Below are 111,615 nucleotides of genomic sequence, written 5' to 3' on the forward strand. Positions count from 1 at the left end.
CCTTTACTATTAAAAAATGAAAAAATGAAAAAAGTTGTGTGACTTTTAATATCTTGGTATAATGCTTAGTCTTGATTTTGCAGAGATTGCAATTATTGAGATAATTGCTACTGCTAGAATCATAGCTGCTATTGTACCAAATTCTGGAATCACATAGGTACCAATTACTTCAATTTTCTCAGCGCCTGCTAGGAACATTACTGTTACTTTGTTTCCAACAATTTCAACATCATCCCATTCTTGTCCATCAACTAGTACCATGAAGATACCGTCTAGGGTTTTCTTTGATGGGGTGATTGTTAACGTTCCATCTTCTTTAGCGTTGATCTTAATGACAATTGAGTTGTCATTAGTATTGAGCATTGCACTTGTTACCATTCCACCTGAAATGCTAAATGGTACACATTGACCATTTGCAGACAGTTCATTAGCACCACATTCTGATGGTGTGGTGTAGTCTGGTGTATGTACAACTCCACCAGTTAATTCAACTTTGACACTGTTACTTTTTTCAGTACTGCCATAGTTTGCTTTAATGGTGTAGGTACCGTCGTATTTCCACATTGCACCTCCTGTGTTTAATGTAGTCTTAAAACTACCATCTTTTACATTGATTTGATCAATTGTAACAATGGAGTTTAGAGGACTAATCACAGTAATTGTAACTGGAAATCCAGATTCATTTGCCACTTGGCCTTCTACCATAATCATGTCATTGTGACTATATTCTGTTTTATCTGTCCAAACAGATACTGGAATTGCATTTTTCAACATATTGTCAGCTGTTATTCTAGCATCTTCCATAGAACATCCTACACATGCTTGAGGAATATCTCCGGCGGCATATGCTGATGACATAGTTATTGTAGCGACTGCAGTCAATAAGGCTAGTAGCGCGAACGACGTACGATTGTTCATCTTGTTGCGATTTACACCCGTCTCTATTTATGTATATTTAAAAATAGAAAAAAGTTGTATGAGCTTAGTATCTTGGTATAATGCTTAGTCTTGATTTTGCAGAGATTGCAATTATTGAGATAACTGCTACTGCTAGAATCATAGCTGCTATTGCGCCAAATTCTGGAACTACAACTCCATCCTTGATATCTACTTCAGTTGAAGCAGTGTATTTTGGATCGTCAAATTGTTGTACCGTTACAGTGTAAAAACCATCTTGTTTCCATAATGGTCCTCCAACTGTGATTTTGGAAGCAAATTCTCCATCAAGCATTGGTGATATTTGAGCCACTTTTACCACATTTCCATTTGGTGCAGTAACCTTCAATGTGATATCTTGACTTACTCTGTCAGTTTTTCCAGTAACTTCAAACATTGTAGAACCATTTTCGATAATTATTGCATCAAGTAAAATTCCTGCATCTTTTGCAACATTTGTTGTATTTGGTGTGAAAATTCCTGTCTCCATATTAGATTGAGTTGCAGAAGTTCTTTCAGTCATACCATTTGTTACTTCAACAAATACTTTCAAAGTGTACAATGAATTTGCACCTGTACCTTGCATTGCTTTAATTTTGTAAAATCCATTTTCAGTCCATGTTGGTCCTACTTTGAATATTTTTACAAAATTGCCATCACTATCTGGTGATATCTGATCAATTGCGACAACATTGCTTCCACTTGGAGATGTTACAGTAAATGTAACATCGCTAATTTTTGAAACTGTTTTGCCTGTTACAGTAATTGTATCTGAGCCTTTATCGGCCGTAGCTGTAATGGACATTCCAGTATTCTGAGCAAAAGCATCCTGTTGAATTGAAGTCATTGAAACTAATGACAGTGCCATGAGGGCTATTGCCATTGATGTTGTAGAGCGTTTAAAATTCATCCTATTTTCACCCAGCATTATTGCTATTTATGTATATTCAAAAATAGAAAAAAGATGAAATTTAGTATCTTGGTATAATACTAAGTCTTGATTTTGCAGATATTGCAATTATTGAGATAATTGCTACTGCTAGAATCATAGCTGCTATTGCACCAAATTCTGGGATTACAAAGGTACCAATTATTTCAATTTCTTCAGCACCTACTGGGAATGCTATGGTGAGTGTTCTATCTTTTGATGATACAGTTTCCTCAAAGTCTACTTCTTCTCCATCAACTAAGACGAAAAAGTCATCATCTTCACCATTAATTGTTGCATCCAAGACAGATCTTGGGATTGTGAGAGTAATTGATCCATCATTTGTAGCATCTATAGATATGATCAGTGAATTTGCATCTACATCAGGCATAATACCTAGTAGTTTGCCACCTGTAATCGTATATCCGATCAAATCACTAGAACCTTCAATTGCAACTGTTGTGGCAGTTACTTTGTCGGTTGGCATACTTGTAGATCCTCCAAATTCAAATGTTGTTGTAGCTACACGATTTTGGGTTCCATATGTTACTTCAACTGTATAAGTTCCAGCTGTTCTCATTGTTCCCCCTGCTGTAATTTCAGTACTGAATTTTTTATCAGCACCTACTGTTAATTGAGCAAGAGCAACAATTGCATTGTCATTCTTGACAATCAAACTTACTGGAGTTCCAGAATACAGATCTTTCACTTCTCCTGTTACTAGAATAGTTTCACCTTCTGAATAGGAAGATTTGTCTGTAGTAACAACAATCGAGCTTTGTATTTGTCCAAATGCTGGTGCCATACCAATACTTGCAATCAAGATTGCAGATAAGGCAAACACTGCTAAATGAGCTTTCATTAGTTTTACGCCTGAATTTGGACTATTTAAGGTTGTGATAAATTTTGTTGACTAAATAGAAAAAAGACTGATTTCTGCCAAATTTCAAATTACATATATATTAACCCGAGCGTGAATTTTTGACAGTTTGTGTGTATTATTTACTGTTACATGTAATGTTCGTTGTGGGGGTTCTCTAAATGGCAACTAAGAAAAATCAAGTTTTAGTCCCTGATCATGTTTATGTTCCAAAACATGAAATAATTTCTAAACAAGAAGCTGAAGAAGTTTTAAAAAAATACAATTGTAAACCAACTGAATTACCATTAATCTTTGTAAATGATCCTGCAATTTTGGGACTTGGTGTAAAGCCTGGAGATATGATTAAGATTACTCGAAAAAGTCCAACTGCAGGTGAAAGTCTCTATTATAGATATGTGGTGGAAATCTAAATGGCAGATCCTTCAATAAAACGTTGGCCAGTAATTCAGGATATTTTAAAACGTGAAGGTATTGCACGTCAACATCTAAACTCATTTGATGAATTTTTAGAAAGAGGACTTCAAAGTATCATAAATGAAGTTGGACAAATCGATATTGAAAATGCTGAATATCCATACAAAATTCAACTTGGAAAAGTAAAACTTCAACAACCAAGAATGATGGAGCTTGATGGTTCGATCACTCACATTACTCCGGCTGAAGCTAGATTGAGAAATGTTTCTTATTCTGCACCTGTAATGATGGAGGCAAGTGTTGTAGAAGATGGAAAAATTTTAGAATCAAGATTTGTACATATTGGAGATGTACCAGTTATGGCAAAATCAAATGCATGTATTTTACATAATTTTTCTTCTCAAAAATTAATTGAACATGGAGAGGATCCAAATGATCCGGGTGGTTACTTTATCATCAATGGTTCAGAACGTGTTATTGTTGGATTGGAAGATCTTTCTTACAACAAAATAATTGTCGATAGAGAAACTGTAGGTGGAAATATTGTTTTCAAAGCTAAAGTCTATTCTTCAATAGTCGGCTATCGTGCAAAATTAGAACTTGTCATGAAAAATGACGGATTAATAGTTGCCCGAATTCCTGGGTCTCCAGTTGATATCCCTGTTGTTACATTAATGAGAGCACTTGGATTGGAATCTGATAGAGAGATTGCATCCGTAGTTTCATTAGTTGATGATATTCAAGATGAACTCGAAGGCTCTTTTGAAAAAGCAGGTGATGTCCCAACATCAAAAGATGCCATTGTCTATATCAGTAAAAGAATTGCACCTGGAATGTTAGAAGAATTCCAGATTAAACGTGCTGAAACTTTACTTGATTGGGGACTCTTGCCACATTTGGGTAAGCATCCTGAAAATAGAAAAGAAAAAGCACAGTTCCTCGGTGAAGCAGCTTGTAAATTATTAGAACTAAAACTTGGATGGATTACTCCTGATGATAAAGATCATTATGGAAACAAGGTCATTAAATTTGCAGGACAAATGTTGGCTGATTTGTTCAGAACAGCATTTAGAAATCTAGTTAGAGACATGAAATATCAATTAGAGCGTTCAGGTCAAAAACGTGGAATCAATGCAGTTGCTGCAGCAATTCGTCCCGGAATAATTACTGATAAGCTAAACAATGCAATTGCAACTGGAAACTGGGGCAGAGGACGTGTTGGTGTTACTCAATTACTTGATAGAACAAATTATCTTTCAACAATTAGTCATCTTAGAAGAATACAATCTCCTCTAAGTAGAACACAACCAAACTTTGAAGCAAGAGATTTGCATGCTACACACTTTGGAAGAATTTGTCCTAGTGAAACTCCTGAAGGATCAAACTGTGGTTTGGTCAAAAATTTGGCCCTATCTGGAATCATCTCCGTAAATGTACCAAATGAGGAAATTGTCGAAAAACTCTATGATCTTGGAACAGTTCATTTCTTTGATGCAAAAGAAGATTTGAAGAAAGATGGAACTCGTGTATTTGTTGATGGTCGATTAATTGGTTATTACAAAGATGGTTCAGAATTAGCCGAATCTCTCAGAGAACTGAGAAGAAATTCAAAAATTCATCCTCACGTTGGAGTATCATTCCACAAATCTGAAATCGAGGGCTCAACAAGAAGACTATATGTCAATTGTAATGCAGGTCGAGTGCTACGCCCACTAATAATTATCAAAGATAACAAACCGCTACTAACTTCTGAATTGCTAGATAAAATTTCAAAGAAACTTCTCTCTTGGACTGATCTATTGAGAATGGGTGTCTTAGAAATGATTGATGCAAATGAAGAAGAAAACTGTTATGTTACTTTGGATGAGAAAGATGCAAAAAAACATACGCACTTGGAAGTGTTCCCACCAGCAATCCTAGGTGCAGGAGCTTCAATCATCCCATATCCTGAACATAACCAATCTCCAAGAAATACATACGAATCTGCCATGGCAAAACAGAGTTTAGGATTTTCAACACCTATGATGAATACTAGTACATACGTTAGACAACACTTTATGCTATATCCACAAGTCCCAATTGTAAACACAAAAGCAATGAAGCTTTTAGGATTGGAAGATAGGCCAGCAGGTCAGAACTGTATTGTTGCAGTATTGCCATTTGATGGTTACAACATTGAAGATGCTATTGTGTTAAGTAAAGCATCTGTTGATAGGGGTCTTGGAAGAACTTTCTTCTTTAGAATTTATGATGCTGAAGCAAAACAATACCCTGGTGGAATGCGTGATAGTTTTGAAATTCCAAATGCTGAAGATAACATTAGAGGTTACAAAGGAGAACGTGCATACAGATTACTTGAAGATGACGGAGTAGTTGCATCTGAAGCTCCTGTAAAAGGAGGAGATATCCTAATTGGAAAAACTAGTCCCCCAAGATTCATGGAAGAATACAGAGAGTTTGAATCATCTGGTCCATATAGACGAGATACTTCTATCGGTGTCCGACCATCTGAAACCGGTGTAATTGACACTGTAGTTATGACTCAATCAAACGAAGGTGGAAAAATGTACAAGATTCGTGCAAGAGATATGAGAATTCCAGAAATTGGTGATAAATTTGCATCAAGACATGGACAAAAAGGTGTACTGGGAATTTTAGCTAAAGCAGAAGATTTGCCATATACTGCAAGTGGAATGTCTCCTGATGTTTTGATTAATCCTCACGCATTCCCTTCAAGAATGACAGTTGGAATGATGATGGAATCTATTTGTGGTAAAGCAGCTGCATTACGTGGAAAAAGATTTGATGGTTCTGCATTTGTTGGAGAGAAAATGCCCGAAGTCAAAGAAGTAATGGATGCACATGGTTTTGAATACTCTGGTAAAGAAACAATGTATGATGGAAGAACTGGAAAATCATTCCCAGTAGACGTTTTCATCGGAGTTGTATATTATCAAAAATTACACCACATGGTTGCAGATAAAATCCATGCAAGAGCTCGTGGACAAGTTCAGATGTTAACTAAACAACCAACAGAAGGTAGAGCAAGAGGTGGTGGATTAAGATTTGGTGAGATGGAAAGAGACTGCTTAATTGCTTATGGTGCCTCAATGATTCTTAAAGACAGATTGTTAGATGAATCTGATAAATCTGATATTTTTGTATGTGAGAGATGTGGATTAGTAGCATATCATGACGTTAAACAAAGAAAATATGTTTGCAGAGTCTGTGGAGATAAAGCCAAAGTGTCCTCTGTATCTGTAGCATATGCATTCAAACTGCTCTTACAAGAAATGCAGAGTCTTAACGTTGCACCACGATTGTTGATCAAGGAGAAGATCTAGAGATGTCTGTTCAAGCAATTAAAGCAATTGATGGAATTCGATTTTCAGTATGGTCTCCAACTGAGATCAGAAAATATTCTGTAGCTGAAATTACTGCTCCTGAAACATATGATGAAGATGGAATGCCTGTACAAGGAGGTCTAATGGATGGTAGATTGGGAACACTTGAGCCAGGACAAAAATGTCTTACATGTGGAAACACTGCTGCAAGATGTCCTGGACACTTTGGACACATTGAACTTGCAGAACCAATTTTACACATTGCATTTATCGATAACATCTACAAACTATTACAATCAACATGTCGTTCTTGTGCAAGACTCAAAGTCCCTCAAGAAGATCTTGAAGCATTCAAAAGAATCAAAGACAAACATGCCGCTTATACCGTAGTTTCACAAAAACGTATTCCTGAACAAATTATTGAAAAAGCAAAAAAAGCAAAGGAATGCCCACACTGTGGAAAAACACAATACGAACTGGTGTTTACAAAACCAACTATCTTTGTAGAGAAAACTGAAATCGGCGAACACAGATTATTACCAATTACAATCAGAGAGAGATTTTCACAAATTCTAGATGAGGATTTGGAATTACTATCATATGATCCAATCACTGCAAGACCTGAATGGTTCATTCTTCAAGCATTACCTGTTCCTCCTGTAACGGTAAGACCTTCAATCATTCTTGAAACTGGAATTAGATCTGAGGATGATCTGACACACAAAATGGTAGACATCATTAGAGTTAATCAAAGACTAAAAGAAAGTAAAGAAGCAGGTACTCCTCCACTAATTGTTCAAGATTTAGTTGACTTGTTACAATATCACTCTACAACATATTTTGATAACGAAGTATCTGGAATTCCACAAGCTCATCACCGCTCTGGACGTCCTCTCAAAACATTAACTCAAAGACTAAAAGGAAAAGAAGGAAGATTTAGAGGTTCATTATCTGGAAAGAGAGTCGATTTTTCAAGTAGAACTGTAATTTCACCTGATCCTAACTTGGATTTATCCGAAGTTGGTGTTCCTGAACAAGTCGCTATGAAATTAACTATTCCTGAAATTGTTACTGAATGGAACATTGAAAGAATGAGAAAATTAGTAATCAATGGACCTGAAAAATTCCCAGGTGTAAACTATATTGTAAGACCTGATGGCGTCAAAATTAGATTAGATTTCGTAGAAGATCGTTCTACAATTGCTGAAACTCTTGAGATTGGATATCTCATTGAAAGACATCTTGCAGACGGTGATATTGTAATGTTCAACAGACAGCCATCACTTCACCAAATGTCTATCATGGCTCACTATGTCAGAGTACTTCCGGGTAAAACTTTCAGATTACATCCATCTGTTTGTCCTCCATACAACGCAGACTTTGATGGTGATGAGATGAACCTTCACGTACCTCAAAGTGAGGAAGCAAGAGCAGAAGCAATTCTCTTGATGAGAGTTCAAGACCAATTAATTTCTCCAAGATATGGTGGTCCAATTATTGGAGCACTAAGAGACTTTGTAACTGGCGCATACCTTCTAACTAAAGATGATACCACTCTATCTGTCCAAGAATTTTCAAACTATGCAATGCTTGGCGGTTATACTGAACCACTTCCAAAACCTGCAACCAAAACAAAAGATGGACCTGCATACACAGGAAAACAACTCTTCTCACTATTTCTACCAAAGGACTTCAACTATGTTCTTACATCAAAATGGTCAAAGGGAACAAAAGGTCCAGAAAAAGATGTTGTAATTAAAAACGGTGAACTGATCAGCGGTGTAATTGATAAAACATCAATCGGTGCTGAAGAACCAGAAAGTGTCTTACACAGAATTACAAAAGACTATGGAAATGCAGTTGGAAAGAACTTCCTAAATTCTATTCTAATTATGGTAAAACAGTTCATTACTCACTATGGATTCAGTTATGGATACGGTGATCTTGAAGTTCCAGAAAAGAACGTTCAACAAATTCTTGATGATATTCAGGAAACCTATGATGTTGTTGCAGACTTGACTGACCAATACAACAAAGGAACACTCAAACTTACAAGAGGTATGAAAGCAGAAGAAGCCTTAGAGGCATACATTGTCAATGAATTAGGTAAGGCAAGAGAGAAAGCAGGTGCAACTGCAAATGACTCTTTAGATGATAGTAATGCTGGAAAAATCATGGCAACTACCGGTGCCAGAGGTTCGGCACTTAACGTAGGTCAGATGGCTGGTGCCTTGGGACAACAATCCAGAAGAGGAAACAGAATGAATGATGGTTACAGTAATCGTGCATTAACACACTACCAAGAACATGACAGCAATCCTGACGCACATGGATTTGTAAAATCAAATTACCGAACAGGCCTTACAGCTTTAGAATTCTTCTTCCACGCAATGGGAGGTCGTGAAGGACTTGTAGACACTGCAGTCAGAACACAACAGAGTGGTTACATGCAGCGTAGATTGATCAACGCACTTGAACACATTAGATTAGAATATGATGGAACTGTAAGAGATCCACACGGACACATTGTTCAATTCCTTTATGGTGAAGATGGAATTGATGTGCAAAAAAGTGATCATGGTGAAGCATTCAATGCAAGCAGATTGGCCGAATCTCAAACCATTATTGATTCTGGAAAGAAGGCAACAAAAGATGAAATCGACACTCTAGCTAAAAAATATACCAAGACATTTAATCCAAGATTAACTGAACTTGTAACTGACGCTTTACACAAATCAAATCTCAGTAAAGATGGTGTGGAGGCAGTTTGTAAGAAAGGACTATCATTATACAACAACGCACAAGTCGAACCTGGTCAAGCAGTTGGTATCATTACTGCACAATCTATTGGTGAACCGGGAACTCAGATGACTTTGAGAACATTCCACTTTGCAGGAATTAAAGAAAGAAACGTTACCTTGGGTCTTCCAAGATTAATTGAACTAGTAGATGCTAGAAAGAAACCTGTCACACCAACTATGGATATTTACCTTGATGAGGAATCAAAGAAATCCCGAGAAAAAGCAATCGAGGTTGCACGAAACGTATTGCAAACCAAAGTCAGTGCATTAATTGCAAATACTGAAACAGACTATTCTACAAATATCCAACTAATCTTGAGTCCAAATAGACTCAAAGAAAGAGGATGCTCTATTGCAGAAGTAGAAGCAGCACTTTCATCAAATAAAAAATTCAAACTAGAAACTACTGGTGAATTAATCACTCTGAATTTGGTTGATGAGGCAGACACTGCAACTGCAATCGCAATTAGAAATAAAGTTCTCAATACTACTGTTAAAGGAGTTCCAGATATCGAACGAGTTACACTGGTTCAAAAAGATGATGAATGGGTTATCCAGACAACAGGTTCTAACATTGCCAAAGTTCTTGAAGTTAAAGGAATCGATAAAAAGAATGTCAGAACAAATAATGTCTTTGAAATTGCAGGAACCTTGGGAATTGAGGCTGCAAGAAATTCCTTGATTGATGAACTTAATCATACTTTGGGTGACCAAGGATTGGAAGTCGATAATAGATACATCATGTTAGTATCTGATTTGATGTGTTCTAGAGGCTACATGCAACAAATTGGTAGACACGGAATTGCAGGCACCAAAGACAGTGTTCTTGCAAGAGCCGCATTCGAGATTACAGTTCCAACAATTGCACATGCTGCACTTGGCGGTGAAGTTGAACAACTCAAAGGTATTACTGAAAATGTCATTGTTGGAAGTAACATTCCAATCGGAAGTGGTACCGTTGACTTATACATGCAAGTCAGCAAGAAAAAATAGAATCAAGTGATAATTATGGCCGATGAAATTTCCACATTAATGACAAATAGCAAAGGCAAAGTTGTTTTACTTCGATTGAGAAACACTAGAACTGTTCAGGGCACACTCAGAGATTTTGACATTCACATGAATTTGACACTAGAAGATGCTGAAGATGTTACCGAAGAGAAACATGAGAAACTAGGAAAAATTTTACTCCGTGGAGATAACATTTTGGCAGTATCTTTGCCAGAAGAAGAATCTTAGAAATTAATCTGCCAAACATTAAATTCTATAAATCATAATTTTTAGCATGCTGCATATTTTTCTATTTTTAATTCTACTTGCATTTGGACAATCTGCTCCTGACTACAATGATCCTTATTCTCCTATCTTTACTGACAAGGCAGTTTATTCTTGGACTGATAAAGTGAAAATGACCATCATTGCACCTAGCTGGAATTCTGATAGGCATCTAATTGATACAATTGGAGACACTGATGATCATCCAATTAAAATCACAACATCAGAGCATTCTCTTGAACCATACAGATTTGTAGAAACTGATGTAAATTCTGGGGTTTTCACTGCAGAAGTGATCCTTACTGGCTTTGATCATGATGCTGATGGGGATGGTACTTTTGATACTACTCCCAGAACTATTGGCAATGGCCCAACAAATGGATTTTTACAAGTAGATAGGAATTCTGCTATTACAATATCCTTTGAATTTGCAGATGGGGTTGTACTAGTTAAATCAGTACCTGTAAGATGGAATCTTGGAACAATCAGTTTTGTGGAGGATCTTTTCTATTTGGAAAACTCTGCAGTGGTTCGTGTCGTAGATGCTGATATGAATCTAAACCCTGAAGCCCTAGACCATTTGTCAATCAAACTTTTTTCAGATTCTGATGTTGCAGGAATTAATGTCAATGCCGTTGAAACCTCTGAAAGTTCTGGTGCATTTGTTGCAACAGTCTCTTTATCACAAAGTTCTCCTTCTAGCGGAAATAGGCTTTATTCCCTGCCTGGTGATACCATATTTGCTAAATACGACGATCACACCCTTCCAAAACCATACACAAAATCAGATAACTTGGAAATCAAAACTTTTGCAACAGTTGATTCATCAATTCCGCCAATTGATAGAATTGAAAATTTGCCAATTACTTTTTCTAACAGTTTGGGAAACCTATTGGAATCCTTTTCACAAGATACCACAATGCAAATAGTTGGCACAATCAAAAATGATCAAGAGTTTAAACAAAAATTCGTTTATATCTTTCAAGTAAAAAATGATCAAAATTATGTTGAATCAATTTCATGGGTTCAAGGCGAAATCTCTCCTAAGCAGATTCTAGATGTTTCACAATCTTGGATACCTAAAGAATCCGGAAAATACCACATTGAAACTTTTGTCTGGAACTCTATTGGTGATCCGACAGCTCTTTCCCCATCAATGTCTACATTAATCAATGTTCAATGAAAAGTATAATTTCTACGTGATTATTAAATACAAAATTACGTTTCTACCTTTGTGTTAGGATATGTTTTAGGACTTTTCTTAGTGTTAACCGTGATGACCCCTGTGGTTTTCATAGATGTCTTTGCAGATACATTTAGCGTAAGTTTTGATAAGGAACTTTATGATCTCGGTGATTCCCTAACTGTTTCAGGCCAAATACTCGAACTTGGAATGCCTGAAATTGCCATGAGCATCTATGATCCAGACGGGAAAATCCTGTCTGCAAATAGTTTGGAAATTACTCCTGAACAAACATTTTCTAAAACCATACAGCTTGATTCTCCATTCTATGAAAAAACCGGTCAGTATATGGTAAAATTAGACTATGGGAAAACTTCTGAGAGCCATTATTTTGCTGTTCAAGGGGAATCATTAGAGCCTGAAATTCTAATTGAAGAAAATAGCATACCTGAAATCCTCTTACTTTACACCGAACAAAAACAATACACTGATGGTGACGTGATAAAAATTACTGGTCAAGTTTCATCTGTGGATTCACCAACTGTTCTAATTGGAATCTATGATCCGTTTGGAATGCCTGGTGGATTTTATTTTGGTGCAATAGATTCTAACTTGGAATTCACTACAAGCTTTCTTGTAAAGGATGGTGTAAATTTCAGAGTCGATGGAACCTACTCTGTAAAAGCACATTATGCTGAATCTGAAGCGATATCATTTTTTGATTATTACAAAGTGCCACAAATTGATGACTCTTTAGATGAATCAAACGAATCTGAAATTGAAGATGAAAAAACAGAACAACCCTCTGATGTTCCATCAGAAACTAAAATCACTACATCTGAAACAACAACTGATGAAACAACAACTGATGAAACAACAACTGATGAAACAACAACTGATGAAACAACAACTGATGAAACAACAACTGATGAAACAACAACTGATGAAACAACAACTGATGAAACAACAACTGATGAAACAACAACTGATGAAACAACAACTGATGAAACACAAAATAATTCTGACCCTATTGATGATTCTACAATAATTAAAACTCCACAAGAAACTACACCAAATAATGATACTATAACAAAAACTATTTCAAAAGAAATTCCTACTAAAAAAATTAATGATTCAGAAAACAAGGTGACAAAAACAATTCAAGAAAAACTTCCAACACAAAATAAAGTGAAAAAAGAAAATAATCTTACTGTGGAAGATATAGAGTTGGGAAAATTACTAAATCAAATTCAATTGGAATGTGATTCTAGCACATACGCTGATACCATCTCATACTATGATGGAATGGGTCCTGCATTGTATCGCTTATGTAAATTTGATAGCTCATTGAATTTTTTTAATGAGTCATTAATTGAGAATCCTGATGATGTTGAAATCCTTACAAACAAAGGTTCCGCTTTGGGAAAATTAGGTTATTTTTCAGAGGCTATAGTGTTCTATGATCATGCTATCAAGATTGATCCAAATTTCCTCCCCGCAAAAAATAACAAAGCAAACGCCCTTGCAAATTTAGGACAATTCGATGATGCAATTCTTTTGTATAATCAAGTCTTGAATCAAAATCCAAATTATCTAACTGCTGCAAAGAATCTTCGTATCGTAATGTCTGCAATTCCTGATTTACATAATGATTCATCTACTTCGGAGATTGAAAAAATCACTTATTTTGAATCTCCTGAAAAAACCACCGGTAGTAATTTTGAAAAACAAAAACCAAATGATTTTTTTGAAGAAGTAAGTATCGCGTTTTCCACATTGGGTTCACTATTTGGTTTTCTAAACTAATTTTCTAATATCTGACGCTTAATTTTTCAATAAACCTATAAAGCCCTGTTAAGACGATCGTCTTAAGGAAAACAAATGAGTAAGATACTTGAGAAATCATTAAAGGATGCCCGAAAAGAAGACAAGCTAACTATGGGTGCTAAACAAGTTTTGAACTCTGTAAAAAATTCCAAGCTAATTGTATTGTCTCAATCAATGAAAAAAGAAATGTTTGAGCAAATTGAATCAGATGCAAAAAAAGAAAAAATACCTCTAGTAAACTTTCAAGGAACATCAGTCGCATTAGGAAGATTATGTGGCTTACAATTTAGAATTTCAACAATTTCATTTACATCAATAGACGATGCTAGCATCAAATCAATTTTAAAAGATACACAAGCTGAGGAAAAAAATGATTAACTGTAATTCCTTGAATGTAAGTTTAAATGAGACATTTTTTGTTCGGAGATAAATAGGAATTATAATGACACAATCAATTAAACTCACAACTGATCAAATGCGAATGATGTCACTTTTCCAAAATGTAACTGGTGCAACAGCACGTGATTGTGTAGAAGATGAAAAACAAGATAGAGTAATTTTTGTAGTTAATACTGGTAAAATGGGACTTGCAATTGGCAAGGGTGGAATTCATATCAAATCATTACAAAATATTGTAAAGAGAAATGTCGAATTGGTAGAATTTGATGAAGATCCGGCAAAATTTTTGTCTAATTTGCTTAATTCAAAACTAATTTCTGAAGTAAAAATAAATAAACGTCCTGATGGAACAAAACAGGCAATAGTTATGGTAGATGCAAGAAAGAAAGGAATTGTAGTCGGAAGAGAAGGCAGAAATGCAGAGAAAGCAAGACTTCTTGCAAAACGATATTTTGATATTAGTAGTGTGTTGATTAACAGTCCTGAACGGGCTACTTTGGAGATGTAATAGATGAGAAAATCACCACTTGGATTATTTGCTGGAAGAGTTCTTACAACTAAAAAGAAAAAACAACGTTGGGCAATCTCTACTTACAAGAGAAGAAAACTTGGTATTGATAAAAAGGCTGATCCTTTAGGGGGAGCACCTCAAGCACGCGGTATAGTTTTAGAAAAAGTAGGTATTGCAGCAAAACAGCCAAACTCTGCTATTAGAAAATGTGTTCGAGTTCAATTAATTAAAAACGGAAAAACTGTTACAGCATTTTTACCAAGAGACGGTGCCATGAACTTTATCGATGAGCACGACGAAGTACACATTCAAGGTATGGGTGCAACACAGGGTGGTGCAATGGGAGATATTCCTGGTGTAAGATTCAAAGTTTTCAAAGTTAACGGTACAGCATTACATGAATTAGTAATTGGAAAGAAGGAGAAACCAAGGAGATAGAGAAATGGCACAAACTAAAAACTTGTTATTATTTAGAAAATGGGATTTGTCTGATATTGAAGTAAAGGATCCTGGATTAAAAACTGCAATCTCTTTGAGAAAGCAAATTCTGCCTTATACCTATGGGCGTTCAGCTTTGAAGAGATTCAATAAAGCAGATGTCAACATTGTTGAAAGACTAATCAACAAAACAATGCACTTTGGAAAGAAATATGCAAAGAACACCGGTAGAATGACTGGTAAGAAAACTAAACTTCTCAATACCGTAAAAACTGCTTTTGATATTATTGCACTAAAAACTGGTCAAAACCCAGTTGAAGTTTTAGTTAGAGCCATTGAATTCTCTGCTCCTAACGAAGACACTACCAGAATCGTATACGGTGGTACTGTATATCACGTATCTGTCGATGTTGCTCCAATTAGAAGAGTAGATTTAGCTTTGAAATTTATCGCAGATGCTATCAAAGAAGCAACCTTCTCAAACCCAAAACCAATTGAGGAACATATGGCTGAACAACTTATGCTTGCAGCAGCAAATGATCCTGCAGCACCTTCTGTAAAGAAGAAACACGAGTTGGAAAGAATAGCACAAGCATCAAGATAATAGTTTTAGAAATTTTTCCAGTAGCCCGAGGCAGATTCGAACTGCCGTCTCCGCCTATCCATTCCTGAGATCCAGAGGGCAGAATCCTTGACCACTAGACTATCGGGCTACTGAAATAAACCCTAATGATTTAGCATATAATCATTTGTTGCAATTACTTTAGTCTGACTTCGTGAATTACAGTTGCATAATCGCAATCTGCTCTTAGTCTCATGTAGGGAATTAGCTTGTAGTGAATTGAATAGATGTTTCCTTCTTTTAGTAAAATTCCTTTTTGTAACAATGATGCTAACCCTCTTGATGGAATTGTAATTGAAATGTTTTTTTCTTTGCAAACTTGTTCTCTTTTGTTTTGAAATTGTTTTAGAGAAAATGAAACATCGTTGATTTCTAAAATTAATGGCCAAACAATTTCTGCCCACACAAATCTTCTGTTTTCTGTTGCAGAGGCGTATTTCCCTTTTTCACTCAACATTAATAACATCTGCAGCATATGTTATAATTCATCAGTTGTCTCAAAAAGAAATCGAAGAATCATTAAACTTGTTACAAAAGGATTGGGATGTTGACCCGATACTGCGCAATTTCATGCTGGGCAAAATTACAGACGTATCTGACTATAAAATCAAAGTCAAAGATGTTGTCTTTCACGTTCCTTATTTGAATTCTGAAAAAAAATACATTTTGTGGAAATGCTATTGGCCTGACTGTCACAACTGCTGTGATAGACAAGGTAGATTGCCATTGTCCTCTGATGATCTAATCACTATTGGCAAGGGATTGAAATATTCTAAGACTTCGGATTTTATAAAAAACGAAACACTGACTGCCACATATCAAGAACCTGGACCTTCAGGGCAAATGACTACAATGACTACAATTAATCTGAAAAGAAAAACCGATGAAACAGAGGCCGATGATGGAACCCATATCTCTTGTAGATTTTTAGATGGTGAAGGGGGATGCTCTATGCATCCAGACCGTCCTGGGGTATGCTATCTGTATCCGTTTTCTAGCTGGCTTGAAAACGAGCAAGGAAAGGCTAGAGTCCATGCAACATACCAATTCACTGGGGATTGTCCTGGGTTTTACTTGGCAGATTCCCTAGATCCGATGAAAGACGAATTCAAGGATTATTCTAAAACCATATACGATTACAACATGGCATCAAACAGAACAAATCGTGAAGGCTTTGGATCTGTTAGTTTCTCTTAGATTATTTTATCCGTAACGGTTAAATGCAAAATTTTTGATATCATATCAGTAAAATGATAAAGTCTTCTGTTCTAATTGGTTTTGTAGCCTCATTGTTGTTTGTAAGTTTAATCGCGTATTCCCTTCCTGCATTTGCTCAAGGTCCTGATAATCCTGGTAAACCTGACGTTATTGCAGTTTCTGGAATTGTTCCAGGAAAGAATTTAGTTGTTCATATTTTATTAGAAGTTCCACCTGGGGCTGATAGAAATCAAGCAGCTGCTGCTGCCCTTGCAAGTCAAGGTGCACGAGCATTCACTGTTGAAGAATATTCTCTAACTGGTTTAGTTTGGGACCAATTCTCTGATGGTGATCCTGGAAATGATTCTGTTATTCAGAGATACAATCCACAAAATGATCCTACTGGCGGTAATGGACTTACTGCATTACTTAACACTCATGCTACTTGGAATAATGTTGCCACATCTAGTTTTGCTTTTGAATATGGTGGAACAACAGGCAAATGTCCTTCACTAGTTCAAGAATGTAAAGGTCGTCAAACCTTTGATGGTAACAATGATGTTGCATGGCTTGCATTAAGGGATGCAAACACCTTAGGTGTTACATGGTCCGGTACCAGCATTGATGAAGCAGATATGGCTTTGAATACTAATTTTGATTGGGCAACTGATGGTGTAACTAACTTTGATGTTGAAACCGTATTTTTACATGAAAATGGTCATGCTGCTGGAATTGGCCACTCTGAAGTTTCTGGTGCAATCATGGAACCTGTTTATGCTAAACCAAATCGTATATTGCAACAAGACGATATTGATGCGTTAACTGCTCTATATCCTGGCACCTCTACTCCTACAAACAATTCTCCAACTGTATCAATCTCTAGTCCTTCTGATAATTCATCATTTGACTCTGCATCTGTAATCCTATTTGCAGGATCTGCAAGTGACATTGAAGATGGTGACATTACTGCTAATTTGTCTTGGACATCAAACATTGATGGTGCCATTGGCACTGGAGGTTCATTTTCAGCTTCTTTAACTGATGGAACTCATATTATAACTGCTCAAGTTACAGATGCTGGTGGAAAAACAGCTACTGATTCAATTACCATTACTGTTGGAGAAATAATTGTTGCAGAAAAGACCTCTGTTAATCCAATAGTCTACAGTCTTACTGGTGGAAAAAACAGTGACAGACATTTACTAGTTACAATTCATGTTGTAGATAATCTAGGCCAAGGTGTAGCCGGCGCTAATGTATCTATTACATTAGATCGTGATACACCTCCACCATTCACATATACTGGAAGTGCAACCACTGGAACAGATGGCAAAATCACATTCCAATTAAGTAATGCAAAAAGTGGATGTTATACAACAGTTGTAGCAGTTGATTCTGTTCCTGCTTGGGATGGAGTACAACCACAAGATGGTTCTGATCCTGAAAATCCTGGATTCTGTAAACCTTAATCTAATTTAAAAAACTAAATTTTACTTAGGCTTTAGCGACTTTCATCAAATCTGCAATCTTGATGTTCATTCCAAATCTGTCTTCGTTCTTTTTCATGTATCTAAATATTGCAATAAAGTCTGGCAGCGCTTTTAAGAAACTGAAATCCTTGTGAATCTTTGCTCGAACAAAATTGAAAACTTTGGCATACACCTTGTAGTGCTCCTCCACTGCTTTCTCATATGCTTTGAAATCATGCATGTTCTCCAAGAATATATCAACACACTGCATTGATGGGATGATTCCCTCCCCTAGCAGAGCATAGACTGTACCGATTGATTCCCCAACACCTACGACCTTGCCTGAATAGTATGGCTTGCATCTGTCCGGTGTTGCAAGTCTGATTGGCCTTCCCTTGGTTTTGAGAACCTTGCCACCGTGTTTCTTTAGGAAATCATCAGTTGCCTTGATGTGCTGTTTATTGTAATCACCTGCACCAATGTGTGCATATTTTTCACCCAGTGGGAAATACCAGAAATATCCTGACATTCCAGGAAATGGCTCTATGTAAAAGTCGTCATATGGAACCTTGTCTTCGTACTCTACCTTGTATTCGTATGTTGGTAAAAAGAAATCTTCTTTTAATTTTGGCAAGTACACTCTGTGAAATCCAGTACAGTCAACTATCATGTCGTACTCTTTTTCAAGCTCTTCAAGTTTTGGTGCTTCTCCGTAGATAACTTTGGAGTCTTTTATGAAATCCTTGATCAGTGCTAGCTTGTCATATGTGCATAACCCTTTGAGTCCTATGTCGAACTTTACATCGTTGTTCATCTTGACATGCATGTTTTTTCCATCATGAATTAGAAAATCATTAAAATCCCTGCCAGTCTTTTTGCAAAACTCTGTTAGGACTGGTTTGATTGTTCCCCATGCGCAAATAGAATCGTGGTTCTCTTCTCGCATTCTCTCATATCCGGTAACGTCGTGTTCAGAGTCTTTTAGCCTGGCCATAAGATAAGAGCCTGCTACTCCCATGCCCATCACTGCAATCTTCAAGATGTTTGCAGTCAGCCTGTGCCTAATAAATACACTATCTGATTTTGTTCAGGTAAATTATTCCTAGTATGAAAAGATAGTGAGGATTAAATATGAAATTCACACTAGGAATAATGTGAAAAGGTGAGTCTGTCGTCTGAGAACAATCGTTTCAGGCCTTAAGACAAGTCGCTGTCATCAGAAAACCTGCGGTTTCTGATCTTAAGCTAGGAGCTGTCATCGGCGCTTTTTCGGCGCTGATCTTAAGCTCAATTGCCTTTTCATTTACATTAAATTTAGGTAATTTTTGCTGTTGTCATGGACGTCTTCGAAGCTATAGAGACTCGCCGTGCAATCAAAAAATTTGACAGCACATATACAATGAGCAGTGATGATGTCCAGAAATTATTGAGCCATGTTATCTTGGCACCTACTAGCTACAACCAACAGAACTGGAGATTTGTCTATGCTACTGATCAGTCTGTAAAGGAAAAAATTTCAGTTGCAGCAAGAGGACAGGCCCAACCAAGAGACGGCTCTTTGGTTATAGTGCTGTGCGGTGATACAACTGCATGGAGAACTGACCCGCTGCGTTACTGGAAGAATCATCCTGCAGAAAAACAAGAGACGGTAAAGGCCGCCCTTGAGAGAAAGTACAAAGATAATCCGCAGAACCAACGAGATGAGGCAATCCGTTCTTGTGGGATGGCAGCTCAGACAATAATGCTTGCAGCAAGACAGATGGGACTGGACTCTTGTCCTATGGTTGGATTCGAGTACGATGAACTAGCTGATGTGATCAAACTTCCCGAGAGCCACGTAATAGTAATGATGGTAGTAGTTGGGAAAAGAGCAGAAGATGCAGCAGAACGTGGCGGCCAGTTGCCATTGAATCAGGTCGCATTTGAGAATCATTTTTAGCTTGTAGGAATATCTTTTATTATTATAAAGTGATAACAATTTCATGGGGACTGAGGAGGCAATCAAAAAACTAGAGACCTCAAACCAGGGACTAAAAGTAATTTTGGATAATCTTGATGAGCAGCTTGCAGCAATACGCGCTGACCCAAAGCTTACGGGAATGGTAGATGACTTGGAGACTCTGTTTTACGCATACCTGAAAACCTGGATGAAAAGCAATAATGAAATCATTGGCATTCTAAAGGAGAAAAAATGAGGATTTTCTCAATCCTCATAGTCTGATTCTGACTCATCAAAATCGTCGTATTCGTCTGGTGCGTTACTGTTGTAACTCATTGCAAGTGTGGGTTGGAATTCTTGGATTTAAACAATATGAATAATTGATTCTGTTTTGGAATGCATCTAGATAAAAAAACGAGCTTCAAAAGACTATTTCTTTTTTGAAGCTTTTTTTGTCGTTTTAGCTGCTGTTTTTTTAGCTGTTGTTTTAGCTGTTGTTTTAGCTGCTGCTTTTTTCTTTGCTGCCATTATCCAGATAACATTCCACATGGATTTCTATTCGTTAAATTAACAAAAATTTACAAAACAAGTATTATTTGAATCACTTTTTTTCTCAGATTTCAATATCTTTAAGTTTAGAATTGATGAGAAGAAATTATGGAAGGTGCAGAACTTGCAAAACGAGACCACCAGAGAAACAAATCTGAAATAGTAAAACTGGTCAAGGAGATGTTTGATCAGGACAAATGGGGAGATGAACAATACAAGATCAAACTCCAGGAGCTAGTTGTAAAAGACGAGGAGCTGGTCCGAGATGTAATTGCCAAGATAAAGCAGGAGCGAGAACATGAAGCCTGAATCAATTAAAATTCTAACTGATGAGTTACAGTACAAGCTTGGCCGCATAGAGTTCTTCAAAAGTAGGTTAGAAGAGATGGAAAACAAAGACAAGGAATATGACCAGTCCACAAGACGGCTAGCCAAACTAATTGATGAGGCAGTAAACCTTATCCAAATAATGAAGATAGAAGAGCTTGACGAGTTTTCACAATATGAAAACACTCTGAAAACTCTCCAAAACTCTTAACTTGTAGTTTTTGAAAAAGCATTCATTGGAATATGAGATTGTAAAAAACCCGATGGGTCTAATTGAGTTTTCGCTAAACAAAAATGAGAAAATTACTGCAGAAGCTGCTGCAATGGTATACATGAAAGGAAACATTGTAACTGAAACCAGGATGAGAAAGGGCGGATTTTTCAAATCCCTCAAAGCTGCAGCCCTTGGTGGCGAATCATTTTTTGTAAATGAGTTTATCGCAGAAGAAGACGACTGCAAGCTAGGCCTTACTGGAAACATGCTAGGAGACATTGAGGTAATTGATGTAGATGAGGAGTTTATCGTCCAGTCCGGCTCTTTTGTCGGCTCTACAACCGATGTGACACTGGACACTGCATGGCAGGGGTTCACCAAGGGCATCTTTGGAAGCAATCTGTTTATGCTAAAGACTGTAGGTGCTGGCAAAATGTTTGTCAACGGATGGGGCGGAATTTTGAAAAAACAACTCGGATCCGGCGAGAAGATGATACTGGACAACTATCAGCTAGTTGCCCTGAGCTCTACTGCGGGATACAGGGTCACAAAGCATGGCAGCATGAAGACTACACTGTTTGGGGGAGATGCACTAGTAATTGAGATTGTGGGGCCTGGCACCGTATACCTGCAGACTAAGAACATCATGGAGTTTGTCCGTGCACTGATTCCGTTTTTGCCCAAAAGAAACTAGAATACAATTATTTGTGTAGTTTGTAGTGAATTAGAAATGGGATTCAAAGATTTTTTTGTAAATGACAACACTGGAAACGTCTCAGTTAAGGTGCAGTGCACTGGATGTCAGAGAATAACAACTGTGAGAATTCCCTCTGGCAAATCATTTGAGAAATGGAATGAAAAGGCAAAGTGCTCTATTTGTGGCGCTGCAAAATGCTGGGAAAAATTTGATTAAAACTGGAACTGTGAATTAAATGTCTATTGTAAAATCTAAACTAAAATTTCTCTTGATTCTGCCAATACTTGCAGGGATTGTTTACTTTGGAACAAGCGTGTCTGATTTTGACATTATGGAAAGCATGGATACTCAAAAGTGGATGCTAGAGCAGTTTGCAATAAACTATGATGCAATGATGATTGCATGCAGTGCAGAGAATCTTAGTGATGAAGAACTGCAATCATGCCTTGATGCGTTCGTTGAGGTAAGGGAATTCTGTGCCACTATTACTGCTGATCAATGTGGTGATGAGAATATGGATCAGCTAGAGCAAAAATTACTGGACCTCTGATTGTAATTGCCAAAAGGCTTGGCAATCTGGTTTCAAACTCTGACTATTCTTCTATCTCTTCCCATTCTTGGTCAGGGGCCTCTAACTTTTCCCATTTGCTCTGAATGGATTTGAATATGTTCTTATTTTTTAATTGAATCATAGCGTAGTTATACAAAATTTGTATTTAACCGCGATTTCAGAATTATGCGTGAATTCTTTTGGTTCTCAGATGATTTTTATCCCTTTAGAAATGTCGTTCTTTGTGGGCTAGATGGGAATCGAAGACCCGTCAAGTCCACATCTAAAATTTAGAACAATAATTTCCCAACAAGACTAAACTCATCGCAATGTATGTTGGATTCTAGGTACAGTGATTGCTTTTTGTATGGTGATTGAATTTTTGATGTTCAAAGATATGCTTAAGTTCATACAAAAATTAAGTAATTAGTGGATTGTACTAAATGTGGTTTTGACATTAAAGAAGAAGATACACAGTTTTGCCCAAAATGTGGAACTTCACTAAATGATTTTGCTAATCCAAACACAGAGAAACCTGCTTCAAATACCACTCCATCTGGATTTCAGAGAACGCCTGAATGGAAATCAGAAGGAACTACACTTGTACTTACAATAGTTCTGGGATTATTTGGATTTGGAGGAATTGGACATCTCTACTTGGGACAACTAGGAAAAGGAATTGGCATATTGATTGTAGGAATTATTCTTTTGATTGTTGCAATTTTTACATATGGAATAGGGTTGGTCATATTGATTCCATTTGCAATATGGGTAATCTTTGATGCACGTAAGCAATGTAGAAAATATAACGATGTCTTGGAAAAAACAGGCAAAGCTCCCTGGTAGAAATTGAAACCAGTAATAATTATTGGAATTGTTATCGTAGGAATTATTGGCTCTATTGCAATCTTTGCATCTTTTCCAACTGACACTTGGCAAGACAAAAGAGTAGACATCATAGGAGTTGCACCCCCTGATGAGAACAAAGAAAAGATTGATTGTCTATCAAATGGTGGTACATGGGAGTTTGCTAGTTGTACCACAATTAGAGATACAAAACCTCCGATGATACAAACACCTGATTGCTCTGGTACTGCAAAATGTATTACAGAAACAGTTACAAAAATAGTTGATGGCGATACAATTTACACAAAAAATTACAAGATTCGTCTATCACTAACTAATACTCCTGAGAAAAATGAACCTCGATTCCAAGAGGCTGCAGCATTTACTGCCATGCATTGTCCTGTTGGAAGTATCATTACAGTAGACCAGGATGACTTGCAGCCATATGATGTCTATGATAGAATGTTGGGCAAAGTTTACTGTGAAGGCGGAGTAATCAATGAAATACTGCTATCTAATGGTCTTGCCAATATTTTGACTCGATATTGTGACACATCAGAGTTTTTAGGTGAGGATTGGGCTGTAAAATACGGCTGTGCTGCAACCAAGACTGAATCTTTAAAATCAGAAATCAGTAATTGTGATTTGTCGTATCCAGACTTTTGTATTCTATCTCCACCTCCAGATTTAGACTGTGGAGACATTCCGTACAAGAGATTTACAGTATTGCAGCCTGATCCTCATAGGTTTGATGGGGATAAAGATGGGATTGGTTGTGAATCATAACTATGCAGAACTATGCAACTTTTGAAAAATTTTCGAATCTACTATAAAAGAACTATTTCTTATCTCAACCTAACCCCGAGAAAAAATTAGTTCTCTTAATCAAGTATGTTCTATGTATTGTATGGCACAAATCCAAAAAATGGGAGGACCATACACCAAACAACAACAAGAAGACCGAAAAATCAAAGTCTTTGAATTGCATTTTGAACAAGGATATTCTGCAGTACAAATTGCAAAAATGCTTGATGTAAATAGAAACACAATCAACAAAGACATTGAATCTTGGTATTCTGAGATTCGTAAGGAACAATCTCATTCTAACAAAGATTGGTTTGACAAACAACTGCTGAGATTAGAATTTCAGCGAGCACGATTACAAGAATCTCTTGTTGATGGGCTCTCTTACAAAGATAGAATGCAGATAGAGAAGAGCATTACTCATATTGATTTGAGTATTGCCTCTTTTGTTGTAAAAATTGAGGTTTCTAAAAAATACAAACACTTGTAGTTTTTAGTTCTCTTTTATTTTTTATTTTTTCTCGTATGACCACATTTTTCCCATGATGATATGGTAATCTATCCAAGGATTTCCTGTCTTTCCAACTTGATTTAGAAACTCACTAAATTCTATCATAGAGTAATTTTTGAATGTGAAATTCTTAAACCAAATTGCATAGGCCCTCGAGGTGACTTGTCAAATTAGTTCAAGGCCCCTACAAAATTAACAATGAAATTTTATTCTCTGCCTGAAATTTAACCCCAAATCCGTATTTCTCTAGATTTATTGAATAATTTTACGTTCATACAGGTTGTTTATTGCATCCAAGAAATTCTGTTGTGTTATTAGTCCCTCTTTGACCCACTTTGCATTTTGATTTTTCATCCAAATTGGGATTTTATTACCTTCTATTCCAAGATGAGATAAAAATTCTTTATCAGAGGTTACTTCTGAGGAATATCCTGCCCAGCGATTAAACACTTGCCATGAAAAGATAGGTTCTGGATCCATTTTGGGTTCAACGTTTTCTGAATCCGTTTCTGATTTAGTTTGTAAAATCTTTGATGGAACTACTTGTATTGCATCAGGATAGTCCTGTTGAATTTGATTTCTAGATAAATCCCATATTACCAGATGTAAATATACACTATCTAATGGAACTGCAAATGAAAATTCAATTTCAATTTTGGTGTTGACGGCATCTATAGGAGTGGCCACAATATTTGCACTATCCAACATATTCGAAGGATTGTTTATTGAAAGAGGGTTGTTTTTTTCCCATCTAATATGAGTAGTCTTAAAGTCTCGACTAAGATCAGGTTGCCTAGTATCTAGATAAAGTGAAACATGTTCTAAATTATTGATTCCTTGATTCTCTCTAACCATCATAGAAATGGTAGTAGGTTGGCCTACTTCCAAAATTATTTTTGAATCAAGCAAATCTTCAACACCTTCTAGAGAATTTGAAATGTTTGAAATTGAGGGTTTTGATTTATCTCCTCCACTACCACCTCCAGATGAAGGAGATGTTGGAAGGGGGTTAAAAAATAATGAAACCGTGGAAGCAGAATTCACATCAATTGTGTTTATTCCACCACTAAAAGACCAGTCATTTGACAAAGCATTGTTTAGTTTTACTGCCGATAATTCAGTTCCAGTAACAGTCAATCTTTTATCAGTTAATCCAGCAGTATCAATAGTGAAATCAATTTGTGTGTCTGAGATAGATGTGAGACGGACATCATAAGATACAGGAGAACTATTTCTAAAAAAATTATATTTTCGAGATTCTGATGATTCAGTTAATTGTAGTGTTATTCCATTGTTTTGAGCAATCATAGTTTCAAAAGTAAATGGGGTGTTAAAGAATAACCTAAAACTGTTTGATGAAACATTAATTTCATCTACTGTTATTTCTGCAAATGTAAAATTAGAAGTAAAAAATAACGAAATTGAAAATAATGCTATACAAACAATTTGTTCCGATTTGGAAGAAAAAATATTATTAATCATATTTTATTCATAAAATAATTGACAGATTATTGTTTTTCAATTTATCTTCCACTCATAATCCAACTTCCTTTAAAGTAGTCAATATCCATGGATCTTGCAGAACCTGCAAATGTGTCAATGGTTACAAATGGGCTTAGTGCACTTGTTGGAATTTGTGCAGAGTGATTACATACATTAACATCATTTATTAGAAATCTTATGGTACCTCCGTCTTTTAGGATACGAAGGTTATACCATTGGTTTAATGTCACAGTACTTGAAGTTGCAGTAGTTTGATCAGTACCTCCTGAACTTCTCGTTCTACAAACCCAATGCGTTGTGTCAGCTCCAGTAGAAGATCCAGTAGTATCAAAAAGAAACATTGCATTTTCGCTTGTTAACTCACTTGCTGAAACAGTATTCAGATTTGCCCCTACTCTATAAGTTACAGTGGATATAGCTGTTGTTGGTCTTACAATAAAGGTCAAATCAAATGGGTTATCGGCATCAAAATTATTCAATGTAGGAGTACTACCCAAAAAGAAATCATGATCATTTCCACTAGTTGCGCCAGTGCCCAATCTTTTGATTCCCAAATGATCCAATTCTCCATCAATAAATAATCCAGTTTCAGTGCCTACTCCTGCGCTGGTCCATCGAAGTGTACTTTGAGCGCCAATTCCTGTAGCTGTGCCTGGACCTGATAAGAAATCATCAGATATGATGACATTGTTTTCTCTACCATAAATCAAATCATTGTAAACAGCAACCCAATTTGTTCCATCACTATACATATCCAATATCGCGTATGGATTTTTCATTTTGATTGTTAATGCTCCATTAATTGTATCTGAAGATTCCCCATCAATGGTTACTGGAGTTCCAGTTGTTGAAACATAATGGAATCTGTAATGCTTTCCAGTATTTCCAGTGGCATCAGGTAAGTTTACTGTAAATGCCGTTGTGGAAGGATTTAGTAGAACAACTTCATTATTGGTAGTAAGTGTAGCCGTACCAGTAATTGTTGCAACGTTCCAGTTATTTATCGTAAAACTATTTGCATTTAGATTTCCACCTAAAATTGCTGAATCAAGTGTAAGACTTTTTGTAATTGTTTGTGCAGAATCTCCAGTTGTAACAATATTGTGTCCTGTATTAAATTGCAAAGTACCTGCACCTGTGTCTGTAATAGTCACATTACCTGAAGTACCTGAGAAAACTTGTGCAGCAGAAGCATCCCCATTTATTGAAGTAACACCTTCAACATCATTTGCACATATCCATGAACCTGCCGATGCTTTTAGAACTTGACCTGCTGCACATCCCACATTAGTTACATTTGCAATATCATGTACAGATGATCCTGTCTTTGAAATCTTAGTCCAATCAATTCCTGCGTTTGATTTTATTTCATTATTATCAATATTTGTAAGAGTATTGGAATCAGCATCGATTGTTTTTGTAGTCAATGTCTGTCCATCATCAGTGTAAACAGTATCAGATGGAGATTGTGCTTTATCAATTCGTGAACTGCCATCCAATCCAGCATATCCTGAAGCTGCATTCTTGTTTACAGAAAGTTCTGCACCAGTAACTGTAACTATCACTTGATCTGCATCTGTGGTTAAATCAATGTTAGAGCCTTCTTTGAGAACTTTGAAAGGCAAATCTACTCCAGATTTTGCATTTGCCAATCCAAATCGTGTTGCATCGTCTGCCAGAGTGTTACTTGAAGTGTTAGTTTCACCAATTGGAACTCCAGAAAACTGCGTAAATACAAGGGGGGTTGTATCGAGAGTTATTGGATCATCTGTAGCCAAAACAAATCCAAAGTCTGCATTTACAGTTCCTTCCCTAACAAAACAAAACATTCCAGGTGTAACTTCTGCAGAAACATCCGCGTCAGTAGCTCTTGTGGGAGCACCACTAACATTTATTGTGTAAATACCATTTTCTTCTCCTGATGCTTGGTTTTTAATTAAAATTCTATTGCCTGTTGCTAATACCACGCCATCTATTGTATCACCATTTTCAAAATCACTTGCAAAAGTTCCTGCAGTAGTCGTTGCAACTCTGACAGATTGCTTAATATCCAACCCCTGACTTGTTGCATCAACATAATTTTTTGTTGCAGCATCAGTAGATGCTGTAGGGTCTGCAAGATTTGTAATCTTTTGATTGTTAAGGGATACATCAGATGTGGGAGATGTCATTTGGTCTAGTCTTGATAGAATAACTTGATTGTCAAAATCTGAAATTGTTGAAGCTGTTTGAGTGCCAGTATGACTTGCTCTTGCCAGAGGATCAGTAGCTAGTTTTGATAGAGCAATGTTTGCTCCTGTTTTGATTTCAGAATCATCAATATTAGTAATAGTATTAGAATCGGCATCAATATTCTTTGATGTCAGTGTTTGACTTGTATCTTCTAAGACAACAGTGCCAGATGAATCAGGGAACACATATGTTCTAACCTGAGTAAGACCTGCACCAGATAATTGGAGAAATTGATCAATAATGACTTGACCATCACTGAGGATTCTGAATAAAACAGTACTGGCACTATCATTAATGGTAAATGGGGGATCTGTTTGTGCAACTGCTTCATCTATTGTAATCTGAGGATCCGCATATGCCATACCATAAGTATGAAATCCTATTAACACTAAAAAAACAATAACTCTATTTTCATATCCAAGTCGTTCATTATGAAATGAGGTGACTATTAGATTTTATCAGAGTTTTATTAGATGAAATATCCACTTTTGGGAAATGTAGGCCGTCAAAGAGAACTGATTACCCAAATTTTATCATTTTAAAAACTATTCAATTAGTATTGCAGGCTTGAAAGGTCTTGCATGTCTTGCCTTTCCTTTTGGATCATAAATGTCGCCATCTGACTCTGAATACACTTCTATCTCCACTCCAAACTCTTTCTTTCCAATACTGGATAATTCAGATTTCAAAAATTCTTTTTCATTGAAATCATCTGATTCAAGCTTCATATTTTTAATTTCTTCAGACTCTGAATGCAAATCTTTGATCACTTTTTGAATATAGTCTGGCATTTTTTTGGCCTCTGTAGTTTCAGGATCTGCAATTAACTCCTTCATTACAACTCCCATGTTGTTTTGACCTCCTACCATGATACTCAATACTTTGCGATACACTTTGGATTTTAAATCATCTGAGTTTACATAGAGTACAATCTTCTTTGGAGTAATTTTTGTAACCTTGAGAATATTTGCAATATCATCTATGGTTGATTTTAGTAAATTCTCTGATTGAATTGACGTTGCATCCATTTCATCTTTAGAATAAACAGGCCATGCTGATTTTGATACCTGATTATCATTTCCAAGCTTCTCCCACATTTCCTCAGCTATGTGTGGTGCAAATGGAGACAACATTGCAACTCGTGCAGAATTTATTTTATACAATATTCCTGAAACATCTTTTCTCTCTTTAGCTTCTGTTCTTTTGTTGTACCAGCTCAAGTCAGATTCGAATGAAAACAAAATCTCGTGCAATCCTTCCCTTAGTCTCATTTTTTCTAGGGATTCAGTAACTGTACCAATCATGCTCTGTAATTTGGATAAAATCCATCTATCTTCTGCCTGTAACTCGGAAATTGGCTCATTTTTGAGCCTAGAGCATTCATCTAAAAGAGATGCAAGCTTGTTTTGAATACCATAAACTGATTCCATGTTAAAATCAGCATCCTGGAGTAGCTCAGCTGATGAAATTATTGCCAATCTAATTGGATCTGCACCATGGTCTCTGATTGCAGTTCGTAGTGGAATGATATTTCCCATACTCTTTGACATTTTAGCACCATCCATCATTACACTACCATTGACAACAATTTCTTGCGGCCAGAATTTTTTCTCAAATATTGCAACGTGATTTAACACAAAAAATGACAAATGGTTCTGTACCAAATCTCTACCTGAATGTCTTGAATCAACTGGATAGAAGTATTGGAACTCTTTCTTCATTGTTTCAATAATATCTTCAGAAAGTTTTGATGTACTTGCAGCTAACGACAAATCTCCTTTATCTAATAAAATGTAATCAAAGAACTCTGGAGTCAAATTCTCAGGTTGTACAGTTCCATCATTTACAAATCGTGAAATGGTATAGTATGCCATGTAAATTACACTATCAGACAATGACTCTACAATCCAGTCTTTATCCCATGGAAGCTTAGTTCCCAGTCCCTGTTGTCTTGCACATGCTCTCTCGTGCAACCAATCAATTACTTCTTTGAACTCTGTTCTGATGTTACTTGGTAGAATATTCATCTCGTCAAAGCAATTGCGAGCAAGTGCTTTCCATGATTCATCTCCATAATTGAGAAACCATTGGTTATTCAATACTTTAACAACACATTCTGCTCCACATCTGCAGTGCACTGGAGAATTCTCAAGCACTGGGAATTTTTCTAGTGTTTTATTTTCTTGGAGCCATGCTCTGATTTTGTCTCGTCCAAACTGGACCTTTTCATTGTTGAATTGTCCACACTTTTCATTTAGTTTTCCATCGGTAAACTCTTTGAGGTATAATTCCTTTGTAGCCTCTTCTAGCTTTTCATCTGACTGGTCTGAAACTCCTAGTTTCTCACAAATCTGTTTTGCAGGATAAACATCATATCCTTCTGTAACTATAATCGGAATAGGCTCAATTTTTGTGGCTAATTCGTGATTTGCAGCCTTCAAATCCATCAATGCCTGATAGTCTTTTGGTGCGTGAGCTGGTACTGACATTACTAATCCAGTGCCCATGCTAGGTTCTACAAATTCAGCAGGCAATATTGGAATCTTCCGTCCATCATGATTGATGGCATTTTGTCCAATTATTTCACTGCCTGAAATATCTCCTATTACGCTAACTTGCTTTTCAAAGAATTCTATTTTGTGTGCACATTCCTCAGAAATGATCCATTTCTCATCATCCACTGAAACTTTTTTGTATGTTACATTTGGGTTGACCCACAAGTTTGTAATTCCAAAAATTGTTTCAGGTCGCAGTGTAGTTACTGGGAAAATAAATTCTCCAAGCTTGAATTTGATCAAAAAGTTCTTCTCATCAATTTTTGGTTCTACATCTCCCATTGTGTCATGTTGTGATACGGGATTCTGATCTTTGGGACACCATCCAACTGGATGACTCCCCTGAATGATTCTGCCGTTTTCTTTAAGTGTAGTAATCTGCCACTCGATAAACTTCTGATAGCCTGGAACTATAGTAGTAAACTCTCGTCTCCAGTCAATGGAATAGCCCATCTCAATCATTCCAGACTTTATCTCTTCATGGAAATAATCTGCAATCTTTATTGGTTCAACAAATGTTTTGATGTCTTCTTCTGGAACGTGGTAGATGTTTCTCAATCCATCAAGAATCTCTTTTTCTCCAGCTTCAATTCTCTTTGCCATCCCAAGTACGGGAGTTCCGGTATAATGGAATCCCATTGGGAACAATACGTTGTACCCTTGCATTCGATAATATCTTGCATGAACATCAGCTAGTGTGTATGTTCGTCCGTGTCCAATGTGTTGGGGAGAGTTTGGATATGGATATGCAACTGTAATGAATTTTTTTGGTTTCTCATTTGGATTTGTCTCAAAGTCTTTTGATTCAATCCACTTGTTTCGCCATTTAGTTTCTAGTTCGTTCCAATTTATCATAGTATTATCCTAAAATCATTGATTTTGCTTTGGCTATTGCCTCGTCTTTTTTAGATGTGTCTTTTCCTCCCCCTTGGGCAAATTTGGCATCTCCTCCGCCAGAGCCGCCCAAAATTGAGGCTATCTCCTTGGCAATCTCGCCTGAATTGATACCTGATTCTGCCCCTGCATGCACCATTATTCGAATGGTTGGCCCTGATTCAAAAATTCCGCAAAATGCAGCGGTACTATCCTTGGCAACTAGCTTTTTACCAAAATTCTGATGGAAATACTCATCAAAATTCTCACTTGATGTAAAACACAATTTTCCTTTGGTGCTGATTCCATCTGACTCTGTTGATTCTCCAGCTAGAATCTTCTCTAGTAGTATAGGAATCTGCTCTCTAGCTTTGGCTTTGTTTTCCTCTCGCTGTTTTTCTAACTGCTCTTTTTGTTTTGCCTCTTCAGCTTGTTTTTTAGATTCTTCTTCTTGCTGTTTTACATACTCAAATGCGGTAGGACCTGAAACAAACTCTAGACGAACCACTCCGTCTTGAATTCGTTTAGTCTTTGTAATTTTGATTAGTTCGATATCTCCAGTCTTCTTTACATGTGTTCCACCACATGCCTCTACATCCTGATCTTCAATTGATACAATTCTTACTGACTTTACTGGGACTACGCCGCCCTGGTAAATTCTAAAACCGTATGTCTGCTCTGCAGTTCCCCTGTCATAGTAATCGATGCTTACTGTAAGGTTCTGTTTTACCATAGAGTTTGCAGCATCTTCAATTTCTTTTACTTGCTCATTAGTTAGTGATGAATGGTGTGTAATGTCTAGTCTGGCATGATCATCTTCTTTGAATGCAGAGTGCTGCCAAATCCATGAACCCAAAATTTTTCTCGATGATGCGTTTAGTATGTGAGTACTGGTATGGTTTTTTGTAATGTTTGCGCGTCTTGTTTCATCAACCTTACATTGTACAGTCTCGCCTTCTTTTGGAACTCCTCCTTCTAGCTTGTGAACAATAATGTTTGCATGTTTGTCTACGTTAACTACCTTGAATCCTGCAATAGTCCCATAGTCTGGCTCTTGTCCTCCACCTCTTGCGTAAAATGAAGTTCTATCTAATACTACTTGGTCATCAAATACCTTGAGAACTTTGGCTTCAAACTCCATTGGGTCATCTTTGTAAAATAGAGTCTCAGTTTCAGGCAATGATTCCAGTGGAAGTTCTGCTATTGCCTTTTTCTTTTCAGACTGGTGCAGATCAGATAGTTTTGAGTAAAATTGTGATGGGATTTCAGATATTGCATCAACTTCTTTGAGGTATTCAGGCGTGATACCGTCTGATTCGTACAGTGTAATGAGTTCATCAACTGTTGGCACGCCTCTCTCGCGAATCTTTTCTGCCTTTTTCTTCATGTGAACTTTGGAATCCTCGTATCTTGCAGATTCCAGCTTGAGTATTTTCTTGACGTCATCTCGTTTCTCATCTAGTTCTGGATATGTATCCTTGAGATAGTCAATGTGAGTATCAATCAAATCATCAATGTCTAGCTTTAGATTCAATCTGTTAATTGTTCCATTGATTCTTCGCAGCATCATTCTGAGATTGTATCCGCCCCCGACATTTGATGGCAGTGCACCATCAGTAATTGCAAAGATTAGAGTTCGCAAATGATCTGCAATTAGATATACTCCTTCAAGGGGTGTGATCATTTTGTTTAGCTGCTCATCTGTAATTCCTGCATTTTTTACTGCAAGACGTCTTACTTGATTCAAATCATCATAGTGATCAATCTCCTTTGCAATCTCTGTAAAGTATTTTCTCAAAATTTCTGAATCAGAATCAATTCCAACTTTTTCAAACAACTTTTGATTGATTGGACCAAAACAGCAGTCATATGCAGTTGGTGTTCCCATTGTAATCCATGCAAACCTCTCAAGTCCTGCACCCATGTCTATGACTCGCTGATCAAGTGTGGTGTGTTTTCCAAGCTCCCCCTGAAATTCTGTAAACACTGCATTTCCAAGCTCCAGTCCCCTGACAAAGTATTCCAGTGATGGTCCAAAAGATCCACCACCTGCCCACACGTCCTCTACAAAGACGACTTCTTCTTTTTTAATTCCAAACTGATCAGTGAGTAATCTAAAGTCCAAATCAACGCATTCATCTTTCCAGTATCCCCCCAAGTCCGGAACACTGTGCTGTCCAATCATACAAAAGCTTGAAAAGTGTCTTCCCGTTACTCCGACATTTTCCAAGTCCTTGAATCGCAAACAAGTCTGCGGAACTACAAGTGGGTTTGCAGGAAACTCAAAGACTACTTTGCTTCCCATCACTCTTTGAAAATCAACAACTGATGCAATTGTAAAAAACAGATCGTCTCGCCATCTGCAAACTACTGGATATCTGGAAACTGAAGTGTGATTGTTTTTTACAAAAAACTCTTCGACTTGTTTCCATGATTGCGTATAATCAAATCTCTTGCTAGTTGGAGGCTCGCCGATGAAAGAGTATGTGTCTGTTCCATCATCAGGACACAAATTCCTATCTGCATTTAGAGTCCAAAAGAATCTGCCACATTTTGCACAAGATTTTCTGACAAACCCCTGCTCTGAGAATAATTTGACATTATAGTATCTATCAGGATCTGCTGAAAACTCTTTTAGAATCTCTTTTTTATCCAACGACAAGCCTGCTAGAGACCAATATTAAGAATTACCGATGAGAAATCGGTCAAAGAAATTACAATAGAAAATGCAATGGGATACAAAGTTGAATTGATAGATTGCCACAATCTAGTCATTGTGATCTTCTGATTGAGATGACAAATTCTAACATGAATGTCATTGCTGATAATCTCAAATGATAAATAAAGACATCCTCCCAAAAAGTATGGTGTAAAATTGAGAAAGATTGAGGTAATCTGTTATGATCAGCAAAGCCAAAGCATCGAATTCACTTTAAAAAAATACAAGATTCCGTTTCATTCGGAATTGACAATGTCAGATAATCAAAAATTGCTACGATACACTGCAATCTGTCCTGACTCGTTGGCAAATGGATTAACCGATGAATTAAATAAAATCATAGACACCAGAACAAAAGATCTCTATGTCACAAGTTTTGTAATCGAAGCTACGCTATCTGATTACATTTCAAACTATATCAAAGAACTTGAAACAAAACAAGTCAAAGTAAAAAAGAAAAAACTAATTGAAGAATACGAATCCATAATTGAACCAAGCGTAAAATTTAACAGAAATCTACTTTTCATGATTATCATTGCTGCAAGCGTTGCAGTTGTGGGGTTGTTTGCAAATAATGCTTCATTGGTTATTGGCGCAATGCTGATTTCTCCATTATTAGGACCACTTTCCGCTTTTTCATTTAGCACTGCAGTTGGCAAAACAGACAAAATGTTCAAGTCATTTATTTCAGGACTTGCTCTATTATCGGCAGTAATTGGTACAGGTGCACTGTTAACACTAATTGCACTTCAGTTTACGGATCTGCCGTTAACAAACGAAATTTTATCAAGAACTGAAATGTCTCCGGTGTTCTTGGCAGTTGCAATTGCACTTGGATTGGCAGGTGGAATTGCACTTTCTACAAACATTCCTGGAATTCTTGTAGGTGTAGCTATTGCAGCTGCTTTAGTACCTCCTGCAACTGTTGCAGGTATCGGAATCGCGTTATGGGATTTTGATATTTTCTTTAGTGCGTTTACACTTACTGCGGCAAATATTATAGGATTAGTTTTAGGTATGATGGTTGTCTTTTTCGTTGGTGGGGTTACTCCAAGAAAGTTCTACGAAAAAGAAAAGGCCCAAAAACATATGATAGTTACAATATCTATTTTCATTGGGCTGAGTATTTTGCTAGGATTTTTGTCTTTAAAGCCGGAAATCTAAACCTCGTTCAGAAAAACCCTGATTCTAAAATGAATTTGGCAATTGGATAAGAATTGTAATTGCTTTCATTGTAAAAATTTCAACTTTTTATCCCAGTATCAAATGAGATGATAAAATCTGCAAATATTTGTGAAACATTAAGAATTGTCGATTAATGATACATTAAATACACTACAAGATATAGTGATTTTATGTTTGGCAGGAAACCTCAACTAAAAGAAGGAACTCATATTTTCTCAATTAAAAAAAATGGCGAGTTTAATGACTTTATTTTCGGCGTAGTTACCGGAGTTGATGGAAGAAAAGTAGGAGTCAACGGAGTGATTGTAAATCCAATAGGACTCAAAAACAAGATTGCTCAAGGAAAGACCGGTGAGCGCTCAAGAGAAATCCTTGAACATCCAAATCCTGACAATGTAATTCTGGCTTTGGTGTATAGAGTAGAGCATGAAAATTATGCCGAAGTGCTAGATCTTGATGTTGACAAGTGTGATATTATTCCTCCAAAAATCTACGCAATGCTAGATGGCTGGATTCGTGAATCATTACCTGAATTTTTCAATGCTGTCTTGTCATTACCTGAAGGCTCCGAAAGGGATGAGGCAAAACGAGTTTTGCGACAAAGAAAGGACACTTTGACTGATCCAAATCTGAAACGAACAGTGTATGCTGTTTGTCGAAGTCTGAAAATTCTGAACTGAGTTTTTCAGGCGTGAGTTCTCCATAGTTTTATATTATCCAGTAAGAAAATCTCGATACAATGGAATATGTTTACGCTGCTTTACTTCTTCATAAACTAGACAAAGAAGTTAACGAGGCAAACCTCACATCAGTTGTCAAAGCATCTGGTGCTGAAGTAAATGAAGCCCAAGTTAAATCTCTAGTCGCAGCCTTAGCCGATGTTAACATCGATGAGGCAGTTAAAGCCGCACCAGTAGCAGTTGCAGCAGCCGCAGCACCGGCAGCAGACGCAGCAGCAGCACCGGCAAAAGAGGAGAAGAAAGAAGAACCTAAAAACGAAGAAGCAGCCATGGAAGGATTGTCTTCCTTATTTGGCTAAACAACTTTTCTTTTATCAATTTAATTTTGTTAATCTTAATTACTCCTAGATCCCACTTTATATTGATTGGTTGATTTTTCTTTTCCCATAGATGGCTTTATCAGTATTCTCGATTACTTGGGTACGATAGCTTTTGCAGTTACGGGAGCTTCTAAAGCAATTGCACACAAGGCAGATATTTTTGGAATCATTGTTCTAGCTACTGTAGTTGGTGTTGGTGGTGGTGTAACACGTGATGTTATCTTTGGAAGATTTCCAACTGCCTTCTCTGATCCTATCTATGTATCATTGACAGTATTGGTTGGAGTTGTGATGTTCTTTTTGTTTAGACGACTCCAAAAACAAATGAATGTCTGGTTGGTCTTTGATGCAGTTGGGTTGGGTGTGTTTTCAATTTTGGGCGCATCAATTGCATACCAAGTGGTAGGATTAGAATTTCTTCCAATGCTCTTTGGCGGAATGATTACAGCTATCGGTGGTGGAATATTACGAGATGTCTTTGTTCGAGAGATTCCTATAGTATTTGTAAAAGAGGTGTATGCCATTGCAAGCATCATTGGAATTGTAGTGTTTTATGCAATATTATCTTCAGGTGTGGACATTCAGATTGCGTCTATACTAGGAATTGTTGTGGGAACTGGAATTAGATTATTGGCAATGAAGTTTAACTGGAATTTACCAAAGGTTAGAGAATTAGACTAGTTCTATAGTCTGAGTTTGCCTGACTCTATTCCTTGTTGTATAATATCAATCAAATTCTCAACACTGCAATTTCTCATCGACTCTGGCATGGTATGTGCATCATACTCTCGGAATCTACTAATCATCTTTTTGCGTATTACCATCTTTACAATTCCTGGTACTTCCTCATCGAACTTTTGCTTTACGTGGTTTAGTATCTCGTCTATGTCTTTTTGATCCATTTTGCTTCTTCAGTAATGATGCTCATAAAGCATTCTACTTTTAAAATCTAAACATTAGGATTATTTTCTAACATCCAAAGTTACTATGATCTCAGTTTCGTCCTTGTCAAAGTCATCATCTAATGTAATTTTCTTATCGACAAGTTTGAATTCTTCAATTAAAGAACCATCCTCTGCAAATGTTTTAACTAGTTTGCTTTTTGGTAAAACCGATACATCACTAGCATCGCGATACACTTTAACTGATTCACCGTTTTTTACTATGATCTTCAATCTGTTCATTAGACAAAATTAGATTATAAAAAGTAGATTATCTTACAATACATAAAATTTCTAATTACGGAGAAAATTGTTTGCTGATTTGTAGACTGGTTAGTCCTTGAGAAATTATGCAGGTGTGTAGTCTTTTGCTTGACTTGCAACTGCTTTTGCTTGTGCATCTGCTTTTTGCAAGATTTGCTCTTTTGTCTCATCTGTCATGAATCCAGATTCGATAGACAAAGAGCGGGCATATTGTGATGCTTTGCCAAGTATTTGTGAGATGTTGTCTGCAGTAACGTATGCTGCCTCGATTGACAATGATACTGCTTCTTGGTGTGCTTGTGCAAAAGAATCTCTAATCTTCTCAACATCGATTACCATTTCTGCTTCTGCATACTTTAGGCCGTCTTCTAATGCTGAATAAAGTGAAATTCCTGCCTCTACTGGCTTGATATCTAATTTACCTAGAATTGATGCTAATTTTTCATTGATTACTCCTCCTTTTTCAACTGGAGTACTGTCCTTTGCAATCCAAATTGTTCCTTGATCAATCTTTGTTGGGATTCCTGCCTCTTTGAATTCAGTAAGCATTGGTCCTGGTGCAATTCCCGTATTTTTTGCAGGGACTACAATGTCGACACTTGCAACATCTCCGCCTCTTGCTGCCATCATGATCTTGTTTTTGGCAAGAAGAACGTTTAGCTTGAATGGTGACATGTCTGTAAATATGAACATTATCTGACCTTTCAAATCATCAATCAGGTCTTTGATTCCTGGAACGTCTAATGTCTCAAGTGCTTTTACTGCAACTTTATCTTTGACACAGACAAATTCCACTTGACCCTTGAGTGTTTTTCTTAATGGTAAAATTTGAGTTGAACGAACTTTTCTCATCTGGATAATTGATACAACTTTGTATTTTTTTGGTAGCTCTAGTAGTTGTTGGTACATCTGGGTTTTTCTTTTAGGATAAGAAGTTCTATTTTCATGCAAATTTCTTCTTAACCTCTTGTGCTTGTTTGATTGGCTTGCCCATTGTAGTTTTAATTAAAATCTTTTTGATATTTTTCTCACCGTTTGGTAATTTCTTTTCAATTGCATTGAGAACTGCATGTGCATTAATTGCCAAATCTGAATCTTCCATAGTTACATCACCAATCTTTGATGAGATAGATAGTGATGCTCTTGTTCTAACTTTGATGCATGATCTGAATCTTTGCAAGAATGCTTCAATGGATGCATCAAACGGAACCGGTGTTGGCATTTTTCCCCTTGGACCTAAAAGTTGACCCAAAGTTTTACCGACAGTTGGCATTACTTTGGTATCTGCTAAGAAGAAATCATATTTGTTAATGAATTTTCTAGACTCTCTTTTGTTAGTTCCAAATTTTTCCAACTCTTCTGTTCCGATTACTGAATCTGCTTTTGCAGCTTTTGCTTTTTGGTTCATCTCTCCTGTTGCAATAATACATACAGTTGCAGGAGAGCTGGTCTTTGGTAATTGAACTACTTCGTTAATTGCAAATCCTTTCTTTACATCAATATCTTTGAAAGTAATGATCAGTTCTACGGATTGTTTGAATTTTCTCTCTTTTGTTGCAGCTTTTGCCTCTTTTACAAGATCAACTAGCTGAGCCTCTGTAATCATTACGAAACAATTTCTAGAAAACCTACTTAAAATCGTTTAGAGATTGAGTTTTTTGCCAACCATTTATTTTAAAAAATTACAAATTTTTGCTAAAATTATTACAAATAAGGTGCAAATATTGCTGAAAACCTACATATATTAAATCAGAACCATGTTTTTCGAATACGTTGCATCGTTTTGATGAATTAGATATGAAATTACTTTATGAATTAACTAAAGATGGCTCCATTTCTGTTCCTACCCTATCGAAAAAACTTGGAATTAATGCCTCAGTGCTGTATAGCCGAATTAAGAGACTGATGAAAAAGAAGCTCATCAAGAAATTCACCATCGAAATCGATGATTCTCTCTTGGGAATAGGAGTAAAAGCAAATGTCGGGATTAATCGAGATCCAAAACTAAAGGATTCCATCCACAAGAAATTCCTGGAGACTCCTGAGGTGGTTTCCATTTCGGAGGTCACAGGCAGGTTTGACATTATGATTCAGGTTTATGCCAAGAACCTTGAAGCACTTCACTCTATTGTAATTGAAAAAATCGGAAAAATTGAAGGCATTCAAAATACTGAGACCTTTGTAGAACTACAAAAAACCGATAAAGATCCTGTCTATCTGATTCAATAATTATTGGAATTTCTCATCCCACTTGCCTTCGTTAATTTCGGCAGTGATTTCTTTTGGAGTCTTTCCTTCCACTTTGACTCCTAATGCAAGACATGTTCCAATGATTGTCTTTGCAACTGATTTTAGTGATGAAGCATAAGATTTGTCTAGTTTTGTGTTTGCGACTTTGAGTACCGAATCCATTGTAACATCGCCTGCCCATTCAGTGCCAGATGTACCTGAGCCTTTCTGAATTCCAGCTTCCTTCATGATTAGTGCAGCAGCTGATGGAATTCCGATTTCGATATCATAACTTTTTGTATCCGTATCAACGATTACTGTAACTGGAACTTTCATTCCTTCAAAGTCTTTTGTCTTTTCATTAATTGAATTGATGACTTCCATGATGTTGACTCCTAGAGGACCTAGTGCTGGACCCAAAGGTGGACCTGCTGATGCTCCTCCGCCGGTTACAAGTGATGATACTTTTTGTTCTCCCATGTTAAATCAGACTCTAAATGAAAATTTAATCCTTCCTAAGCCTCACTAGACAGCTTTAGATAGTTTGCGTCTACTGTGACTGGTAATTGGTATGATGCATCTAGTAGCACTACAGTTGCCTCTTCCTTGTCGACATCAATTCTCGTAATTGTTGCCTTCATTCCCTTGAATGGACCTCCTGTAATCTCTACTACATCATCGACTGTTAATTGTGAAACTGTTGATTTCTTGATTAGATATCCTTCAATGTCTTTGAATTCCAATTCTCCTCTTAATTGACCTCTGATGTGCCTTACACCTTCTACTGCCAAGTATGCATCACTTGGATTGACTGCTTCAATGACGACATAGCCTTTTAGATCACTTACCCAAAATACGGATTGAATGTTGATCTGATTTGCATTGGCTTTAGCTTCTAATAACCTCATTACCACTTTTTCTTGTCCTCCTGTGGTTCTTATTGCAAACAAATGTGATTTGATTTCTTCTGACATGTTACCTACCAAATGTAATTACCGAAAAGACAAACTGAATTGTAAAACCAATAGCTCCTACTCCTGCTATTCCTAACAAAACAAGTCTAAGATGCTGTGAATACTCATCTCTGTCAGGCTTCTTGGCCATTTTCATAGTGTTGGCCATGTTCTTGACAGTCTGCTTAGGGTTCATTGCTGGAAATTAATAAGGTGTCCTTATATCTCTTATCTCATGGAACTACTGGTTGCATATCAAGATGACCCCGCCGGTCATAATATGGCAAAATATCTTTCAAAAGAAATGACTTTGAAAGATGATGTTTTTCATGGGAAATATTATGATCTTCTAATAATTCCTACACCTGCAATTTCTGCTGATTGGTTGGAAGAAAAATATGATTATGACGGATTTATTTTTCTCTCAAAACATGCTGCAGAATCTGGGGAACTAGCTTTGACTTGCCACAGCACTGGAAATTTCTCCACGGCAAAGTTTGGTGGAAACGATAAACAAGTTGCAATCCCAAAACCTGACTTTCAAAAAGTTTATCTTCAAACTCTAAAGAAAAACCAGTCCAAGTTCTCTGAATTTCAAATTACTATAGAGGCGACTCACCATGGACCAACTGCACTGACAAAGCCATCAATATTTGTAGAAATTGGAACTACTGAAAAACAATGGAATGATGAATCACTATGCAGTTCCGTTGCATCATTGGTTCACCAAGTACTGTCACAACCAATCAAAGAGCATCCAGTAGCAATTTGTTTTGGTGGAACTCACTATCCTTCAAAATTTACCGATGAGTTGTTAGATGGCAAGTTTGCACTTGGGACTGTCATTCCAAAACATACTCTAGGTGATCTAGATGAAAAGTTATTTTCTCATATTATGCAACAAAACAGTATGGCAAAAGCTGCACTCTTGGATTGGCGAGGACTTGGTCCAAACAAGCAGAAGGTACTTGATCTTTTAAAATCTACAGACCTTGAGGTAATCAAGCTTTGAATATCCAAGAAAAGATTTACAAAAAATTACTCGAAGTACCCAAAGGACAAATCACAACTTATGGGGATTTGGCAAAAGCTGTTGGACTAAAAAATGGCCAAAGAGCTGTTGGAAAAATCATGAACAAAAATCCATATCCTGTGATCATTCCTTGCCATAGAGTTGTAATGTCTACTGGAAAAATCGGTGGATATGCATATGGAGAGCATGTCAAAACCAAGATGCTAAATGACGAAGGGATAGAAATTCAAAATGGCAAAATTGTAAAACTAGAAAATGTACTTTATAGATTCTAATCTTTTCGTTTTTCTCTAATCTCATCCATCAAAAGTCTGAGATGGGCTTTGTTTCTAACTGTGTTACCACCGACTTTCTTGTATAGAGCCCAGAATTCTGGATTAGTCAAATCTTTTCTGTCTTTTGCAATTTTTAATAATCGTCTCAATGAGCGAACCTTTGCAACATAGACTTCTTTCTTACCTACTCTAGCTCCTTTTCTTCCTTGTTTGGAACCTTGAGTTGTACCTCTCTTGTTTTTCTGAGATTTCTTCTCATGTGCTCTTCCTTTTGAAGTGCCGGTAAATGATTTGATTTTGATAGTGTTTGCTGTGATCAGACTGCGAATGTTTTCTCTAGTAATTGCATCTGCAATATCGTCTAGATGGTCACTGTCGAATCTAATTCTGTGAACACCTACACCAGTAACTCTGGCTGCGAGTCTTTTTTTAGCTTTAAGATTTACTACCACTTGCACTCACTCTTGCGTTAAATATTTTGAATTTTTGTTCAATTGCTTTTACGATAATTTCTTTTCTCTTTTTAGTGCCCACACCGTGTCCAAATCTGACTCCGTCTTTCTTTGGGTCTAACTTTTCTAAATCATTCAAGTTGTAAACTAGATTATCTGTAAATCCTGATGGATGTAATCCTCTTGCATCTTTTGGTCCACCATATCCTACTTTGACTAGACCTGGACGGCCTCTGCTCTTTTGTTTTCTTTGGTGGTGATCAATACCTTTTGGCTTTCTCCAATTGGTTTGTAATCTAACATAACGCCAACTCTCTGGTCTTACAAAGTCTGGCTTGTTTTCTTTAGCCTCTTCTCTCTTTGCAAGTAGATCCTTGTTGATCGTCATAAGATTGAGTCTTGAATTTTGGAATAAATACGTTCCTAGGCCAGAAAAAAATTATCTATAAGAAAAAGATAATAAGGAAACTTTGGGCGGATCGAATATCTCATGAACCAGCCTGGGATTGAACTAATAATTTTTGGGGGCATGTACCTCTGACCCAAGTATTAGGTACTGCTGCAACTGAGAAATTTTCTTCACAATTAACCGCCTTTGGAATCAAACCATCCAAAGTCCACAGAAACCTAAGCGTGGATGAGATGGTCCGATTGGCAGTAGAGCGAAAGGAGGGCGTTGTAAATTCAACAGGCTCATTATCAGTAAATACTGGAAAATATACAGGCAGATCCCCTGATGACCGATTCATCGTATATGATGATAAGACTCATGACACTGTAGATTGGGGGCCAATCAACCACCAATTCCCAACTGGCAAATTTGAAAAACTCTTTGAAAAAATGAGAGCCTTTGTTGATAACAAGGAACTCTTTGTCTTTGATGGCTTTGTAGGTGCTGATCCTGAAACTCGTTTGCCAATCAGAGTAATCAATGACCATGTATGGCAAAGCATGTTTGCAAGTAACTTGTTTATCAGACCTACTTCGGAAGAATTAGAAAAGCATGAACCTGAATTTACTATTTTGTGCATCAATGATTTCTTTGCAGACCCTGAAGTTGATGGAACTAGAACTGATGTCTTTATACTAATTGATTTGACAAGAAAAATTGTTTTGATTGGCGGAACCGAGTATGCCGGCGAGATGAAAAAATCAATGTTTGGTGTGATGAACTTTCTGTTACCTGAACGCGGCATCTTCCCAATGCACTGTTCTGCAAACATTGGTGAGAAAGGCGACACTGCTTTGTTCTTTGGATTATCCGGCACTGGTAAAACAACTCTTTCTGCAGATCCTAACAGAAAATTAATTGGTGATGATGAACATGGGTGGTCTGACAATGGGACATTTAATTTTGAAGGGGGCTGCTATGCAAAATGTATCAACCTCAGCCAAGAAGCAGAACCTGAAATTTGGAATGCAATCAAACCCGGCGCACTTTTAGAAAATGTTGTGCTAAAAGACAATGTCCCAGACTATGATGACAACACATTGACAGAAAATACTCGTGTTGGATATCCTCTAGACTTTATCCCCGGAGCTGTAATTCCAAGTGTCGGTGGAAATCCTAGAGTTATTGTATTTTTGACAGCAGATGCATTGGGGGTATTGCCACCTGTTTCAAGACTTACCCGAGAAGGGGCAATGTATCATTTCATGTCCGGATATACTAGTAAGTTGGCAGGAACTGAAAGAGGAATCAAGGAGCCAAAATCTGTGTTTTCTCAGTGTTTTGGAGCGCCATTCATGCCTAGACCAGCCTCAGTTTATGCAAAACTATTAGGAGAAAAAATCAAAAAACACAATACCGTAGTTTATCTCATCAATACTGGATGGTCTGGAGGACCTTACGGTGTTGGAAAAAGAATCAAAATAAAATACAGTAGGGCAATGGTTACTGCCGCTCTTTCAGGTGCACTTGATATTGTAAAATACAGACATGATGATTTGTTTAATCTAGATATTCCAACTGAAGTTGAAGGGGTGCCTTCTGAGATTTTAGATCCAAAACATACCTGGATTGACAAAGACGCCTATGATCTTTCTGCAAAGAAATTAGCTCAAATGTTTGTTGAAAACTTTAAGAAATTTGAAAATGTCTCACCTGAGATAATCGAAGCCGGTCCTAAACACAAACTATAGGTTATTTTCTTTTTAGTACTCCAAACACTGCTATTGCAATTACAATGCTGCCAATTATGAAAATCTGTTTTTCTGGAATATCTGTTATGCCTGGTATTTGCTGATTCTCATCTAGTGAATTAATTTCAATCACATTGAATGCACTTGATGTAGTTCCATTAACTCTGATTTTTGCATCAACCCAGTACAGTGAATTCTCATAAACGTCAATTGATGCTTTCTTGTCCGGTGTTGCAGTTGTAGTGTGAACGCTTCCGTCTTTGCTGTTAATTACTGAAATTTTTGCAAAGCTCCATTCTTCTGGATGGTAAATATCAAATGACAGTTTCTCATTTTGTTGGTTTACTGAAACAGAACCAGGTGTGTAATGCAACAAAAATGGTACCCTGTACTGTATGCCCTCATGACTGATCATCATTGTTCCTTCATGGTCTCCAAAATTATCTTCTGTAATGCTCATCTTTATTTTCAAAATGTCTCCATCCAACACTCCTCCAAACTTTACAAATTCCGGTCCGTCAAATGTCACATCAAATCCTCCCCATGATCCATCCGTTGATTTTAGCTGGAATTGCTTTTCGACAATTCTATCATCTGATGACGCAATGGCAACAAAGTTTGGGGGCTCTATGATCAGTTTTGCATTAAATGCATTTGCAATGTCCAGTCTCCCGGCACCTGCCTCATGAATGGAGAATTCTTGCTCATAGGCGTCTGATACAGGCTCAACTGTAGTAAGTAGCAGGGATTTGATTTCATGGTGGTGGAGTTCTGGGTTTTTTTGAAGCAATAAGGCTGCTGCTCCACTAACGTGAGGGGCAGCATAGCTTGTTCCACTGGTAAAGTTGTATCCTGCATTGTTTTGTGTGGTGTTGATATACGCCCCAGGTGCTACGATTTCTGGTTTAATGTAAAATGGTGATACAGGTCCCCTGGAACTAAAATGTGCAACAAAGTCTGGATTGTAAAACAGTTGCAAAATCCCACTGCTCTTCTCTGTGATTGATTCTTTGATTTCAAGTCCTTCTTCTCTGTCTATTGACACAACTGGAATTCTTGGCGCATAGTCTGGTTCTATAAACTCATGAATCAGCTCTCCCAAAAAAATTCCTGGATTGTTATTGTAAACAATCAGTGCCTTAGCTCCTGCGTCAGCTGCATTTTTTTCTTTAATTGAAAAATACAACAACTCTCCTTCAACATCGCTTCCCCTTTCGACAATTGCTATTGCATCCTTTACATCCACTTTTTCAAAGTCTTCAATCTTTCCATAACCTGCAGAAACAATTTTTGCAATGATTGACTCTTCTAGTTTTGTAGAGCCGACCATTGGAATTACGGTATATGGTTTTTCATCTATCTCTAATGTTGCAACTAAACTCGATGTAAGATTGTTATATGTTGCACCCACTGTAACTGAGCCAAAATTTCTTCCAGGACTTCCAATTGTTTCTAGTTCTGGTCCATCGTTTCCAGCTGCAGTTACCACAAAAATTTCTTTTTCTAATGCTTCATTGACTGCACGATCAATCTTTGCATTTGTTCTGTTTACCCCTAAACTGATATTGATAATGTCTGCATCGTCCTCAATTGCTTTCTGAATTGCCCTTATGATTAGATCTGATGATACTCCCTCTCCGTCCTCTGAAACTTTGTAAGCTAGAATTTTTGCCTTGGGTGCAACTCCTGACATTTCACCATCAGCTGCAATCACTCCTGCAACCTGAGTTCCATGACCGTTTGTATCAAGTGGGGTTTCATTCTCGCGAATGAAATTGTATCCGCCAATCACTTTCCCATCAGGACCCCATCCAAACAAATCTGGATGGTTGTAATCTACCCCCGTATCAATTACTGCAATCTTTATCCCCGCACCATCAATTCCCTCCATCCTTGGAATGTCTACTCCGATGTATGGAACACTTCTATCCAGATACAGTTCTGATTCGTTTTGTGTTTCTAGCTGTGATAAAACCAAAATTACTGTAAATATTAGAATTGTAGAAAAAGCTAGTAATAATTTCACAAATTTCCTATCCATTTAAACAAGTAAAAATGAATTGCTTAGTAAAGCAATAAATGGAATAAACCACAAACCCTTCTCATGGGAAAATACACACTTCCTGAAATGCCATATGCTTATGATGCATTGGAACCTCACATTGACGCAAGAACAATGGAGATTCATCACACAAAACATCATCAAGCATACACTGACAAACTAAATGCAGCTCTTGAAACTTGTCCAGCTGAAATTCAAGGCAAAGATATTGTTGATATCTTGTCTGATATCAATTCAGTACCTGAGGACAAAAGAAGTGCAGTTAATTTCAACGGTGGTGGTTATGACAACCACAGGTTATTTTGGAATAACATGAAAGCAAACGGAGGCGGAGAACCTGGAGGATCAATTGCAGATGCAATCAACAGTTCTTTTGGAAGCTTCTCTGACTTCAAAGAGAAATTCTCATCTACTACAGCAGTAATCCAAGGCAGTGGTTGGGGATGGTTAGTATACAATCCTTCTACATCAAAGGTTGAATACAAATCAATGCCAAATCAAACTAGCCCAAGAACAGAGGGATTAATTCCATTGTTGGGCTGTGATGTTTGGGAGCATGCATACTATCTCAACTATCAAAACAAGAGACCTGACTATATCGCCGCATGGTGGAATGTAGTCAACTGGGACGAAGTAGAAGATAGATTCTCAAAAGCAAAATAAAGTTAAATCTTTATTTTTTCTTTATCTCTTTATTTTGATTTTCTCAAGTATCCATGAATGAATTTATAACCATAAGAGAAAGATTTGCTGTAAATGAGTGAAGAACAGGCAGAGCAATTGATGCAGCAGATGCAAATGCTTGAAACATATTTTTCAGATTTATCTCAAAGGGAAGTTACTTTCATGAATATTTTGAGAGAGGCAACTGCTTCAATAGAATCCATTCAGTCTCTTGGCAAAAATCCTGAATCTGAAACTCTAGTTCCAATTGGAATGGGCACATATGTTCCCACAAAAATTTCATCTAATTCCAAAATTGTAATGAATATAGGTGCAGGTGTTGCAGTCGAAAAAGATTTTCCATCTGCAATTAATTATCTTGAAGCAAGAATAAAAGAAGTTGAAGTTGCTTTACAAGATACAGCTGCCAAAAAGCAAGATGCAGCAGCAAGATTAGAGCAAGGAAAAGCACAGATGAATCAAATGATGCAGCAAATGCAAAAACCTCCAACTTCGGGATAAACCATGTTTGATAAACTTCGTAATGCATTTTCTAATGCAGCGAAAAGTCTTGGTGAGAAAGAACTTAATGAAAAAGACATTGAAGACATTCTTTTTGAACTAGAAATTTCTTTATTGGAATCTGATGTTGCAACTGCAGTAATTGATTCTATAAAGTCTGATCTTAAAGAAAAATTAATCGGCTCAAAAGTTGACAAGAAAGAAATTGAAAAATTTGTAAAAGATAGTTTGATTTCATCTATCTCTAAATTATTTGATGAAGCAGGAGAATATGATCTCTTTGAAAAAATTAATGAAAAAAAGAAACAAGGCCAACCTTTTTTGATTTTGTTTGTAGGAATTAACGGAACTGGAAAAACTACTTCGCTGGCCAAAGTTGCACATATGTTAAAGGAAGCAAAATATTCTATAGTCATTGCAGCAGCCGATACTTTTCGAGCAGGTGCAATTGAGCAATTAAAAGAGCATGCAAATCGTCTAAACCTAAAACTTGTTGCACAAAATTACAACTCTGATCCTGCAGCTGTTGCACGAGACGCAGTATTGTATGCAAAGTCACACAAAACAGACTGTGTACTAATTGACACTGCAGGAAGAATGCAAACAAGTGAAAACTTGATGCAGCAAATTGAAAAAATCACCAAAGTAGTAAACCCTGACATGAAAATTTTTGTAGGTGACTCTTTAGCTGGAAATGACACTGTTAACCAGGCAAGAGAATTTCATGAACATGTAAAATTTGACGGTTCAATATTGACCAAAAGTGATGCAGACGCCAGAGGCGGAGCTGCATTGTCTATTGTCAAAGTAACATCTACTCCTGTTCTCTATGTAGGAGTTGGACAAGAATACCCTGATCTGAAACCATTTGACAAGGAACTTTTCTTAGAAACTGTTTTTGGTTCATTGGATAATGTCAATATTGCAAAAACTGCAGAACCAACACCAGAACCAACACCAGAACCAGAACCAACACCAGAACCAGAACCAACACCAGAACCAGAACCAACACCAGAACCAGAACCAACACCAGAACCAGAACCAACACCAGAACCAGAACCAACACCAGAACCAGAACCAACACCAGAACCAGAACCAACACCAGAACCAGAACCAACACCAGAACCAGAACCAACACCAGAACCAGAACCAACACCAGAACCAGAACCAACATCTGATGATCCGTTTGACGGAATCGAAGATGATGACATTGCAACTTATTCAGACTTGTTTGATATTCCTCCTCCTGAAAACGACAAGGAAGCAAACAGATTAGCTAACAATATTCGTCAATGGATCAAAGATGGCAGACCAAAGCCTGGAGAACCAAGCAAGATATCTGATGCAGATGAGGAAGAGATACCAAAACAAGATAAAGAAGAAGAGCCTAAAAAGAAAAGGAGATTTGGATTCTTTAGAAAATGAAACTAAAAACAAAACATTTACTCACTTTAGCGGAACTTACACCAAAGGAGTTTGTAGGATTAATCGATGACTCCATCAAACTAAAAAAGGAACTCAAAAAAGGTACAAGCAAACCGATTCTAAAAAATAAAACATTAACGATGATCTTTCAAAAGCCATCAACTCGAACACGTGTTAGTTTTGAAATTGGAATGTATCAGTTGGGAGGACATGCAGTTAACCTGTCTTCTAATGACATGCAACTGTCTCGAGGAGAATCAGTTGAAGATACTGCAAAAACTCTTTCACGATACTCTGATTGCATAATGGCACGAGTCTATGAACACAGCTTGCTTGAGAATCTAGCAAAACATGCAACGATACCTGTCATTAACGGGCTCTCTGATTCTTTTCATCCTTGTCAAATATTGGCAGACTTTATGACGATAAAGGAAAAAAGAAAAAACTCAAGGGGATAAAGATTGCATGGATTGGAGATGGCAACAACGTCTGCAACTCTATGATTTACGGCGCTGCATTGTCTGGAGTTGACATGTCCATTGCAACTCCTAAAGGATTTGAACCTGACAAGAATGTAATCAAGCAAGCCAAGAAATCAACTAGCATTGAATTAACCACCGATCCATTCATTGCAGTCAAAAATGCAGATGTAGTAGTAGCTGACACTTTCTCCTCAATTCATAATCTTGACAAGAAACGATTGAAAAAATTCCTCCCAAAGTATCAGGTAAATGACAAATTAATGAAGTCTGCAAAAAAAGATGCGATCTTTTTGCACTGTCTTCCTGCAAAGAGAGAACAAGAAGTTACATCATCTATAATTGACGGTCCTCAGTCTGTTGTTTGGGATGAGGCAGAAAATCGTTTACATACTCAGAAAGCTTTGTTAGCTGCTCTGATTCGCGCTTAACGTATATAAGAGCAGATTCAAACTCGGTTTCTATAGATGGCCTATTCAAAAATATTAAGAAGGTTAAGGGAAGAAAAAACCAATTATCGTAAACGTGGAACCATGTTGATGGGCAAACGCGATTTTATCACTGTAAATATTACTAATGAAAATACCCAAGTCCAAATTCTCACACCTGGCATGGCTGGAGACAAAGTTGTAGCCTCTGCCCATTCTAGATATCTGCTTGAGAAAGGTTGGAAAGGTTCTAGAAAAAGTGTACCTGCTGCATATCTTACAGGATACTTGGCAGGAAAGAAAGCATTAGGCAAAGGAGCAAAGGATGCTATCTTGTACACTGGAACTAGAAGATACACACAACGAATGGCAGCTGCTCTCAAAGGAGTAATTGATGCCGGCGTTGAAGTACCTGCAGATGCAGAAACATTCCCATCTGATGAAAGAATTAACGGCGAACATCTTAAAGTAAAAAACGAAGTTTCTAAAATAAAATCTACAATCGATACTGAGGTCAAATAGAAATGAGTCAAGCAACACAATCTAAACCCGGTCAAGGCGGACAAAGAGGTAGAGGCCCACCAGTATATGGGAGAGGACCACCAGGTGGAGCTAAAGGCGGAGATCGTCCAAGAAGACCAAGAAGAGAACCAGAAGAAGAAGTTTGGGTTCCAAAAACTATCTTGGGACAAAAAGTTGCATCAGGAGAAATTACATCTTTAGAAGAGATTATCGAATTAGGATTAAGAATTCAAGAGTCCGGAATCATCAAGAAACTGTTACCTGACTTGAAAAGTGAAGTCGTCGATGTTGGAATCATTCAAAAAATGACTTCAAACGGACAATCAACTAGATTCAAAGCAATTGTAGCTACAGGAAATGAAAACGGATACTTGGGAATCGGCCAAGGAAAATCAAAACAAATGAGAATTGCAATTGAGAAAGCAACTAGTCAGGCTTTCATTAACGTACAGCCAATCAAGATGGGATGTGGCAGTTGGGAATGCAAATGTGATCAAAAACATTCTGTCCCATTCAAAGTAAAAGGAAAAGGTGGAAGTGTAACCATTGAAATCATTCCTGCACCACGTGGATTGGGCCTTGTAGCAGGCGGTAAGATTAAACGATTATTGGAATTGGCAGGATTAAAGGATGCATGGACTACAGCAAAAGGTTCAACTCCTACAATGAACTCCACTTCAAAAGCAGTATTGGATTGTCTAAGACAGACATTTAGTCAGGGTTGATAAAAAATGGCAAATGCATATCTCGTTGTTAGAATAAAAGGTCAAGCAGATTGTCCATACTGGGCAACACACACAATGATGCTTTTACAATTGGACAAAAAATATCGAGCAACAATTCTTCCTGCAAAAGACACTACTTTGGGAATGCTAAGAAAAGTACAGCACTATATTTCCTGGATTGAGCTTGATGCATCTTTAGCAAAGGAATTGCTTGACAAGAAAGCAAGAAAGTCTGGTTATCAAAAAATTACTCCTGAAGATCTTAAAGAACTTGGATTTGCAAGTACTGATGAATTAGCAACAGCACTAGCTGATGGAAAAGCAGTACTATCAAAATTAAAACCCTTAAAGCCTTGGTTTGCTTTGGCACCTCCAGTACACGGATTCAAAAGAAGCACCAAGAAACTTTATGGACAGAAAGGAATTCTCGGTCTAAACAAAGAGCTTGACACTATTGTAAGGAGAATGATTTAACATGGCATCTCGATTAAGAAAAACAAGACGACTTAGAGGCGGACGACACATGGGATGGGGACAAGTAGGTCAACACCGTGCAAGTGGTCACAAAGGTGGTCTTGGAGTTACTGGTATGAAGAAACATCATAGAAGTTCTATGATGATGTATGAACCAGATCATTATGGACATGATATACCTAAAACACCTCACCCAAATATTATAAAAAAATGGACCAGCCTTAGAGACCTAGATGACTTGTTCACAAAGTTCGGTAAAGAAGAGGGAGGCAAAAAAATCATAGACCTTGTAAGTGCAGGATATGATAAACTCCTTGGTGGCGGAAAAATAACAAATGCTTATTCCGTCAAAGTTAAACAATTTACAGCATCTGCCGAAGAGAAACTAAAAGCTGTTGGGGGAGAAGTGTTAACCGAGAATGGCTGAGGGTACACTAACTGCCACTATTCGAAAAGTAGTTTTCAAAGCAGAACCATACTTACCACAAGTTCCAAAACCTAAAAAGAAAATTCCACTACAAGTAAGATTACTTTGGTGTGGAATTGCATTACTCATCTACATGATAATGGGACAAACCCCGTTATTTGGAGCAACAGCACCACAGTTTGACTTTCTAGCATTTGCTAGAGTAATTTTTGCATCTCAACAGGGTACTTTGGTGGAACTGGGGATTGGGCCGATAGTAACTGCTGGACTCTTGATGCAGTTGTTGAGAGGTTCAGACATTCTAAAGTTTGATTTCAAAAAGCCTGAGGAGAGAGGAATCTTCCAAACAGCTACTAAACTTGTAACCTATGTTGTAATTGTAGCAGAATCTATTGTATATGCCATGGCAGTTTATGGTCCAGGTGTAACTGAGCCATACGTACTGTATGTTCTAATTGGGCAGCTGATGGCGGCGTCAATAATTATCATGTTCTTAGACGAGTTAATTCAGAAAGGTTGGGGTCTGGGCAGTGGAATCAGTCTGTTCATTATGGCAGGTGTCGCCCAGCAGATTCTCTGGAGTATGTTCAGTCCATTGCCTGCAGGAGATGGCGGAATGATTGGTATTATTCCATATATCGTTCAGTCTTTGACTGGAAGTGGCGACATTACAAATATTCTATTTCGTTCTAATCAATTACCGAGTATCTTTGGCCTGTTCCTCACAGCTGGAATTTTGCTAATTCTAGTATTCACACAAGGAATGAAAATTGAAATCCCAATTGTCTCTACAAAATACAGAGGCTTTTCAGCAGTTTATCCAATCAAACTGATGTATGTCTCAAACATTCCAGTAATTTTGGCTTCTGCACTCACTGCAAATGCTGTCTTCATTTTCCAGATGCTGTGGGCAAACATGAATCCACGTAACAATAATTTCTTCATGAACTTTATCGCACAATTCGATCCTACAAGCCCTAACACTCCTGTGGGTGGTATCATCTACTACATTACTCCTCCAAGAGGATTAGATGTTGCAGCTTTGGATCCAATGCGTGCAGTAGGTTATGTTTTGTTTATGATAGGAATTGTAGTTGTGTTTGGTAGATTATGGGTTGAGCTTGGTGGTTTGTCTCCAAAGAGTGCAGCTCAGAACTTGCTTGATGCAGATGTGCAAATTCCTGGATTTAGAAGATCAAACAAACCAGTTGAAGCATTGTTAAACAAATACATTCCATCTGTTACAATCATCGGCTCAATGATTTTAGGTCTGTTGGCCGGAGTTTCAGATGTTCTTGGAGTCTTTGGTTCTGGAATCGGAATTTTACTTATGGTAGATATTCTCATCAACTATTACACACAACTAGTTAGAGAACAAGTCGAAGTTGTAATGCCGCGTTTGGGTGCTCTACTTGGCAGAAAGTAAAAAAATCGTCATGGTTGGAATCCCAGGTGTTGGGAAGACTACTCTATTATCAAAGATTGTAGAGCATATCAAAGATCATCAAAAAAGTATTCAGGTAATTAGTTTTGGAACTCTGATGTTTGAGGTAGCAAAAGAAAATGGCATTAAGGACAGAGATGAGCTACGACGTTTATCGATACCAAGACAGCAAGAACTGCAAAAGATTGCAGCTGAAAAGATTGCATCTCAAACTGAGGAAGTTGTAATTATTGATACTCATGCATTCATCAGTTCCCCTGAAGGATACTATCCTGGGTTGCCAGAACACGTTCTCAAAATTATCAAACCCTCAAACTTTATCTCAGTTTCTGCAAAACCTGAAGAAATCTACAGCAGAAGAATGACTGATGAAACCCGCAACAGGGACAAAAATACCATTGAAAATGTTAAAAAGGAATTAGATGTTCAGTCAGGCATGATTTCTGCATGTGCTGTTATTACAGGCTCGCCAGTCAAACATGTTCTTAATCGCGAGGGAAAGGTTGATGAAGCAGCAGATAAGATCATTCAATCATTAGGACTGTAAAAAATGGATTTCAGCTTTATTCTACTATTTATCGAGTCTATCCCCCTGCAGTTTGATATCTTTGGTGGTGAAGGGAGACAGGCTTTGGGAAGTGATGATCCTATGATCAAAGGAGTGGTTCTTTCAATGTTTGCAGTAACTGGGTTTGGTATATTGTTAAATCTGTTTAATTCTGGGGTACGAAAGAAGATGGTTGATAGTGTGAAACTAAAACGCATTATGAAAGAAACCAAAGCTTGGCAAAAAGAAAGAATGGCTGCAATGAGAGCAAAAGATCAAGCAAAGATTGCAGAGCTAGGAAAAAAATCATCATACATGAACAAAATGTCAATGGAGATGATGCAGATGAATATGCGACCTATGATGATTACCTTTGTTCCACTTATTTTGATATTTTATCTTGTATTGCCTGCACTATTTTCTTATACTGTTGCAATATCTCCAATTCCGCTAAATGTAATTCCCGGCGACATGTTCCAATTGACATGTTCAGCGGAACATGCAGCAATAGAAGGTGATCCTTGTTTTGGTAAAGAAAATGCATTGTATCTGTGGGCTTGGTATTTCCTTTCATCAATTGCATTTAGTGGGATTATCATGAGACTTACAAAAACCTCAATGGATCTCAGTTGACCAAATCTATCGTCATATCTGGTCCTCCCGCAGTAGGAAAGACAACTGTTGCTAAAGGATTAGCAGAAGAATTTCAATTACAATATCTCAGCGGCGGTGATGTGCTCAAGGAGATGGCAAATGAACATGGATTTGATTCTCATGGTGATGACTGGTGGGATACTGAAGAAGGGATGAAATTTCTTAACCAACGCGAACAGAATCCTGAATTTGATAAGAAGCTAGATGAGAAACTAATTGCTCTTTTTGAAAAGGGTGGAATGGTAATCACCAGCTATACCTTGCCATGGTTAATCAAAGACGGGATAAGAATCTGGCTGGAAGGCTCTCATGAAAGCAGCACAAAAAGAATGCAATCCAGAGACAGCATGAGTCCTGAAGATGCCTATGAGATCACTAAAAAAAGATTTGACAAGAACAAGGCCCTTTACAAAAAACTATACAACTTTGATTTCGGTGAGGATAAATCTGTGTTTGACTTGATAATAAATACAGATAATTTGACAGCACAACAAGTAATTGATGTAACAAAAGAAACTGTGAGAAAATTACTATGACTCTAAAGCAACTAGAAAATCTAATTGAAATTGATCAGGACATCACCGATGATGCATACGGAACATATTATGACAAAAGAACAATTGAGCAATTACTAAATTATGGAATTATTCTTTTAGACAAACCGCCAGGCCCTACAAGTCATGAAACAGTAGCTTGGACTAAACGTCTACTGAAACTCCCAAAAATTGGTCACAGTGGTACACTAGATCCTCAGGTTTCTGGAGTCTTGCCTTTGGGATTGGGTGAGGCAACAAAGGCATTAGGTGTTTTACTTTATGGTCCAAAAGAATATCATGCACTAGGACGTGTTCACTCTCTTCCATCAAAAGAAAAACTGCAAGAAGTTGTAGATATGTTCAGAGGCGAAATTTTCCAAAAACCTCCTCAACGTTCTGCAGTTCTCAGACAAACTAGAACCAGAACAATTTACGAGTTTGAAATTATAGAACAAAAAGAAAGACTGCTCTTAACGAGAATCCTATGTGAGGCTGGAACTTATATCAGAAAACTATACTATGACATTGGAGAAATACTAGGGCCTGGTGCCACAATGGTTGAGCTTAGAAGAACCAGAGTTGATCAGTTCTCCGAACGCGATGGATTAGTAACACTACACGAACTTGCAGATGCATTTGCATTGTGGGAGGAGAAAAAAGATGATAGCAAACTAATGAAGATGATCAAACCTGTTGAGCTAGCACTAAGTGAATTAAAGTCTGTGATAATTCGCGATTCTGCAGTTGATGCAATGTGCCATGGTGCACAACTTGCAATTCCTGGAATCTTGAAAATTTCTCCTAATTTGAAGAAAGGAGATATTGTTGGAGTTTATACCCAAAAAGGAGAGGCAGTCGCATTAGCTGAGGCAACAATGTCTGAAGAGGAAATTCGTGATGCAACAAAAGGTTATGCATTTGAAACAAAGAGAATCATTATGGCTCCTAACACATATCCTAAAAAGTGGAGGACAAAACCCACTCCTCCAAAGGATTAAAAAATCAAATAATTATTCTAAAGAAATTGTTAGCAAAAAGCCTTGTAATCTTTATTGGAATTGGTGTGATTGCAGCTCTTGGATTTGGAGTTTATCTAATCGATGTTAAAAATACCGGCCAGCTAGTTTTTGTTGATGGTCCATCAGTTTCTATAGTTACTGAAAAGTTTGATTTTAAGAAAGGTGAAGAGATAACCATTCGAATTGTAAATTCTGGAACAGTCCCGTTAACCTTTTCTGATGCCTCATATGGACTACGAATTACCGGCTTGTCTGGAATACTGATGTATACTCCTGTATCTGCTCAGGTAATATCTAATTTGGATCCTGGTGATGAAATTGAATTTTCATGGAATCAAATTAAAAATGATGGCGACACAGCTTTAGAAGGACTCTACAAAATCTCTGTGAAAGGAATGGATGATGTAGGAAAGAATGTCGAAAAATCTACAACGATAACAATTTGGAAATAACTCAGTAACATAATTTATAATCGCATTTTCTTCAATACAATTGTCGCAAGACTTGTGCCGGGGTCGCCTAGCCTGGTAGGGCGCGCGCCTGGAAATTGTTTAACCATAAAGCGCGTTCTCGCAAGGGAACGGGAGTTCAAATCTCCCTCCCGGCGCCATTTTTTAAAGTGTTAATGCAATGTTACAAATCTCACTTTAGACTGCAAGAGTAAAAGGTTCGAAGTACTTATGAATATCATAATTTTAACTTGATTAATTGAAAACTAGTTGAAAGAATTAGAGTTGAGATTATTTTCAATAGACCAATGATTACATTATAGAGGTCCTGTTTAAAATAATGGTGCGAAAATACAAACCAACTATATCATACAGATTAAGAGAGATTCCAATAAAGCAGATCAAAATATGGAAAGAGGCACAGGCACGAAAGCTTGACAGAGAAAACATCGCAGAACTTGCAAAGTCAATAAAAAATGAAGGACTGTTGAATCCACCTTTGGTTCAAAAAGAAGGTAAAAACACGTTTTTGCTAATGTCAGGCCAAAGACGTTTAGCTGCATTAAAGAGATTAGGCGCCAAGAAAATACCAGTGCATGTGCTTACAAAACAGACATCATATGATCTTGAGAATGCAAAGGCCGCATCAGTAGTTGAAAATATACATAGAAAAGACATGAATCACAAAGAGATTGCAGATTCGTGTAAATTTTTGACAGAACATGTTGGAAAATCATCTGCAGCAAAATCAATGGGAATGTCTATTCCAACCCTTAACAAATATCTGGGATTTGCAGGAGTTCCAGACAAATTAAAGTCGATGGTGCCTCAATTGTTATCTCGAGATGAGGTGACAAAACTATATCTAATAATACCTAACATTGCAAAAGCACAAAAAATAGCAGATAGAATTTCCAAACTAGATTCAGGTTTACGAAAAAGATATCTTCAGGCATTATCCCAATCACCAAAATCATCGCATCAAAAGCTGATTAAACGAGCAAAGAACATGAGAATCAAACAGAATTTATCTATAAAACTATCAAAGACCAATGCAAGAAAGCTTGCATCTCGATCAAACAAAAAAGAATTGACACCAGACGAGTTGGCATTAAAAATAATTTCAGACTACCTTAAGCGCAAAAGAAAATAATTCATTATTTTTGAAATAATGCCACATAACCAAGAAATTTCTTGGAACCATGCTTTCGTTATAAATGAAAGGGCACGGCATCAAACTAATTTCATAAATCCCGCTCAAAGTACACAACCAAAAAGTTCTGTTAAATTAGTTTGATGCCCTCCTTTTGCTGTATGTCGTGCCTAACTCTTATTGGAGTGTCAATGTGATCTGACAAATCGCCCTCCCGGCGCGGGAACTCTACCACCATTATGGGATTAAAAGTGGACGCAAGTATGCGTGAAAATTGTAATTTTAAAAATTAGATTATGGTTTGTAATCTTCAGCTGTTTTTTTCATTTCTTCTGACTTTACCATGGCATCATCTTTGTACTCAACATCTTGTTTCTCTGTTCCTGTAGAGTTGGATTTATGATCTTCAGCTGTTTTTTTCATTTCTTCTGATTTTTCCATAGCATCAGCATAGTTTGAGAGTTCTTTCATTGCAATACCAATGTCTTTTTTAGAATTATCGATTATCACTTGGATTCTTAATTGTGCTTGTTCTGGAAGTGTGTCTTTGAGTTCAGTTAGAACTTCCACATGTTTGGATGATGCAGACACTATATCTTCAGTTAAAGATGCCTTGTCTGCAGCTTTTGATGCAGAGTCTGCAATTTTCTTTGCATCAGATACTTGTTTTTCATAGTCTTTTGTTAAATCGTCAACTTGTTCAGGCATTCCTTTTTGAACCATTGCATTTGCTTCACTTAGTCGAAGTTCTGCAAATTTCAGATGTTTTGTAACTTTATCGTTTTGATTAAATGTAAATGCCAAGTCTAATCCTTCAAATGCTTTTTTGAATCCATATACAAATGAGTCAGGAGTGGTTCCAGGTTCAGGTAGATCATCAATACTTTGAGCATAGATACTAGGAATTGTCATTATCAATAATGAAATAGTAAGTAATGCTGTGATGCTATATTGATTCATACTAAAGCAGTGTCTTCCTAATATGACTGAGTAGAAACCAATACTGCTAATACAGGAAGTATTAGAATTTGTTTTGTTCTCGTCATTGTTAATATAATTGCAAATAGTGTATTAAGCCGCGCTGACATGGATGTTATTTTTACTTACACATTTGTTACCATTTCTTAGGTTTTAGTTAGCATTGATTCCTCTTCTGCAAGTAATTTTTCTACTTCGATTTTGTGAGGCTTACAATACAATCCATTTTCTACACATTCGGGGCATCTTAGATATTTGTAATAATCAATCATGTTGCAACTCGTTTCTTATTTGTTATAATACATTTCACCTGATTCCCCACATACAACGTTGTGTGTTTTTGTCAAAAAATATATCCGCTGCTTGCGAAATAGATAGTCTAAAAAAGAAAAAATTATTTTTGGCGTAATGATTCTACAACAAGTCTGTTCAAATCAATTACAAGACATGCAGGGTGAGTAATTTTTTCTGCTTCTATTCCACATGTATGACAAAACAATCTTGTTGGCTCCTCACATACTTTGCATATGTGTTCAACTTCCAACTTTGACTCACATATTCTACAAGAATTACTATGCATAGATATACAGTAGATAAATTAACTTAAAAATAATACTAAAATTAGAAACAGCTAATTAGTCTGGACTATTAATTCTAATCTTATAGAACATGTTAAGATCTATTTTTAATCTCAGAATCAATCTTTATGTTGTTTGTATAATTTTTGTTTTTGTGAATTATTAATCACTATAACCTCTTCATCGAATTTTTTATTTGGAATAAGCATTATTCTTGAATCCTCTAACTCAACAATTGTTTTTGTCAATCCGATCTGAATTATTTTACCATTTTTTTTGTCAAACTCGATTTCACTTCCCACATTCATTCTTCTTCCTAGAGCAATACTCATACCAGAAATTGCATTTTGTAGTTTGTTCAAATATACAAATGTGAAAAACAATAAAATAACACTGAGGGATGTGACGACTTCTATTGCCGGGGTTAGAATTTTCAGTGTTGCAGAAACATACATGATTTCAGCTATTGCGATGATTATGAAAATTACTCCTGTGGCCTTTCCTGAACCTAATAATGTTCTAAATTTTGTGAATTCTACTATTTTAATAATGATGAAAACTAGTGCGGTAATTACAATTGAAATAATTGCATACATTACATTACTATCCATTTTTCTAACTAATTTGATAAAGAATAAAAGAATCTGTATTGTTTCTAGCTTAATTTACACACATTTGCTGACAAAATATTAACTAATTCTTTTTACAAAAGATTTCAATGACTGAAAATAACGATTTGGTAAAAAATCTAGCAGAATGTTTTCAAACTAATGGATTAGAAGTTCTAACTGCAAAATGTAATGGCTTTGAAGAGCCTCCTGACATTCAAGGTATCAAACCTGATGTTGTTGGATGGGATTCTAAAGACGAAGTATATCATTTAGCAATTGTTGCTGATTCTAATACGTTTGAACATGATTATATTACAGAAAAAATAACTGTCTTATCCAAACAAGCAATGGGTACCGGACCTTCTTATGGAAAACGTTTGCCATTTTATGTTGGTGTTACCAAAGATGCAAATGCTGTAGTTGATAAAAAATTGCAAGAAATCGACCAAGTATCTAGAGAAAACATCAAAAAAATTCTAATTTAAGGAAATGTCTTCAATTATTTTCAGAGAACCATTAGTAAGCGATGCTGATTCCATATGGAATTTGGTAAATTCTAACAAACCTCTTGATGAAAATTCAAAATATCTTTATGTTTTGCTTTGCCATCAATTTTCAAAAACCTGTGTAGTTGCAGAATCTGATTCTAAAATCATTGGTTTTCTTTCCGGCTTCATTTCTCCAAAAAATCCTGACACTCTATTTGTTTGGCAGGCCGCAGTAGATGATGAGTTCAGAAATAAAGGAATAGCAAAAGAACTTGTCTTAAAAGCATTATCTCAAACAGATCCCACTGTACAGTTTGTTGAGGCCACAGTCACTCCTTCTAACAAGGCATCCTTGAAATTTTTACAGAATTTTGCCTCTCAACTTGACGCTGACTTTACAAAATCACCTTTGTTTTCAACTGAAATCTTGGGACATAATCATGAGCCTGAAGATTTGATACGAATTGGCCCAATACAAAAAAGTCTTTTGGAGGTTACTGCATGAAACGAATCAATACAATTGAATCTCAAGTAAGATCTTACTGTAGATCTTATCCTGTAATGTTTGATAAAGCAAAAGGTCCGTTCCTCTTTGACAAAGATGAAAATAAATACTATGATTTTTTGTGTGGAGCTGGCTCATTAAATTATGGACATAATAATCCTATTTTGAAAAAAGAGATTATTGATTATTTGAATCAAGACGGAATAATTCATAGTTTAGATCTTACTACAAAATCCAAAGAAGAATTTCTGAATTCCTTTTCAAAAAATATCTTGGCAACTAGGAATCTAAATTATAAAATTCAGTTTACTGGACCTACTGGAACAAATGCAGTAGAAGCAGCACTAAAAATTGCAAGAAAAGTAACTGGTAGAACCAATATTATTTCATTTACAAATGCTTTTCATGGTGTAACTTTAGGTTCTGTATCTGCCACAGGAAATAGTCATCATAGAGGTGGTGCAGGAACATCACTAAATGATGTCACATTTATGCCCTATGATGGTTACATGGGAAAGAAAATTAACACCATTGATTACCTACGACGTGTTCTGGAGGATAATAGTAGTGGAATAGATATGCCAGCTGCAGTTATTTTGGAAACAGTCCAAGGTGAAGGTGGAATTAATGTTGCAAGCTCTAAATGGCTTCAATCATTACAAGATCTTTGTCATGAATTTGGAATCTTAATGATTGTAGATGACATTCAAGCAGGATGTGGTCGCACAGGTACCTTTTTCAGTTTTGAAAATTCAGGAATCGAGCCTGATCTTATAGTTTTGTCTAAATCCATTAGTGGGTTTGGATTACCGTTTTCATTACTTTTACTGAAACCCGAATTTGATAAATGGAAACCTGGGGAGCATAATGGAACATTCAGAGGAAACAACATGGCCTTTGTTACTGCCAGGGCTACTATTGATAATTTTTGGACTACTCAGGAATTAGAAGCAGAGATTGCAATAAAATCCAATATTTTAAAAACTAGGCTTGAAAAAATTGCTCAAGAAAATATTTCCTCTGATGTTGAAGTTCGTGGAAAAGGAATGATCTATGGAATTGATTGTATTCTAGAAGATCTGGCAAGTGCAATTCAACAAAGGTGTTTTGAAAATGGATTGATTCTTGAAACATGTGGGTCTGATGATCAAGTTGTAAAACTTCTTCCCGCCTTGACAATCAATGAAAATGATTTGATAGGGGGATTAAATATTTTGGAAAAAAGCATTAAACAAGTGATGAGTCAATCTGACTTTCAGAAAAAACTTGAAGATTGGGTTGTTCAAAAATGATAGTGCGAAATATTGAATCTCTTCGTGGAACAGAACGTCAAATTGATTCGGAAAATTGGTCTAGTATTAGACTGATTCTTAAAGATGATAACATGGGTTTTTCATTTCATGAAACAACTCTTTATCCTGACACTGAAACTGAAATTTACTACAAAAATCATCTTGAGACAGTATATTGTATCGAGGGAACTGGTCAGATACAAGAAGATGATGGAACTGTACACAACATAAATCCAGGCACAGTTTATGCTTTAGATAAACATGATAAACATGTTCTTAGAGCATTTTCAAAAATGAGAATGATTTGTGTGTTTAATCCTGCATTGGTTGGCCCTGAAAAACATGACGAGAATGGCGTTTATCCTTTGATCAATCCTGGATCTTGATAATGGCTGAAAATAAGTTTTATTTGGATTCTTATCCTACACGAACAAGTTCTGAATCAAAAATTATTCAAAGAACGAACTCTGTTGTATATTGTGATTCTTATGATGAATTAAATAAAGAACAAGTAGATTTTTTTGAAAAAAATGGTTATCTAATATTTGAAAATTTATTTTCTTCTGATGAGATAACTAAACTGTTTGATGAGCTTACCTCTCTTTCACAAGATGAAATAAAAAAAGATCTTCCTCAATTCATTTTAGAAGAAACACAAAGAGATGTACGTTCTATTTTTGAAATTCATAAAATTAGTAAACTATATGGCAAACTTTGTAGAGATAAGAGAATTTTAAAAATAGCACAACAACTTTTGGGAAGTAAGGTCTACATTCATCAATCCCGTGTAAACCTTAAACCTGGATTTGATGGTAAAGAATTCTATTGGCATTCTGATTTTGAAACATGGCACTCTGAGGATGGTATGCCAAACATGCGTGCTGTTTCATGTTCAATTAGTTTGACTAAAAATTATGAATTTAATGGACCCTTGATGGTAATCCCTGGTTCACATAAGGAATTTGTATCTTGCAGTGGGAAAACACCTGATGAACACTATAAGCAATCTCTAAAAAGACAGGAAATAGGCACTCCTCAAAAAGAATTTCTAGAACAAATGGTTGAAAAAAGTAAGATTGTATCTGCAAAAGGAGATGCAGGTTCAGTAATCTTTTTTGATTGTAATATTATGCATGGTTCAAACGGCAATATCACGCCTTATCCTAGAAGTAATGCCTTTTTTGTTTATAATAGCATCCATAATACCTTGGTTGATCCATTTTGTGGTTTAAATCCCAGACCTACCTATATTGCAGAAAGAGAATTTTTGCCTCTTGAGCCTGTTGATAATTTTCTTGATTCAAAATAGATTCTAATAAATCTAAAAACAAAACAACGCTTTATTCGATCTAATTATTTCTGATCATGTCTAAAACAAATGGCTCTGTTTTTAATTATGTGGTGCCTCATGTAGGGTAAGAACATCATGTATGTTGTCTAGATGATGCAAAATTGACTACATTATAAGATCCAATCTTTTCTGTTTTTACAACACGACCCTATGCACCAAATGTGGAATTACTTCCTTAATGCGGCAATGTAAGTTTTTTGTCAAAACTTTTTGTGTGTGGTGATAGAAGACGCAGCATAAGGAAGATTCCACATAAACAATATCAAATGTGTAATTCATAATACCTTTTTAGCTATTTAATTGAAATTAAGCTTATGATGATAAAATTAAGTATTGTCTTTATCATGATATGTGATCAAAAATAAAAGTCATTCATCTAAAAATATTTTTTTATATTAAAAATTATTTATCTGCAAAGGAAAGACTAGAATTTCAAAATTCATCAACATAACATTGGTTTTTATAAAATATAAACATCTGTAAACAAAAAAAGGTAATATCATGAATTTAGCTTATGAATTAATAATAATGATTTTATTGTAAGTGGTTTATGGGAGTTTCTTATTTGCTTCTTACATGTGCGATTCATAAAAACACTGAAGTTGCAAACACTATTCGTAAACTGTCTGGTGTACGAGAAGCTGTGCCTGTACACGGTGCATATGATTGTATTGTAAAAGTTGAAAAATCAACACCAGATGATGCCATCCAATTTATTTTGTCTAGTATACGTCCGCTAGATGATATACGAAATATTATTACTTTACATGATGCACCACCCCTGATTATGAAACAAAATGTTTGAACACTTGAAATTAAATATATTTGTGTTAGATGATTCAATAGTTGTACAAAACCAAAAATACAAGTCCAAACATTTTCCTCGTTGTGGAATTACTGAAGTGGAATCATTTGTTTTGAATATGGTTAAAGATGGACAATTAGATGATCTCTTACATTAGACATTCCAAAAAGCGTTAGAGCAAAACAAACTCTATAACCCTGTTTTTTATTTATTATGAAATAATTTGGCAATAACCTGAGCTGAAATTATCTATATTAGCTTATGATTTGTTATATCTTAATAATTGATAATAATCTCATGAAAAATCTTTTAGATCCTAATCATGATTATCTTAAAACAGAGAAAAATGTGCGTAAATATCTAAAATCTTTGCCAAATTCCCAAATAAAATTATTTTATGAAGCTATTGAATATACATCATTTCCAGTATTATTAGCTCATGAATACACATCCAGGTTTAAGAAAAAAAAATCAAAACCTAAAAAATAATTTGTGTGCTAATAAGGCTTTAAATTACATCATCATATAATTTGTTTATTATGGATAAATTTGAAATTGTGTCTTCTAATTTTTTAGAATTAGCAAGTGAACAAAGATTAAGAATCTTATCTGCTTTAAACTCTAAGCCTCATAGAGTAACCATGCTTGCAAAAAAATTAGATGTAACATCTCAAGAAATTCATAGAAATCTAGAACGATTATCAAATTCTGGATTCGTAATTAAAAAACCTGATGAGCATTATTACATTACTACTACAGGACAATTGATGTTGAGCCAAATGCCAATAATGTTTTTTGTAACTAAAAATCAAAAATATTTTTCAACCCATGATATTGGAATATTGCCAGCTAAATTTAGTCGTAGATTGGGGGTTCTTGAAAATTGTGAACATGTCAAAGGCGTTACTAATGTTCTAGATAAATGGAAAAAAATCTATCAAAATTCTACAGAATTTATTAATGATATGATTAATGAATCTCCTTCTGGAATGGATGAAATTCTGATAAAGAGGGTCAATAACGGTGTAAAATATCGTCATATAGTGACCAGTGATCTTGAGGAACCAGAAGATAGGGTATCGGATTTAAAAAAATTAGGTTATTATGATTTAATCAAGAATAACAAAATTGAGAGAAAGGAAATTACAACCACTAAAACAATATTGATTCTAAATGAAAAAGAAGCTGGAATAATCTTCCCTACTCTTGATGGTCAACCTGATCTTCGACATATGTTTTATGGAAATAGTGGTATGTTCTTAGATTGGGCTGTTGATTATTTTGAGTATTATTGGAAAAAGGCAAAAAATATTTCCAGAGTGAATAATCATAAATAATTACTCATTTGAATGACTTTTTTCCACATCTGATACATTGAGTTTGATAATCGACCAATCAAATCCCTCTGTAATTCAGTTTCTTATATTATGTCTAATGGTAACTGTCTCGCCTTCTTTAACTTTCAATCTCGGTTTGTTATCTGAATGATTCGTTACTACCATTAATGTCTCACAGTTTGGACAAAGTAAAGTGTCCATTCCAGATTTTTCAATAATTATGTTTGTTTCTAAATGCGCTTTTCCACAATTAACACATGTTTCTGATTTATCATTGACGGTGTTTATTTTTGATACATAATATGTCATATCATAAATCTCCTGATTCCAAATTAACTATGTGTAATCCTAAGATATGCTTCATGGATACTATTTTTACTAATGTTTTATTATGACTCGTAAAATAATTAGCTGAAAATCATATTTGAAGCTGATTGCAGTTACTGTTTTGCCCTATTTGTTACTTTTACCGTCTTTTACCTGCAATTCTTGGCATTATGCTGTTTCTGAAATTAATGGGTTATGATTCATATCTACTAATCTGCATAATGAATGAATTTGCTCTTCTGGTTCAAAATAGCATTCTTTACAATTGAACTTGTTTGGTTCATTACAAATTGAACATTCTTGTTTGATTGTTAGTTCCATTCCACATTTTCTACAACTATCAACTCTCATAATACAAGTACATCAAAATTTGCAATATATCTTGGTCAGCTGCATAGCTTACTTGTAATCTACTAGTTTTACCTGATTCTATCTATAACTATCACTAAATATGATCATGAAATCACAACAAATCTCAAACTGGGATAAAATGGTTCATGCCCCTTTCAAAAAGGTCGTAAAATTCGATCTTATCTGCATGGGAATCGGTGTGGTGATGGGAGTTGGCATTGGAGCATATTCAGTTGCTAGCGGTATCTTAAGCTAGCAACACAACTCTTTTTTATAAAAACTTGAAACTGTTTTCTTAGTTACAGCTTATTTCCCTCTAGTTTTTATCTTTCAAAATTATAATGAGTTTCTAATGGGTGACTTGATTGATGAAACTGCTGACTATGTTTTGGAATTAGCTAGTTCTCAAAGATTGAATATTTTATTTAGATTGTCAAGCAAAAATTTGACTCCTACTGCACTTGCAAAAGAAATTGATGCAACAAAACAGGAAGTACACAGAAATTTCACAAGACTAGAAGAAAATGGGTTAATAAAAAAGAAAATTGATGGAACATACACATTAACGACATTTGGACAGATAGTGTGTACCCAGGTCCCATCGTTAGTATTTCTTACACAAAACAGGAAATATTTTGAAGAGCACAATTTTGGAGAAATTCCACACAAATTTCAAATGCGTTGTGGCCAATTAGCAGTGTGTCAACGTGTTAAGGGTTTTTCTAAAACAATAGAACAATGGAAAAATATTTACAAAAATTCTGATGATTACATATACGAAATATTATCAGAAGTTCCTCTAGATCTGATTGAGCCACTCATAAAGAAAGTCAAGAAAGGAATAAAATTTGATTACATTTTTTCTGAATCTGCAGTAGTTCCAAAAGGAAGGAAGGCACTTCTTAAGAAATTAGGGTTTGATAAATTAATGGAAGATGGATTGATTCAAAGAAAAATGACAAAAAATGTTCAAACAGTTCTTGTAATGAATGAGAAAGAGGCATGCATAATGTTTCCTACAGTAAATGGAGAGTCTGATATTAGTGAAATGTTCTATTCAGATGATCCAATGTTTCATGAATGGTGTCTTGATTATTTCAGATATTGCTGGTATGGCTCTGATGTTTTCAAAGAGAGCAAATTAAAAGAATAAATCACAATGATTTAGAACATTTCTCGCATAGCACAGGTTTATCTGTTGAATAAATTAATTTTGCATCTTTTTCTGTAATGCCGCATTTAAAACATTCAACAATTCTTACCATGTTACTGTTCTATTTTCATCATTAAAAAATCATATGTCTATTTTTTTAAATTTTATAATCACGAATAAGTTTAATAGTTAATTGAGTAATATTATTCATGTCTATACAAAGACCTACAATTAGAAAACCAAAAATCCCAAAAATAAAAAAACCTCTAATTTCTAAACGTAAACGTATTGTAAAAAAAGCCCCTACACTTTCAGTGGGACGAATCAAGACAAAAACATCTCATAAAAAACACATCACACACAAAAAACATACTACAATTGTGGGAACATGTTATCTTGAAGAAAATTGCAAGGGTGTCATATCTAGGAAAATTACAAAATCCCAATGCAAGCGTCAGGGTGGAAAGAGCTGGAAGAAAGTTGGTGGAAAATGTGAGAAATTATAGTTTCTCTAATTTAGCTTTTTGTAATATGGATATGCTTACAAAGAAATTATGCGAGTAATTATGCTCAAAACAACAAAAATAGGTATTGTAAATATCATATGATGTATTCAGGTTAAAATAAAACCGCTCCTCAAATGTTTAACATTGCACATTTAACACTAACATAAATATGATTTACGGTGCTATCGTGGTAAATTTTTTCAGGACTGACTTTAGAGGATTTACCCATAACAATTAGATCGATTTTATGGGATTTTACATAAGATATGATACATGTTGAGGCAACGTTACAACTAGAAATTTTTGAATTACATTGAATGTTGGATTCTTTTGCTATCTGTTCTAATTCTGATAACTTTTTTTCCATTACTTCATTTCTTTTCTTCATGTCTTTTTTTTCGGATTTTGTATCAAAAAATCCAAAGGTAGAGTTTTTTTCCATACAAGCAAGGATAGTGATTTTAGAAGAAAATTTTTTTGCAAGTTGAATTGCACTATTAAATGCCTTATCTCCAGGCTTTGTTCCATCATAGGGTACAAGAATATGTCGAAAGAGTAATTCCATGTGTTAAAACCAACTATGTTGCATGTTGAATATATCCCATTGTTTATTTTATGAAATTTTCTTTATTAACTCCTGATATGATGGTGTATTTGACGTACAAACATGATGATATAGTAGACATATTGGTAAGAATTGTAAAATAATTAGATAATTCTTGCAATTATTTTTGCAAAGTCTCTACCATCTTTAGTTAATGAGATGTGGATTTTATTATCATAAATTGTAGATTTAGCAAGGCCTTTTTTTTCCATCCAGACAACATGTTTTGCAAGTCTTGCATAGTTTAGTTTGGTATCTAATGCCATCTGTGTTTTTCCTTCTGAAGGATGTTCAAGCATAAATTTTACTATCCTCATCAGAGTTTTCATACTGGGATCAAAAGTAGGTGCGATGGATTTGGATTTTATGATGTCTAACACTTTAGGATTGACAATTTTACTCAATATTGGCCCAATTACCTTTCTAAATGGTAGCTTATAATCCATATCTCCATAGACAGGCATATCTAATCTACAGTTTGAGAGATAACTTGCTTTTGGTACTAATTACCACTATACTTACAATTGACACAACCAAAATCATCATTGCAATTGTTCCAAATTCAGGAACCACTTTAATCTCAAGAGATTCTCCATGAGGTCCAGTTATAGGAATATTTGCTCCCGTTCCTTGCAGTGTTATCTTGATGTTTACATTCTCATTACTAGGCAATTCTTCAGTAAGATGATCTCCGATGCCCATTTGTTGGTTAACCATAGTTTTATCCAAAATAATTTGATCGTCTTGAGTTACAATTATGTCATAGTTTACATCTGTTATTTCTTGTCCATTTTTATCTGTAAATCTTACATTGATTGTCATATGTTCTCTCTCTACAGGTTCTGTAGATGTAACGAATATCCAAGTAGAGCCATCATCTGAAACAGTTTCTATTTTGATCATTGATCCCAGGTGATTTGCACCCAGACTAAGAGGAGTTAAAATAATCTCTTCTTGAGCAAAAACATTCACACTAAAACTAGATAGAACAAATAATGAAACTATAACAATAGAGAAACCATGAATAAACTTCATTTTCTTTGGGTGTATTTTAAATGATTTTGACAATACATTATCTCATGTTATAGATTATTAACTAACGCTGACATGAATGTTGGTTTAATGTACATATTTGAAATTAACATGGACAAAATTGTCAATGTTGGAATTATTAAAAATGGACATCCGACATTGAAGAATAAACATCACATAGAATGAATTATCAAAAGTCTAGTTTTCATTTCCTAATCTCAAGTCTAATTTTCAATTCTAAATAAAAATTAGTAGAGGGTTCCCCATCCTCGTGTTTCAAGAGATATCGCAGTTAATGGTTCAACGCATGCAACTGAATCTCTGTGGTTGCTCTGAACTAGCATGTGCTTATCCATGCAAATAACTTGTGCAGCATTTGTACCTAATTCAATTTGTTTCAAGGGGGTCAAATACATCCCTGTTGATTGATCATGTACCAAGTCGTTAATTCCAATTACAATTAGGGCTTTGTTAGTTGCAGACACATGTGAGGCCTCAATTCCGTAAACTCCTTTGTCAAACGAGCCTAAAGGACCAGTGATCAAGGCAGAAAATTTACCATCCTCTACATTGCTTCGGTCTTGAATTATTTTATTACCATTTGAGTCATAGACTACAATTGTAACTAGTTCATAGAATGCATCTCCCGGAACTACTGTACCTGTAAGAAATATTCTCGCAGTTGGTTCAAAAACAGTTTTTTCTAAAACTAAAGTTATTTCAGATTCTGCTAATGCATAACCATGACTCAATGACGATGCGATTATTATTGAGACTATGATCATACTTAGTTTGTTTATTTTATTGTTCATGTATTGTATGTTTTATGATATTTACAGTATTAACTGACGCTGATATTACGGTGTGTTTGATGAACATATCTAATAATATAATTGACATATTGGTAAGTATTGTAAACTTACTAGATGATTATCAAAATTATATTTTGTTAGAAAAAATCTAAAGGTGATCAAGCTTCTCGTCCATTAACTGTTCGTTCTGCTGCTTCACTGAAAGCTTTTTCTGAAACTTCTTTTCCTTTTTTAATAGGTTTTTTAGATAGTGTTTTTGGACCTTTACCACTAGGGGTGACTGTTCGCTCTGCTGCATTATCGTAAGCTTCTTTTGTAATGGCCTTTCCTTTCTTATCCGCAACTGTTTTTTGCGGTATTGGTTTGTTTTCTGCTGCTATGACAGTTCTTTTTGCAACAGTATTCCATGCTGATTCTTTAGATTTCTTGATTTTTTCACTCATAATTTTTTATGGTGAAATAGCTAATTAAGAAGAACGGATGTTTATGTAAAGAAGATGTACAGAATTGTCAGCGTCGTTTAATGTATTATTTTAGAAAATAAGATCATGATAAATTATCTACAAAGAATTTTATGTATTTCTGCATTATTTGTTTTCATATTAAGGATTTCTTCTATACCTAGTTCGTATGCTGATCATACTAATGTTAATGTGAATATCACTATGGGATCTTCAGTACCAGCATATGAAAATTGAAATAATTGAAAAGATTTTGATAAGTAATGAGTAAAACAAATCCAGATAAGATTCAATTTTACATAGGCATAAATTCTATTGTCATGGTAAGAGAAACTGTATGAATATCGATTCTCATATTGAAAATGCAACAAGAGCAATTCATAATGCAAAAATAGTTAGAAATACATCCAAAAAAATTCTATCAAAAAAATCAAACATTCACCCTGAACATATTGTGGAATTAAGTAAGATTATGCAAAGTGTAATTTCAAGTACAGATAAGGCCATGAAAGGAGCTAAATTGGCAGAATCTAGAGCAAAATCTCGATTAGCTGCCGTAAAAAAAGAAACATCAAAAACAATCACTCATACTAGAAATGCAAAACATGCTGCAATAGCATCAAGAAAATCAGCTAATTCAGCACTGATTACATCAAAGAAAATGACAAATCCGCACCTTGTAAAAAAATATCAAAAAACATACAATATACAAATAGAGTCATCAATTCGTGCAGCTAAGATGGCAGAAAATGAAACTGCAAAAGCACTAATGGCATCTAAGACTGCCCGAATTGCAGCAAGAATGGCTCTAAAAGAATTACAAATTTAATTAAAACCCGTCAAGTATTTGCTAAATTCCTATTTTGGTACAAAATAGAATCTTAAAATCAAATTTTGTGTGTAGAATAAGTAGACTTGAATTCTTTGTTTATCTGACTATTTTTGTAAAAAATCAAACAAATGTTTAGAATTTTCAAACCACATTCTTGTATAAGTGCAACGCAATAATGTTATGGTATACTCTTATGCAATTTATTTTACATCCGAATTTGATAGATTAACTGATGTGATACTTTCAAGTTTTTATGTAAAACAAAAACGTAAATAAAATTTTCAAATACTCTGTTGTTAGGCTAGAAATACTATGAACAAAGAAAAAAACATGAAACATTTTATAAAATGCACCTTTTGTGGCAAGTCTGATCGTGTCGAATATTTGGGTGGCCTTGATTGGTTTTGTAATAAGAGATGCCATTACAATTTTAGACATAAAAATATAATCTAAAATAGAAAAAAATTATAATTTATGTTTGAGAGGTCCAAAATCCTAAAAATTTGAACCTACGATAAAACTATTGTTTAAATTAAATAAAATGCTAATTGTTTTGTGAAACCTCAATCATGTCGAAATTGTGGAAAAGAACTTTTTCAAAACCAAAGAACATGTCCTCACTGTGGTAGGGAAAGTGGTTATGATGATACTGAAATTTAGATCTTAAAATAATTCCATGTTCATCTACTTTCAATTTATTCTCACAATCATAGGCAAACCTATGTCATCTTGTTTCTCACCCTTATTTGCTGTAATACGCACTAATCTACAATTTATTCAAGAACAAATTACTCGTCAAGTTTTTATCTATGGATTTGTGTCTTGTTTTGCCGTTACAAGGTTTGTAGGCAAAACCTAGTTGGTAAAGTCCATACGGAAAGAAAAACCTTCATCTATTAAGACAAATTAGATTTTGATGGCAAAATCAGAATTGCTTGTATGTGATTAATTTTCATTTACTAGTTTGCCTGAAACCTTGAAATCTAAATATTGTAATATCTATGACAATATGTTATTTATGGATGATTTCTGCAAAAAATTTATATTTTGTAATCCCTATTACATTAATTCGGTGATTAAAAGATGTTTGATGACCAATTCGAAACAGCATTTCGAAGATTGTCAAATCCCTTTTTTTCAGTGGGTGATGTCTTCGAAAATCCCAGAGGAGGCAATATTCAAACTATTGGGCCCTACTACTATGGTTATGTAAAGACTGTAGGAGAGGACGGTATTCCTCATGTAACTGAATGGGGAAACACAAAACCTTCAAACTCTCTAACTGATTCTACAGTAAGAGATCCATATGTTGATGTTTCAGTAGATGAAAAAACCAGTACTCTCAAGATAGTCTCTGAGATGCCAGGAATTGAAAAATCTGACATTAAGTTAAATGTGTCAGATAAACTCGTCTTGCTCTCAGCAGAACATGAAGACAGAAAGTACGAAAAGAAAATCCCACTACCATCAAAAGTAGATGAAAACTCTGCAAAAGCCAAATACACAAACGGGGTTTTACAAGTGACTCTGACACTTGCAAAAGAAAAACCCAAAGGAAAGATGGTTACTGTAGAGTAATTTAGGAGGGAAGAAGATGCGAAACAATACGCCAATAGATCAAATCAAGTCTTCTGTAAAATCTTCTGTGGAAAAAATTTCTTCATACTCTGAAGAAGTTATTTCAAAATGGAAGATTGGCAGGAGAAATTTCCCTTGAGGTGGTGATAAAAATGCCAGACACTCTGTGTAGACAATGCGGAGGAGAGTTGGATGTTGAAAAGCAATGTTTTCATTGTGATCAACCTATCCAACTAGTTTGTACAAAATGCACAAATCCTACAGAAATCAGATTCCACAGTCAATGCATATACGGTGAGGAGAACATATGTCATACAGTAGCAGCTCTTGCATAAGTCATAAAACACCTAATTCAAACATGTGGGGGATTTCATCCTCTCCACATGTTCCAACTTTTTTGGGGCTGTGCCATAAATGTTGGACAAGCAATACTGTTGTATACCTTACAGAGTCTGATGAAATTTTGTGTAACAAATGCTTTGGTGAATACTCAAAATGCTAAAACATACTGGCAAAACAAAAAGGGAGATTTGACATTGAATATCAAAATCCCCAAAATTATTTTTGGACCTATAATCGCCGTTTTAATAGCTATGCTTCTTAGTTTTGTTCTAAGTGATACAAGCATTGAATCGCTAGCTCCTGTGGATTCTAGGAATTTAGAATTTGAAAATATTGGAAAAAACTCTGAATCTGAAATATTTTCAAAAAATTTGTATTCTGGACCATTTGCTATTTTAGATGGAACATATGGTGTAGATGATACTGTATTTCTAATTGGAAGTGAAATTCCGGTGAATTCAAAGGGCACAATTGATTTTATTCGTCCTGATGGGAAAATCCACCATTCATTTCCTTTTGATGGATCAAAAAGCGCAGTAAACCACTATTTCACTCCTGTATCATCAAGTGATTTACGAGAATGCCTTGACTGTGAATTCTTTGGAACATGGACAATTTCTTTTAGAAGTGATGAAGGTATTTCATATTCTTCTATTAATTTTGAAGTAATTGATGAATAAAACATAACTATGTGCATTTGGTAAAAATAATGATTCGAGTTGACATTTAATTATACTGTAAAAACCCAGAAAAATATCGATAAAGTAATTGAAGAAATTACTGCCAAACTTTCAGAAATAAAATTTGGCGTTCTTGGAATATTAGATTTTAAGGCAATTTTTGCAAAAAAAGGAGTAGAATACCCACATGAGTACAAATTATTAGAAGTATGCAACCCTCAGGCAGCAAAACAAGCCTTGGATTCAGATCCAAACATTGGTCTTTTACTTCCTTGCACTATTGCAGTGTTTGAGAAAAACGGCGAAAATTATATCAGCTTGGCAAAGCCTACCGAGTTACTTTTTGTTGCATCAAATGTTGAATTAGAATCGATGGGAAAAGACATTGAAACAAAATTAACCAAAATCATCGATGATGTAAAATAATTAATTTTATCTCTTAAGAGTAAAGTTAGTATTTGTAAATTTGAAAATAAAAAGTGATAGAGATTATGGCTGAACCATTTCAACTCTATCGTTTAGTCTGTCATAGTATCCATTAACTTCCATTGAAGGAACATAAAACGTAGCAGATACTATATCTCCAACTTGAGCATCACACTCAGACACGACTACGCTGACACCATATTGAGACTCTCCAACACAACCGTATTCTGTAACTGCTAGTACTGTTACATCTTCAGTAATTTGAGTTGGAATAATGTTCCAAGGCGTTACTGTGAATACTGTAATTACAGCTATTCCTGTTATCATTATTGCCATTAGTGTACGTCGTGACAATCTTTTTTCTGTTTGTTCTGTTAACATTTCCTTTCACTGTATTTACGCGTTCACCAGATAAAAGGAAAGATATTTTTTTAGATTTGAAATCACAAAATAACTTCTAAATTTTCATCTTTGATTTACAATCATTGCAATAACCATGCAATTCAAAATTGCTCTTTAAGATTAGGTATTTTGATTTTTTAGCAGCTTTGATCTGAATGTCTTTTAGAGATGCTTCATCAAGATCATCTATTTTTCCACATTTTAAACAGACAAGATTGATATGCTCATTAGTATGTGCATCAAATCTTGTTTCCCCTTCAACTTCTATTTCGTTAACAAGCTTCTTCTCTCTGAGTAACTCTAATGTTTTGTATACTGTAGACAGGCTTACCATTGGGTATCTTTTTCTTACAACCTTGTAGATAAGCTCTGCACTGGGATGGTCCTCTGTTTTTAATAGATAGTCTACTATTGCCATTCTCTGAGGCGTAATTCTAAACCCTTCATCTCTTAATGATGCGACGATCTGTTCTATCTGCTGCATATACTATTATTCACATATACTACTATTTAATAACTATTCCTTATTGATAATAATTCCTAATTAATAATAACACTTAATTAGGAATAATTCCTAATAATATTATGCAAGCATTTCAAGATACACAACTAGAATTAAACAAAAAGACTGTAAACAACGCAGTTAGAATTTGTATTGACTGTGGCAATATAGCCGTCAAAATACAAAATCATGGCATCTTTTGCAAGGATTGCGGTTCATTCTTTGATATGGAGAAAAATTATGATGAGTGAGCATTCTTGTAGAAGTGTTTGTGGGTATTATGATGCAAATGCTGAATTTCGAAATTCAGGAAATAACACCTTTAAAAAATACTGCAAGATCTGTGATTTAGAACTAATTTCAAAATACTCTAGCTGTCCTTGTTGTCACAAATCTTTTGAGGAGATTGGAGTATAATGGGATTTGTTTGTAAAGGAGTATGCGACAGTCTCAAGGGAGAAAAAATTCCCAATGGCTCCAAATATGGATATGGCCAAAAGAGATGCACATTGTGTAGTATTTTTATGACCGTTTCCGGGTTTCGTTGTCCTTGTTGTAGTGCTCTTTTGAGAACAAAATCAAGGAGTAAAAAATAATGGCAAAAAGAATCACTGTGCTATTAAGTGATGATAATCTAAAAAAACTATATTCAAAACAAGCAGCGGAGATTAAAAAATCATCAAAATCTGTTAGTTTCTCAAAAATAGTTAATGATACACTCCGAAAATCTCTCTAAATTCATTTTAATTTCTAATATTGCTTAGGTAACTTGGGATTTAACAAACAGGATGCTTTATGACTGGTTATTTTCTAGAAAAAGCAAATGAAAACAACTCTTGGGCCTATAGAGATTACCCCGCTTGAGTGGATATCAATTAACCAATTTCTACATGAAATAAAAAAGATTGATTCTCAATGTGTATCAGTGTATTATCCCTATGGAAAGGGGCAAGACACAATATCACTACTCCAGGAAACAAAGCGAAACGAAACTCTGGAAAGAATAGAGTCAAAAATTGAAAACAAAATTGCTGAACTTAAAAAAAATCCTGTCTCTGTAGGGAAATTTGCCAAAACACTGTGCATCTTTGGATGGATAAAAAACGGCAAAGTCGATATCAAAGTTATTGGCACTTCAAAAAAATTGCCATACGTCTACATGGCAAGCAAAAAGCCATTTATCAAACCATTCAATGATATTTTGGAAACTAATTATGATGTCTTACTGGTAACGCTAGATCAAAAATCTGCAAGAATTCAAAAATTTCATGGCAGTCAAATAATTCAAGAGGCTAAGCTTGGAATTGATTTGCAAGGCAGGCATCGCAAGGGGGGACAGAGTCAGGGAAGGTTCCTCAGAGCAAGACAAACCAAAATCCATGTTTTCTTCAAGAAGGTGGCAAACAAAGTCAAAGAGATGGATTCGAATTCTTTGCTAATTTTATTGGGTGGAATTGGACCTGCAAAAACCGAGTTTTATGATGAACTCAATTCAGAATTGGTAAAAAAATGCCGATTTGTAGAAAACTTGTCCTTTTCTACATCTATGAAGGAGATTAACAAAAAAATAATTCGGCATTTGTATCAGCACAGACGAAAATATGTTACAGAACTAATTGAAAAATACGAGACTCTAGTCAAAGATGGACTAACTGCTAAAAGAAATGATGTAATTTACAAAGCATTAGAAATTGGCGCAGTAGATACCCTAATTGTTTCTGCAAATTATCATACAAATTCACAATTCAAGAAAATAATGAAGATGTTAGAGATTGCAAAAAATACCTCCTGTAAAATAGAGTTTGCAGTTTCCTCAAAAATAATAAAAAAACTAGACATTGACAACTCTGTCCTGGCCATACTTCGATACAAAATAACATAATTTTATTCATGATTGTACATTAAATACAGATACTCAAAAATTCCTAGAATCCACTTTAATTCTGTGATTTCTTTATGTAAAACAATAATTATCAATAATAAGAATTAGAATTCATTTGAAATAAGATCAATATGTGTAAATTTTTATGGATTTGAATCCCGATAAACAATCAAAATCAATTAATGATAAGGAATACACTATTTCATTATGAACAAATATGATGTTGCTATAATAGGTGGGGGGATTTTAGGTACATCAATCTCCTATTGGTTGTCTACACTGTATGATCTTAAAGTCTGCGTAATTGAAAAAGAAGATGATGTGGCAAAGCACACTAGTAGTAGAAATACAGGAGTGGTCCATTCGCCTTTTTACTTGGATCCTTCAAAAAGAAAAATTTCATCAGTATCTTCTTTAATATCTCATGATTTATGGGAAATTTTTGCAAAGAAAAAATCCTTACCTTGGTTTGAAGTTGGAACAATTGAGGTAGCATCTGATGAACATCAACATAAAACATTAGAGAAATATCTTAAATGGTCTAAACAAAATGGCATTCCTGATGATCAAATTGCTTTGCTTGATTCAAATGAACTTTTAAAAAAAGAGCCTAACCTTCATGCATATTCTGGACTTTATTGTTCACGAGATGTATCAACTGACTATGGAGTTTTTACAAGAGAGTTACATAAAGAATCTGAAAAACATGGAACCGAGTTTCTATTCAACAAAGATGTACTAGATGTTAATGATGATTCAGAAGCAGAAATTACCTTTTCTGATAATTCAACTTTGACTGCAAAATTTATGATAAATTGTTCTGGTGGCAATTCATTAGATATTGCTAAAAAATGTAATCTTGCAAAACAATACGATGATCTTCATTTTCGAGGAGAATATTGGGTATCTGATAAAATTCATGCAGATTTAGTTAAAACAAATATCTACACTGTTGCAAGATTTCCTGAATTTCCATTTTTAGATCCTCATTGGATTAAAAGAGCTGATGGTACAACTGAGATTGGTCCTAATGCAGTTCCTGTGGCAACTCCTGAAACATATGAGGGCTATACAGGTGAACTAAATGTTGCAGTAGCTAAAATTCGTGAAATATTTGGAGGAAATGTTAGACGTCTTCTCACAAATCGCAGTTTCTTATCTATGCTGTCTAAAGAATTCCTTAGCTCTATTTCAAAAACAAAAATGGTTCACCGAGTTCAGCAATTTATTCCAAAAGTTCAACCTGAATACTTTACTCGACACGGAACAGCAGGAATTCGAACTCCTGTAATTTCTCCAAAGGGCGAGTTTGTTAAAGATATTTTGGAGATTGTCGGGAAAAATTCATTTCATATTGTAAACTATAACTCTCCAGGGGCAACTGGCGCTCCAGCTTATTCTGCATTTATTGTAAAAACATTACAAGATAAAGGATTCCTGGATTATCCCCAAAAACCCAAAGAATCATTTTGGGATTTTGATGAAATTATCGATCTTTTTTAATTTTCATATTCTGTTATATCTTCTGATAATAAACTCAAACAAATATCCCAAGGCGTGATAATTTGATCCTGGAACAATACGCATGGATGTTCCATCTCATACATGATTTTTGAAATTTCTTGAATTCTCAAATCTTCTGTAATGTTCTTTGCTTCTTCAAGATTAAATTCACTAGTTGGCAAATCCATAAAATTTTCTGTTTCTTTAAGACATTTCAACTCCTCTGTGATTTTTTGAAGAATTATTCTATCATTGATAAATTTGTTAGAATCTGCAAGAAAAAGTCTCCTCGCATTAATTTCTAGCATGGAATTCAAAACCTCCCCTATTGTGTCTTTTTCATTAAACGTAATTGTTTTCTTTTTAGGTAATTTGGAAATAGATCTTTCCGTCCTAACTTTAATTCCCACTTCTAGAAGTTTTTTTGCAGACAATGCTGAATAATCTGAAAACTCATTGGGTATTGCAGCAAATGCTCTTCTTGTGTCTTTCCAAAAACCCACCAATTCTTTTAGTTTTGATTTTCCTGTTACTGTTGGAAATCTTTTTTCCATTACATTCTCTACTGTAGTATTGTAGAACAAACTTGAATTTGGATTCTCTACTAAAGGAATTATGATGTCTTTTCCACCCACAATTCCAATCGGTTTATCATTTTCACGTACAACTACAGAATCAGTAAATGATTCTAATTGCTGTACAAGCATCCCTGTCGCAACCCATGTTTCAGTACCTTTCTCAATATTGACACAAAGTGATGCTGTTAAAGAATCTCCAAACAGTGATTCAAGTGACATTTCAGATATTGGCGTCGTACTCATATCTCTACACTAGCTATGATATTCACATTAAATAAAATCAATTATTATTTTCAAACCTGAATCTCTTCAAATTAAGCTTAATATCATACAAAAATTCAATTCATTCTATGCTGCCTGACAAGTGTTCTGTAAAGGAGGAGGGAAAAGCATGTGTAAATCCACCTGAATTTATTATATCAATTGTTTCCGGAGATGATGAATATATGGTGGGATTGACTTGTCAGAAACATAAACAGATTGTCTCTGGCAAAATAGGCATTTTACAAAATGAAGGCAAGATGCATGATGGAAAGGTTAGTTTTTCACCTGTAAAGGCAGTAGGTACTGATTGTGTTCATGGTGATTCTGATGATTTTGTTCAGATTGACATGAATCGCTCAAAAAACTGAAATAATTTCAATTATAATATTTTGTAATGCTTTTAGAATTGTTATCAGATCTAGTCAAAATTGATGATCTCTTACTTATTGTAAAAAACAGCGGTGCGGTAAGCGAGGTTCGAAGCCCTCTTAGCATAAGGCAGAAAGAAAAATGGATTATTATTGGCGAAAACGATGGTCCTGCGCACCTCCATGTCAATTCAGAACTGATAAAATCTGCAGAATTTGTGGAGGAAAAAAAACCTGAACGTACAAGTTTCAGTGTTCGTTTCTTTGATGAAAAAGGTGATAGAATTGTTGCAGTGTTTTTTACAAAAATGTATGATGATTCTAAGCAGCTAATTCCTGAAAGACAAATAATCTATGATCAATTAAAGCAAAAATTCACTTCTAAAATTCAATTTTAAAAAAAAACCTTGTCTGAAAAAGACAAGGAAAAAAATCTTTTATTGAGACTCTTTCTTCTTCTTATCTTTTTCAGTTTGTACCTTAGCTAATTCTAATTCTTCATTTGTATGCTTGAATTTTTTCATTCTGCTTTAATGCACCCATTTAGTTATAAAAACTGCACATTTTATGCGATGTCGTCTCAAGCGTAAAAGTCAGTACCCTACAGAGTAAATTGGCTTCTTGCCTTTCATTCCAAGATCCAGATTTTTAACAGTAATTTGTGCCATTTTAGCTCTTGTCTCTTTTGATGAGCTTCCTATGTGTGGGGCAAGCACAATGTTTGATAGTTTGACAAAAGGATGTTTGCCACTGATCGGCTCAGTCTCAAACACGTCTAATCCTGCACCTGAAATAACCCTCTTCTTCAAAGCAACTACTAAATCTTTTTCATTGATTACCTTTCCTCTTGATGTGTTAATTAGAAATGCCGTTTTTTTCATTTTTTTCAAAATTTTCATGTCAAACAACTTGTCTGTTTCCTTTGTGTGAGGCACATGAATGGAAATAAAATCACTTTCTGTAATCAGTTTTTCAAATGATACGTATTTTGCATTTAGTGATTTTTCCTTAGATTTTGAAACATGTTTTCTGTTATGATATGTTATTTTCATATCAAATGCCTTTGCTCTTTTAGCAAGTGTACTTCCAATTCTACCCAAACCCAAAATCCCAAGTGTCTTGCCCTGAAGATCAACTCCGACATAATCATATGCTCCGTAGATTTCTTTCCATTTGCCATTTCGAATAATCCTGTCCCCTTCTGACACTCTTCTTGAGATGTCAAGTAATAATGAGAATGCAAGATCTGCTGTTGCGTCTGTTAATACTTCTGGAGTGTATCCAACACGAATCTTCTTTTTCTTGGCATGCTCTGTATCTATATGATCAAAGCCTACACTGTATGTGCTAATCACTTTAAGATTTTCAGCACAATTGATAACTTCTTTGTCAATCTTATCATATGGAAAACATACGAGTCCGTCAATCTCTTTAATTTTTGATCGCAATTTTGTTTTAGGTATTGGAATCTTTCCAGAGTGAATTTCAACCTGATATCTTTTTTTCAACTCTTTTAGTGCAAAGTCGTGTAAGGTTCTTGTTAGAAAGACTTTGTTTTTCATCAGTCTTGACATTAATCTCAAACCATTTATACGATTTCTTTGTAATTCCTGTGATGTCTTCAAAGGCTGAAGGAGAGGAACAAATAGAAGAATTTGCTATTTGTGTAGAATGTGGAAATTCAATTGAAAAATGTGTATGCGTATGTCCTTATTGTGGTGAGCGTGATAAATGTGAATGTGCTTTGTTTGATGCAGCTACCGGAGGTTAGAAGAAATGAACTATCATACTATTAAAATTCAGGAAATGAGTGAAAATCTGTGAGTTCAGTAGATTTTACTTGGTTAATTGGAGGCCCTCAAGGCAGTGGTGTAGAATCAGCTGCCAACATATTTTCTCAAGTATGTGCAGAAATGGGATACCAAATTTTTGGAAAGAGAGAATTTTATTCTAACATCAAAGGTGAACACAGTTATTTTACGGTAAGAGTTGCTGATAAAAAAATCAATTCAAATGTAAATGACGTAAATCTTATGGCGTCTTTTGATGCTGAAACAATTTTTCGACATTATGATGAATTGATTTCTGGTGGGGGAATAATCTATGATTCTGATTTGGAGGAGACAAAAACAGATGCTGTACATACGCTTGATGCTCCATTCAAAGAAAGATTGCACAAAGAATTGGAATCAAAAAACAAACCCTTTACAATTGCAGGTGTGTTGGAAATTGCCAAGGAAAATGGCGTAAAACTATTTCCAGTATCTTTTAAGACAATACTTGAAACTCTTTCTGAAGAAACTGAAAATCCGCGTTTCCGTGGACTAGTCAGAATGTATAATGTAATTGGAGTCTCGTTGTCATTGGGATTAGTTAAGATGCCGCCAGACTCTTTACGAAAAACTATAGGATCAATATTCTCAAAAAAGCCTGAGATTGCAAAGATCAACCAAGAGACTGCAAACTATTCGTACAATTATGCAACTGCAAAATTTGAAAATTTTAATCATACTTTACCTGAAACAGAAAAAGAACCTCAAACAATTTTGGTTCAAGGTTTTCAAGGAACTGCTTTAGGAAAAATGGCATGCGGTTGTAGATTCCAACCATACTATCCTATTACTCCTGCATCTGATGAATCTGTTTTCTTAGAAACAAATGAGATTTTAGATGTTGTTGATGATAGGCCTGGTTCTATTGCAGTAATACAAGCTGAAGATGAAATATGTGCAATGGGTATGACTATTGGCGGTGCACTAACTGGAACTCGTTCTGCAACTTGCACATCTGGTCCAGGATTTGCGCTGATGATGGAAATGCTGGGTTGGGCAGGAATGAATGAAGTTCCTATAGTAATCACTAATTATCAAAGAAGTGGGCCTTCAACAGGTCTTCCTACAAGACACGGTCAAGATGATTTGCTTTTTGCAATATTTGCAGGCCATGGTGATTTTCCAAAAATTGTGTATGCATCTGGTGATATTGAAGAGAGTTTCTATGATACTGGCAATTGTTTTAACTATGCTGAAATTTTCCAGGTTCCTTTAATTCATCTAATGGACAAGTTTCTTGCAAGTTCTGTTATTACATGTAAGAGATTTGATCCACAAAAAATCTCCATCAATCGAGGAAAACTCTTAGAAAAAATAGATGGTGATTACAGGCGATTTGAGTTCACTGATGATGGAATATCTCCTCGTTCTAGATTAGGACTTGATAATGGGATATTCTGGAATACTGGTGATGAATCTGATGAAACAGGTCATATCACTGAAGATCCTATTTTACGTGTAAAAATGATGGATAAGAGAATGTCCCGTCTAGATGTGATTCTAAAAGAGATTCCTGATGATGATAAGGCAAAGTCATTTGGCATTGAGGAGTACACTATAATTTCATGGGGATCTGCCAAAGGCCCAATACTTGATGCATTAGAGATGCTCAAAAAAGAAGGCATCTCAATTGGGTTTATCCAATTAAAATTACTACATCCATTCCCAAGTGATTACGTTAATTCTCTGCTAAACGATGTCAAGACCATCATTGACATTGAAGCAAATCATTCAGGACAACTGGGAAAACTCTTCAAACAAAATATTGGACGTGATGTTGATTACTTTATCTTAAAATACTCTGGCAGAGCAATGACTAGCACCGAAGTCTATGACTCACTTAAGAAAATTGTTGAAAATAAAGCAAACAAACGAGAGGTACTAATGCATGGCGCTTAAACTAGCTGATTACAAAACAGATGTCCATAACGATTGGTGTCCTGGTTGTGGAGACTTTGGAATAGTCAATGCAATCCAAATGGCATTAGCTGAGATGGGAATAGAACGAGACAAGGCTGCAATGTTTTCTGGAATTGGGTGCTCTGGCAAAACTTCTCATTTTATCAACACGTATGGAATTCATACATTACATGGAAGGGTATTGACATTTGCGCAAGGCGCAAAGATTGCAAATCCTGAACTTACTGTTGTCGCAGTAGGGGGAGATGGTGATGGTTTAGGAATAGGTGCCGGCCATTTTGTTGCTGCTGGAAGACGAAACGTGGATATGACTTACATAATTTTTGACAATGGAGTTTATGGTTTAACAAAGGGACAAGCTTCTCCTACTTTGAAACTCGGTGAAAAGACAAAATCACTACCATCTCCTAACACAAACTCAAATGTTAATCCAATTGGATTGGCAGTTGCAAGTGGTTTTACATTTGTAGCTCGAGGGTATTCATACGATGTACGACATCTCAAAGATTTGATAATTCAAGCAGTAAACCACAAGGGCTTGTCATTTTTAGATGTCTTACAGCCATGTCCAACTTACAATGATCTAAACACTAGAGACTGGTATGCTGGAACCGATTTAGTTGATGAAGCACAAAAAAGACATTCTAGAATATACAAACTAGAAGAGCAAGGGTATGAGCCAGTAGTCCACTATGATTCTGAAGTTGAAGTCAACGAGAAGCTATCTCAAGCTTTGATCAAATCTCTCGAATGGGGAAACAAAATCCCTATAGGTGTATTTTACAAAAATGAACTGGTTTCACCTTATACTCAGAGGGTAAAAGATAAGATTCCAAACTATTTGGAAAATCCTCCTGCAAAACAAAATATCTCCAAAAACGGTCACCCTAATACTGATATTTCAAAGATTTTGGATTCTCTAGAAGTATAGTTTTTTGTTTTAGACCTAAGAAGTTATAGGCAAGTTTCATTGAATATTATTTTGCATTTGAATATTAATGAATCAAACAAAATATTTAGAAAATCTATCATAAAGGGTTTTTTTGAACCTGAGCTTTTGAATTTAGATTTTCAAAAGTCTTCTGTAAAACATCCTTTAATCAATGATGGTGGTCTGATGCAATCTGATTTGCTTCATGTGTTTTTTGATGTAGAGACTGGCTCTGATTATCCTGATGGAGATGAGTGGTTTATTGTTGAATTATTATTTCCCCATGATGTTCAACTTCCTGATTCTATGAAAGGGACTGATTATTTTACAACTCTGTCTGTTGAAGATGGCAAAACGTTCTGGCATCATCGTGAACTAATTCGTTACAAATATGGAAAGTCTAAAAAATTAATTGATGCGTTAGAATTTTTAGAATCAAAATACAAAGAACTTCATGAATTACTTGAGCCTTTGCAAAAAGATCTCAAATAATCTCTTTCCACGAATCTCCTCTGAATGTATACTTTTTATTTTCAGTTGATGCCGTGTCTAAACGCCATCTGATTGATTTAGAATCAAATTTGTATATTATTTTTGTAATCTCTGATGGTAGTTTCTCCGGATCTAGGTGAAATGGTAATAATTCCAAAACAAAATCAATTTTTTCTAGTGCGTTATCAAACCATTGCTTGTCTTCAATGTCTACGGTGAAAACTATTTTTGGATTCCCTGAAAAATTAATTACAATTTTCAAAGCATTACCGCTGCCTCTTCTTCGCTTCATTTCTTTGAAAACAGCTTTGATTTTCTCCCAACGTTTGAACTCAAACCATTGAAAAAACTCTTCATTGAATTGTAGTGGAATATCAATATCTAGAAAACTAACAAAATTATCGTCATTTGCTTCAATTTCGTCCTGAATTATGGTAAAATGGGAATTGAGAAACCCATAAAGAACTTCGATCTCCCAAGGTGAAATTCCATAATATCGTAATGTCGTTTTCACATTTTCTGACAATGATTTAAAATCCCAAAAATTGTAATTAAAGCTTCAAATCTGTCTAAACTAGTACAAATCAACCTTAAAATTAAAATTATGTGGAATTAGAGGTGAGTATAGATATGAAGAAAGAATTTGTAGTAAAAAGCATTGATTCTGCACCTGATGGAGCACCATATGTTGTAGTGTCATTATCATCTCTGAAGGATCTCAAAGAAGGAACTCAAACTCAACAACCACCTTTTGGTAGCCCAAAAGTTATGGGGTTCTCAAACATGAATGACATGATGAAAGATTTGAACAAGATGATGTCTGGAATGGGCGGAATTGGTATGCAATCTGGTATCACTCAATTAAAACTAGAAATGCATGAATACAAAGAGTTGGGTCTTTCAGTTGGGGATAAAGTCTTTTTAGAATTAAGTAAGGCTGAAACTTTGGGTGTCTAGTCCTACCAGATTGTGTTAAAGTATTTCCAACCATAAAATGCTGCAATAGTTCCAATTACAAATAACATTGGTTTCCATGCAAACACTGGGATGCTTGGGGTTGCAAGTTTTACTTTGTAGTTATCTACAATGGCGTGAATATTTTTCTTAATTTTATCATGCCAAATACTATAGTCGATTTGGTATTTTTTCATAATCTCTTCCACTTCGTAAACAACTGGTGTTCTCTGTGAAAACAAATGTTGAAGATAATCCCTTGACACTTCTACTTCTGCGTGAATTCCGATTAGTCCTTTTTTCAAATCTACCATTCTAATATGCATCTCCCATGGTTTTTTCAATTTAAGATTAAGACCACTTCCAATTTGATCTGGTTGTTTATGTTCAAGTTTTACTTTGGTAAATCCCTCTTTTGTGAAAATTTTTGTTAGTTCTTCAAAACTTTTTTTTACTACAATGTGGAGTTGTTCTACGCCATCTTTACTATCTATATCGATTTTGTGTTTAATCCCATCAAAAAACGATATAGTTTTCGGATATGTGGTAAAGTACTCCATTTAGTTTTTTCAACAAATTCCTCTATTTAAAGCAGAACCAAGTTTCAGGCTAGATGCTTGGGGGATTTGATAGCCCTCTGACGTAAACACACTGATCTGGTGAAATTGCCATCTCCGACGGACTAATTTTCCTGTCCGTGAGCTTTGCATCTGAATTTCTAATTATTGCAAATGGTTTTGATTCGGCACCTTCCCCCATCTTGTGATTTGCAATAGTTGCAAGATTGTCCACTACCGCTTGAAATGTAACTTTTAGTGGATTTCCGTCAAGATCTTTTTTTGCTCTCATATCCAAGACTGGTTCTATTCCTGCACATGCAATTGCAACACCGGATGTACCAATTCTTGCAGGCATCAATCTGCTGTCTACTAGAATTACTCCTACGTGAATGAAGAATTTTAAGAAAATCTTTCTACGAATTTCTTCAGATGTCTGATACGGATTTGTTGGATATAGTATTGCTCTTCCCTTTCTTGCATTTGATTTATCGATCCCTGCATTTGGAGCCATGATACTATCTGATGACGTGATAACAAATCCTCCAATCCCTCCAAAAATTTTATCTGATTCTCTAATAATTATTTCAGCAATTTCTGATTTTAACTGGTATTTTTTTGAAATCTGTATGCCTTCTTCTGAAGCCTTAATTTTTTCTAAATCAACTATTCTTCCTTGAGAATTTGAGATGTATTTTGTTGAAATTACTAAAACATCTCCGTCTTTTAATTCTGCATTGTTTTTCTCCAGTGTTTTTAGTAAGGCCTCAAATACATCAAATTCTCCCTCCATCCTTTCAGCTAAGAGTGGTAAAACTGTTAATTGCACATTATTCTGAGTGTTCTTTTTCTTTTTTATTGTTCTGAAAAGCTTTTAATCTGTAGAACAAGCTTTTTTTATCATGAACATTGTTGAGAAGATTCTTGCACGTGGTGCTGGAAAATCTTCTGTTTCCCCAGATGATGTGGTTTTTGCTAATGTAGACAAGGTAATGATGCATGATGTGTCTGGACCAGGCGTGATCAAGGTATTTGACAAACTAAAGAAACAAGGATTTTCAGTAGACAAACTATGGGATCCTACCAAAGTTTGGGTAGCTGAAGATCACTTTGTCCCTTCTGCAGAAAAAGTATCTGCTGAAAATATTGTAAAATTATCAAACTTTACAAAAAACTATGGAATTGAAAAACACTTCAAATATGGAATGGGCCAATATGGAATTTGTCATACTATATCTCATGAAGAAGCCATGGTCTTGCCCGGTGAAATTTATGTTGGCGGTGATTCCCATACAAACACAACAGGTGCTTTGGGTGCTTTTGCTTGTGGTCTAGGACATACTGATATTGCTTATGTCTTACTGAATGGAAAAATTTGGTTCAAGGTTCCAGAAACTTACTACTTTAAGCTAAATGGGAAATTACCTGAACATGTCATGGCCAAAGATTTTATTCTAAAAATTATTGGTGATATAGGAAATGATGGAGGTGCATATAGAACTATGCAGTTTGGAGGTAGTGGAATTGATGAAATGTCTGTAGAAAGCAGATTGACATTATGTAACATGACTACAGAAGCTGGAGCAAAGAATGGTATTGTAGAGCCAGATCAAAAAGTATCTGACTATCTTTCTCAAAGAGGAGCTACCAACATGAATTTGATTAAAGGTGATGCGGATTCTGAATATGCTAAAGTGTTTGAATATGAGGCCTCTGAGATGGAACCGACTGTTGCAAAACCATTTTCTCCTGAAAACATCTGTGTTGTAAGAGAAGCACCTTCTGTAGAATTGGACAAATCATACATTGGTTCTTGTACTGGTGCAAAATACGAAGATTTGGTAGCTGCAGCAAGCATACTCAAAGGAAGAAAGGTAAAGATTAGAACAGAAATTTTACCTGCAGCAATTTCTATTTATCAACGAGCTATGGAAAATGGATTACTAAAGATTTTCTTAGATGCTGGAGTAACAGTTGGACCTCCGACATGTGGCGCATGTTGTGGAGCACACATGGGCGTCTTGGCAAAAGATGAAATCTGTATCAGTACAACAAATAGAAATTTCCCTGGTCGAATGGGACATGTAGAGTCTCAGACGTATCTTTCATCACCCCTAGTTGCAGCAGCTTCTGCAGTGACTGGAAAAATAACTGATCCGAGGGATTTACCATGAAAGGCAACGTAATAAAATACGCTCAAGATAATATTGACACAGATGTCATTATTCCAGGCCAATATCTCAAAGTACATGATTATGCAGAACTTGCAACTCATGCAATGGAGGGATTAGATCCTGATTTTCATTCTAAAGTAAAAGAGGGCGATTTTATTTTATCTGGGAAAAATTTTGGCTGTGGCTCATCACGTGAACATGCTCCTATTGCGTTGTCTCATTCTGGAATAAAGGCAGTACTTGCATTATCTTTTGCAAGAATTTTTTACCGAAACGCAGTTGATGGTGCGTTTTTGTTACCTATTGAAATTGAACAGGATGCATATGATGGAATTTCAGATGGTGATGAAATCACAATTGACGTATCTGTAAATGAAATTAAAAATATAACAAAAAATCAAACATACAAAATGAAACCTTTTTCAGAAATTATCGGAAAGATAATTGCTGCAGGTGGGCTCTTCAAGTACAAGCCAGACCAGGATTAAAATGGGAAAAACTCTTTTTGAAAAAATTTGGGAATCACACATTGTTGTTGAAAAAGAAAATAATCCATCCCTGATTTACATTGACCGACATCTTGTTCATGAAGTAACTTCTCCACAAGCCTTTGATGGGTTGCGCATGAATAATAGAAAAGTCAGACGACCTGATCTTACTATTGCTACGATGGATCATAATGTTCCGACAACAGACCGCTCACTCCCAATTTTAGATCAAACATCATCTATACAAATCAAAACCTTGGAAAAAAACTGTAAAGATTTTGGAATTAAACTATTTGATATTAACAGTCCTAATCAAGGAATAGTTCATGTGATAGGTCCTCAATTGGGAATCACTTTACCTGGTACTACTATTGTATGTGGTGACAGCCACACATCAACACATGGAGCATTTGGAGCTCTTGCATTGGGTATTGGTACTAGTGATGTTGAGCATGTACTTGCATCTCAAACAATGTGGCTAGAAAAACCAAAACCTTTTGAAATCCGAGTTGAAGGAAAAAGAAAAAACCCTCATGCCGTGACTGCCAAAGATATAGTTCTCTCAATTATCAAAAATATAGGAACAGGAGGTGGTACAGGCACAGTAATTGAATATCGTGGTGAAGGAATTAGTGATCTTTCGATGGAGCAAAGAATGACTATTTGCAATATGTCCATTGAAGCAGGTGCTCGTGCAGGTTTGATAGCTCCTGATGAAAAAACTTTTGATTATTTGAGGGGTAGAGAATACACTCCAAAAAACTATGAATCCCTAGTTGATTCTTGGAGAGACAATCTCAAGACAGACAGTGATGCGACATTTGAAAAACAATTTACTTTACACATTGATGATATTGCACCTCAAGTAAGCTGGGGAACAAATCCTGGCATGACATCTGATGTGACTGAATCTATTCCATCACCTGATGAATTCTCCAAGGGTGATCCAAATCAAAAGAAGGGAGCTGAAAAAGCACTTGATTACATGGATTTAGAACCTGGCACTCCAATCGAAGATATCAAAATCGATAGAGTGTTTATTGGTTCATGCACTAACGCAAGATTAGAAGATCTTATTGAGGCATCAAAAGTAATCAAGGGACAGAAAATCTCGCCTTCTGTAAAAGCTATGGTTGTACCTGGTTCTCAAATGGTGAAAAAACAAGCTGAAGAAATGGGATTGGATAAAATTTTCATTGATGCTAATTTTGAATGGCGTGAAGCTGGATGTAGTATGTGTCTTGGAATGAACCCTGATATCTTATCTCCAGGTGAGCGTTGTGCAAGTACATCTAATAGAAACTTTGAAGGAAGACAAGGAACTGGTGGCAGAACTCATTTGGTTAGTCCTGTAATGGCTGCAGCAGCTGCAATCAAAGGACATTTTGTAGATGTTAGGAAAATGGATTTGAATTAACATGGAATCCTTCAAACAAGTTTCTAGCATTGTTACTCCTCTTGATAAGGTCAATGTAGATACTGACCAAATTGTTCCAAAACAATTCTTGAAACTAGTTCAAAAATCAGGATTTGGGAAATTCTTGTTTTTTAACTGGCGATATGATGAGAACGAGAATAAGAAATCTGATTTTATCCTAAATGATCCAAAATATGAAAATTCCAAAATTCTAGTGACTGGAGACAATTTCGGTTGTGGTTCTAGTCGTGAACATGCAGTTTGGGCCCTGCTTGACTATGGTTTTTCTGTAATTATAGCACCTTCATTTGCAGATATTTTCCTCAGTAATTGTTTCAAAAATGGTATACTGCCAATTTCACTTGATCAAAAAATTGTAGAAAAACTACTCCGGGAAAATGAAGTGGTAACTGTGGATTTAGAAAACCAACTCATCAAAACCTCATCTGATGAGATATCTTTTGATATTGATTCTTACAAGAAAAAAATTCTCCTAGAAGGACTAGATGATATCGCACAAACTTTTCAATATGAGGACAAAATTGTAGAATTTGAAAAAAATTCTACAGTTCCATCTGTTTTATAATCTTCTTCACTGTTTTTTCATTTCTTTCTAACACCATCGGTGATTCTGCATCAATCCATTCAATCTCACCTATGTCAAAGGCACTGATTTTTCCCTCTTTTGATAACTGTTGCAAAACATCATATGACAAATTGATCTCTTTTTGCTTTTGTTTTGCTTTAATTCTTTTAATGATATCTTTTCCAAGCATGTAGATTCCTAAGCATTCTGATAATTGCAATTTCATCATCGGTTTTTCTTTGAATTCTTTTATGATTCCATCTTCTACTCTTGCAAATCCAGTTTCTTCTTTTCTTTTCGTTCTAGTTGCAATGCATGCTGAGCTGTTTTTTTCTTTGAAAACATCTCTCATTTTTTTCAGATTAATTGCACACAAATTATCTACAAACCATAACACAAACTCTGATTCATCTTTGAGTTTGTTTGCAATGTGTAACAAATCCCCCCCTGTCCCGCTTTGTGAGTCTTGAACAAATGTTATGCCTTTTTGTTTTTGATAATAATTTTTGATTTGTCCTCCCAACCCATTAAAATCTGAAATGACGATGACCTCACTTACAAAACTAAATGATTTTAGATATTTTATGATATAATCAATCATTGGCTTGCCGTTGATTGGGGTCATCGCTTTTGGAAAATATTCAGTATATGGTTTGCCTCTGGTTCCCTTGCCGCCTGCAAGAATTACAGCCTTCACAGCCTAACGGTATGATTTTTGCTTTCTTCTTCTTGCACCAGGTCCGCCAAATTTCTTTGGCTCTTTTCTTCTGGCATCCCCACTGACTAGGTATTTATCAAAATCAGTAATTCGTTTTCTGAGGTCTTCTCTAGTTGATTTTGGGAAAGGATGATCTTTTGGTTCTTTTTTAGATTTTGTCCATCCAGTTAGGGCTCTTGAAATTCCAGTTGCTATTGCACTGGCTTGACCCATAAAACCTCCGCCTCTAACTCTTACAGAAATATCAATTTTGTCTCTCAAATCACCTGTAATCTCTAATGGTGCTAAAATTACTTCGCGTGCTGTTTCCTGTGGAATCATTTCTACTGGAACGTTGTTAATTCTAACTTTGCCTTTTCCTTTTGTAATGTAAACATGAGCGCTAGCTGTTTTCCTTGTTGCAAAATAGATTTCAGTTTTTGGTGTTGTCATTCAGTCCACCCTATTACTCTACATAATTCCCCTAGTGCTGTATAGTTTGATGGGGTTTTTCTGATCATTGCTTTATCAAATTGAATTTTCTCAAGAGATTTAATTTCTTTAGGTGAACCAATGTAGGTTCTTAATCTTTGATGAGCTTCTTTTCCAGATGGCTTTCTATCAAATGGTAACATTTGACGAATCATTTTTGCCATTAGTGTGTCTGGTCTTCTATAGTGGACAGGTCCGTGTTTGTAATTGATGATACTGTTAATTTCTAAAAATTCTCTGTATTCTTTAATCTGATTACTTCTTGTTCCACTCATCATGATTTTCTCACAATTTACAACTGATACTCTATTTCCTTTCATTAGTAATTTTGCAACATTTGATGCTAGTCTGCCAGCAATGTGGTTTGTTGCATCTACTACAATTGGTCTGTCAGTTCTTACTACTGTTTCTTGCTTAGTCATTCCAGTAGGTTTGTTAATTCTTCCATTAGCCAAGTAGAACTACTCCTTTACCAGTTGGGTTTTGTTCAATCAAATCTGAATGTGTAATTATCTTTCCACCTTTTTCAATGATTTTGGCTGCTGCAGAATTTGAAATTGAAAATGAGAATAATGTAATTTTGTGAGAAATACTTCCTGTTCCAAGTACTTTACCTGGAAATACTACAACGTCGTTTTCCTTTGTTAGTTGGCCGATTCTATTCAAATTAAGATCTCTTCTTGCAATAGATGGTTTTAATGCATATTCTGCCAATTTAGCCCATATTGGTGCATCATTCTTAGCAGATGCCTTCTTTAGATCTTTGGCCATATGTATAACGACTTGATTAGTCATGTGAATAATGCGGTTTGAAACCCAAATATAATGTCTATGCTTAGATTATTCTTCAACTTGGTCAATCATCTCTTTAAATTGACCTATTCTATTGCTGACCTCGTCTACTCCTGAAATGATAATTTGTTCAGGTTTGAGTGCTCCTGTTGATTCCACTGTTAGTACTTTGACATCTTCTTTTTCGGTATCTGTAAGTGTTGATATTGTTGCAGAATTCCATTTGGCATGTTCTGTTCCACGTCCTAATCTTGCATAGCATTCTATTTTGATTCTTTGGCCTGGTGCTAGTTGGACTATGGGAATCTTATCTGAAGTTGGTTTAATCGAATCATCTTCTGATGACAATTCGTTTGATAGTACCGTTCTTGTGACATCTGAATCTCCTGAATCTAAAACTAACATTACTCTACAGTTAGAACAGCCTGTTTCACTTTGGCATTCACATTTTGATGGTTCATTAAATCTACTCAAATCTGTTGTTAATGGAATAAGTCCTAATCTGTGAGCCAAACCTTCATCTGGCAATACTGAGGAATTTTCAATAATGTCTACTGTGTCAATTGCAAATACTGGAACTCCATTAAGGCATACTCGTCTAAGTGCATTTGCGTATTGTAATGGGATGCCACTAAGTTTTACTGCAATCTTTTGATTATCTTTACTAATTACCTCTAAGGATGACAATAACGAAAATCTTCAAAATCCACATAAAAATCTAGCTGGGTTTAGGCATCATAGAAATGACATCGTGTAGTTTTATTTTGCTCCTTACCTCTAGATATGCTTAAGTTCACATTATGTGTGTTTGATTTATGGATTTTGACAAGTTGTTTTCTGATGTTCTAAATCTTGATCCTAGTATTCGTTATGCTGCAATTCAAAATAATGCTGGCAAAATAATTACTGGAGGTTTTCGAGAAAATGTTGTCCCAATTCTAAATGATGAAGATATCCAAATGATGCATTATTATGCATCTCAGAGATGGCAAACCCGAAAGAACATTGAACACAAAATCGGTCCTGCAAAATATGCACTAGCTGAATATGATAAAATCAAAAGAATTTCATTTCCAATTGATGAAAAACACTTGCTAATGGTTACCACTGAGATTAACTCAGATCATACAAATATCATTGCCCGAGTTCTTGAATTAATTAATAATTCAAAATCATAATTAAAATTCCCAAAATACCTTTTGATGTCTATACATTAGTACAGATAAATAGCAAATCCTCATAATAATTTTAGAAATGGCCGATTACACACTAGTGCGATATTCATTTGAAGGGGAAAAATTTGAGATTATGGTAAAGCCTGATCCTGCACTTGATTATCGTTTGGGTAAGAAAAAGGATATTTCATCAATCTTAGTATCTGATGAAATTTACACCGATGCAAGTAAAGGAACAAGACCTACAGCTGAAAAATTACAACATGCTTTCAAAACTGAAGACCCTGCAGAAATTGCAGAGATCATTCTAAAGAAAGGTGATCTAAATTTAACAACTGATCAAAGGCGAAAAATGATTGAAGAGAAGAAAAAACAGATTATCACATTTATTGCAAAAACATACGTGGATCCTAAAACCCATCTTCCACATCCGCCACTTAGAATTGAGCAGGCTATGAAAGATGGTAGAGTTTCAATCGATCCTCACAAAGCAGTAGATGAGCAAGTAAAGGACATTGTTGAAAAATTGCGTTCTATCATTGCTTTGAAATCTGAGACTCTGAAATTAGAAATTACAATTCCTGCACAGTTTGCATCTCAATCATATGCTGTTCTAAAATCTGTGGGATCACTAAACAGAGAAGAATGGCAAAATAATGGTTCACTAAAAGCAATACTTGAAATACCCGCTGCAGCAAGGCCAAATGTGATAGATAGATTAGGTTCTATAACAAAGGGCTCTGCCACAGTTGAGGTAGTTCAATAATGGATAATAAGAGAAAATACGTTATTCCAGGCGATGTGGTGACTACCGGACCATTTAGACCTGAACAAAATGTAATCTTAGAAGGGGATAAAATAATCTCTACAACTATTGGCATTTCCGAAATTTATGATGATTCTGTTAAAGTTATCCCATTAACTGGAAAATACATTCCAAAAATTAATGATCTTGTGATTGGAAAAGTAATTTCTCATTCTTCATTATCTTGGGAATTGGATATCAATTCATGTTATGTTGGATTCTTGCCTGCTCAGGATGTATTTGGACGAGACTTTTCAGCTCATGCAGATGAACTGACCTCCAAACTAAAATCTGGCGATTTGGTAGCTGCAAGAATAGCTAATTTTGATAGAACAAGAGATCCACTAGTAACGATTTCTGATAGGGATTTGGGTAAAATTGATTCTGGCGACTTGGTGAAAATCTCTCCTAGTAAAGTTCCAAGACTTATTGGAAAGAGAGGTAGCATGATTCAGATGATCGAAATGGCAACTAATGCTGCTGTGACCATCGGTCAGAATGGATGGGTAGTAGTTTCATGTGAGACGCCCGAGGGATTATTAAAGGCTAAAAAGGCAATTGAAATGATTAATGAAAAAGCACATGTTGCTAATTTGACTGATCAAGTGAAAGAAATGTTAGAAATAAAGGATGATGAATCATAATGGGCGGAAGAGACGCAACAATGGTCCTATTGGACGAGAATGGTATTCGTTGTGATGGTCGTAAAGTAGATGAACCACGACGAATTATGATTAAAGCTGGCGGACTAAAAAATGCTGATGGTTCTGCTTACATTGAATTTGGTGATAACAAAATCTTAGTTGGTGTCTTTGGACCAAGAGATGTACATCCAAAACACATGTCAAATACTGATACTGGAATTTTACGAGTTAGATATCACATGGAACCCTTCTCTGTTGGTGAGCGAAAAAATCCCGCCCCATCCAGAAGAGAAATTGAAATATCTAAAGTAATCAAAGAAGCACTTGAACCTGCAGTTATGTTAGAAAAATTCCCAAGAACTGCAGTTGATGTGTTTATTGAAGTATTACAAGCTGATGGTGGAACTAGATGTGCTGCACTTACAGCAGCATCTGTCGCATTAGCAGATGCAGGTATTCCAATGAGAGATATGGTTGCAGCAATTGCAGCCGGTAAAGTCGCAGATACGGTAATCCTTGATGTTAACAATGAAGAAGACCAAGCAGGCCAAGCAGATATGCCAATTGGTTACATGCCAAGTCTTAAGAAAATTACATTATTACAATTAGATGGCGTTCTTACTCCTGAGGAATACAAGAAATGTGTTGATGTTGGAGTTAAAGGCTGTGAACTTGTTTACGAATTACAAAAGAAAGCACTACATGACAAATACTTTGGAAAGGGAGACGAATAAAATTGACATCTACTTCTGTTATTGATGAATTAAAGAGAACCCAAATTCTTGAGCTACTAGAACAAGGAAAAAGAGTTGATGGGCGTGCACTTGATGAAGCACGTGAAATTAAAATTGAGACTAATGCAATTCCTAAAGCAAACGGCTCAGCAAGAGTTTTCCTTGGTGATACCGAAGTAATATGTGGAGTCAAAATTCAACCTGATAGACCTTTCCCAGATACTGGTGACAAAGGACTTTTCATTTGTACTGCTGAACTTTTACCGTTATCACATCCTACCGTTGAAACTGGCCCTCCACAACCACCTGTAATTGAATTAGCAAGAGTTGTTGACAGGGGAATCAGAGAAAGTCATATGGTAGATGTTTCTCAATTAGTAATTGAAAAAGACAAATCTGTAATTGGTGTATTTGCAGATAATGTTGTAGTTGATTATGATGGAAATCTATTTGATGCATGCTCTTATGCCGCTACCGCTGCTCTACTTACAACTAAAACTCCTAAATGGAATTGGACTGATGATTCTCCAGTATTAGCTGAAGGTGAAGATAGACCTTTACCAATTACTACAATCCCTGTGTCTGTGACTATGGGTAAAATTGGAAACTATATTGTCGTTGATCCAAATGGTGATGAATGGGAAAGCATGGATGCACGTGTTACAATTACCACTGATTCTGATGGAAATATTTGCGCTTTACAAAAAGGTGGAAGTGATGGCTTTACTCAGGATGAAATTAACCAATGCGGTGAAATCTCTGTTAGAATAGGCGCAAAAATAAGAGAAAAATTAAAAGCAGCTCAAAAGGACAGTCAATAAAATGGCAAAAGCAAAAAAATCTCTTAAAGGACTTGGTGCTCGTTACGGAATTAAGCTTAGGAAACAATATACAAAAATTCACTTACAACTAAAGGAAAAAAGAACTTGTCCTGAATGTGGTTCGCAAACATTTGGACGTGATGCTGTAGGAATTTGGTCTTGCAAAAAGTGCAGCTATAAAGTAGCTGGAACCGCATATGACATCAAACTTTAGTGCAAAAATTATCATAGATGCAAAAGACAAATCAAAAGCAATTTTTGATTCTGTAAACACTGATAACGAATTTTATCCTGAAAATCCTGTAAAAACCAAGATCACATTTGACAAAAAAATTACCATTTCCGTAGAAACTGATCAACTAGCTCACCTTAGAGCAAATTTGAATTCTACTCTTAGGTTGATTCAGGCCAGCTATGACTCAATTGAATCGGTAAAGATATAATGAAACAAACTTTTTGATCAAACATGTCATCAGGACAAATGCCTCCTTGGCTTCAAGAACAACTAATGAAATTACAACAATCTCAACAAAGCTTGCAATCAATTATGACCCAAAAACAACATCTGGAAATTGAAAAAGCAGAAACTGAAAAAGCTCTTGAAGAATTAAAAAAAGTCGCTGATGGTGATGCTGTCTTCAAACAAGCTGGTACTGTTTTGATTAAATCTAAAAAACAAGAATTAATTGATGAATTGGAAGAACGAATTGAGATGACAAAAACACGTTCTACTGTTCTTGAAAAACAAGAAACTCGTCTAAAAGAAACTCTCAAAGAACAAGAAACAAAAATTACTGAAATGATGAAAGGGGGTTCTGCAAACGCACCACCAAAATCTCCACCTGCTGAAGATAATCCAAGAAAATAATCTATTTTCCTGATTTCATATAAGATATTAACAATCTATGCCAATACTATTTGTGAAATTAGAAGATCTGAGAATTATTGTAGATGAAAGAGAACGAAAAAGTGGGATTCCTGATCTTTTAAAATCAGTTGGATTAAACCTTGAGATGAAAACACTACCAATTGGAGATTACATTGTTGCACCTGAAACTATTGTAGAAAGAAAAAGCATACGTGATCTTATGGCTTCTGTTTTTGATGGAAGACTCTTTGATCAATGTGCAAGGCTAAAAGAACATTTTGAACATCCAGTTGTACTCATGGAAGGTAATGTTGATGAAATTGACGAAATTACTGAAAACCCTCTGATTTTTTATGGTGCAATCTCTACTGTAGTTTTAGATTTTAAAATCCCTGTAATTCCTACCCCTAGTGCTGCTCATACTGCCAAGCTTTTGGTTTCAATGTGTTCAAGAAAAGACGCTCCTAAAGGACCATATCTAAAAAAGATCAAAAAATCATCTGACCTTGAGCGACAACAACTTTCATCTCTTTGTAGTTTTCCTGGAGTTGGAGAAAAGTTTGCTGTAAGAATGCTTGAAAAGTTTGGAACTCCTCTCAAAGTTTTTACTGCAACTACTGCTGAACTTGCAAAAATTGAAGGACTGGGTGAATTAAGGGCCAAGAAAATCAAAAAAGTTCTAGACACTAAAAGTAAGCATCTAAAAAAATCTGATCAAAAAACATTACATGATTCTTAATTTTTTCACATTCGAGTAATCATCATAATCATGGCAAAACCTCGCTTTCTTTTTATTTTCATACTAATCTGTCTCTTGAATCCCAAAAAGGTGCCTGAATACCTGTATGAATTTTAGTTTGAAACTTTTAGTCTTTGAGTAACTTTCTCTTTAACAGAGTCCCACAAGCAGGACACTCTGTTCCGCTCGAATGATTGGTTCTGCATCCAGGACAATAGTGAACCCACTTGCCCACATCTTTGATTCCTTTAGTCATGATTGGAAGAATTTTCAAACCCAGATTTTTGGCAACATTTGAAATTGCAAAATCGTCGCTGATTATATGACCATTCGTTTCGATACATAATGCAATTATTGAGATATCTTGTTTTGATAGTTGTGGAAAATCTCCTGTTTCTTTGGATGCATGAATTGCTTTTTTTGTTGATTCTGAATCTGGCTCTCTGATTTTTAATCTGTTTGTTTCAAGTAAAGTTCCTAACGCATCATGATTTTTTTTTATGTGTTTAATTTCATCATATACTAATGATGTTGTAAAACAATCATCTGATGATCTAAATGGTACTCCTGCATAAAATGCACTAGCGTCTAAAATTCTAAAATCCAAGCTTGCTCATCTGTCTCAGCCCTCTTTTCTTTAATCTTAAAAAGACTGCTGGTTTTTTGTATTTTTTAATGGTGATTGTTTCCTCATATCCTGCTGCTTTTACAACTTGTGCATCCATTGCAATGTTGCAATCATGTGAACAGGTAATTTCAATTTTTTCATCTGGAACAATCAATGATGCTAATCTATACACTGGTGCAACTGGTGTAATGATTAAGACGTCCAAACTTTCATGTAAAATTGGACCACCTAATGAAAACGAATGTCCTGTAGAGCCACTTGGTGTTGCAATAATCACTCCATCCATTTTTTGCATTACAGTATCATCTTGAAATTTTATCGTAATCTCTGCAGTTTTAGTCAAATTTGTTCTTGTAATGTATATTTCATTTAATGCTGGTGGGAATTCTTTTCCTCCACAAGACGCAACAACTCTGGTTCTTTTGTCCAAAAAGAAATTATCTTTTATAATTTGCTCAATTGCATCATCGATTTCTTCAATTGTAATTTCTGCTAAAATTCCTCTGTTTCCACCCACATTAATTGTCAAAATTGGTGTTTCATTTTCTAAATTCCTGAAAACTCGAAGCGTGGTACCATCTCCTCCAAGAGTGATCACCAAATCTAGTTTTTCTTTTTTTAATTCCTCCAAAGTCTCAAATTGTATTGCACCTTCAACTTCTATTGGAGAAATTGTAAATACCTTGGATTTTTTCGCTAAAAACTTTTTTGTGACCTCTTTGGCAGCTTTCTCTGATTCTTTAGATCCTACCTTGCTGACTACGGCCACTTTTTGTAATTTCAACCAGTTCTTCTGAATCTTATTTACTTAAAAATGATATTTTTACCACTTCTTGGAAAAACAAATAAGTATGAAAACAGATTCGTACAAATTATGAGTTACGCACATCCTGAAGTTTTGGTTGACACAGAATGGGTATCACAAAATCCTCCTAATGAAAATAGGAAATTAGTTGAAGTTGATTATGATCCTGTAAATGGTTATCAAAAAGGTCACATTAAAGGCTCCACTTTAATCTGGTGGAAACGAGACATTAATGATCCTGTTACAAGAGATATCATTGGCAAAAAAGAATTTGAAGCATTAATGTCAAAAAATGGAATTACTGCAGATACTGAAGTAATTCTTTATGGTGATTTTAATAATTGGTTTGCAGCTTTTGTTTTTTGGGTTTTCAAAATCTATGGTCATGAAAATTTGAAAATTATGAATGGTGGCAGAAAAAAATGGGAATTAGAAAATAAAGATTATACTACTGATGAACCTCAAATATCTCCAACAAAATATGTTGCACAGCCTCCTGATGAGGGATTACGTGCATATCTATTTGATGTTAGCAGAGCATTAGGAAAAGAAGATACTGTTATGGTAGATGTAAGATCTCCTGCAGAATTCACTGGTCAAATAACTGCACCGCCAGAATATCCGATGGAACATGCACAAAGAGGCGGACACATTCCAAATGCAAATAATATTCCATGGGCGACTGCCGTAAATGATGCTGATGGGACATTCAAAGCAGTTGAAGAATTAAGACAAAATTATGAACCAAAAGGTGTTACTCCTGACAAAGACGTAATTTGTTATTGTAGAATTGGAGAGCGCTCTTCACACAGCTGGTTTGTGTTGAAATATCTATTGGGTTACCCCAAAGTTCGAAACTATGATGGTTCCTGGACTGAATGGGGTAACATGATAGGAAACCCTGTGGAAAAATAAATTGCTTTTAGACCTTCCCGTTCTAAAGAAAGGCACTTTTTATTTTATCAAAGATGGTGAGTCTGACATTATCATGGAAGACAAAACAAAGCGAGGTCTTGAAATTAAAGAAACATCAATTGATGAAAAAATCAACGTAAAAGCTGATAAAGGCATGATCCATGATATGGATGGAATTGGACATTGGGTACCTATCAGATGGTATTTTCCAAAAGACTCCTATGATCTCTCACAAGTAGAGGTATATGCAGAATCTATGGAAAAAAAATACACTGAACTACGAGAACTCACATGTCCTGATGATGACGACTGATAACCTTTTTAAATAAAATAACTTCATTACAGACAGATGTCTTTACTTCTAAAAGATCGAGTATATTCAATGGAAGCACCTACTGCAAAACGTGGAGTATATCCATTACATGGATTCAAACTTGGACTTTACAGATTACCAATTAAACTCGAAGAAGTTGCTGAGATAAAATCTGTTCATGATGGTCTCAAAAAAGCATTTGAAATGGATATGTATGCTGATAGAATTTTTGCAACATATCGTTGGAAAGAACAAAACATGAATGATCCTGATGCTAAGGGATATGAAGAAGTTGACTTGTCAGTTACAGTTGAAATTGTAACAGGAGAAGTTGTAGATATAATTTATCAAATTTTCCCAATTGAAAAGTTTGGTGATACAAACTGGGTTAAAGATTATAGAAAAAAAGCAGACCATTTTGCAAAAATGGTAATTGATACAATTTTGCGAAATACTATTTTGGCTGATAAACTGATTTCTTATTTTGCTAAAACTGAAAAAATATCTGAAGTTGCTGCTATTCAAAAACTAGAAGAATTAACTCCTCTTGCAAAAATTGTTCTTGGTGCAAAGCCAAAACCAGTTGAGGCAACAGAAGATGAAGAAGAAGAGGATGACAGTGCAATTGAAATTCCAGATGGTGCAAAACCTGGACCAATTGATGTTGATTTCAAGTCAAAAATGAAACCAACTGCACCATATGAAGCTCCTGAACACACAATCAAGACTTGGGGTAGACGAGGAACAAGTAATGGAATCATGGGAGTTTGGGGAGAATTTGTTTCAGTAGATTATGATATTTGTATTGCAGATGGTGGATGTATAGAAGCATGTCCAGTAGGGGTTTACGAATGGTTTGATACTCCTGGAAACCCTGGATCTGACAAGAAACCCTTGATGTCAAAAGAACCTGATTGTATATTCTGTCTTGCATGTGAAGGTGTTTGTCCTCCACAAGCAATCAAGATCTTTGAACAAAAATAGTCTAAATCCTTTACAAGTATAAATAGCGATTCGTAATTATCTCAAATTAGGGATATGGCGTTAAACCCTTTTACTACATTTGTATTTGATCTGTTTATTATTTCAGCGATAATAATTACTGCATATACTGTAAATTTCTATTATCTTGCATTCCTTTCACGAAAAAGAAAAGACGTTCCTACAACTATTGATTGGGGAACTCCTTCAGTAACAATTCAATTGCCAATTTATAATGAAAAGTATGTTGCAAAGAGACTAGTAGATTCAGTTTGCAATTTGGATTACCCTAAAGATAAAATGAGAATAATGGTATGTGATGACTCTGATGATGATACTGTTGAATTACTTCAAGATGTCGTTGATGATTATAAAAAACAAGGATTTCAAATTGAACATGTAAGACGTGGAACAAGAAAAGGGTACAAAGCAGGTGCATTAAAACATGCGATGAAAACAACTGATACTGATCTTGTTGCAATTTTTGATGCTGATTTTATTCCTCCTACTTGGTTTCTTAAACGAGCAATCCCCCATTTTTCTAAACCAAACATAGGATTAGTTCAGTGTAGATGGGGGCATGTAAACGAAAATTATTCTACCATTACTCAAGTACAGGCCCTGAGTCTTGATTTTCATTTTCTTGTAGAACAAAAAGCAAAAAGTAATTCACATTTATTTATGAATTTCAATGGTACTGCTGGAATTTGGAGACGCAGTTGCATTGAAAATGCTGGAGGTTGGCATACCTCTACTCTTGTTGAAGATCTTGATTTGAGTTATAGAGCACAAATGAAAGGATGGAAGTGTGTGTTTTTACCTGATATTGTAGTTGATGCAGAACTACCTGCTCAAATGAATGCTGCTAAAAGACAACAGTTTCGTTGGGCAAAAGGTTCAATACAATGTGCCGTAAAACTACTCACCGACGTTGCTCTGAAACGTAAAGTTGCAGTTGAAGCAAAAATTCAAGCCTTTATTCAATTGACAAGACATATTGTTTTTCCTCTAATGCTGATACAATTTTTAGCATTACCTATTTTGTTAGCTGGCCAAATCAATCTTTATGTGGTAAGCTTTCTTCCTGCACTAACAATTGCTACATATCTTGCAATGGGTCCTGGTGCATACGTTGTAATTATACAAGGCATGTATAACAAATCCTGGAAATCAAAAGCAAAATTGCTTCCGGCATTACTAGTATATAATGCTGGAATGTCTGTTAACAACACTGTTGCAGTTTTCGATGCAGTACTAGGAAAGAAAAATGAGTTTCTTAGAACTCCAAAATACGGAATCATTACAAAAGATGATGACTGGAGAAACAAGGCATACAATTTACCTTTCACACAAACTACTCTATTGGAAATATTTTTTGGTGTATATGGAATAATGGGAATTTTCATCTCAATATTTTCAAACAATCCTGTGTTTGTCCCAATTATACTTCTACAAACTCTTGGCTTTTTTTACATTGCTTACATGAGTCTGTCTCATACTAGATTCAAGAAAAACAAATTTTCTCTTGATAAACCTCTTACAAATAAGGAAAAAAGAGCTAAGACAATTTACCGATTTGCAATGATTGGGATTCTTGGGATAATTGTTTTTGGCGGATCACTGGCAATTTCTGGTTATAACACTGACATTTACCCCCTAGATAGAATTCGAGGAAATCTTGATGGAGTTATGGCTTCTTCTGATCCTGATGTAATTCGTGATCATTTGGTTGCAATTCAATCTGATTTAGATTTGTTGATGGTAAATCTACCTGAAACAACTGATGAAAGTGGTAAAATCATTGCCAAAAACCCTGTTTGGATATTTGGCACCGAATCCACCAACTTTATTCGAATTCAAAACAATATAGATACAATGTTTGCCGGCCTTGATGAAGTATCTTTAATTTCTAAAGATAACCCTGCATATCATACAGGAATGATGGATGTTCATGACAGGGCGTCATTGCTTCAAATCAACATAATGGATGCCACTCCATACATGTATGTCAGTCCTGCAAACATGATGTTTAGTGCTATTTGGATTGCATCAATTGTTGGAATATTTGCTATGCTAAAAAGAAAGAAGGATCAACTCAAAAAAGTTGATTTAACAAATGAGATCCTTTCAAAGACAAACTAGTTCTCAGAAATTCCACTGAATTTTTATGTGTCTGAGCAGTAACTTATCTAATGCCTGAATTTGGTACAATTGCAATGGTGGTGTTTGCAATTGCAATCGTGGGAATCATAGCAGTAACTGCAAAATCACGACTAACTTCAAATAATACAACTTTGGATATTGGTGGTAAAACAACAATGTCTGACACTCTTTACAAACTAGCAATGATTGGGATTCTTGGGATAATTGTTTTTGGCGCATACATGGCAATTTCTGGTTATAACACTGACATTTACCCCTTAGATAGAATTCGAGGAAATCTTGATGGGATTGTGTCATCTTCTGATCCTGATGTAATTCGTGATCATTTGGTTGCAATTCAATCTGATTTAGATTTAGTGATGATGAATATTCCTGAAACAACTGATGAAAGTGGTAAAATCATTGCCAAAAACCCTGTTTGGATATTTGGCACCGAATCAACCAACTTTATTCGAATTCAAAACAATATAGATACAATGTTTGCCGGCCTTGATGAAATATCTTCTCTCTCAAAAGACAATTCTGCATATCATACAGGAATGTTAGACATTAACGATAGAGCACTATTATTAAAAACCAACATAATGGATGCCACTCCATACATGTATGTCAGTCCTGCAAACATGATGTTTAGTGCTATTTGGATTGCAGCAATAATTGGAATTATTGCTATCTTAAAAAGAAAGAAAGTTTTAACATGTCTCTTCCAATTGCATTTGTCAAAATTGAATATACGTCACTAAATCTTACTTCCCATTTATCTGCACAATCTAAAATTTTACTTACTGCCCACTGTCTGACTTCGTGTGGTAATGGAATTTTTTCTCCAGATTCGATTGAAACTCTATCAAACAAGTTTACAATGTCTGCAGTTTGTGATGCCATATTTTCTATATCCTTTGCAACCCCATATTTTGATTCAGCATTCATTCTGATGTTTGATTGATACTCTGATAGTTTCAACAATGCCATCATCTCTTTTGATGAATCGCTAGATGCCTTACTTGTGACCTCTTTGACTGATTGTAGTTCTTCAAAGAGTTTCTCGGATTTCTTGTGAAATTCAATTGTAGATTCGTCTTGTCTTTTTAGAGTATCTGAAACTGATGAGATTTTTTGTTCAATGCTATTTGTCTTATCAAATACATTCTGTTTGAAATTGGAAAATTCTTCCTGGACTGATTTTAGTCCTTCTCCAACAAATGCTGTTGAATCTGCTCTTTGTGATAATGAACTGATTTCAGTCTCGATTTTATCAATTTTACCTCCTAAATCTTTGATGGACTCTAGGCTCAAATTGTCCAAAGAATTTGCTTTTGATGCTACGGTATCAAATTGTTGTTTAAGACCGTCAATTACCCCTCCAAGAGAATCAATCTTTGATGCTTTAGCTGATATGGCATCAATTGTAACTTTGATTGCATCTAATTCAGCATTAAGATTTGCACTAGATGATATTCCTTCAGAAATTCTTCCGAATTCTTGTTTGAGGCTATCAATAATTTGTGAACCTGTATCTAATTTTGCAGTCTTTCCTGATATTTCCTCTATAGTATTTTTCAAACTATCCATTTCCGAACCAATTTCTAAAAATGAATCTGTCTTTCCAGAAACTTTTCTTAAATCTTCCCTTACTTCGTCAATTCTTTGAGCAATTTTAATAATCATTTGAGAATTGTTTTTAATCGAATTCATACTTTCCTCTACTTGTTGTGATAGCTCTTGAGATTTTGATGATTTTTGTAATTCTGAAATTCTACTGATCTCTTGTTCAAGTTTTGCTGTTTGATCATTGATCTTGCTTACAAGATTTGATTGTGTTCTTACTTGATTTAATCCCGCGTATAGTTTTTGAGTATCATCTTCTATAATGTTGATTTGTTTTGATTGCTTTTGAATATGTTCTAGTGTTGAGGTTAATGTGTCGATCATCCCCTTCATTGAAACTAACACTTTCTGATTTTCCCCAAAGATTTTTGTCATGACTTTGATCTCTTTCTGTAATGCTTTGTTAGAATCTGAAACTGATGCTACTTTTTTTAGTAAGACTGATGGACTGGGCTCTTTTTTAGTAGTTTTTTTTGTCTTAGATGTACTTACCTTCGTACTTTTAGCAACCATGTAAATTCCATTAAAAATTTAGAAATAAAAAAGTTGGGTGTAAAATAAAAAATGTAAAGAGTTACTTGTTTACAACTTCTGGTTCATGAAGTAATTCATGAAATGTCTTTTCAGCCAAACCATTTGCTGTTTCAATAAACCCTCGTGGGCAATATTCACATTGAATCATATAGTACGGTATGGTACCGTACTATTAATAGTGAGGTGATTACAAAGTAACCAATTATGCAGTCAGATACCCCAGGTCATATCTCTTCATTTAATTCAGATGACCTACTCATCACTCTGCATATCGTTTATCATATTTGGGCATAAAGAGGTTATAGATTTTGAATAGTTGTGAGCCTAAGATTTCTCAAGAAATATTTTCAAATTTACAATCCGCAATCATTTTTAAACAAATTTGTTGACAAATAACATGCAAAACATTCCACTTCAAATTGATTCAAGTGGAATTCAACATTCTCTAAACAACACAGTGTCTAGTTTAATTGAGCAAATTACTCCTGAACTACCTCATACAACTTTTGTCACTGATTTAGCATTCATTATGATTATTGGTGCTGTTGTAACTCTTGCTTTCTTTAAAATTAAACAACCTCTAATCATAGGATATCTTTTTGCTGGAATGCTACTTGGACCTCTTTCTCCATTTTGGTCTTGGGTTTTACCTGCAGGTGGACCTTCAACAGATGTTATAGGAGGCGTTGGAATTCTGTCCGATATTTCAGCATTGAATTTGTTTGCAGAAATTGGCGTAATCTTGCTTCTTTTTGTAATTGGCATTGAATTTCCTTATGCAAAAATCAAGAGTATTGGCAGAGTAGCTATTGGAGTTGGGACTATAGGATTATTTTCAACGCTTGGTGTTTTGTTTTATGCTGCTAGTGCACTTGGATTGGAATTCATGGATGCATTGTTTATTGCAGCAGCATTGTCTATATCCAGTACTGCAATTATTGTAAAACTTTTAGAAGAGATGGGAAAAATCAAAAAAGAATCATCAATTTTGGTTCTTGGTATTTTGATTGTAGAGGACGTCATAGCAGTTATTCTAATTTCCTCATTGCAGTCAATTGCTCTAGTTGGCTCTGTCTCCATTGAGTCTGTAGTAGTAGTTGTGATGGTTGCAACTGGCCTAATTGTAGGTACTTTTACTATTGGAACACGTATAATTCCACCTTTGATTGATAGGGTTGCAGCAGCAGAGCATCGTGAAATCTTACTTCTTAGCGTTCTAGGTGTCTGCTTTGGTTATGCATTATTAGCAAATATTGTGGGGTTATCTGTAGCAATTGGAGCATTTTTGGCAGGTGTTTTGGTTGCAGAATCTAAATCTGCTGAAGTTGCAAAATTACTATCAAGCCCAATCAAAGACATGTTTGTTGCAATATTCTTTATTTCCGTAGGTGCTTTGATGGATGTTTCACAACTTGAAAATTATATTTTTGTAGCTATTGCTTTGATTGCAGTTGCTACTGGAATGAAGTTTGGAGGCAACATGCTTGGAAATCTAATTTTCAGACAAAAACGTGGTAAGGCACTACGTTCAGCATTTACACTGGCTGCTCCTAGAGGAGAATTCTCCATTGTCATCGTCAAAGTTGGAGTAGATATTGGTGCCGTTAGTGCTTTCTTATTCCCGCTAGTTGGTATCATTTCTATAATTACTGCATTCATTTCTCCATTTTTGGTAAAGGCAGGTGATAAAATTATTCCTGCAATAGAGAAGAAAGATGTCTGATGAACTAAAGAGATTTTTGGATCAAATACATCCAGGAATAAGCACTTTTGATTTTGATGGTAAGGAAACCCCTTGCATCTTGATTGAAGAAAAAAAATATGAACTAATACGGGCTAAAATTGAAGGACAACCATTTTCTGTTAACACAGATCTAAATATTTTTCAAGATGGATTAGGAAGTGTTTTTGTTGAAATTGTTTTAACTTTTTCAATAGGTAATATTTCTGAAAAGTTTCTTGTAAATGCAAAGACTGATCTTAAATTTTTTGAAATTCTTGCAGACATATCCATGCTGGTATTATCTTCTCCAAAATCTCGTTATGGGAAAGACAATGTTGTGGCAATTCAATTACCTCGTCCAGAAAAAGCTCAAGATGCTCTTGAAATAATTAAAGATGCATTAGTTCCAAAGAATCAATGAAAAGTGGTGCAGTTACCGGGATTTGAACCCGGGTCACGTACTTGGCAAGCACGAGTACTAACCAGACTGTACTATAACTGCAACAACCCACAAGGCTGAATTTGGATATTAAACTGTTTTTAACTATTTCAACCAAGATGTATTGTGGATGAAACTCTTCTAAAGAAAATAGAGCAAAAAATTCAGGATTCTATTTCAAACAAGGATGAAATTAAACAACTGATCAAATCATTATCTTCCATTGATGGTTCCGAATCATTTGCTATGGGTATTATTGTGGGTCGACTCTATAACACATTTTATTATCAGTCCAAAAGAATCCTTAATAGAGATCCTTCGCCAAAAGAATTTGAAGAATTTTTAGAATTTGTAAAAAACAAGAAATCTGATTTTAAAAATTTATGGTGATAATTTATTCCATTCAACTACTTTGATTAGTGGTGTTCCTGGAAGTTTTACACATGAGCCGTGAAGTGCTTTTTTTGCTGCTTCTAAATGTGCTTCACCGTTAACATATAGTTCCATGATGCATTGACCTTGTTTTACTCTTGCACCTAAACTGACTGCTTTACCCCACGATCTTCTCATTCCTTCTGAAACCCTATCTGCACCTGCAGTTGCAATCTGTTTGTTCTCTCTAAGAAGATTATGTGGATAAATTCTGAGTCTTGAATAATAACCGGATTCACCAGTTGTTTTTTCTAGAGTTTTGTTTGCTGCTAATCTTGTGGATTCGATAGCCATATGTCTAATTTGGATTTTCTCATTTAGTAATAGTTGAACACAATATTGGTATGTGCCTCTTTTACCACCTTGAAATTTTGCAATTTTTATTTGTGGCTTACCTTTGATGTACTCTTTTCTTGTAAAGACTTGTCCCGCCCCATCTCTGTAATTAGCACCATGCATGATACACTCAAGCCAAAATGCCCATATTTTAACGGTTAGCAGGATGCTGCTCATATTCTCCAATGCTTATATGGAAATCCATTGATTTTCACTTCATAATGGAAGATGCCCCATTAGTAAAAGGAGAATTAATTTCAGATCAAACATGCATCTCTGATAAGAACATGATCCATGAATTAGGCTTGAAGGGATTTGGAGAAATTGAAAATGAAAAATTATTCCTCAAATCATTTGAAACTCTTTATCTGTTATATACAAAAAGACTGATTTTAAAGAAAAACAAAAAGCAAATTGATTTTGATTTTTTTATGAACCTATGCCAAATTGATGATTCTGAAAT

At 35.5% G+C, this 111,615-nt stretch carries 145 protein-coding genes and 3 tRNA genes (1 of these 148 only partly in view); 100 read left to right on the forward strand and 48 right to left on the reverse strand.

The annotated features are described in order from the left end of the window. Positions 1-45: 45 nt before the first annotated feature. From NSED_RS01690 to NSED_RS01700, 3 genes are all read right to left on the reverse strand, one after another. Positions 46-858, reverse strand: coding sequence for a PEFG-CTERM sorting domain-containing protein (locus NSED_RS01690; protein WP_014964514.1), 813 nt, complete (start codon positions 856-858; stop codon positions 46-48). 124 nt (positions 859-982) lie between these two features. Then, positions 983-1,846 carry a PEFG-CTERM sorting domain-containing protein gene (locus NSED_RS01695; RefSeq protein WP_014964515.1) on the reverse strand — a complete coding sequence of 288 codons (864 nt, stop codon included), beginning with the start codon at positions 1,844-1,846 and terminating at the stop codon, positions 983-985. Between the two features lie 61 nt (positions 1,847-1,907). Next, on the reverse strand, positions 1,908-2,726 hold the full coding sequence (locus tag NSED_RS01700; RefSeq protein ID WP_014964516.1) for a PEFG-CTERM sorting domain-containing protein: 819 nt from the start codon (positions 2,724-2,726) through the stop codon (positions 1,908-1,910). A 179-nt stretch (positions 2,727-2,905) separates the two neighbouring features. Between NSED_RS01700 and NSED_RS01705 the strand changes: the two genes are divergently transcribed. The 10 genes from NSED_RS01705 to NSED_RS01750 all read left to right on the forward strand — a co-directional run bounded on the left by NSED_RS01705 (position 2,906) and on the right by NSED_RS01750 (position 15,543). Further along, a complete protein-coding gene (locus NSED_RS01705; RefSeq protein WP_014964517.1) occupies positions 2,906-3,157 on the forward strand; it encodes a DNA-directed RNA polymerase subunit H in 252 nt (83 codons plus the stop codon). Further along, on the forward strand, positions 3,158-6,505 hold the full coding sequence (locus NSED_RS01710; protein WP_014964518.1) for a DNA-directed RNA polymerase subunit B: 3,348 nt from the start codon (positions 3,158-3,160) through the stop codon (positions 6,503-6,505). Positions 6,506-6,507: 2 nt separating this feature from the next. After that, positions 6,508-10,299 (forward strand): DNA-directed RNA polymerase subunit A', encoded by a 3,792-nt coding sequence (locus NSED_RS01715; RefSeq protein WP_014964519.1) that lies wholly within the window; start codon positions 6,508-6,510, stop codon positions 10,297-10,299. A 15-nt stretch (positions 10,300-10,314) separates the two neighbouring features. After that, on the forward strand, positions 10,315-10,545 hold the full coding sequence (locus tag NSED_RS01720) for an LSM domain-containing protein (RefSeq protein WP_014964520.1): 231 nt from the start codon (positions 10,315-10,317) through the stop codon (positions 10,543-10,545). A gap of 46 nt (positions 10,546-10,591) precedes the next feature. Further along, a complete protein-coding gene (locus tag NSED_RS01725; protein WP_014964521.1) occupies positions 10,592-11,764 on the forward strand; it encodes a hypothetical protein in 1,173 nt (390 codons plus the stop codon). Positions 11,765-11,815: 51 nt separating this feature from the next. After that, positions 11,816-13,570 (forward strand): tetratricopeptide repeat protein, encoded by a 1,755-nt coding sequence (locus NSED_RS01730; RefSeq protein ID WP_014964522.1) that lies wholly within the window; start codon positions 11,816-11,818, stop codon positions 13,568-13,570. Between the two features lie 75 nt (positions 13,571-13,645). Beyond that, positions 13,646-13,969, forward strand: a complete 324-nt coding sequence (locus NSED_RS01735; RefSeq protein ID WP_014964523.1) for a ribosomal L7Ae/L30e/S12e/Gadd45 family protein — start codon at positions 13,646-13,648, stop codon at positions 13,967-13,969. Between the two features lie 64 nt (positions 13,970-14,033). Then, positions 14,034-14,498 carry a NusA-like transcription termination signal-binding factor gene (locus NSED_RS01740; RefSeq protein WP_014964524.1) on the forward strand — a complete coding sequence of 155 codons (465 nt, stop codon included), beginning with the start codon at positions 14,034-14,036 and terminating at the stop codon, positions 14,496-14,498. Between the two features lie 3 nt (positions 14,499-14,501). Continuing rightward, complete coding sequence (locus NSED_RS01745; RefSeq protein WP_014964525.1) at positions 14,502-14,939, forward strand: 30S ribosomal protein S12; 438 nt, start codon at positions 14,502-14,504, stop codon at positions 14,937-14,939. Between the two features lie 4 nt (positions 14,940-14,943). Further along, on the forward strand, positions 14,944-15,543 hold the full coding sequence (locus tag NSED_RS01750; protein WP_026090018.1) for a 30S ribosomal protein S7: 600 nt from the start codon (positions 14,944-14,946) through the stop codon (positions 15,541-15,543). A gap of 21 nt (positions 15,544-15,564) precedes the next feature. Here the strand turns inward: NSED_RS01750 and NSED_RS01755 are convergent. Both NSED_RS01755 and NSED_RS01760 read right to left on the reverse strand, forming a co-directional pair. Continuing rightward, positions 15,565-15,652, reverse strand: a tRNA-Gln gene (locus NSED_RS01755). Positions 15,653-15,697: 45 nt separating this feature from the next. After that, entirely contained in the window at positions 15,698-16,018 is a 321-nt protein-coding gene (locus tag NSED_RS01760; RefSeq protein ID WP_026090019.1) for a hypothetical protein, read from the reverse strand. A gap of 35 nt (positions 16,019-16,053) precedes the next feature. On the opposite strand from NSED_RS01760, the gene NSED_RS01765 reads away from it, so the two are divergent. Further along, on the forward strand, positions 16,054-16,758 hold the full coding sequence (locus NSED_RS01765) for a YkgJ family cysteine cluster protein (protein ID WP_014964528.1): 705 nt from the start codon (positions 16,054-16,056) through the stop codon (positions 16,756-16,758). Positions 16,759-16,811: 53 nt separating this feature from the next. Then, positions 16,812-18,227: a matrixin family metalloprotease gene (locus NSED_RS01770; RefSeq protein ID WP_014964529.1), complete on the forward strand. Its 1,416-nt coding sequence runs from the start codon at positions 16,812-16,814 to the stop codon at positions 18,225-18,227. A gap of 25 nt (positions 18,228-18,252) precedes the next feature. Here the strand turns inward: NSED_RS01770 and NSED_RS01775 are convergent, their stop codons facing one another. Then, positions 18,253-19,266: an NAD(P)/FAD-dependent oxidoreductase gene (locus tag NSED_RS01775; RefSeq protein WP_014964530.1), complete on the reverse strand. Its 1,014-nt coding sequence runs from the start codon at positions 19,264-19,266 to the stop codon at positions 18,253-18,255. A 297-nt stretch (positions 19,267-19,563) separates the two neighbouring features. Between NSED_RS01775 and NSED_RS01780 the strand changes: the two genes are divergently transcribed. The 10 genes from NSED_RS01780 to NSED_RS01825 all read left to right on the forward strand — a co-directional run bounded on the left by NSED_RS01780 (position 19,564) and on the right by NSED_RS01825 (position 24,643). Further along, positions 19,564-20,166 (forward strand): nitroreductase family protein, encoded by a 603-nt coding sequence (locus NSED_RS01780; protein ID WP_026090020.1) that lies wholly within the window; start codon positions 19,564-19,566, stop codon positions 20,164-20,166. A gap of 43 nt (positions 20,167-20,209) precedes the next feature. Beyond that, positions 20,210-20,422 carry a hypothetical protein gene (locus tag NSED_RS01785; protein WP_014964532.1) on the forward strand — a complete coding sequence of 71 codons (213 nt, stop codon included), beginning with the start codon at positions 20,210-20,212 and terminating at the stop codon, positions 20,420-20,422. Between the two features lie 401 nt (positions 20,423-20,823). Then, positions 20,824-21,024 (forward strand): hypothetical protein, encoded by a 201-nt coding sequence (locus tag NSED_RS01790; protein ID WP_014964534.1) that lies wholly within the window; start codon positions 20,824-20,826, stop codon positions 21,022-21,024. Next, on the forward strand, positions 21,014-21,253 hold the full coding sequence (locus tag NSED_RS01795; RefSeq protein WP_014964535.1) for a hypothetical protein: 240 nt from the start codon (positions 21,014-21,016) through the stop codon (positions 21,251-21,253). The genes NSED_RS01790 and NSED_RS01795 overlap by 11 nt, the downstream gene beginning before the upstream one ends. Positions 21,254-21,278: 25 nt before the next feature. After that, positions 21,279-21,950, forward strand: a complete 672-nt coding sequence (locus NSED_RS01800; RefSeq protein ID WP_014964536.1) for a TIGR00266 family protein — start codon at positions 21,279-21,281, stop codon at positions 21,948-21,950. Between the two features lie 36 nt (positions 21,951-21,986). Continuing rightward, positions 21,987-22,169, forward strand: a complete 183-nt coding sequence (locus NSED_RS01805; protein WP_014964537.1) for a hypothetical protein — start codon at positions 21,987-21,989, stop codon at positions 22,167-22,169. Positions 22,170-22,188: 19 nt separating this feature from the next. Continuing rightward, positions 22,189-22,503, forward strand: a complete 315-nt coding sequence (locus tag NSED_RS01810) for a hypothetical protein (protein WP_014964538.1) — start codon at positions 22,189-22,191, stop codon at positions 22,501-22,503. 429 nt (positions 22,504-22,932) lie between these two features. Then, positions 22,933-23,349, forward strand: a complete 417-nt coding sequence (locus NSED_RS01815; protein WP_014964539.1) for a zinc-ribbon domain-containing protein — start codon at positions 22,933-22,935, stop codon at positions 23,347-23,349. A 3-nt stretch (positions 23,350-23,352) separates the two neighbouring features. Continuing rightward, positions 23,353-24,135 carry a thermonuclease family protein gene (locus tag NSED_RS01820; RefSeq protein WP_014964540.1) on the forward strand — a complete coding sequence of 261 codons (783 nt, stop codon included), beginning with the start codon at positions 23,353-23,355 and terminating at the stop codon, positions 24,133-24,135. Positions 24,136-24,256: 121 nt separating this feature from the next. Further along, positions 24,257-24,643: a hypothetical protein gene (locus NSED_RS01825; protein WP_014964541.1), complete on the forward strand. Its 387-nt coding sequence runs from the start codon at positions 24,257-24,259 to the stop codon at positions 24,641-24,643. 273 nt (positions 24,644-24,916) lie between these two features. On the opposite strand, the gene NSED_RS01830 is transcribed toward NSED_RS01825, so the two are convergent. The 4 genes from NSED_RS01830 to alaS all read right to left on the reverse strand — a co-directional run bounded on the left by NSED_RS01830 (position 24,917) and on the right by alaS (position 34,483). Then, entirely contained in the window at positions 24,917-26,146 is a 1,230-nt protein-coding gene (locus NSED_RS01830) for a hypothetical protein (protein WP_016940046.1), read from the reverse strand. A 41-nt stretch (positions 26,147-26,187) separates the two neighbouring features. Further along, positions 26,188-28,761, reverse strand: coding sequence for a head decoration protein (locus NSED_RS01835; protein WP_237737698.1), 2,574 nt, complete (start codon positions 28,759-28,761; stop codon positions 26,188-26,190). Between the two features lie 183 nt (positions 28,762-28,944). Further along, entirely contained in the window at positions 28,945-31,809 is a 2,865-nt protein-coding gene (gene leuS / locus NSED_RS01840) for a leucine--tRNA ligase (protein WP_014964544.1), read from the reverse strand. 4 nt (positions 31,810-31,813) lie between these two features. Further along, a complete protein-coding gene (gene alaS / locus NSED_RS01845; RefSeq protein ID WP_014964545.1) occupies positions 31,814-34,483 on the reverse strand; it encodes an alanine--tRNA ligase in 2,670 nt (889 codons plus the stop codon). Between the two features lie 219 nt (positions 34,484-34,702). Here alaS and NSED_RS01850 point away from each other — a divergent pair, with 219 nt between their 5' ends. From NSED_RS01850 to NSED_RS01865, 4 genes are all read left to right on the forward strand, one after another. Beyond that, a complete protein-coding gene (locus NSED_RS01850) occupies positions 34,703-35,710 on the forward strand; it encodes a TIGR00341 family protein (RefSeq protein ID WP_014964546.1) in 1,008 nt (335 codons plus the stop codon). A 191-nt stretch (positions 35,711-35,901) separates the two neighbouring features. Next, complete coding sequence (locus NSED_RS01855; protein ID WP_014964547.1) at positions 35,902-36,411, forward strand: hypothetical protein; 510 nt, start codon at positions 35,902-35,904, stop codon at positions 36,409-36,411. Between the two features lie 59 nt (positions 36,412-36,470). After that, positions 36,471-36,770, forward strand: a complete 300-nt coding sequence (gene rpl12p, locus NSED_RS01860; protein ID WP_014964548.1) for a 50S ribosomal protein P1 — start codon at positions 36,471-36,473, stop codon at positions 36,768-36,770. A 66-nt stretch (positions 36,771-36,836) separates the two neighbouring features. Continuing rightward, a complete protein-coding gene (locus NSED_RS01865; protein WP_026090021.1) occupies positions 36,837-37,472 on the forward strand; it encodes a trimeric intracellular cation channel family protein in 636 nt (211 codons plus the stop codon). 2 nt (positions 37,473-37,474) lie between these two features. Here NSED_RS01865 and NSED_RS01870 read toward each other — a convergent pair whose 3' ends face one another. From NSED_RS01870 to NSED_RS01885, 4 genes are all read right to left on the reverse strand, one after another. After that, positions 37,475-37,693 carry a hypothetical protein gene (locus tag NSED_RS01870; protein ID WP_014964550.1) on the reverse strand — a complete coding sequence of 73 codons (219 nt, stop codon included), beginning with the start codon at positions 37,691-37,693 and terminating at the stop codon, positions 37,475-37,477. Positions 37,694-37,753: 60 nt separating this feature from the next. Beyond that, positions 37,754-37,975, reverse strand: coding sequence for a hypothetical protein (locus NSED_RS01875; RefSeq protein WP_014964551.1), 222 nt, complete (start codon positions 37,973-37,975; stop codon positions 37,754-37,756). A 105-nt stretch (positions 37,976-38,080) separates the two neighbouring features. Further along, complete coding sequence (locus tag NSED_RS01880; RefSeq protein ID WP_014964552.1) at positions 38,081-38,947, reverse strand: 50S ribosomal protein L10; 867 nt, start codon at positions 38,945-38,947, stop codon at positions 38,081-38,083. Next, positions 38,940-39,602: a 50S ribosomal protein L1 gene (locus NSED_RS01885; protein ID WP_014964553.1), complete on the reverse strand. Its 663-nt coding sequence runs from the start codon at positions 39,600-39,602 to the stop codon at positions 38,940-38,942. The genes NSED_RS01880 and NSED_RS01885 overlap by 8 nt, the downstream gene beginning before the upstream one ends. A gap of 191 nt (positions 39,603-39,793) precedes the next feature. On the opposite strand from NSED_RS01885, the gene NSED_RS01890 reads away from it, so the two are divergent. Then, the gene (locus NSED_RS01890; protein ID WP_193353275.1) at positions 39,794-40,225 is read left to right on the forward strand and encodes an Lrp/AsnC family transcriptional regulator; all 432 of its coding nucleotides are present in this window, start codon (positions 39,794-39,796) and stop codon (positions 40,223-40,225) included. On the opposite strand, the gene NSED_RS01895 is transcribed toward NSED_RS01890, so the two are convergent. From NSED_RS01895 to NSED_RS01905, 3 genes are read right to left on the reverse strand one after another with little or no spacing between them, the layout of a single operon-like run. Beyond that, entirely contained in the window at positions 40,226-40,705 is a 480-nt protein-coding gene (locus NSED_RS01895; protein ID WP_014964555.1) for a 50S ribosomal protein L11, read from the reverse strand. It lies immediately after the preceding gene. Between the two features lie 35 nt (positions 40,706-40,740). After that, the gene (locus tag NSED_RS01900) at positions 40,741-41,199 is read right to left on the reverse strand and encodes a transcription elongation factor Spt5 (RefSeq protein WP_016940047.1); all 459 of its coding nucleotides are present in this window, start codon (positions 41,197-41,199) and stop codon (positions 40,741-40,743) included. A 1-nt stretch (position 41,200) separates the two neighbouring features. Then, positions 41,201-41,374: a protein translocase SEC61 complex subunit gamma gene (locus NSED_RS01905; protein ID WP_014964557.1), complete on the reverse strand. Its 174-nt coding sequence runs from the start codon at positions 41,372-41,374 to the stop codon at positions 41,201-41,203. Between the two features lie 39 nt (positions 41,375-41,413). Between NSED_RS01905 and NSED_RS01910 the strand changes: the two genes are divergently transcribed. Both NSED_RS01910 and NSED_RS01915 read left to right on the forward strand, forming a co-directional pair. Further along, complete coding sequence (locus NSED_RS01910) at positions 41,414-42,190, forward strand: D-aminoacyl-tRNA deacylase (RefSeq protein ID WP_016940048.1); 777 nt, start codon at positions 41,414-41,416, stop codon at positions 42,188-42,190. Continuing rightward, entirely contained in the window at positions 42,187-42,486 is a 300-nt protein-coding gene (locus NSED_RS01915) for a methylated-DNA--[protein]-cysteine S-methyltransferase (RefSeq protein WP_014964559.1), read from the forward strand. Before NSED_RS01910 ends, NSED_RS01915 begins: the two co-directional genes overlap by 4 nt. Here the strand turns inward: NSED_RS01915 and NSED_RS01920 are convergent. Both NSED_RS01920 and NSED_RS01925 read right to left on the reverse strand, forming a co-directional pair. Beyond that, entirely contained in the window at positions 42,483-42,938 is a 456-nt protein-coding gene (locus NSED_RS01920) for a 50S ribosomal protein L19e (protein WP_016940049.1), read from the reverse strand. The two genes, NSED_RS01915 and NSED_RS01920, sit on opposite strands and share 4 nt — an antisense overlap. After that, positions 42,922-43,326: a 50S ribosomal protein L32e gene (locus NSED_RS01925; protein ID WP_014964561.1), complete on the reverse strand. Its 405-nt coding sequence runs from the start codon at positions 43,324-43,326 to the stop codon at positions 42,922-42,924. The genes NSED_RS01920 and NSED_RS01925 overlap by 17 nt, the downstream gene beginning before the upstream one ends. A 149-nt stretch (positions 43,327-43,475) precedes the next feature. On the opposite strand from NSED_RS01925, the gene pckA reads away from it, so the two are divergent. After that, positions 43,476-45,080 carry a phosphoenolpyruvate carboxykinase (ATP) gene (gene pckA / locus NSED_RS01930; protein ID WP_076797499.1) on the forward strand — a complete coding sequence of 535 codons (1,605 nt, stop codon included), beginning with the start codon at positions 43,476-43,478 and terminating at the stop codon, positions 45,078-45,080. Between the two features lies 1 nt (position 45,081). Here the strand turns inward: pckA and NSED_RS01935 are convergent, their stop codons facing one another. Beyond that, the gene (locus tag NSED_RS01935) at positions 45,082-47,106 is read right to left on the reverse strand and encodes a S8 family serine peptidase (RefSeq protein WP_016940050.1); all 2,025 of its coding nucleotides are present in this window, start codon (positions 47,104-47,106) and stop codon (positions 45,082-45,084) included. A 78-nt stretch (positions 47,107-47,184) separates the two neighbouring features. On the opposite strand from NSED_RS01935, the gene NSED_RS01940 reads away from it, so the two are divergent. The 17 genes from NSED_RS01940 to NSED_RS02015 all read left to right on the forward strand — a co-directional run bounded on the left by NSED_RS01940 (position 47,185) and on the right by NSED_RS02015 (position 58,609). Further along, positions 47,185-47,805, forward strand: coding sequence for a superoxide dismutase (locus NSED_RS01940; RefSeq protein ID WP_014964564.1), 621 nt, complete (start codon positions 47,185-47,187; stop codon positions 47,803-47,805). Between the two features lie 93 nt (positions 47,806-47,898). Next, positions 47,899-48,327 carry a prefoldin subunit alpha gene (pfdA, locus tag NSED_RS01945; protein ID WP_014964565.1) on the forward strand — a complete coding sequence of 143 codons (429 nt, stop codon included), beginning with the start codon at positions 47,899-47,901 and terminating at the stop codon, positions 48,325-48,327. A gap of 3 nt (positions 48,328-48,330) precedes the next feature. Beyond that, positions 48,331-49,752, forward strand: a complete 1,422-nt coding sequence (ftsY, locus tag NSED_RS01950; RefSeq protein ID WP_014964566.1) for a signal recognition particle-docking protein FtsY — start codon at positions 48,331-48,333, stop codon at positions 49,750-49,752. Further along, complete coding sequence (locus tag NSED_RS10685) at positions 49,749-50,210, forward strand: Rossmann-fold NAD(P)-binding domain-containing protein (RefSeq protein ID WP_232212307.1); 462 nt, start codon at positions 49,749-49,751, stop codon at positions 50,208-50,210. The genes ftsY and NSED_RS10685 overlap by 4 nt, the downstream gene beginning before the upstream one ends. Continuing rightward, a complete protein-coding gene (locus tag NSED_RS10690) occupies positions 50,150-50,662 on the forward strand; it encodes a Rossmann-fold NAD(P)-binding domain-containing protein (RefSeq protein WP_232212308.1) in 513 nt (170 codons plus the stop codon). Before NSED_RS10685 ends, NSED_RS10690 begins: the two co-directional genes overlap by 61 nt. A 36-nt stretch (positions 50,663-50,698) precedes the next feature. Next, on the forward strand, positions 50,699-51,181 hold the full coding sequence (locus tag NSED_RS01960; protein WP_014964567.1) for a 50S ribosomal protein L18: 483 nt from the start codon (positions 50,699-50,701) through the stop codon (positions 51,179-51,181). A 2-nt stretch (positions 51,182-51,183) separates the two neighbouring features. Next, complete coding sequence (locus tag NSED_RS01965) at positions 51,184-51,906, forward strand: 30S ribosomal protein S5 (protein WP_014964568.1); 723 nt, start codon at positions 51,184-51,186, stop codon at positions 51,904-51,906. Between the two features lie 6 nt (positions 51,907-51,912). After that, the gene (locus tag NSED_RS01970) at positions 51,913-52,380 is read left to right on the forward strand and encodes a 50S ribosomal protein L30 (protein ID WP_014964569.1); all 468 of its coding nucleotides are present in this window, start codon (positions 51,913-51,915) and stop codon (positions 52,378-52,380) included. A 1-nt stretch (position 52,381) separates the two neighbouring features. After that, positions 52,382-52,807, forward strand: a complete 426-nt coding sequence (locus tag NSED_RS01975) for an uL15 family ribosomal protein (RefSeq protein ID WP_014964570.1) — start codon at positions 52,382-52,384, stop codon at positions 52,805-52,807. Continuing rightward, positions 52,800-54,233: a preprotein translocase subunit SecY gene (secY, locus tag NSED_RS01980; RefSeq protein WP_014964571.1), complete on the forward strand. Its 1,434-nt coding sequence runs from the start codon at positions 52,800-52,802 to the stop codon at positions 54,231-54,233. Before NSED_RS01975 ends, secY begins: the two co-directional genes overlap by 8 nt. Next, on the forward strand, positions 54,211-54,798 hold the full coding sequence (locus NSED_RS01985) for an adenylate kinase (protein ID WP_232212309.1): 588 nt from the start codon (positions 54,211-54,213) through the stop codon (positions 54,796-54,798). Before secY ends, NSED_RS01985 begins: the two co-directional genes overlap by 23 nt. Before the next feature lie 3 nt (positions 54,799-54,801). Next, positions 54,802-55,431: an EMC3/TMCO1 family protein gene (locus NSED_RS01990; protein ID WP_014964573.1), complete on the forward strand. Its 630-nt coding sequence runs from the start codon at positions 54,802-54,804 to the stop codon at positions 55,429-55,431. Beyond that, positions 55,428-55,988 carry a cytidylate kinase-like family protein gene (locus NSED_RS01995; protein ID WP_014964574.1) on the forward strand — a complete coding sequence of 187 codons (561 nt, stop codon included), beginning with the start codon at positions 55,428-55,430 and terminating at the stop codon, positions 55,986-55,988. The genes NSED_RS01990 and NSED_RS01995 overlap by 4 nt, the downstream gene beginning before the upstream one ends. Then, a complete protein-coding gene (locus NSED_RS02000; RefSeq protein ID WP_014964575.1) occupies positions 55,985-56,986 on the forward strand; it encodes an RNA-guided pseudouridylation complex pseudouridine synthase subunit Cbf5 in 1,002 nt (333 codons plus the stop codon). The genes NSED_RS01995 and NSED_RS02000 overlap by 4 nt, the downstream gene beginning before the upstream one ends. A 26-nt stretch (positions 56,987-57,012) precedes the next feature. Continuing rightward, positions 57,013-57,459: a cupredoxin domain-containing protein gene (locus NSED_RS02005; protein ID WP_014964576.1), complete on the forward strand. Its 447-nt coding sequence runs from the start codon at positions 57,013-57,015 to the stop codon at positions 57,457-57,459. 56 nt (positions 57,460-57,515) lie between these two features. After that, positions 57,516-57,617: transfer RNA gene (locus NSED_RS02010), tRNA-Ser, on the forward strand. Between the two features lie 179 nt (positions 57,618-57,796). Further along, the gene (locus NSED_RS02015) at positions 57,797-58,609 is read left to right on the forward strand and encodes a ParB/RepB/Spo0J family partition protein (RefSeq protein ID WP_014964577.1); all 813 of its coding nucleotides are present in this window, start codon (positions 57,797-57,799) and stop codon (positions 58,607-58,609) included. Positions 58,610-58,903: 294 nt separating this feature from the next. On the opposite strand, the gene NSED_RS02020 is transcribed toward NSED_RS02015, so the two are convergent. The 4 genes from NSED_RS02020 to NSED_RS02030 all read right to left on the reverse strand — a co-directional run bounded on the left by NSED_RS02020 (position 58,904) and on the right by NSED_RS02030 (position 60,776). Beyond that, the gene (locus NSED_RS02020) at positions 58,904-59,569 is read right to left on the reverse strand and encodes a DUF5667 domain-containing protein (RefSeq protein ID WP_014964578.1); all 666 of its coding nucleotides are present in this window, start codon (positions 59,567-59,569) and stop codon (positions 58,904-58,906) included. A gap of 164 nt (positions 59,570-59,733) precedes the next feature. Further along, positions 59,734-59,859 carry a hypothetical protein gene (locus NSED_RS10900; RefSeq protein WP_016940055.1) on the reverse strand — a complete coding sequence of 42 codons (126 nt, stop codon included), beginning with the start codon at positions 59,857-59,859 and terminating at the stop codon, positions 59,734-59,736. Between the two features lie 122 nt (positions 59,860-59,981). Beyond that, positions 59,982-60,167 carry a hypothetical protein gene (locus NSED_RS02025; protein WP_026090024.1) on the reverse strand — a complete coding sequence of 62 codons (186 nt, stop codon included), beginning with the start codon at positions 60,165-60,167 and terminating at the stop codon, positions 59,982-59,984. Positions 60,168-60,284: 117 nt separating this feature from the next. Further along, positions 60,285-60,776, reverse strand: a complete 492-nt coding sequence (locus NSED_RS02030) for a mechanosensitive ion channel domain-containing protein (RefSeq protein WP_014964579.1) — start codon at positions 60,774-60,776, stop codon at positions 60,285-60,287. 107 nt (positions 60,777-60,883) lie between these two features. Here NSED_RS02030 and NSED_RS02035 point away from each other — a divergent pair, with 107 nt between their 5' ends. The 9 genes from NSED_RS02035 (at position 60,884) to NSED_RS02070 (ending at position 66,554) form a co-directional block, all read left to right on the forward strand. Further along, a complete protein-coding gene (locus NSED_RS02035; RefSeq protein WP_014964580.1) occupies positions 60,884-61,261 on the forward strand; it encodes a hypothetical protein in 378 nt (125 codons plus the stop codon). Positions 61,262-61,265: 4 nt separating this feature from the next. Next, positions 61,266-61,769, forward strand: a complete 504-nt coding sequence (ectA, locus tag NSED_RS02040; RefSeq protein WP_014964581.1) for a diaminobutyrate acetyltransferase — start codon at positions 61,266-61,268, stop codon at positions 61,767-61,769. Further along, a complete protein-coding gene (ectB, locus tag NSED_RS02045) occupies positions 61,766-63,061 on the forward strand; it encodes a diaminobutyrate--2-oxoglutarate transaminase (RefSeq protein ID WP_014964582.1) in 1,296 nt (431 codons plus the stop codon). The genes ectA and ectB overlap by 4 nt, the downstream gene beginning before the upstream one ends. After that, on the forward strand, positions 63,058-63,447 hold the full coding sequence (locus NSED_RS02050; protein ID WP_014964583.1) for an ectoine synthase: 390 nt from the start codon (positions 63,058-63,060) through the stop codon (positions 63,445-63,447). Before ectB ends, NSED_RS02050 begins: the two co-directional genes overlap by 4 nt. A 2-nt stretch (positions 63,448-63,449) precedes the next feature. Further along, a complete protein-coding gene (gene thpD / locus NSED_RS02055) occupies positions 63,450-64,370 on the forward strand; it encodes an ectoine hydroxylase (RefSeq protein WP_014964584.1) in 921 nt (306 codons plus the stop codon). Positions 64,371-64,962: 592 nt separating this feature from the next. Then, entirely contained in the window at positions 64,963-65,217 is a 255-nt protein-coding gene (locus NSED_RS02060) for an Lrp/AsnC ligand binding domain-containing protein (protein WP_014964585.1), read from the forward strand. Between the two features lie 4 nt (positions 65,218-65,221). Further along, positions 65,222-65,374 carry a hypothetical protein gene (locus NSED_RS10375; protein WP_162129645.1) on the forward strand — a complete coding sequence of 51 codons (153 nt, stop codon included), beginning with the start codon at positions 65,222-65,224 and terminating at the stop codon, positions 65,372-65,374. Positions 65,375-65,514: 140 nt separating this feature from the next. Then, a complete protein-coding gene (locus NSED_RS02065; protein WP_014964586.1) occupies positions 65,515-65,706 on the forward strand; it encodes a hypothetical protein in 192 nt (63 codons plus the stop codon). A gap of 50 nt (positions 65,707-65,756) precedes the next feature. Further along, the gene (locus NSED_RS02070) at positions 65,757-66,554 is read left to right on the forward strand and encodes a helix-turn-helix transcriptional regulator (RefSeq protein WP_014964587.1); all 798 of its coding nucleotides are present in this window, start codon (positions 65,757-65,759) and stop codon (positions 66,552-66,554) included. 75 nt (positions 66,555-66,629) lie between these two features. Here NSED_RS02070 and NSED_RS02075 read toward each other — a convergent pair whose 3' ends face one another. Next, the gene (locus tag NSED_RS02075) at positions 66,630-66,863 is read right to left on the reverse strand and encodes a hypothetical protein (RefSeq protein ID WP_014964588.1); all 234 of its coding nucleotides are present in this window, start codon (positions 66,861-66,863) and stop codon (positions 66,630-66,632) included. A 186-nt stretch (positions 66,864-67,049) separates the two neighbouring features. After that, a complete protein-coding gene (locus NSED_RS02080; RefSeq protein ID WP_014964589.1) occupies positions 67,050-67,232 on the reverse strand; it encodes a hypothetical protein in 183 nt (60 codons plus the stop codon). Between the two features lie 106 nt (positions 67,233-67,338). Here NSED_RS02080 and NSED_RS10405 point away from each other — a divergent pair, with 106 nt between their 5' ends. The 3 genes from NSED_RS10405 (at position 67,339) to NSED_RS02090 (ending at position 68,891) form a co-directional block, all read left to right on the forward strand. Beyond that, entirely contained in the window at positions 67,339-67,488 is a 150-nt protein-coding gene (locus NSED_RS10405) for a hypothetical protein (RefSeq protein ID WP_016940061.1), read from the forward strand. Positions 67,489-67,584: 96 nt separating this feature from the next. Continuing rightward, complete coding sequence (locus NSED_RS02085) at positions 67,585-68,385, forward strand: helix-turn-helix transcriptional regulator (RefSeq protein ID WP_014964590.1); 801 nt, start codon at positions 67,585-67,587, stop codon at positions 68,383-68,385. A 209-nt stretch (positions 68,386-68,594) separates the two neighbouring features. Beyond that, entirely contained in the window at positions 68,595-68,891 is a 297-nt protein-coding gene (locus NSED_RS02090; RefSeq protein WP_014964591.1) for a hypothetical protein, read from the forward strand. 130 nt (positions 68,892-69,021) lie between these two features. On the opposite strand, the gene NSED_RS02095 is transcribed toward NSED_RS02090, so the two are convergent. From NSED_RS02095 to NSED_RS02115, 5 genes are all read right to left on the reverse strand, one after another. Next, the gene (locus NSED_RS02095) at positions 69,022-69,456 is read right to left on the reverse strand and encodes a universal stress protein (protein WP_014964592.1); all 435 of its coding nucleotides are present in this window, start codon (positions 69,454-69,456) and stop codon (positions 69,022-69,024) included. Between the two features lie 143 nt (positions 69,457-69,599). Next, entirely contained in the window at positions 69,600-69,959 is a 360-nt protein-coding gene (locus NSED_RS02100) for a hypothetical protein (RefSeq protein ID WP_014964593.1), read from the reverse strand. 7 nt (positions 69,960-69,966) lie between these two features. Next, positions 69,967-70,563: a PEFG-CTERM sorting domain-containing protein gene (locus NSED_RS02105; protein ID WP_014964594.1), complete on the reverse strand. Its 597-nt coding sequence runs from the start codon at positions 70,561-70,563 to the stop codon at positions 69,967-69,969. Positions 70,564-70,775: 212 nt separating this feature from the next. Further along, positions 70,776-71,339: a hypothetical protein gene (locus tag NSED_RS02110; protein ID WP_016940063.1), complete on the reverse strand. Its 564-nt coding sequence runs from the start codon at positions 71,337-71,339 to the stop codon at positions 70,776-70,778. A 158-nt stretch (positions 71,340-71,497) separates the two neighbouring features. Then, positions 71,498-71,782 (reverse strand): hypothetical protein, encoded by a 285-nt coding sequence (locus tag NSED_RS02115; RefSeq protein WP_014964596.1) that lies wholly within the window; start codon positions 71,780-71,782, stop codon positions 71,498-71,500. Between the two features lie 355 nt (positions 71,783-72,137). On the opposite strand from NSED_RS02115, the gene NSED_RS02120 reads away from it, so the two are divergent. The 7 genes from NSED_RS02120 (at position 72,138) to NSED_RS02145 (ending at position 75,658) form a co-directional block, all read left to right on the forward strand. Further along, on the forward strand, positions 72,138-72,629 hold the full coding sequence (locus NSED_RS02120; protein ID WP_014964597.1) for a hypothetical protein: 492 nt from the start codon (positions 72,138-72,140) through the stop codon (positions 72,627-72,629). A 558-nt stretch (positions 72,630-73,187) separates the two neighbouring features. After that, positions 73,188-73,292, forward strand: a complete 105-nt coding sequence (locus NSED_RS10695; RefSeq protein ID WP_232212311.1) for a zinc-ribbon domain-containing protein — start codon at positions 73,188-73,190, stop codon at positions 73,290-73,292. A gap of 423 nt (positions 73,293-73,715) precedes the next feature. After that, positions 73,716-74,210: an archaeal heat shock protein Hsp20 gene (hsp20, locus tag NSED_RS02130; RefSeq protein ID WP_014964598.1), complete on the forward strand. Its 495-nt coding sequence runs from the start codon at positions 73,716-73,718 to the stop codon at positions 74,208-74,210. A gap of 16 nt (positions 74,211-74,226) precedes the next feature. Further along, a complete protein-coding gene (locus NSED_RS10905) occupies positions 74,227-74,349 on the forward strand; it encodes a hypothetical protein (RefSeq protein WP_016940065.1) in 123 nt (40 codons plus the stop codon). A 13-nt stretch (positions 74,350-74,362) separates the two neighbouring features. Continuing rightward, the gene (locus NSED_RS02135; RefSeq protein WP_232212312.1) at positions 74,363-74,545 is read left to right on the forward strand and encodes a hypothetical protein; all 183 of its coding nucleotides are present in this window, start codon (positions 74,363-74,365) and stop codon (positions 74,543-74,545) included. 48 nt (positions 74,546-74,593) lie between these two features. Further along, positions 74,594-75,232 (forward strand): hypothetical protein, encoded by a 639-nt coding sequence (locus tag NSED_RS02140; RefSeq protein ID WP_237737699.1) that lies wholly within the window; start codon positions 74,594-74,596, stop codon positions 75,230-75,232. Positions 75,233-75,271: 39 nt separating this feature from the next. Beyond that, positions 75,272-75,658: a DUF302 domain-containing protein gene (locus NSED_RS02145; protein WP_014964601.1), complete on the forward strand. Its 387-nt coding sequence runs from the start codon at positions 75,272-75,274 to the stop codon at positions 75,656-75,658. A 63-nt stretch (positions 75,659-75,721) separates the two neighbouring features. Here NSED_RS02145 and NSED_RS02150 read toward each other — a convergent pair whose 3' ends face one another. Further along, entirely contained in the window at positions 75,722-76,039 is a 318-nt protein-coding gene (locus tag NSED_RS02150) for a hypothetical protein (RefSeq protein WP_014964602.1), read from the reverse strand. Positions 76,040-76,115: 76 nt separating this feature from the next. Continuing rightward, positions 76,116-76,544: a Fur family transcriptional regulator gene (locus NSED_RS02155; RefSeq protein WP_014964603.1), complete on the reverse strand. Its 429-nt coding sequence runs from the start codon at positions 76,542-76,544 to the stop codon at positions 76,116-76,118. Positions 76,545-76,645: 101 nt separating this feature from the next. Between NSED_RS02155 and NSED_RS10215 the strand changes: the two genes are divergently transcribed. The 5 genes from NSED_RS10215 (at position 76,646) to NSED_RS02170 (ending at position 79,947) form a co-directional block, all read left to right on the forward strand. After that, the gene (locus NSED_RS10215; protein WP_016940068.1) at positions 76,646-76,813 is read left to right on the forward strand and encodes a hypothetical protein; all 168 of its coding nucleotides are present in this window, start codon (positions 76,646-76,648) and stop codon (positions 76,811-76,813) included. Next, complete coding sequence (locus NSED_RS02160) at positions 76,806-76,979, forward strand: hypothetical protein (protein ID WP_016940069.1); 174 nt, start codon at positions 76,806-76,808, stop codon at positions 76,977-76,979. The genes NSED_RS10215 and NSED_RS02160 overlap by 8 nt, the downstream gene beginning before the upstream one ends. Before the next feature lie 178 nt (positions 76,980-77,157). Beyond that, on the forward strand, positions 77,158-77,298 hold the full coding sequence (locus NSED_RS10410; protein ID WP_016940070.1) for a hypothetical protein: 141 nt from the start codon (positions 77,158-77,160) through the stop codon (positions 77,296-77,298). Between the two features lie 87 nt (positions 77,299-77,385). After that, positions 77,386-78,444: a baeRF10 domain-containing protein gene (locus NSED_RS02165; RefSeq protein ID WP_014964605.1), complete on the forward strand. Its 1,059-nt coding sequence runs from the start codon at positions 77,386-77,388 to the stop codon at positions 78,442-78,444. Positions 78,445-78,651: 207 nt separating this feature from the next. Then, a complete protein-coding gene (locus NSED_RS02170) occupies positions 78,652-79,947 on the forward strand; it encodes an NAD(P)/FAD-dependent oxidoreductase (RefSeq protein ID WP_014964606.1) in 1,296 nt (431 codons plus the stop codon). Here the strand turns inward: NSED_RS02170 and NSED_RS02175 are convergent. Further along, complete coding sequence (locus NSED_RS02175; RefSeq protein WP_232212313.1) at positions 79,944-80,768, reverse strand: CBS domain-containing protein; 825 nt, start codon at positions 80,766-80,768, stop codon at positions 79,944-79,946. The two genes, NSED_RS02170 and NSED_RS02175, sit on opposite strands and share 4 nt — an antisense overlap. Before the next feature lie 107 nt (positions 80,769-80,875). Here NSED_RS02175 and NSED_RS02180 point away from each other — a divergent pair, with 107 nt between their 5' ends. Further along, complete coding sequence (locus tag NSED_RS02180) at positions 80,876-81,157, forward strand: hypothetical protein (RefSeq protein WP_014964608.1); 282 nt, start codon at positions 80,876-80,878, stop codon at positions 81,155-81,157. 26 nt (positions 81,158-81,183) lie between these two features. Further along, the gene (locus NSED_RS02185; RefSeq protein ID WP_014964609.1) at positions 81,184-81,555 is read left to right on the forward strand and encodes a ChuX/HutX family heme-like substrate-binding protein; all 372 of its coding nucleotides are present in this window, start codon (positions 81,184-81,186) and stop codon (positions 81,553-81,555) included. Positions 81,556-81,750: 195 nt separating this feature from the next. On the opposite strand, the gene NSED_RS02190 is transcribed toward NSED_RS02185, so the two are convergent. After that, a complete protein-coding gene (locus NSED_RS02190) occupies positions 81,751-82,719 on the reverse strand; it encodes a 2-hydroxyacid dehydrogenase (protein WP_014964610.1) in 969 nt (322 codons plus the stop codon). A 53-nt stretch (positions 82,720-82,772) separates the two neighbouring features. Between NSED_RS02190 and NSED_RS02195 the strand changes: the two genes are divergently transcribed. The 4 genes from NSED_RS02195 to NSED_RS02210 are packed head-to-tail and all read left to right on the forward strand — an operon-like array spanning position 82,773 to position 86,332. Beyond that, the gene (locus NSED_RS02195) at positions 82,773-82,928 is read left to right on the forward strand and encodes a hypothetical protein (protein ID WP_193353270.1); all 156 of its coding nucleotides are present in this window, start codon (positions 82,773-82,775) and stop codon (positions 82,926-82,928) included. A 49-nt stretch (positions 82,929-82,977) separates the two neighbouring features. Beyond that, entirely contained in the window at positions 82,978-84,888 is a 1,911-nt protein-coding gene (locus NSED_RS02200; RefSeq protein ID WP_014964612.1) for a 2-oxoacid:ferredoxin oxidoreductase subunit alpha, read from the forward strand. Further along, the gene (locus NSED_RS02205; RefSeq protein WP_014964613.1) at positions 84,878-85,840 is read left to right on the forward strand and encodes a 2-oxoacid:ferredoxin oxidoreductase subunit beta; all 963 of its coding nucleotides are present in this window, start codon (positions 84,878-84,880) and stop codon (positions 85,838-85,840) included. Before NSED_RS02200 ends, NSED_RS02205 begins: the two co-directional genes overlap by 11 nt. Before the next feature lie 51 nt (positions 85,841-85,891). Then, entirely contained in the window at positions 85,892-86,332 is a 441-nt protein-coding gene (locus tag NSED_RS02210) for a hypothetical protein (RefSeq protein ID WP_014964614.1), read from the forward strand. Here NSED_RS02210 and NSED_RS02215 read toward each other — a convergent pair. Next, positions 86,325-86,858, reverse strand: a complete 534-nt coding sequence (locus tag NSED_RS02215) for a hypothetical protein (RefSeq protein ID WP_014964615.1) — start codon at positions 86,856-86,858, stop codon at positions 86,325-86,327. The genes NSED_RS02210 and NSED_RS02215 overlap by 8 nt on opposite strands. A gap of 104 nt (positions 86,859-86,962) precedes the next feature. On the opposite strand from NSED_RS02215, the gene NSED_RS02220 reads away from it, so the two are divergent. Further along, a complete protein-coding gene (locus tag NSED_RS02220; protein ID WP_014964616.1) occupies positions 86,963-87,289 on the forward strand; it encodes a hypothetical protein in 327 nt (108 codons plus the stop codon). A gap of 2 nt (positions 87,290-87,291) precedes the next feature. Here the strand turns inward: NSED_RS02220 and NSED_RS02225 are convergent, their stop codons facing one another. After that, on the reverse strand, positions 87,292-87,846 hold the full coding sequence (locus NSED_RS02225; RefSeq protein ID WP_014964617.1) for a hypothetical protein: 555 nt from the start codon (positions 87,844-87,846) through the stop codon (positions 87,292-87,294). 49 nt (positions 87,847-87,895) lie between these two features. Continuing rightward, complete coding sequence (locus NSED_RS02230; RefSeq protein WP_016940072.1) at positions 87,896-88,672, reverse strand: coenzyme F420-0:L-glutamate ligase; 777 nt, start codon at positions 88,670-88,672, stop codon at positions 87,896-87,898. Between the two features lie 73 nt (positions 88,673-88,745). Between NSED_RS02230 and NSED_RS02235 the strand changes: the two genes are divergently transcribed. The 4 genes from NSED_RS02235 to leuD are packed head-to-tail and all read left to right on the forward strand — an operon-like array spanning position 88,746 to position 92,508. After that, positions 88,746-90,017, forward strand: coding sequence for a 3-isopropylmalate dehydratase large subunit (locus tag NSED_RS02235; RefSeq protein ID WP_014964619.1), 1,272 nt, complete (start codon positions 88,746-88,748; stop codon positions 90,015-90,017). Beyond that, positions 90,014-90,505: a LeuD/DmdB family oxidoreductase small subunit gene (locus NSED_RS02240; RefSeq protein ID WP_014964620.1), complete on the forward strand. Its 492-nt coding sequence runs from the start codon at positions 90,014-90,016 to the stop codon at positions 90,503-90,505. Before NSED_RS02235 ends, NSED_RS02240 begins: the two co-directional genes overlap by 4 nt. A gap of 1 nt (position 90,506) precedes the next feature. Then, entirely contained in the window at positions 90,507-91,922 is a 1,416-nt protein-coding gene (gene leuC / locus NSED_RS02245) for a 3-isopropylmalate dehydratase large subunit (RefSeq protein ID WP_014964621.1), read from the forward strand. Between the two features lies 1 nt (position 91,923). Further along, positions 91,924-92,508 (forward strand): 3-isopropylmalate dehydratase small subunit, encoded by a 585-nt coding sequence (leuD, locus tag NSED_RS02250; protein ID WP_014964622.1) that lies wholly within the window; start codon positions 91,924-91,926, stop codon positions 92,506-92,508. On the opposite strand, the gene NSED_RS02255 is transcribed toward leuD, so the two are convergent. The 5 genes from NSED_RS02255 to NSED_RS02275 are packed head-to-tail and all read right to left on the reverse strand — an operon-like array spanning position 92,486 to position 95,176. Beyond that, positions 92,486-93,205 (reverse strand): nucleotidyltransferase family protein, encoded by a 720-nt coding sequence (locus tag NSED_RS02255; RefSeq protein WP_014964623.1) that lies wholly within the window; start codon positions 93,203-93,205, stop codon positions 92,486-92,488. The two genes, leuD and NSED_RS02255, sit on opposite strands and share 23 nt — an antisense overlap. A gap of 3 nt (positions 93,206-93,208) precedes the next feature. Continuing rightward, on the reverse strand, positions 93,209-93,658 hold the full coding sequence (gene rpsI / locus NSED_RS02260) for a 30S ribosomal protein S9 (protein WP_014964624.1): 450 nt from the start codon (positions 93,656-93,658) through the stop codon (positions 93,209-93,211). After that, positions 93,655-94,119: a 50S ribosomal protein L13 gene (rplM, locus tag NSED_RS02265; RefSeq protein WP_026090027.1), complete on the reverse strand. Its 465-nt coding sequence runs from the start codon at positions 94,117-94,119 to the stop codon at positions 93,655-93,657. The genes rpsI and rplM overlap by 4 nt, the downstream gene beginning before the upstream one ends. A gap of 25 nt (positions 94,120-94,144) precedes the next feature. Continuing rightward, positions 94,145-94,492 (reverse strand): 50S ribosomal protein L18e, encoded by a 348-nt coding sequence (locus tag NSED_RS02270; RefSeq protein ID WP_076797501.1) that lies wholly within the window; start codon positions 94,490-94,492, stop codon positions 94,145-94,147. A gap of 45 nt (positions 94,493-94,537) precedes the next feature. After that, the gene (locus tag NSED_RS02275) at positions 94,538-95,176 is read right to left on the reverse strand and encodes a DNA-directed RNA polymerase subunit D (protein WP_014964627.1); all 639 of its coding nucleotides are present in this window, start codon (positions 95,174-95,176) and stop codon (positions 94,538-94,540) included. A 128-nt stretch (positions 95,177-95,304) separates the two neighbouring features. Between NSED_RS02275 and NSED_RS02280 the strand changes: the two genes are divergently transcribed. The 9 genes from NSED_RS02280 to NSED_RS02320 all read left to right on the forward strand — a co-directional run bounded on the left by NSED_RS02280 (position 95,305) and on the right by NSED_RS02320 (position 100,275). Then, entirely contained in the window at positions 95,305-95,667 is a 363-nt protein-coding gene (locus tag NSED_RS02280) for a DUF6659 family protein (RefSeq protein ID WP_014964628.1), read from the forward strand. Between the two features lie 76 nt (positions 95,668-95,743). Continuing rightward, on the forward strand, positions 95,744-96,430 hold the full coding sequence (locus NSED_RS02285) for a ribosome assembly factor SBDS (RefSeq protein WP_014964629.1): 687 nt from the start codon (positions 95,744-95,746) through the stop codon (positions 96,428-96,430). After that, complete coding sequence (gene rrp4, locus NSED_RS02290; RefSeq protein ID WP_014964630.1) at positions 96,430-97,113, forward strand: exosome complex RNA-binding protein Rrp4; 684 nt, start codon at positions 96,430-96,432, stop codon at positions 97,111-97,113. The genes NSED_RS02285 and rrp4 overlap by 1 nt, the downstream gene beginning before the upstream one ends. Then, a complete protein-coding gene (rrp41, locus tag NSED_RS02295; RefSeq protein WP_014964631.1) occupies positions 97,113-97,847 on the forward strand; it encodes an exosome complex exonuclease Rrp41 in 735 nt (244 codons plus the stop codon). The genes rrp4 and rrp41 overlap by 1 nt, the downstream gene beginning before the upstream one ends. Before the next feature lie 2 nt (positions 97,848-97,849). Continuing rightward, positions 97,850-98,668: an exosome complex protein Rrp42 gene (gene rrp42, locus NSED_RS02300; RefSeq protein WP_014964632.1), complete on the forward strand. Its 819-nt coding sequence runs from the start codon at positions 97,850-97,852 to the stop codon at positions 98,666-98,668. A gap of 1 nt (position 98,669) precedes the next feature. Beyond that, positions 98,670-98,882, forward strand: a complete 213-nt coding sequence (locus tag NSED_RS02305; protein ID WP_014964633.1) for an eL43 family ribosomal protein — start codon at positions 98,670-98,672, stop codon at positions 98,880-98,882. Then, entirely contained in the window at positions 98,866-99,111 is a 246-nt protein-coding gene (locus NSED_RS02310; RefSeq protein ID WP_014964634.1) for a KEOPS complex subunit Pcc1, read from the forward strand. Before NSED_RS02305 ends, NSED_RS02310 begins: the two co-directional genes overlap by 17 nt. A 23-nt stretch (positions 99,112-99,134) precedes the next feature. Further along, complete coding sequence (locus tag NSED_RS02315; protein ID WP_014964635.1) at positions 99,135-99,536, forward strand: prefoldin subunit beta; 402 nt, start codon at positions 99,135-99,137, stop codon at positions 99,534-99,536. A 37-nt stretch (positions 99,537-99,573) separates the two neighbouring features. Continuing rightward, positions 99,574-100,275, forward strand: coding sequence for an ERCC4 domain-containing protein (locus tag NSED_RS02320; RefSeq protein ID WP_014964636.1), 702 nt, complete (start codon positions 99,574-99,576; stop codon positions 100,273-100,275). A 127-nt stretch (positions 100,276-100,402) separates the two neighbouring features. Here the strand turns inward: NSED_RS02320 and NSED_RS02325 are convergent, their stop codons facing one another. Then, on the reverse strand, positions 100,403-100,882 hold the full coding sequence (locus NSED_RS02325) for an NOB1 family endonuclease (protein ID WP_014964637.1): 480 nt from the start codon (positions 100,880-100,882) through the stop codon (positions 100,403-100,405). Then, the gene (locus tag NSED_RS02330; protein WP_014964638.1) at positions 100,872-101,687 is read right to left on the reverse strand and encodes an NAD(+)/NADH kinase; all 816 of its coding nucleotides are present in this window, start codon (positions 101,685-101,687) and stop codon (positions 100,872-100,874) included. Before NSED_RS02330 ends, NSED_RS02325 begins: the two co-directional genes overlap by 11 nt. Before the next feature lie 90 nt (positions 101,688-101,777). On the opposite strand from NSED_RS02330, the gene NSED_RS02335 reads away from it, so the two are divergent. From NSED_RS02335 to NSED_RS02355, 5 genes are read left to right on the forward strand one after another with little or no spacing between them, the layout of a single operon-like run. Continuing rightward, the gene (locus NSED_RS02335; protein ID WP_016940073.1) at positions 101,778-102,623 is read left to right on the forward strand and encodes a sulfurtransferase; all 846 of its coding nucleotides are present in this window, start codon (positions 101,778-101,780) and stop codon (positions 102,621-102,623) included. A 1-nt stretch (position 102,624) separates the two neighbouring features. Next, complete coding sequence (locus tag NSED_RS02340) at positions 102,625-102,936, forward strand: hypothetical protein (protein WP_014964640.1); 312 nt, start codon at positions 102,625-102,627, stop codon at positions 102,934-102,936. Positions 102,937-102,972: 36 nt separating this feature from the next. After that, entirely contained in the window at positions 102,973-103,920 is a 948-nt protein-coding gene (locus tag NSED_RS02345) for a 4Fe-4S dicluster domain-containing protein (RefSeq protein WP_014964641.1), read from the forward strand. A gap of 54 nt (positions 103,921-103,974) precedes the next feature. Then, positions 103,975-106,059, forward strand: a complete 2,085-nt coding sequence (locus NSED_RS02350) for a cellulose synthase family protein (protein WP_014964642.1) — start codon at positions 103,975-103,977, stop codon at positions 106,057-106,059. A gap of 50 nt (positions 106,060-106,109) precedes the next feature. Continuing rightward, positions 106,110-106,823: a PEFG-CTERM sorting domain-containing protein gene (locus tag NSED_RS02355; RefSeq protein WP_048103510.1), complete on the forward strand. Its 714-nt coding sequence runs from the start codon at positions 106,110-106,112 to the stop codon at positions 106,821-106,823. Here NSED_RS02355 and NSED_RS02360 read toward each other — a convergent pair. Continuing rightward, a complete protein-coding gene (locus tag NSED_RS02360) occupies positions 106,750-108,201 on the reverse strand; it encodes a chemotaxis protein (RefSeq protein WP_014964643.1) in 1,452 nt (483 codons plus the stop codon). The genes NSED_RS02355 and NSED_RS02360 overlap by 74 nt on opposite strands. A 418-nt stretch (positions 108,202-108,619) precedes the next feature. Between NSED_RS02360 and NSED_RS02365 the strand changes: the two genes are divergently transcribed. Both NSED_RS02365 and NSED_RS02370 read left to right on the forward strand, forming a co-directional pair. Then, the gene (locus tag NSED_RS02365) at positions 108,620-109,945 is read left to right on the forward strand and encodes a cation:proton antiporter (RefSeq protein ID WP_014964644.1); all 1,326 of its coding nucleotides are present in this window, start codon (positions 108,620-108,622) and stop codon (positions 109,943-109,945) included. Further along, entirely contained in the window at positions 109,938-110,366 is a 429-nt protein-coding gene (locus NSED_RS02370) for a hypothetical protein (protein WP_014964645.1), read from the forward strand. The genes NSED_RS02365 and NSED_RS02370 overlap by 8 nt, the downstream gene beginning before the upstream one ends. 4 nt (positions 110,367-110,370) lie before the next feature. On the opposite strand, the gene NSED_RS02375 is transcribed toward NSED_RS02370, so the two are convergent. Then, positions 110,371-110,447, reverse strand: a tRNA-Gly gene (locus NSED_RS02375). A gap of 63 nt (positions 110,448-110,510) precedes the next feature. Here NSED_RS02375 and NSED_RS02380 point away from each other — a divergent pair. Next, positions 110,511-110,774 (forward strand): hypothetical protein, encoded by a 264-nt coding sequence (locus NSED_RS02380; RefSeq protein WP_014964646.1) that lies wholly within the window; start codon positions 110,511-110,513, stop codon positions 110,772-110,774. Here NSED_RS02380 and NSED_RS02385 read toward each other — a convergent pair. Further along, the gene (locus NSED_RS02385; protein WP_014964647.1) at positions 110,766-111,275 is read right to left on the reverse strand and encodes a 50S ribosomal protein L16; all 510 of its coding nucleotides are present in this window, start codon (positions 111,273-111,275) and stop codon (positions 110,766-110,768) included. The genes NSED_RS02380 and NSED_RS02385 overlap by 9 nt on opposite strands. A 98-nt stretch (positions 111,276-111,373) precedes the next feature. On the opposite strand from NSED_RS02385, the gene endA reads away from it, so the two are divergent. After that, on the forward strand, positions 111,374-111,615 hold the start of the coding sequence (endA, locus tag NSED_RS02390) for a tRNA-intron lyase (protein ID WP_014964648.1). The gene runs 322 nt beyond the window's last position; 242 of the gene's 564 nt are visible here — the first part of the coding sequence; it begins with the start codon at positions 111,374-111,376; its stop codon lies off the right edge, out of view.

Origin of the sequence: Candidatus Nitrosopumilus sediminis (assembly GCF_000299395.1) — an archaeon.
Taxonomy (GTDB): domain Archaea; phylum Thermoproteota; class Nitrososphaeria; order Nitrososphaerales; family Nitrosopumilaceae; genus Nitrosopumilus; species Nitrosopumilus sediminis.

Coding starts and splice junctions, on each gene's coding strand:
- NSED_RS01690 (WP_014964514.1), bottom strand. CDS start 858: ATGTCATCAGCATATGCCGCCGGAGATATTCCTCAAGCATGTGTAGGA.
- NSED_RS01695 (WP_014964515.1), bottom strand. CDS start 1,846: ATGAATTTTAAACGCTCTACAACATCAATGGCAATAGCCCTCATGGCA.
- NSED_RS01700 (WP_014964516.1), bottom strand. CDS start 2,726: ATGAAAGCTCATTTAGCAGTGTTTGCCTTATCTGCAATCTTGATTGCA.
- NSED_RS01705 (WP_014964517.1), top strand. CDS start 2,906: ATGGCAACTAAGAAAAATCAAGTTTTAGTCCCTGATCATGTTTATGTT.
- NSED_RS01710 (WP_014964518.1), top strand. CDS start 3,158: ATGGCAGATCCTTCAATAAAACGTTGGCCAGTAATTCAGGATATTTTA.
- NSED_RS01715 (WP_014964519.1), top strand. CDS start 6,508: ATGTCTGTTCAAGCAATTAAAGCAATTGATGGAATTCGATTTTCAGTA.
- NSED_RS01720 (WP_014964520.1), top strand. CDS start 10,315: ATGGCCGATGAAATTTCCACATTAATGACAAATAGCAAAGGCAAAGTT.
- NSED_RS01725 (WP_014964521.1), top strand. CDS start 10,592: ATGCTGCATATTTTTCTATTTTTAATTCTACTTGCATTTGGACAATCT.
- NSED_RS01735 (WP_014964523.1), top strand. CDS start 13,646: ATGAGTAAGATACTTGAGAAATCATTAAAGGATGCCCGAAAAGAAGAC.
- NSED_RS01740 (WP_014964524.1), top strand. CDS start 14,034: ATGACACAATCAATTAAACTCACAACTGATCAAATGCGAATGATGTCA.
- NSED_RS01745 (WP_014964525.1), top strand. CDS start 14,502: ATGAGAAAATCACCACTTGGATTATTTGCTGGAAGAGTTCTTACAACT.
- NSED_RS01750 (WP_026090018.1), top strand. CDS start 14,944: ATGGCACAAACTAAAAACTTGTTATTATTTAGAAAATGGGATTTGTCT.
- NSED_RS01760 (WP_026090019.1), bottom strand. CDS start 16,018: ATGTTGAGTGAAAAAGGGAAATACGCCTCTGCAACAGAAAACAGAAGA.
- NSED_RS01770 (WP_014964529.1), top strand. CDS start 16,812: ATGATAAAGTCTTCTGTTCTAATTGGTTTTGTAGCCTCATTGTTGTTT.
- NSED_RS01780 (WP_026090020.1), top strand. CDS start 19,564: ATGGACGTCTTCGAAGCTATAGAGACTCGCCGTGCAATCAAAAAATTT.
- NSED_RS01785 (WP_014964532.1), top strand. CDS start 20,210: ATGGGGACTGAGGAGGCAATCAAAAAACTAGAGACCTCAAACCAGGGA.
- NSED_RS01790 (WP_014964534.1), top strand. CDS start 20,824: ATGGAAGGTGCAGAACTTGCAAAACGAGACCACCAGAGAAACAAATCT.
- NSED_RS01795 (WP_014964535.1), top strand. CDS start 21,014: ATGAAGCCTGAATCAATTAAAATTCTAACTGATGAGTTACAGTACAAG.
- NSED_RS01805 (WP_014964537.1), top strand. CDS start 21,987: ATGGGATTCAAAGATTTTTTTGTAAATGACAACACTGGAAACGTCTCA.
- NSED_RS01810 (WP_014964538.1), top strand. CDS start 22,189: ATGTCTATTGTAAAATCTAAACTAAAATTTCTCTTGATTCTGCCAATA.
- NSED_RS01825 (WP_014964541.1), top strand. CDS start 24,257: ATGGCACAAATCCAAAAAATGGGAGGACCATACACCAAACAACAACAA.
- NSED_RS01830 (WP_016940046.1), bottom strand. CDS start 26,146: ATGATTAATAATATTTTTTCTTCCAAATCGGAACAAATTGTTTGTATA.
- NSED_RS01835 (WP_237737698.1), bottom strand. CDS start 28,761: ATGGCATATGCGGATCCTCAGATTACAATAGATGAAGCAGTTGCACAA.
- leuS (WP_014964544.1), bottom strand. CDS start 31,809: ATGATAAATTGGAACGAACTAGAAACTAAATGGCGAAACAAGTGGATT.
- NSED_RS01855 (WP_014964547.1), top strand. CDS start 35,902: ATGTTTGGCAGGAAACCTCAACTAAAAGAAGGAACTCATATTTTCTCA.
- rpl12p (WP_014964548.1), top strand. CDS start 36,471: ATGGAATATGTTTACGCTGCTTTACTTCTTCATAAACTAGACAAAGAA.
- NSED_RS01870 (WP_014964550.1), bottom strand. CDS start 37,693: ATGGATCAAAAAGACATAGACGAGATACTAAACCACGTAAAGCAAAAG.
- NSED_RS01875 (WP_014964551.1), bottom strand. CDS start 37,975: ATGAACAGATTGAAGATCATAGTAAAAAACGGTGAATCAGTTAAAGTG.
- NSED_RS01885 (WP_014964553.1), bottom strand. CDS start 39,602: ATGATTACAGAGGCTCAGCTAGTTGATCTTGTAAAAGAGGCAAAAGCT.
- NSED_RS01890 (WP_193353275.1), top strand. CDS start 39,794: ATGAAATTACTTTATGAATTAACTAAAGATGGCTCCATTTCTGTTCCT.
- NSED_RS01895 (WP_014964555.1), bottom strand. CDS start 40,705: ATGGGAGAACAAAAAGTATCATCACTTGTAACCGGCGGAGGAGCATCA.
- NSED_RS01900 (WP_016940047.1), bottom strand. CDS start 41,199: ATGTCAGAAGAAATCAAATCACATTTGTTTGCAATAAGAACCACAGGA.
- NSED_RS01905 (WP_014964557.1), bottom strand. CDS start 41,374: ATGAACCCTAAGCAGACTGTCAAGAACATGGCCAACACTATGAAAATG.
- NSED_RS01910 (WP_016940048.1), top strand. CDS start 41,414: ATGGAACTACTGGTTGCATATCAAGATGACCCCGCCGGTCATAATATG.
- NSED_RS01925 (WP_014964561.1), bottom strand. CDS start 43,326: ATGACGATCAACAAGGATCTACTTGCAAAGAGAGAAGAGGCTAAAGAA.
- NSED_RS01940 (WP_014964564.1), top strand. CDS start 47,185: ATGGGAAAATACACACTTCCTGAAATGCCATATGCTTATGATGCATTG.
- pfdA (WP_014964565.1), top strand. CDS start 47,899: ATGAGTGAAGAACAGGCAGAGCAATTGATGCAGCAGATGCAAATGCTT.
- ftsY (WP_014964566.1), top strand. CDS start 48,331: ATGTTTGATAAACTTCGTAATGCATTTTCTAATGCAGCGAAAAGTCTT.
- NSED_RS10685 (WP_232212307.1), top strand. CDS start 49,749: ATGAAACTAAAAACAAAACATTTACTCACTTTAGCGGAACTTACACCA.
- NSED_RS01960 (WP_014964567.1), top strand. CDS start 50,699: ATGGCCTATTCAAAAATATTAAGAAGGTTAAGGGAAGAAAAAACCAAT.
- NSED_RS01965 (WP_014964568.1), top strand. CDS start 51,184: ATGAGTCAAGCAACACAATCTAAACCCGGTCAAGGCGGACAAAGAGGT.
- NSED_RS01970 (WP_014964569.1), top strand. CDS start 51,913: ATGGCAAATGCATATCTCGTTGTTAGAATAAAAGGTCAAGCAGATTGT.
- NSED_RS01975 (WP_014964570.1), top strand. CDS start 52,382: ATGGCATCTCGATTAAGAAAAACAAGACGACTTAGAGGCGGACGACAC.
- secY (WP_014964571.1), top strand. CDS start 52,800: ATGGCTGAGGGTACACTAACTGCCACTATTCGAAAAGTAGTTTTCAAA.
- NSED_RS01990 (WP_014964573.1), top strand. CDS start 54,802: ATGGATTTCAGCTTTATTCTACTATTTATCGAGTCTATCCCCCTGCAG.
- NSED_RS02000 (WP_014964575.1), top strand. CDS start 55,985: ATGACTCTAAAGCAACTAGAAAATCTAATTGAAATTGATCAGGACATC.
- NSED_RS02015 (WP_014964577.1), top strand. CDS start 57,797: ATGGTGCGAAAATACAAACCAACTATATCATACAGATTAAGAGAGATT.
- NSED_RS02020 (WP_014964578.1), bottom strand. CDS start 59,569: ATGAATCAATATAGCATCACAGCATTACTTACTATTTCATTATTGATA.
- NSED_RS10900 (WP_016940055.1), bottom strand. CDS start 59,859: ATGATTGATTATTACAAATATCTAAGATGCCCCGAATGTGTAGAAAAT.
- NSED_RS02025 (WP_026090024.1), bottom strand. CDS start 60,167: ATGCATAGTAATTCTTGTAGAATATGTGAGTCAAAGTTGGAAGTTGAA.
- NSED_RS02030 (WP_014964579.1), bottom strand. CDS start 60,776: ATGGATAGTAATGTAATGTATGCAATTATTTCAATTGTAATTACCGCA.
- NSED_RS02035 (WP_014964580.1), top strand. CDS start 60,884: ATGACTGAAAATAACGATTTGGTAAAAAATCTAGCAGAATGTTTTCAA.
- ectA (WP_014964581.1), top strand. CDS start 61,266: ATGTCTTCAATTATTTTCAGAGAACCATTAGTAAGCGATGCTGATTCC.
- ectB (WP_014964582.1), top strand. CDS start 61,766: ATGAAACGAATCAATACAATTGAATCTCAAGTAAGATCTTACTGTAGA.
- NSED_RS02050 (WP_014964583.1), top strand. CDS start 63,058: ATGATAGTGCGAAATATTGAATCTCTTCGTGGAACAGAACGTCAAATT.
- thpD (WP_014964584.1), top strand. CDS start 63,450: ATGGCTGAAAATAAGTTTTATTTGGATTCTTATCCTACACGAACAAGT.
- NSED_RS02060 (WP_014964585.1), top strand. CDS start 64,963: ATGGGAGTTTCTTATTTGCTTCTTACATGTGCGATTCATAAAAACACT.
- NSED_RS02065 (WP_014964586.1), top strand. CDS start 65,515: ATGAAAAATCTTTTAGATCCTAATCATGATTATCTTAAAACAGAGAAA.
- NSED_RS02070 (WP_014964587.1), top strand. CDS start 65,757: ATGGATAAATTTGAAATTGTGTCTTCTAATTTTTTAGAATTAGCAAGT.
- NSED_RS02075 (WP_014964588.1), bottom strand. CDS start 66,863: ATGACATATTATGTATCAAAAATAAACACCGTCAATGATAAATCAGAA.
- NSED_RS02080 (WP_014964589.1), bottom strand. CDS start 67,232: ATGAGAGTTGATAGTTGTAGAAAATGTGGAATGGAACTAACAATCAAA.
- NSED_RS10405 (WP_016940061.1), top strand. CDS start 67,339: ATGAAATCACAACAAATCTCAAACTGGGATAAAATGGTTCATGCCCCT.
- NSED_RS02085 (WP_014964590.1), top strand. CDS start 67,585: ATGGGTGACTTGATTGATGAAACTGCTGACTATGTTTTGGAATTAGCT.
- NSED_RS02090 (WP_014964591.1), top strand. CDS start 68,595: ATGTCTATACAAAGACCTACAATTAGAAAACCAAAAATCCCAAAAATA.
- NSED_RS02095 (WP_014964592.1), bottom strand. CDS start 69,456: ATGGAATTACTCTTTCGACATATTCTTGTACCCTATGATGGAACAAAG.
- NSED_RS02100 (WP_014964593.1), bottom strand. CDS start 69,959: ATGCCTGTCTATGGAGATATGGATTATAAGCTACCATTTAGAAAGGTA.
- NSED_RS02110 (WP_016940063.1), bottom strand. CDS start 71,339: ATGAACAATAAAATAAACAAACTAAGTATGATCATAGTCTCAATAATA.
- NSED_RS02115 (WP_014964596.1), bottom strand. CDS start 71,782: ATGAGTGAAAAAATCAAGAAATCTAAAGAATCAGCATGGAATACTGTT.
- NSED_RS02120 (WP_014964597.1), top strand. CDS start 72,138: ATGAATATCGATTCTCATATTGAAAATGCAACAAGAGCAATTCATAAT.
- hsp20 (WP_014964598.1), top strand. CDS start 73,716: ATGTTTGATGACCAATTCGAAACAGCATTTCGAAGATTGTCAAATCCC.
- NSED_RS10905 (WP_016940065.1), top strand. CDS start 74,227: ATGCGAAACAATACGCCAATAGATCAAATCAAGTCTTCTGTAAAATCT.
- NSED_RS02135 (WP_232212312.1), top strand. CDS start 74,363: ATGCCAGACACTCTGTGTAGACAATGCGGAGGAGAGTTGGATGTTGAA.
- NSED_RS02140 (WP_237737699.1), top strand. CDS start 74,594: ATGTTCCAACTTTTTTGGGGCTGTGCCATAAATGTTGGACAAGCAATA.
- NSED_RS02150 (WP_014964602.1), bottom strand. CDS start 76,039: ATGTTAACAGAACAAACAGAAAAAAGATTGTCACGACGTACACTAATG.
- NSED_RS02155 (WP_014964603.1), bottom strand. CDS start 76,544: ATGCAGCAGATAGAACAGATCGTCGCATCATTAAGAGATGAAGGGTTT.
- NSED_RS10215 (WP_016940068.1), top strand. CDS start 76,646: ATGCAAGCATTTCAAGATACACAACTAGAATTAAACAAAAAGACTGTA.
- NSED_RS02160 (WP_016940069.1), top strand. CDS start 76,806: ATGAGTGAGCATTCTTGTAGAAGTGTTTGTGGGTATTATGATGCAAAT.
- NSED_RS10410 (WP_016940070.1), top strand. CDS start 77,158: ATGGCAAAAAGAATCACTGTGCTATTAAGTGATGATAATCTAAAAAAA.
- NSED_RS02165 (WP_014964605.1), top strand. CDS start 77,386: ATGAAAACAACTCTTGGGCCTATAGAGATTACCCCGCTTGAGTGGATA.
- NSED_RS02170 (WP_014964606.1), top strand. CDS start 78,652: ATGAACAAATATGATGTTGCTATAATAGGTGGGGGGATTTTAGGTACA.
- NSED_RS02175 (WP_232212313.1), bottom strand. CDS start 80,768: ATGAGTACGACGCCAATATCTGAAATGTCACTTGAATCACTGTTTGGA.
- NSED_RS02180 (WP_014964608.1), top strand. CDS start 80,876: ATGCTGCCTGACAAGTGTTCTGTAAAGGAGGAGGGAAAAGCATGTGTA.
- NSED_RS02185 (WP_014964609.1), top strand. CDS start 81,184: ATGCTTTTAGAATTGTTATCAGATCTAGTCAAAATTGATGATCTCTTA.
- NSED_RS02190 (WP_014964610.1), bottom strand. CDS start 82,719: ATGAAAAACAAAGTCTTTCTAACAAGAACCTTACACGACTTTGCACTA.
- NSED_RS02195 (WP_193353270.1), top strand. CDS start 82,773: ATGTCTTCAAAGGCTGAAGGAGAGGAACAAATAGAAGAATTTGCTATT.
- NSED_RS02205 (WP_014964613.1), top strand. CDS start 84,878: ATGGCGCTTAAACTAGCTGATTACAAAACAGATGTCCATAACGATTGG.
- NSED_RS02220 (WP_014964616.1), top strand. CDS start 86,963: ATGAAGAAAGAATTTGTAGTAAAAAGCATTGATTCTGCACCTGATGGA.
- NSED_RS02225 (WP_014964617.1), bottom strand. CDS start 87,846: ATGGAGTACTTTACCACATATCCGAAAACTATATCGTTTTTTGATGGG.
- NSED_RS02235 (WP_014964619.1), top strand. CDS start 88,746: ATGAACATTGTTGAGAAGATTCTTGCACGTGGTGCTGGAAAATCTTCT.
- NSED_RS02240 (WP_014964620.1), top strand. CDS start 90,014: ATGAAAGGCAACGTAATAAAATACGCTCAAGATAATATTGACACAGAT.
- leuC (WP_014964621.1), top strand. CDS start 90,507: ATGGGAAAAACTCTTTTTGAAAAAATTTGGGAATCACACATTGTTGTT.
- leuD (WP_014964622.1), top strand. CDS start 91,924: ATGGAATCCTTCAAACAAGTTTCTAGCATTGTTACTCCTCTTGATAAG.
- rpsI (WP_014964624.1), bottom strand. CDS start 93,658: ATGACAACACCAAAAACTGAAATCTATTTTGCAACAAGGAAAACAGCT.
- rplM (WP_026090027.1), bottom strand. CDS start 94,119: ATGACTAAGCAAGAAACAGTAGTAAGAACTGACAGACCAATTGTAGTA.
- NSED_RS02270 (WP_076797501.1), bottom strand. CDS start 94,492: ATGACTAATCAAGTCGTTATACATATGGCCAAAGATCTAAAGAAGGCA.
- NSED_RS02280 (WP_014964628.1), top strand. CDS start 95,305: ATGGATTTTGACAAGTTGTTTTCTGATGTTCTAAATCTTGATCCTAGT.
- NSED_RS02285 (WP_014964629.1), top strand. CDS start 95,744: ATGGCCGATTACACACTAGTGCGATATTCATTTGAAGGGGAAAAATTT.
- rrp4 (WP_014964630.1), top strand. CDS start 96,430: ATGGATAATAAGAGAAAATACGTTATTCCAGGCGATGTGGTGACTACC.
- rrp41 (WP_014964631.1), top strand. CDS start 97,113: ATGGGCGGAAGAGACGCAACAATGGTCCTATTGGACGAGAATGGTATT.
- NSED_RS02305 (WP_014964633.1), top strand. CDS start 98,670: ATGGCAAAAGCAAAAAAATCTCTTAAAGGACTTGGTGCTCGTTACGGA.
- NSED_RS02310 (WP_014964634.1), top strand. CDS start 98,866: ATGACATCAAACTTTAGTGCAAAAATTATCATAGATGCAAAAGACAAA.
- NSED_RS02315 (WP_014964635.1), top strand. CDS start 99,135: ATGTCATCAGGACAAATGCCTCCTTGGCTTCAAGAACAACTAATGAAA.
- NSED_RS02320 (WP_014964636.1), top strand. CDS start 99,574: ATGCCAATACTATTTGTGAAATTAGAAGATCTGAGAATTATTGTAGAT.
- NSED_RS02335 (WP_016940073.1), top strand. CDS start 101,778: ATGAGTTACGCACATCCTGAAGTTTTGGTTGACACAGAATGGGTATCA.
- NSED_RS02345 (WP_014964641.1), top strand. CDS start 102,973: ATGTCTTTACTTCTAAAAGATCGAGTATATTCAATGGAAGCACCTACT.
- NSED_RS02350 (WP_014964642.1), top strand. CDS start 103,975: ATGGCGTTAAACCCTTTTACTACATTTGTATTTGATCTGTTTATTATT.
- NSED_RS02355 (WP_048103510.1), top strand. CDS start 106,110: ATGCCTGAATTTGGTACAATTGCAATGGTGGTGTTTGCAATTGCAATC.
- NSED_RS02360 (WP_014964643.1), bottom strand. CDS start 108,201: ATGGTTGCTAAAAGTACGAAGGTAAGTACATCTAAGACAAAAAAAACT.
- NSED_RS02365 (WP_014964644.1), top strand. CDS start 108,620: ATGCAAAACATTCCACTTCAAATTGATTCAAGTGGAATTCAACATTCT.
- NSED_RS02370 (WP_014964645.1), top strand. CDS start 109,938: ATGTCTGATGAACTAAAGAGATTTTTGGATCAAATACATCCAGGAATA.
- NSED_RS02385 (WP_014964647.1), bottom strand. CDS start 111,275: ATGCATGGTGCTAATTACAGAGATGGGGCGGGACAAGTCTTTACAAGA.